Here is a 115,343-nt window from a genome sequence, read left to right on the forward strand (position 1 = left end):
AACCACACTGCGCACCCGCGGCCGCCCATCCACACCCCGGACTCTAGCGGCTCAGGGCCCCACTCAGGTGGGGCCGAATGAAACCGCCCTACCGGGGCCAGATCAACTTGACATAGCCACACCAGATCGCGGGTAGTGCTCGACCAGTACCACCCCGAGTAGTGTTTCTGCCCTCGATACCAGCGAAATGTGCGCCACGGCGCTGCCTCGCGAAGGTCCTCCATTGCGGCCGACTTCCACTCCACGGTCCGCTCACAGAGGTCCTCACCGCGGCGGAACGATACTTCCACCGCGGTCCCCGCGGAGCTGCCGGGCGACATGGTCTTGACGGTGCCACTTCCGCCCTCAGATGCGGGGACGTGCCCCGGCGTGTCCCAAACAGTTGGCGGATCCGCCAACTGTCCGCCACGTAGCTTGGGATTCCGCCACGGAATCTGGGACCCTACAGCGCGCCGTCAGCCCTTGGCCATGTCCACGAAGCGCGAGTAGTGCAGCTGGTGGGCGACGGTGACCGTGGCGGTGGGGCCGGCGCGGTGCTTGCCGAGGATGAAGTCGGCCTCGCCGGCGCGGGGGTCGTCGCGCTCGTAGGCGTCGGGGCGGTGGACCAGGACGACCATGTCGGCGTCCTGCTCGAGCGAGCCGGACTCGCGGAGGTCGGCGACCTGGGGCTTCTTGTCGGTGCGCTGCTCGGGGCCACGGTTGAGCTGTGCGACGGCGATGAGCGGGACCTCGAGCTCCTTCGCGAGCAGCTTCAGCTGCCGGGAGAACTCCGAGACCTCCTGCTGACGCGATTCGACCTTCTTGCCCGAGGTCATCAGCTGCAGGTAGTCGATGACGATGAGCTTGAGGTCGTGCCGCTGCTTGAGCCGGCGGGCCTTCGCGCGGATCTCCATCATCGTGAGGTTCGGCGAATCGTCGACGAACAGCGGCGCCTCGGAGATCTCCGACATGCGGCGCGCCAGGCGGGTCCAGTCGTCGTCGGACATCTTGCCCGAGCGCATATCGGCGAGCTTGATCCGCGCCTCCGCGGAGAGCAGGCGCATGACCACCTCGGTCTTGCTCATCTCGAGGCTGAACAGGACGCCGGGCATCTGGTGCTCGATGGCGCAGGAGCGCAGCACGTCGAGCGCCATCGTCGACTTACCGGCACCGGGGCGCCCGGCGACGATGATCATCTGGCCGGCGTGCAGGCCGTTGGTGAGCGCGTCGAAGTCCGTGAAGCCGGTGGGTACGCCCATACTGACGCCGCCGCGCGAGGCGATCGCGTCGATCTCGTCCATCGTGGGCTGCAGCAGCTCCTCGAGGATCACGTAGTCCTCGGAGGCCTTGCGCTCGGTGACGTCGTAGACGGCCGCCTGGGCCCGGTCCACGACCTCGGCCACGTCGGCGCCGTCGGACCCCGAGTAGCCGTACTGGACGATCCGGGTCCCGGCCTCGACGAGCCGCCGCAGGATGGCCTTCTCGGCGACGATCTCCGCGTAGTAGCCGGCGTTCGCGGCGGTGGGCACCGTGGAGATCAGCGTGTGCAGATAGGGGGCGCCGCCGACGCGTTTGAGCTCGCCCTTGCGATCGAGCGTGGCGGAGACCGTGACCGCGTCCGCAGGCTCCCCGGCGCCGTAGAGGTCGAGGATCGCGTCGTACACCGACTGGTGCGCGGGCCGGTAGAAGTCGCCCGGGCTGATCACCTCGAGGACGTCCGCGATGGCGTCCTTGGAGAGCATCATGGCGCCCAGCACCGACTGCTCGGCGGCGATGTCCTGCGGGGGCTGGCGGCCGAAGTCTTCGGCGGGCGGACCGTCGGGCCTGGGCTCCGGACGGCCCACGGGACCCGGAGTGAACTCCTGCTCGTCCGTGACCGACACCGCGCACCCGCCTCTCTCTCGTCCGCGCTCGCCGGTCGGCGGCGCGGACTCATCCGTACTCCCTCGGTCTACCCCGCACCCCTGACAGTTTCCGGATCGGAAAGCCGGCGCGGGCGCGTGACGGACGCACGTGAACGCTAGGCCCTCCGCTCGGCACCGCAAAGTGGAGCTGTGGATGGATCTGTGAGTGGCCTGTGGATGGCGCGCGGTCAGGGTGGGGACGCCGGTGTGGACCGATGGGGAAAACCTGTGGAGAGTCCGGAGGGCATTCTTCGTCGCCCCAGTTCGCAACGGGTAATGAGGGTGGGTACCGTTGTGGATCGAGATTCCTCCGCGTGTCGCACCGACCTGACATTCGGGCGTGTCGTGAGTGAATCGGTCGGCGTCGGGCCGGGAAAACCACCCCCAGTTGTTACCGGCCGGTCACCTGCCGTGCCCCCTACCAGCGCGAACGCGTCACGTAACGTCGGTGCACCTTCTTCCGGCCCCGGCAGCCGCGTATTCTGATCGGTGCATCAATGACTGCGGAAGGACCCACCCGATGAACACCTCCACGATCACGGCGCGCACAGCCGGCGTCGCGGTCGCGCTCGCGGCCGTCGCCACGTGCGCCATCGGATCCGCGGGCGCGGCCCCTGCCCCCGCCCCCACGCCGAAGCCGAAGCCGGCGTCGGTCTCCGCCACCTGCACGAGCGCGAACCCGATGTTCGTGGTCGGCGGCCAGATGCTGACGTGGAAGGTCACCGCCACCGTCGGCGCCCCGGGCCAGATCCTGGTCTCCGGGACCGGCAACGCGAGCGCGCGCGACCTCGTCCTGAGCCAGTTCGCCTCGTCCGCGACCCTGTCGTGGAACAACACCACCTCGGGCAAGTTCGGCAGCGCAAAGCTCAACGGCGTCGGCCAGCTGCCCGTCCTGAACAAGACGCCCATCGTCACCGGTAAGGGCGCCGTGACCTTCAACCTGGTCATCAAGACCGGCGCGGGCAGCGAGTGGATCGGCACGCAGACCAGCACCCCGTGCGTCGGCACGATCACCGTCTGACCGACCCCGGACACCAGAAGGACCCCCACCGCCCGAGGGCGATGGGGGTCCTTCTCGTCTGTGCGATTACTGCGCGGCGACGGTGAGCGCGAACTTCGCGCGCACGTCCGGGTGCAGCACCACGACCACGGGGAACGAGCCCGTGGACTTGATGTGCCCCTGCGGCAACTCGATGCTGCGCTTGTCGACGGCGGGGCCACCGGCGGCCTTGAGCGCGGCGGCGACATCGGCAGCGGTGACCGAGCCGAAGAGCTTGCCCGAATCGGCGGTCTTCACGGTCAGCGAGACGGACTCCAGGCCCTCGATGGCCTGCTTCAGCTCGTTGGCGTGATCGAGGCCGCGCACACGCTTGGCCTCCTGGCTGCGGCGGATGCCCTCGACCTGCTTCTCGGCGCCGCGGGTGGCGACGATGGCCAGGCCGCGGGGCAGCAGGTAGTTACGGCCGTAGCCGTCCTTGACCTCGACGGTGTCGCCGGGGGCGCCCAGGTTGTCGACGTCGGCGGTGAGGATGAGCTTCATTTCTTCACCCCTCCTTAGCGGGTCGTCGACGTGAACGGCAGCAGTGCCACCTCACGCGCGTTCTTGACGGCGATCGCGATGTCGCGCTGGTGCTGGACGCAGTTGCCCGTCACGCGACGGCTGCGGATCTTGCCCCGCTCCGACAGGAACCGACGCAGCAGCGTGGTGTCCTTGTAGTCGATCTTGGTGTTCTTCTCCTTGCAGAACGTGCACGCCTTGGCCTTGACGGCCTTCTCGACGCGCACCTTCCGGCCATTGCCCTTACCGGCCATGGTGTTGGTACTCCTTGATGAGGTCTACTTCGGCGCCCGGCGAACCGGGACGCCTTCACAGTGTTCGATCCCGGGGATCAGAACGGCGGATCGTCGTTGCCGCCGCCGAAGCTGCTCCCGGCCGCGGGGGCACTGCCCCACGGATCGTCTGCGGGCTGGTTCTGGCGCGGAGCCTGCTGGGCGGGCTGGCTGTAACCGCCACCGCCGCCCTGGTTGCCGCCACCGAAACCGCCGCCGCCACCGCCGCGCTGCGTGCGCGTCGGCTTCGCCGTCGCATACCGAAGGGAGGGGCCGATCTCGTCGACCTCGAGTTCCACCACCGTGCGCTTGTTGCCCTCGCGATCGTCGTAGGACCGCTGCTTGAGCCGGCCGGAGACGATGACGCGCGTGCCCTTCGTGAGCGATTCGGCGACGTTCTCCGCCGCCTCACGCCAGATGTTGCAGCGCAGGAACAGCGCCTCGCCGTCCTTCCACTCGTTGGTGTTCCGGTCGAAGGTGCGGGGCGTGGAGGCGACGGTGAAGTTGGCCACCGCCGCACCCGACGGGGTGAAGCGCAGCTCCGGATCCGCCGTCAGATTGCCGATGACCGTGATGATCGTGTCGCCTGCCATGTGTTTCTCCCTGTCGTTAGTGCGCGACTAGTTCTGCCGCAGCACCTTAGTGCGAAGCACCGACTCGTTCAGCTTGAGCTGGCGATCCAGCTCGTTGACGGTCGCCGGCTCGGCGGTCAGATCGATCACCGCGTAGATGCCCTCGGCATTCTTGGAGATCTCGTAAGCAAGACGGCGCTTGCCCCAGATGTCGACGTTCCCGATCGATCCGCCGTCCTTGCGGACCACGTTCAGGAAGGTCTCCAGCGAGGGTGCGACGGTGCGCTCATCCAGGCTCGGATCCAGGATCACCATCAGTTCGTAATTACGCATGGGCTTTTCGCCTCCTCCTATGGACTATGCGGCCGTGGACTCTCCACGGCAGGAGCGTTGCCCTCAAGGCAACCGGACCAGGGTACCCCAACCCCCTGCCACCAGCGAAATCGGCCGGTTGACGAGCTGATCCTGAAATTCGCCGCAAAATCCTGCCGAGATAGAGAACATTCCCTAACATGTGCCAGGAAGGAGGTGGGCTATGACATCGCGATCGTCTCAGGATGCGCCCACTGCGCGGCCCGGCGCACTCGACGCGCTCCGCAGGAATCTCGACGACAACGCGCTGGGCCCCGTCCGAACCCTCGGGCGCACCGTCGAACTCGTCCTCCACTCCTTGGTGTCCATGGTGGCCGACCTCCTCCGGGGCCGGGTCCAATTCCGGGAGATCGTCGTCCAGGCGTGGTTCCTCGTGAGCGTGACCGCGATCCCCGCCTTCCTCATGGCCATTCCGTTCGGCGTCATCGTCACGATCCAGATCGGCAGCATCGTCAACCAGATCGGCGCGGGTTCACTGATGGGTGCCGCGAGCGGCCTCACCGTGATCCAACAGGCCGCCCCCATGGCCGCCGGCCTTCTCCTCGGCGGCGCCGGCGCCTCCGCTATCGCCGCCGACCTCGGCTCCCGCACCATCCGCGAGGAGGTCGACGCCATGCGGGTCATGGGCATCGATCCCGTCCGCCGGCTCGTCGTTCCCCGGATCCTTGCGGCCACCTTCGTCGCGCCGCTGCTCTGCGTCTTCATCACGGTCGTCGGCATCGGCGCCGCGTACTACCTGGCCGTCGCCGGGCAGGACGTCACACCGGGCAGCTACTGGCTCAGCTTCGGCGCCTACGCGACCACGCGCGACTTCGGATTCGCCCTCGTCAAGGCTGCGATCTTCGGTGTCATGATCGCCGTCCTCGGTTGTCAGCACGGCCTCGAGGCGAAGGGCGGAGCGCGCGGCGTCGCGGACGCGGTGAACACGACCGTCGTGGTCTCCACCGTGGGCATCATCGTGCTCAACTTCGCGCTCACCCAGATCTACACGACCTACTTCCCCATGAGGGTGGGCTGACCATGCACCTCCACGCACCGCACGCACAACCCTCTACGTCCCGCACGAGGGTGGGCTGACCATGCACCTCCACGCACCGCACGCACAACCCTCTACGTCCCGCACGAGAGTCGGCTGACCCGTGACCATCGCCCCGTACCGCCCGAAGGGCCTCCGCACCCTCGGCCGGCTCAACGACTCGCTGCGCGGTGCCCTCGCCCGCCTCGGCCAGATGGTCTCGTTCGTCGTCGCCTCGGTGGGGCTGATCCCGCACGCACTGCGGAACTACCCCAAACAGACGGTCCGCACCATCACCGACCTCACCTGGGGACGCGGCGCCGTGATCGTCGGCGGCGGTACGTCGCTGATGATGGTGGTGCTGGGCCTCGCCGTCGGCGGGACGGTGGCGATCCAAGCCTTCGCCTCCCTCGATCTGCTCGGCATGGGCCCGCTCACCGGCGTCATCGCCGCACTGGCGAACACCCGCGAGTTCGCGCCGATCCTCGCCGCCGCGGGCTTCGCCGTCCAGGCCGGATGCCGCATGACCGCCGAGATCGGCGCCATGCGGATCACCGAGGAGATCGACGCGCTGGAGGCGCTCGGCCTCCGCTCGATCTCCTTCGTGGTCAGCACACGCATGATCGCCGGCGTGGTCGCGATCGTGCCGATCTTCCTCATCGCGATCATCGTGAGCTTCTTCGCCAGCAGCACCATCGTCACGCTGGCGCAGGGCGACGCGGCCGGCACCTACGAGCACTACTTCCAGCAGTTCCTCTCCCCCGCCGACCTCATCGCCTCGATCGCCAAGGTGGTCGTCTTCATCTGCGCCGTGATCCTCATCCATTGCTACCAGGGCTTCTTCGCCGCGGGCGGCCCCGAGGGCGTGGGCGTCGCATCGGGCCGCGCCGTCCGCGCCTCGATGGTGGCCATCGTGGTGCTCGACATGCTGATGACCCTCGGCATCTGGGGCGCCAGCAGCGAATTGGTCTTCCGGGGGTGACGACGTGACGACGCGATGGCCCTCACCGGTGACGGGCATGATGACGCCCGGCCCCGTGCTCCTGCGCCGCGGCATCGCCGCGGTCCTCGCGGTGCTCCTGGCCGTCACTTCCATCTGGGCCGTCCGCGCGATCGTGACCACGCCGCCGAAGACCCTCACCCTCGTGGTCCGCAACGTCGCGCCCGGCGTCGGACCCGGTACCGCGGTGGAGATGGACGGGCTCCGCGTCGGCGAGGTCACCGATATCGTCGACCGGGGTTCCGGTCGACTGGGTGTCGCGATGCAGCTCAACGGCGCCGCCGACGATCTGGTGACCGATGCCGTCAAGGTCGCTTTCGCGCCGGGCAACACGTTCGGCATCACGGTCGTCGCGCTCACCCCGGGACGGGGCGGCCGCGCCCTCACTTCGGGCGCCTCGTGGGAGCCGCTCTCGACGCCCGACGACGGCACCATGGCGTCCCTGCTCCGGTCGCTCAGCACGATGGAACGCGAGAGCTTCCGCCCGCACATGGCCGAGCTCATCGCACAGATGGACACGACCACCCGGCAGTTCCTGCCCTTCCTCGGCGCGGTCGGCGCCATCGCGGAGGCGAACGCCGATACGCAGCGGATCCCGACGTCCGAAACGCTCCCGACGATCGCCTCCACGCTCGGAGCGCTGGACACGTCGGTCAAGCGAATGCTCCCCGGGCTCCGGACCCTCTGGTCCTGGTCCGGGCCGGATACCCCCGGCTACCCGGAACGGCAGACCGCCACCATCAACGCCCTGGCTTACGACTTCTCGCCCGCGCTCGCCGCGCTGCTCAGTGCCCCCAATGTCGCCGCGCTCACGGAGGTTCTGGTGCCCGTCCGCGAACTCGCCACCCGCTCGGTGGCGAGCTTCCCCGACGCCGCACGCAACGGACGCCAGCTCGAGGAACTGATCGAACGGATCCGGCGGTCCATGCCGGACAGCGGATCCGGCCCGGTCCTGAACCTCGACGTCACGTTCCGGCAGTTCCCCGCCATCGCCACACTGCTGCCGCCCGTGCCCCAATTCTCCGTGACCCCGCCCGGCAAGCCGGCTCCGCCCAAGGCCACCCCCGCGCCGAGACCATCGACCGGTGCGACGGCGACGGCGACCGCCACCGCCGGCGTCGCGTCGACCACGGCCGCTCCGACCACGACGAGGGGCCGCTGACGTGCGCACCGCCCGCAATCCAGGAACCCTGCTCCTGATCTTCGTCGTCCTTATCGCGGTCGGCGGGGCGTTCACCGTGCGCGCGCTCACCCGCCCCGCACAGGCCGCGCAGTCGCCGTACACGGCCATGTTCACCAACGCCTCCGGCCTCCGTTCCGGCGACGACGTGCGGCTGCTCGGGGTCCAGGTCGGCAAGATCAGCGATGTCACTCTCGACCAGGGCGATGCCGCACGCGGCTCTCTCGCCCGGGTCGCCTTCACCGTCGACCGCGACCAGCGGATCACCACCGCCACAACGCTGTCGATCCGGTTCCAGAACCTCACCGGCCTCCGGTACCTGGAACTCTCGCCGAGCGACGCGCAGGCCGACACCGTCGCCCCGCGGTCGACGATCGGGACGGATCGAACGGTGCCCTCGTTCGACGTGACGACGATCTTCAACGGACTCCAACCCGTCCTCGCCGCAATGCAGCCCGAGCAGATCAACCACCTCGCGCAATCGATCGCGGCCGTCGTCGAGGGCGACGGCTCCGGCCTGGGACCGCTTCTCGACGCGCTGCAGACGCTGAGCCGGTTCACCAACGACCGCTCCGCGCTCCTCCAGACCCTGGTCGGCAACCTCAAGACGATCAACGACAGCCTCGGCGGGAGGTCCGGCGCCCTGCCGACCGTGATCGGCTACCTGAAGGGCATCGGCGAGGTGATGCGGAACGCGGCCCCGTCGACGAAGATCCTGTCCGACCAGGGCGCCGAGCTGATGTCTGCGGCCGATGCGCTCCTGCGCGGCGCGGGCCTGCAGCCCGCCGGCAGCTCGCTCCTCGAGCTCGCCCGCCCCGAGCTGCCGCGCCTGCAGAGCCTCGTGGACCTCGCCGCGCTGCTTCCCGGCCTGTTCGCGAACCTGACGCAGCAACAGGTCCCCTCCGCCGGCGGCGACACCGGCTGCAGCCGCGGCGAGGCCCAGCTGCCCGCCGGCGTCCTCGTCTTCCTCCGCGGAACGAAGGTGACGCTGTGCAAGCGCTGAACCTGCCCGTGAACCTGCTGCGCGACGGCTACGGCCTCGCCACCAAGCTGGCTTCCGGCATCGAGGAGGCCTGGGCGCAACCGAGTTCGAAGAAGCGGCAGCTCACCTTCGGCGTCCTCGGAGTGGCCCTGGCGCTCGTGCTGATGATCGCCAGCTCGGTGCTCGCCGCCCGGCCGATCGGCACCACCACCTACACCGCGAACTTCCCCGAAGCGGGCATGGTCCGACCGGGCGACGACGTCCGCGTGGCCGGCGTCTCCGTCGGCACCGTCGAGCGGGTGGCCCTCGAGGGCGGCCATGTGAACGTGGGCCTGCGGATCAAGAAGAAGGTGCACATCGGCGACCAGTCCCGCGTCGCGGTGAAGATGCTGACCGGCGTCGGCGGGTATTTCGTCGACATCGACTCGATCGGCACCTCCTCGCTGGGCGCGACGGCCATCCCACCGGCGCGCGTGCGCATCCCGTACAGCCTGGTGGAGACCTTCCAGCAGGCGGATCCGAAGATCCGCGCGATCGACCCGACGCCGTTACGCGAGTCGCTCGCCCAGATCCAGCGGGCGACGAGCGGCAACTCCGGCCAGATGAAGGAGCTGCTGTCCACCCTGCAGGGCGTGGTGCAGAGCATCTCGACGCAGAAGGAGGAAGTCGGCGGATTCGTGCAGACGCTGGCCGACTACTCGGCCGCCATCGACCGCAACGGCGACGTCCTCACCCAGGTCATGCGTGACATGAACATCTACTTCTCCACGGCGCGGCTGAACGTCGCCGGCTACAAGCGGTTCATGACCTCGCTCGACCTCGTGCTCAAGCGCATCATCCCGCCGGCGAACTTCTACCAGGAGAACCTCGCCTCCATGGAGGCCCAGTTCAACCTCATGTCGGGCCAGATCGGCGCGCTGCTCACCAAGTACCAGAAGATGATCGACGACGCGATGGCCCTCCTGAGGCGGATCCAGTCCTCGGTGAAGCCGGACGGCACCATCGTCCTCGACGGTTCCGTCCCGACGATCTCGTCCCAGTACTGCATCCCGCTGGAAGGGGCACCGTGCTGATGATGTCCAAGATCCTGGGCTCGAAATGGTTGGTCACCGCGATCGCGATCACGGTGGTCGGGTCGATCATCGCGGGCGCGCTGTACGTCGCGCGAACCCCCGAGAAGGCACAGGCGCGCTACTGCGCGCTGATGCCCGACGCGATCGGACTCTACGTCGGCAACCCGGTGACCCGGCTCGGCGTCCCGATCGGAAGGGTCACCGCGGTCCGCCCCGAGAACACCGCGGCCCGAGTGGAGTTCGACATCGACGCCGACCAGGCCGTGAGCGCCGGCACCGGCGCGGTCACCGTCGCCGCCTCCCTGATCGCCTCCCGACAGTTGGCGCTCGTCGACGATGCCCGCAAGGGACCCGCCCTGCAGGCCGGGACGTGCCTGACCGACACCAAGACCCCACAATCCCTCAGTCGCAGCCTCAGCTCCATCGGCGACGCGGCGGCCAGGCTCACCACCGACGGCGGGCCCGAACAGGCCAAGCAGGTGCAGGACTCGCTCACCTCGCTGGCCGCGGCCGTCGACGGCACCGGACCCGACGTCAACGGCGTCATCGAGAGCCTCGCCGCACTCCTCGACGACCCGGGCCCCGGTGTCGGCGACGTGGGACGCAGCATCGACTCGCTCTCGTCCCTCACCGGCGGCATGACCTCGAACTGGAACCCGCTCAAGCAACTCCTCCTCACCACCCCCGACGGCCTCGCCGACATCATCGTGCCGACCGCGAAGACGACCGAGACCCTCGGTGAGGCCCTGATCCCGCTCGGGAAACTGCTGCGCGACCTGATCTCCCACTACGGCCACAACCTCTGGCCGCTCCTCGACACCGTGATTCCGGCGTCACGGCTGGTCAGCGCGGGCGTCAAGAACTGGGGCGATCTCCTCGGCTTCCTGCCGCCGTTGATCGACGCCTTCAACGTCTCCTTCGACCAGCGCACCCTCGGTCTCAAGATCGTCTTCACCCCGCCGTCGACGAAGATGGTCGCCCGCAACCCGGAACTGACCTGTGCGAACGTCAACCGGATCGCCCCGGGACAGTGCAAGGTCGTCGACCCCGGCCACATCGACGTCGACCTGATCTCGGCCATCCTCCGCGGGACGGGAGCCGCCCGATGAACCGCCCCGCCCTCCGCAGCCGCATCACCCGCGGCCTGCTCCTGCTCGTCGTCCTCGGGCTCGGCGTCGTCGGCGTGCTCCGGGCGAGCCCGTCGACACTGCCCGATCCGACCACGTGGTCCACCTCGGGATGGCCGCTGCGCGTGGAGTTCTCCAACGCCCTGAACCTGCCCGACCAGGCACAGGTCCGGTTCAACGGCCGCTCCGTGGGCCGGATGGAATCGGTCCGGCTCGAGGGCGACCGCGCCGTCGCGACCCTGAACATCAGCGAGCCCGCCAGCATCCCCACGGACACCAGCGCCGAGCTGCGGCAGGACACGCTCCTCGGCGACGTCTACATCGCCCTCGTCTCGGCGCCCACCTCGACCGCGCAGCCGCTGCGCGCGGGCGGGCTCATCCCCCTCGCGCAGAGCCGCCCGCCGGATCACGTCGAGGACCTCATGACGAGCCTGTCCGGCTTCCTCGGCAGCGGCGGCGTCTCGCAGCTCGGCAACACGATCCAGCGGATCGACGGCGCCTTCCCCGACGATCCGGCCCGCACCCGCACGATCACCGACAATCTGGCATCCACGATCATGGCCTGGGCCAACGACACGAGCTCACTCGACGCCGCGCTCCGCTCCGTCGTCGGGGTCACCGGCTCGCTCGCCGCCGAGCACACGATGCTCAGCGAGTACCTCGCGCCCGAGGGCCTCCGCCGCTGGGGCGTCATCTCCGAGACGGCCCGAGTGACCGAGGTCTTCGCCTCGCTCGCCCCGCTGATCAAGAACGCCGCTCCGCTGACCCCCGGCATCCGCGACCTCGCCGCGCTCTTCACCCAGGTCGTCAGTCCGCTCCTGCTCCTCGATCGACCGGTCGGCGCCAGCCGCCCCGACAACCTCATCAACCTGCGGAACCTGTTCCGGGACACGATCATCCCGTGGGTCGAACACGGCCCCAAGGTGAACGTCGTGAAGGTCTCCGACGGCCCCGCGGTGCCCACCGCGGAGAAGGCCGAGCAGGCACTGCGCGCGATGCGCATGATCGGGGCCGTCCGATGAAGAAGGAACTCCTCGCCAACGCCATCACCTTCACCGTGGTCCTTCTCGTCGGGCTGTTCATCCTCCTCGTCGGGTACATGGGGCTGCGCCCGGGCGTGACGTACACGACGCTGTCGCTCAAGCTCCCGCACACCGGACAGCTGTCCGCCGGCTCGCCGATCCTGTTGCGCGGCGTCCGGATCGGCGACGTCACCGGCGTCGAACCGTCGACCGACGGGGTGCGGATCACCCTCCGCTACCCGACGGAGTACCGCATCCCCGTCGACTCGGCCCTGTCGGTCGAGCAGCTCAGCGCGCTCAGCGAGCCCTACGTGGAGTTCGCCCCGCGATCCTCCGGCGGCGACGTCTTCGCCTCCGGCGCCGAGATCCCGGCCACCGCGGTCTCCCAGTCCCGATCGGTCAGCGACGTCTTCCAGGCGCTCGCCGCGCTCAACCGCACGGCCGACTCGGGCGCGCTCGGCGGGATCGTCAAGACGGCGTGGCAGGCCACGTCGGGTCGCGACGACGACCTCACCACCCTCAGCCGGGCCGGCCAGTTGCTCAGCTCGACGGTGCTCAGCCGGATGCCGGCGATCCGCAGTATGTTCGCCAACACCCAGATCTACTCGGCGGACCTGGACTGGACGACGAACGCCGTGCAACGGCTCGGCGCCGAGTTCGAGAACACCGGGAACGTGGTGCTCAGCGCGGTGCAGACGGTGCTGCGGATGGTGACGTCGCTCGACGCGCCGGATCCGTTCCTGAACACCATCGACCCGTTCGTCAAGCGGCTCAAGCCCTACCTCGACGAGCTGCTTCCCGCGCTCGCCACCACCGGCGGACCGTTCATCTCGATCTTCTCCGCGCTCAACCGGACGGTCCCGCAGATCGACCTCAGCACGCTCCTGTCGAACGCCCTGCAGGTCGCCGGCACCGACGGTGCCGCCCGCGTCACCCTGACCCTTCCCCGCCCCTGACCACCAGAGAGGAACCCATGGCGCAGGAGCACGACGACCCCGACGAGGTCGCCGCCGACACGTCCGCCCCGGCCGACGACGCCACGCCCGCCGGGGACGCCGCCGATCGGGCGACGGATCGCGCCGGCGAGGACGCGGGGACGGAGTCCGCGCCGCCGATCTCGACCGCGAAGCCTCCTCGGCAGGCGGCGGCCCGATCCGCCTCCACGCGGAACAAGCCGCGAGTCGAGGACTCCGCGGAGGGGCCCGCCGGGCGGGCACCGTCGGGCACGCTGCGCACCGTCCTCGCGACGGTGGTCGTCGTCGCGCTCGTCGCGGTCTCCGTGCTGCTCTACCTGCAGACCCGCACCCTCGACACCGAGCGCCGCGAGGCCGCCGACCGGGCGCGCGCGGAGCAGATCGCCTCCGACTACGCCGTCAAGGCGGCGACCATGGACTACCGCGACCTGACGCCGTGGCTCAACGGCGTGAAGGCCGGGGTGACACCGGAACTGGCGAAGAAGTACGACTCCATCCTCGACCTCATGCGCGAGGTGGTCACCCCGCTGCGGCTCACCTCCAGCGGGCGGGCGTCCTTCGCCAAGACCACCTCCGAGGTCAACGGCATCTACCAGGTGAAGGTCGCCGTCGACGTCTCCTCGCAGAACATCCAGGCCCCACAGGGCACCGTCAGCACGAGCACCTACTCGGTGAGCCTCGACCGGAACCGCGACTGGATCATCACGGAGGCGGGCGATCCCGCGAACCCCAACGCCGTGCTCAGCGGCGTCGGCGGCGGCTCCGGCGCGACAACGCCCGCGAACCCGTCCGCCTCGGCCGGCGCCCAGCCGTCCGCCACGCCGACCATGCCAGCACTGCCGGCACCGTCGGGCACCCCCAACTGACCGCCCGGAGGACGAACGATGTTGCAGCGCTTCCTCGACTACGAGATGAAGGTCTCCGAGTTCCTCGGGTTCCTGATCCTGGTCGGCATTCCGTACGGGATCATCGGTCTCGTCTGGTCGCTCACGCACATGGACCACCTCGGGAACCTCAGCGGGATCGATCGGATCATCTCCTTCCTCGGCGCCATCGTCTGTTGGCCGGTACTGCTCTTCTCGAATGTGACGATGCAGTGATGGCCCTGGTGTGGATCATCGACCTGGTGGTCCAGTACGTGAAGATCCTCGGCGGCCGGCAGAAGGTGCCCGCCGTGGTGCGCATCGCCGCCTGGCTGCTGCTCGTCGCCGCCGTGATCACCCTCGTCGGCCTCGTCGTGCTCGGCCTGATCCGCCTCGATCAGTACCTCGCCACGATTCCACCGAACCGCTAGGAGCACCGCCGTGTCACAGTCGTCCAGCCCCGCCGCGGACGTCGGCTCGTCCGACGGTGCGCCACTCACCCTCGAACGCACCCGGATCGCTATTCCGGGCACCCACCGCCGGTACACGAAACGCGACCTGGCCGTCACCGATGCGCTCGACTTCTGGGCGTTCGCCGGCGCCGCCGCCAACGTCGCGATGCAGATGAGTAGCCCCGGGGTCGGCTACGGCGTCGTGGAGTCGCCGGTGGAGAGCGGCGCGCTGATGAAGCGCCCGTGGAAACGCGCGCGGACCACGACGCAGTACCTCGCGGTCGCGATCCTCGGCACCGACAAGGAGAAGGAGGCCTACCGCGAGGCGGTCAACACGGTGCACCGGCAGGTGAAATCGAAGCCGGGAGCCCCTGTCAAGTACAACGCCTTCGACCGGAACCTTCAGCTCTGGGTGGCCTCGTGCCTCTTCGTCGGCTTCGAGGACGGGTACCAGATGCTCAACGGGAAGCTCCCCGCGAATCAGGCGGAGAGTTTCTACCAGTCCTGCGCGACGCTCGGCACGACCCTGCAGGTACCGCGCGACATGTGGCCCGCGACGCGCGCCGAGTTCGACGAGTACTGGGTCCGCGCGTGCGCCGAGACCCGTCTGGACGAGCCGGTCGCTGCGTACATCGACGATCTCCTGAACCTGCGGATGATCAACTGGCCCATGCGGCTGGTGTTCGGCGGCCTGCTGAAGTTCCTCACGGCGGGCTTCCTCGCGCCCTACTTCCGCGAGCAGATGCACGTCGAGTGGACGGCGGCGGATCAGCGCCGGTTCGACAACCTCTTCGCGTTCGTGGCCTTCGTCAACCGCTTCATCCCGCGGTTCCTGCGGTTCGGGCCGACGCGTTCGGTGATGCTGGACCTGCGCCTACGGATCGGCGCGGGCAAGCCGCTGGTCTGAGCGCGCGGCACCGTCAGGCGGGGAAGAGCACCGCACAGACGAGGGCGTACACCTCGGCCTGGAAGGCGGGATCCGTGTCGAAGCGGCGGGTGCGCCCCACGTCGAAGACCACGGCGAAGGCCGCGTGCACCAGGAACGTGGCCTCCGCGGACGTCAGCTCGGGCCGGACCGCGACCACCGCGTCGGCGAACGCCGCGATGTTGGCCCGCTGGACCCCCGCGAGCCGGCTGCGGTCCGCGTCCGGGACGTTGCCGATCTCGCGGAAGTAGACGGTCATCAGCTTCGACCGCAGGAAGGACAACTGCACGTAGGCCTGCGCGAGCGCGGCGAGCCGGCCCGCAGGATCCTGCACCGCCGTGGAGACCTCCGCGATCGCCCCCGCGACGCCCTCCGCCGCCTGATCGAGGGCGCTCACCAGGATGCCGGCCTTGCTCGGGAAGTAGCGGTACATGCCCGACGGGACGATCCCCGCGGCGGTCCCGATCTTGCCCATGCTGACGTTGTGGAAGCCGTGCTGGAAGATCTGCTCGATCGCCTCGACCAGCACCTGCTCCTGGCGACCCGTCTCCGGCTCGGGCTCGGCGGGCGGCGCGACCGCGTACGGAACCCGCGGCGCGGGCAGCGCCAGCACCCGCCGCGCGGCTGCGCCGAGCACGGCCTCGGCCCGCTTCTGGGCCAGGACCGTCCGGTGCGCGGTGACGCTGCCGGTCACACTGATCAGGGCGACGCTGCGGAGGTCGATCTCGGCCCGGTCCACACCGGGTAGTGCGGGCTGTGCGGCATCGGCGACGGTGCCGATCATCGCGGTGAGCTGCTCGCGGATCCGCGCCCGGTCCTCGCCCTCAAGGAGGCGCTGCTCCCACCGGAACAGCCCCCCGGTGTTGCGGCGCTCGAAGGAGACCCCCAGGGCCGCCTCGATGATCGCGTCGACCCGCTCCCCGGGTTCCTTCCCCGCGGTGGCCTCGGCGGCGTCGTCAACGGCGTGGCACAGCGCATCGGAGGCCGAGGTGATCGCGTGCTCGAGCAGCGCGTACTTGTTGGGGAAGTGCCGGTAGACGGCGGGCCCGCTGATGTCGAGGGTCGCGGCGATCTCCTCGATCCCCACGCCGTGATAGCCGCGCCGGGAGAAATCCTCGGCGGCGACCCGCGCGATCTGCTCGCGCCGGTCCTTGGGCCGCTTCCGCCGCGCCTGGGTCACGTCTACTCCTCTTCACACCGTCCGCATCGAGAGTACTCACTGTCCGGAGCCCGTCCGCGGTGTACCGTCAACACTATAAGTAAGTGAACATTCACACACCGATTCGGTGGAACAACCGGGAGGACCGCATGACCACGAGCGCCGAACCGAGTGCTACGACCACATCGGATGTCGTCACACCGACGTCGTCGCCGCAAGCGGTGGATCCGGTGGCCCAGGGGTACCGCATCGCGATCTCCGCACCCGCTCGCCCTGCGCACGTACTCACCGTGCTCGCCGACGCCATGGACGTCACCTCGCTCGCGGCGGGGGCCGCGAACGTGGTGATGCAGCTCGTGAACAAGCCCGTCGCCTACGGGGTGATGGAGTCGCCGGTCGACTCCGGCTCGTTGTACAAGCACCCGGTCAAGCGCACCCGCACCACGATCAGCTATCTCGCCGTCGCTGTGCTCGGCACCCCCGAGGACAAGGCCCGCTACCGGGAGGCCGTCAACACCGCGCACCGGCAGGTCCGCAGCACCGCGTCGAGTCCGGTCAAGTACAACGCGATGGACCGCGGCCTGCAGCTGTGGGTCGCGATGTGCCTGTACATCGGCTACGAGGACACGCACCAGCTGCTCCGCGGCCGCATGAACCGCGAGCAGCGCGCGCTGTTCTACCGCGACGCCGCGCCGCTGGGCACCACGCTGCAGGTGCCCGCCGACCTCTGGCCCGCGACGCCGGAGGAGTTCGACGCGAAGTGGGTCGAGCTGTGCGCCACGCGGATCAACCCCGACGAGACGGCTCGCACCTACCTGCGGCAACTCGTCGACTTCACCTTCGTCGGCAACCTCCCCGCGCCGATCAAGGCCTTCAACCGGTTCCAGAACGCGGGCTTCCTCGCGCCGAAGTTCCGGGAGGCCATGGAGATCGAGTGGACCGCCCGCGATCAGCGCCGCTTCGACGCGTTCTGGCGGATGGTCGCCTTCAGCAACCGCTTCACCCCGCTCGCGCTCCGGCGCCTGCCGTACCGGCTGCTCCTCGTCGACCTGCGTCTGCGCGCGAAGTTCGGCCGCAGGCTGGTCTGAACCGGAGACCGCACGACGGAGCCGGGGCCCTCGCTCGAGGACCCCGGCTCTCTCGTCCCGGCCGCCGGTCCGACGGTGCCGGAGGGCACCGTCGGGCAGGGAGGACCGTCAGCCGAACTGCTGGCGCAGGACGGGCTTGGTGACCTTGCCCGTGGGGTTGCGCGGCAGGGCCTCGATCACGACCACGTGGCGCGGGTGCTTGTAGCGGGCGATGTGGTCGTTGAGGAACTCCGAGAGCGACTCGACGGTGAGCTCGGCGCCGTCCCGCAGCTGCACGACCGCGACGACCGCCTCGCCGAAGCGCTCGTCCGGCTTGCCGATCACGGCCACCTCGGTGACATCGGGATGCGCCGCGACGGCGTTCTCCACCTCGACCGAGTAGATGTTCTCGCCACCCGAGATGATCATGTCCTTGGCGCGGTCGATGACGTAGACGAAGCCCTCCTCGTCCATCCGCACGAGGTCGCCCGAGTGGAACCAGCCGCCGTCGAAGGCCTCCTTGGTGGCCTCGAGGTTGTTCCAGTAGCCCGACATCATGTTGGGTCCGCGGTAGACGATCTCGCCCACCTCGCCGCGCGGCACGTCGTTGCCCTCGGAGTCGATCACCCGGGCCGCGACGGTGCGCACCACCTTGCCGACGGAGCCGAACTTGCGCAGCGCGTCGGCGCCCGAGAGCGCGCAGGTGACGGGCGACATCTCGGTCTGGCCGAAGACGGCGCAGATCTCGGCGTCGGGGAACGTGGTGGCGAGCTCGCGGAGCAGGGTCTCGCTCGCGGGGGCCGCGCCCCACCAGACGAACTTGAGCTTGAGGTTGCGCGGGCGTGCCTTCTGCTCGGCGACCGCGAGCTGCCACTGCATCGGCACCATGAACATGCTGGTGATGCCCTCGCGCTCGAGCGCGTCCAGCGTCTGCGCCGGGTCGAACGCGCCGAGCGGGAAGATCACCGAGGTCAGGCCCTGCAGGAAGGCCGTCGCGAGCACGCCGAAGCCGGCGATGTGGAACAGCGGGACGGCGACGGCACCCACGGCGTCGGGGTCGACGACGCCCGGCGCGACAAGGTTGTTCCAGCCCTGCGCGGCCATGTTGACGTGGGTGAGCACCGCGCCCTTGGGGCGGCCGGTGGTGCCCGAGGTGTACATGATCAGCGCCGGGGAGTCCTCGGGGACGTCGGCGTGCGGATCGGGACGCCCCTCCGCGACGAGGTCCTCGAAGCCGAGGGCGCCGGCGGCCTCGTCGGCACCGTCGAACCGGATGCGCAGGCCGAACTCGGCGCCGGTCCCGGCGACCCCCGCGATGAGCGGGTCGAAGAGTGCCTCGTAGACGACGGCGCTGCACATCGTGTCCTGCACCAGGAAGGCCACCTCGGGCGGCGCCATCCGGAAGTTGACCGGGACCGCGATCGCGCCGAGCGCCGTGACGCCGAGCGCCGCCTCGACGTATTCGATGCGGTTCAGGCCCAGGATCAGCACGCGGTCGCCGGCGCCGATGCCGCGCTCGCGCAGCGCGCCGGCGAAGGCCCCTACCCGGTCCGCGAGGCCCGCCCAGGTGACCTCCTTCTCGAGATACCGCAGGGCCACCTGGTCGCCGCGCATGACGGCGTGGTTGCGGACGCTGTTGTTCCAGGTGTTGCGCTGCGAGCTGCGGGGTTCCTCCGTGCGCGGGAACCAGGCGATGTTCTCAAGAGACGTCATGTATGCGATTGTGTTCTAGAACATGTTCGTCGGGAGCCGAATCGCCGAAAGTTAGAGAATAGTGATTCACTTGTAACCATCCCTCACGGACAGCACACCAGGAAGGAACACCGTGTCCGACGCTTTCATCTACGAGGCCATCCGCACGCCACGCGGCAAGCAGCGCGGCGGATCGCTCCACGCGACCAAGCCGATCGACCTGGTCGTCGGCCTGATCGACGAGGTCAAGAACCGTTTCCCCACGCTCGATCCGGCCGATGTCGACGACATCGTGCTCGGCGTCGTCTCTCCGGTCGGCGAGCAGGGCGGCGTCATCCCGCGCGCCGCCGCCATGGCCGCCGGCCTGCCGGACACCGTCGCCGGCGTGCAGCTCAACCGCTTCTGCGGCTCCGGCCTCGAGGCGACCAACACCGCCGCGCAGAAGGTGCGCTCGGGCTGGGACCAGCTCGTCTTCGCCGGCGGCGTCGAGTCCATGTCCCGCGTGCCCATGGGTTCCGACGGTGGCGCGATGTTCCAGGACGTCACCACCAACTACGACACCTACTTCGTGCCGCAGGGCATCGGCGCCGACCTCATCGCGACGATCGAGGGCTTCTCCCGCGACGACGTCGACGAGTTCGCCGCGCAGTCGCAGGCGTTCGCGGCCCGCGCCTGGGACGAGGGCCGGTTCGCGAAGTCGGTCGTCCCCGTCAAGGACCTCAACGGCCTGACGGTGCTGGACAACGACGAGCACCGTCGCCCCGGCACCACCGCCGAGAGCCTGGCCAAGCTCAAGCCGGCCTTCGAGGGCATCGGCGCGATGGGCGGCTTCGACGCCGTGGCGCTGCAGAAGTACTACACCGTGGAGAAGATCAACCACGTCCACACGGGCGGCAACAGCTCGGGCATCGTCGACGGTGCCGCCCTGCTGCTGATCGGCAACGAGGCCGGCGGCAAGAAGGCGGGCCTGACGCCGCGCGGCCGCATCGTCGCGACCGCCGTCACCGGCTCGGACCCGACGATCATGCTGACCGGCCCCACGCCGGCCACCGAGAAGGCGCTCGCGCTCGCGGGCCTGACCAAGGACGACATCGACGTCTGGGAGCTCAACGAGGCCTTCGCGTCCGTGGTCATGAAGTGGATGAAGGACTTCAAGCTCGACCGCGAGCAGGTCAACGTCAACGGCGGCGCCATCGCGCTGGGCCACCCGCTGGGCGCCACCGGCGCGATGCTGGTGGGCACGGTGCTCGACGAGCTGGAGCGCTCCGGCGGCCGGTACGGCCTGATCACCCTCTGCATCGGCGGCGGCATGGGCATCGCCACCATCATCGAGCGCCTCTGAGCGGCCGGAAAGACTACGGAGACAACGATAGACATGGCTGAGAACATGATCCGCTGGGAGCAGGACGCCGACGGCATCGTCGTGCTGACGATGGACGACCCCACCAGCTCCGCGAACACCATGAACGACCTGTACCGCGAGTCGATGGGCGCCACCATCGACCGCCTGGAGGCCGAGAAGGACTCCATCACGGGCGTCGTGCTGACGTCGGCGAAGAAGACCTTCTTCGCGGGCGGCAACCTGAACCAGATCCGCCAGGCGCGGCCCGAGGACGCCGCGACGCTGCGCGACAACGTCGAATCGATGAAGGCCGCGCTGCGCCGCCTCGAGACCCTCGGAAAGCCCGTGGTCGCCGCGATCAACGGCGCCGCCCTCGGCGGCGGCCTGGAGATCGCGTTGGCCACGCACCACCGCATCGCCGCCGACGCGCGCGGCTCGCAGATCGGCCTGCCCGAGGTCACCCTGGGCCTGCTCCCCGGCGGCGGCGGCGTGACCCGCACCGTGCGGCTCCTGGGCCTGCAGGGCGCGCTCATGGGCGTCCTGCTGCAGGGCACCCGCATGAAGCCCGCCAAGGCCAAGGAGGTGGGCCTGGTCCACGAGGTCGTCGGCACCGTCGAGGAGTTGATCCCGGCGGCCAAGGCGTGGATCAAGGCCAACCCCGAGGGCGGCGTGCAGCCCTGGGACGTCAAGGGCTACCGGATCCCCGGCGGCTCGCCGACCTCGCCGGCGATCGCCGCGAACCTGCCCGCCTTCCCCTCGAACCTGCGCAAGCAGCTCAAGGGCGCACCCATGCCCGCGCCGCGCGCGATCATGGCCGCGGCCGTCGAGGGCGCGCTGGTGGACTTCGACACCGCCAGCGTGATCGAGGGCCGCTACTTCATCTCGCTCGCGACCGGCCAGGTCTCGAAGAACATGATCAAGGCGTTCTTCTTCGACCTGCAGCACATCAACGGCGGCGGCTCGCGCCCCGACGGCTACGACAAGTACACCGCCAAGAAGGTCGGCGTCATCGGCGCCGGCATGATGGGCGCGGCCATCGCGTACGTCTCCGCCAAGGCGGGCATCGAGGTCGTCCTCAAGGACATCGACCTCGACGCCGCCAAGCGCGGCAAGGCCTACTCCGAGAAGCTCGAGGAGAAGGCACTGGCCAAGGGCCGCACGACCGCCGAGAAGTCGGCGGAGTTGCTCGCCCGCATCACGCCCACGGTCGACGCCGCCGACTTCGCCGGCGTGGACCTCGTGATCGAGGCCGCGTTCGAGTCGGTCGAGGTGAAGCACAAGGTCTTCCAGGAGATCGAGGACATCGTCGAGCCCGACGCGATCCTCGGCTCCAACACCTCGACGCTGCCGATCACCATCCTCGCCGAGGGCGTCAAGCGGTCCGAGGACTTCATCGGCATCCACTTCTTCTCCCCCGTGGACAAGATGCCGCTGGTCGAGATCATCCGCGGCGCCAAGACCTCGGATGCGGTGCTGGCCAAGGTCATCGACTACACGCTGCAGATCAAGAAGACCCCGATCGTGGTCAACGACAGCCGCGGCTTCTTCACCTCCCGCGTGATCGGCACCTTCGTCAACGAGGCCATTGCGGCCGTCGGCGAGGGCGTGAACCCGGTGCTGATCGAGCAGGCGGGCCAGCAGGCCGGCTACCCGGCCGCGCCGCTGCAGCTCATGGACGAGCTGACGCTCACCCTGCCGCAGAAGATCCGCAAGGAGACCCGCGCCGCCGCCGAGGCCGCCGGCAACCCGCTGCCCGCGCACGGCAGCGATGCCGTGGTCGACGCGATGGTGGACGCGGGCCGCACCGGCCGCAAGGACGGCGCCGGCTTCTACGACTACGTGGACGGTAAGCGCACCGGCCTGTGGCCGGGCCTGAAGGATCTCTTCCCCGGCGGCAAGGACATCCCGCTGCAGGACATGATCGACCGGATGCTGTTCGCCGAGTCGCTCGAGACGATCCGCTGCTTCGACGAGGGCGTCATGGACTCCGTCGCCGACGCCAACATCGGCTCGATCTTCGGTATCGGCTTCCCCGCGTGGACCGGCGGCGTGCTGCAGTTCGTCAACGGCTACACCGCGCCCGACGGCACCGTCGGCCCGAAGGCCTTCGTCGCCCGTGCGCAGGAGCTGACCAAGTACGGCGCGCAGTTCACCCCGCCCGCCTCCCTGGTCGCCAAGGCCGAGGCCGGCGAGACCTACGAGTAGGACTCGCTGAGCCGCGGTAACACCGAGGGGTCCGGCATCACCCGTGGGTGGTGCCGGACCTCTCGCTGATGCGGCCGAGCGATCGTTCTCCGGATGTGCGTCCGCGTCTACGGCTGGGCGTCGAAGCGAGCGCCGGCGGGATCACTCTTCAGCACACCGATCACGATGGCGCCGGCGATGCTGAGGAGTCCGACCACCGGGATCAGATTCACGAGGAACAACGCAAAGTACCACCACCCCGACTGGTTGGCATCGTGCAGGCGCCGAATCGTCAAGCCGATCGTCCCGAACGAGACGGCGAGCAGGCCGAGCCCGAAGACGACCGCCAGCACCAGGAACACCCCCGCAGCGGCGCCATCGCCGAGTGCCGACCCCAGCCCCGCGAGCGCACCCACGACGAACGCGACCAGCATGACGAGGAGCAGGGCCCACCAGTATTCGCTCTTCGACGCCCGTCCTGCGGCGACGAAGTAGTTCCGGAAGAAGCGCTTCACCGCCTCACCGAAGGTCGCGCCGCGCAGCGGGACCGTCAGGTCCAGCGGGTCGCGCGGCGCCGTGGTCGATGCGGCGTACTCGTACGTCATGAATTCCCCCTTGCGTCGTCGGCCGCCGGACGGCCGGTCACCGGGAAAACTTTAGGATATTGCATTCTCAATTGCCAACGTGCTTTCCGTCACGAGGATTGGCCGACCTCGGGTGCCGATCGTTGACGGCCGGGCGTCGGAGCGCGCGCCGGAGGGCTTGGCGCCGATGAGGCCGATCACGATGCCCGCCACCGAGGCGGCGACGTTGACCACGGGAATGAACCCAGCGACGATCCACCAACCGGACTGGTCGATGTCGTGCAGGCGGCGCACGGCCAGGGCGAGCACCCCGACGCCGTACGCGATGACGAGCGCGAACGTCAGGACCCCGCCGATGGCGGTCCAGGGGATGCGATGACGTACGACCCCCTGGGTCCACGCCCACCTGGCACGATGCTGCGCCGCGGACGTCCCCTGATCAGTCGGTGAAGCGGGCGGGGCGCTTGTTCAGCATCGCGTCGACGCCCTCGCGGTGGTCGTCGGTCTTGAGCAGGATGACCTGCGCCTCGGTCTCGCGGCGCAGGGCGTCGTCGAGGCCGGCGAGGGTGGAGGCGTTGACGGCGCGCTTGGTGGCGGCGATCGCCTCCCGCGGGCCGGACGCGAGCTTCGCGGCGGCCGCGGCGACGGCACCGTCGAGTTCCTCCGCGGGGTGGACGGCGGTGACCATGCCCGCGGCCAGCGCCTCCGGACCGTGGATCCGGTTGCCCAGCAGCGCCATTCCCATCGCACGCGTACGGCCGATGGCGGCGGGCACGAGCGCGGTGGTGCCCGCGTCGGGCAGCAGCCCGATGCCCACGAAGGGCAGCAGGAAGTACGCGGTGTCGGCGACGAAGGTCAGGTCGGCAGAGAGCGCGAGGCCCACCGCCATGCCCGCGCAGGGGCCGTTGACCTTGGCGATCACCGGGATCGACGCGCCCACGATCGCCCGGATGTAGGCGTTGACGGCCTCGAGGGCCTCCTGCGGCTCCGCGGCCTCGCCGGCCAGGTCGGCGCCGGTGGAGAAGGCCCGGCCCTCGCCGGTGACCACGACCACGCGGATCGCCGGGTCGGCGTCCGCCTCCTCGATGATCCGCGCGAGCTCCCACGCGGCGCGAACGCCGAAGGCGTTCATGCGCTGCGGGCGGTCGATGGTCACCGTCAGGACGCCGCCGTCGACGACGCGCCGGAAGTCCTCGCTCATGCCACGCCCTCCGCGACCTTCGCCAGCGGCGCGAGCCGCCGCTCGATGATGGACGAACCCTCGGCGATCATCCGCTCGATGAGCTGTGCACACGTGGGCACGTCGCGGATGATGCCCTGGCACAGGCCGACGCTCCAGATGCCGGCCTCGACGTCGCCGTCCTCGAACACCTTGCGGCCCCGGGCACCCGCGACGAGGTGCCGGATGTCCTCGAACTCGCAGCCCTGCGCCTCGGTCTCGACCACCTCGACGGACACCGAGTTCTTGGCGACCCGGGCGGTGTTGCCGAGCGTGCGGAAGATGAGCTTCGTGTCCAGCTCGGAGTTCGCGACGATCTGCGCCTTGACCTCCGGCGCGATCGGCGATTCGACGGTGCACAGGAAGCGGCTACCCATGTTGATCCCGTCGGCGCCGAGCGCGATCGCGGCGACCAGGCCGCGGGCGTCGGCGATGCCGCCGGAGGCGAGGATGGGGATGTCCAGCGCGTCGGCCGCGGCGGGGATCAGCACCAGGCCGGGGATGTCGTCCTCGCCCGGGTGGCCCGCGCACTCGAAGCCGTCGATGGAGACCGCGTCGACGCCGATGGCCTGCGCCTTGAGCGCGTGCCGGACGCTGGTGCATTTGTGGATCACCTTGACGCCGTTGTCCTTGAGGTACGGCAGGAACTTCGCGGGATTCGAGCCCGCCGTCTCGATGATCTTCACGCCCGACTCGACCGCGGCGCGCAGGTACTCGTCGTAGGGCGGCGGGTCGATCGTCGGCAGCACCGTGAGGTTCACGCCGAAGGGGCTCGCCGTGAGCTCGCGCGTGCGCGCGATCTCCTCGCGCAGATCCTGCGGCGAGGGCTGGGTGAGCGCCGTGAGGATCCCGAGGCCGCCGGCCTCGGAGACCGCCGCGGCGAGGCGGGCGCGGCCGACCCACATCATGCCGCCCTGGACGATCGGGTACCGGACGCCGAACTGCTCGGTGAAGCGTGTGGAGAACATGTTCCGAAAGCTAGCACAGATGAGAGAACAGTCTCTAACATATCGAGCAGATACCTGTTCCGATCCTGGAGGACCGTCATGACCGCACCGTCGAAGACCGCGACCGGTGAGCTGATCTCGACCGACCCGCGCACCGGCGCGGAGGTGGCCCGCTTCCCCGTCGCCGACGCGGTCGCCGTCATCGAGGCCGTCGACGCCGCGCGGGGCGCCGCGACGTGGTGGGGCGACCTCGAGCCCAAGGCCCGCCGCAGCTGGCTCCTGCGCTTCCGCTCCGAACTCGCGCGCCGCTCCGAGGAGCTGGCCGGCGTCGTCGCCGCCGAGACCGGGAAGCCGCACGACGACGCGCTCCTGGAGGTCATGCTCGCGATCGTCCACCTGGACTGGGCCGCGAAGAACGCCGAGAAGGTGCTCGGCCGGCGCAAGGTGGGCACCGGCATGATGGGCGCCAACCTGACCGCCACCGTCGAGCACCGGCCGTTCGGCGTGATCGGCGTGATCGGGCCCTGGAACTACCCCGTCTACACCCCGATGGGCTCGATCTCGTATGCCCTCGCCGCGGGCAACGCGATCGTCTTCAAGCCCAGCGAGCTGACGCCGGCCGTCGGCCAGTTCCTCGCCGACACCTGGGCCGCCGCGTGCCCCGGCCAGCCCGTGCTCCAGGTGGTGCACGGCTACGGCGACACCGGTGCCGCGCTCTGTCGCGCGGGCGTCGACAAGCTGGCGTTCACCGGCTCGGCCCGCACCGCGCGCACCGTCATGGCCACGTGCGCGGAGACGCTCACGCCCGTCACGATCGAGGGCGGGGGCAAGGACGCGATGATCGTGGACGTCGACGCGGACATCGACGGCGCCGTCAAGGCCGCGGCGTTCGGCGCCTACGGCAACGGCGGGCAGACCTGCGCGGGCGTCGAGCGGGTGTACGTGGTCGCGGACCGGTACGACGAGTTCGTCGACAAGCTGGCCGCCGCGTCCCGCGAGATCCACGGCGGCGAGACCGACGGCGTCGACTACGGCCCCGCGACGATGCCCAAGCAGCTGCAGATCATCGCCTCGCACATCGACGACGCGCTCAGCCGCGGCGGCCGCGCGCTCGTCGGCGGCCGGGAATCGGTCGGCGAGCGCACCGTCCAGCCCGTGCTCCTCGTCGACGTGCCGGACGATTCGACCGCCGTCACCGAGGAGACCTTCGGCCCCACCGTCGTCGTGACCCGCGTCAAGGACATCGACGAGGCGATCGACAAGGCCAACGACAGCACCTACGGGCTCTCCGCGGCGATCATGACGAAGAACCTCGCCCGCGGCCAGGAGCTGGCCCGGCGGCTGCGCACGGGCGCCGTCGCCGTGAACTCGTTCCTGTCGTTCGCCTCCGTGCCCGCGCTGCCCTTCGGCGGCATCGGCGACTCCGGCTTCGGCCGGATCCACGGCGCCGACGGGCTCCGCGAGTTCAGCCGGCCGCAGTCCGTCGCCGCGCAGAAGTTCGCGCTGCCGATGGACCTGCTCTCCTTCACCCGCAAGGAGCGCGACATGAACTCCGTGCGGATGATGCTCAAGCACCTCTACGGCCGCTGACCTCCGTTCCGAAACCACGCTTCAACGGGGTCGCGGCGAAGCATTCGCGGCGTCGCGGCTCTGGAGGCCGGTTTCGGAACGGACGCCACCGTACGGTGGGGGCGTGAGGGCGTGCGCGGGGCGGACGGTGGCGGTGCTCGGCATCGGCGCGATCGCCGGCTCCTCCCTGGTGGCCGCGACCACGGGCCGCGGCCTGCGGTACACCGCCGACTCGACGGACACGATCCCGTGGTGGCAGCCGTGGGCGCCGGCGGTCGCGGGCCTGCTGATCGCGCTGGCCGTCCCCGCGCGCCGCTCGGAGCAGATGCCGGCACCGTCGAACCCCCGGCCCCAGGCCTGGGTCCTGCTGGCCTGCGGCGTCGCCTTCGCGGCGGCGCTGATCGTGCTCGGCCCCGAGGAGCCGACGTACACGGCGCTCAAGCTGGGGCTGCTGCTCGCGGTGCCGGCCGCGGTCTTCGCGCTCGACCGGCGGTGGGGCAGGCGGTGGCCGGACCCGACCGCACGCGCCGGGTGGACGCCGGCGCCCGCCGTGATCGCCTACCTGGCCGTGTACCTGGCGCTGAGCGACCGAAGCGAGAACTTCCTCGCCGGGGTGCCGGTGCTCGACGCGGCGCTCCTGCTGCTCGTCGGCTTCGCGATCAACGCGCTGCTCGAGGAGGTGTTCTACCGGCGCTGGCTGCTCACCCGCTGGCGCGTGGTGCTCGGGCCGTGGGCGGCCGTCGCGCTCTCCGCGCTGGTGTGGGCGTCGTGGCACGTCGCGATCCAGGGCTCCGGAGACCTGCCGCGGGACGCCATGAACGTGCTCGCGAACCAGGGCGTGAGCGGGCTGTTCCTCGGCTTCCTGTGGCTGCGGTACCGGGCGATGTGGCCGCTGCTGGTGATCCACGGCGTCTGGAACGCAGACCCGCTGCAATTCCTCGCGTCCGGATCGTGACGGCACCGTCGGCCTGGGCCGTCCGCGCACACGGATAGGGTGGGGCGCATGTCCCGGCCCAGTTTCCGCCCAGATCGGGTGGCGTGGACCGTGCTCGGTCTCACCGTCCTCGCGCTCGTCATCGGCTACCAGATCAAGGCGCAGTGCACCGGCGCGCCGTTCGACGAGTTCGGCCGCTCCGAGGGCTTCGCCTCGACGCCCGGCCGGATCTGCTACTCCGACATCCAGTTCCTGTGGACGGGCCGCGAGGTCAACAACCACGTCTTCCCGTACCTCACCGGCTGGATCGACGGCGACGGGAAGCTGCAGGGCGGCGCGATCGAATACCCGGTGCTCAGCGGCCTGCTGTTCTGGGTCGGCGCGATCGGCGCGCACAACGACGCCGAGTTCCTCCTGCACATGGCGCTCCTGCTCGCGCCCTTCGGCATGCTGACCGGCTGGGTGCTCGCGAAGATCTCGGGCCGCACCGCCGCGCTGTGGGCCGTGGCGCCGCCGCTCGCGCTGTACGCCTTCCACAACATGGAGCTGCCGGTGGTCGCCGCGGCGACCGTCGGTTTCGGCATCATGGCCTGGGCCGACAGGACCGGCGGGTCGATCCGGATCCCCGCGATCGCCACGGCCGCGGTGCTCGCCGTGGGCTTCGACCTCAAGATCTATCCGGGCCTGTTCGTCGCGCCGCTGGTGCTGTACGTGCTGACCCACGGCAGGTCGGGCACCGTCGCCCTGCCCGACGGCCCCGGGCGGCGCGCCCGCGTCGACTGGCGCCTGCTCGACTGGGTGGGCGCCGCGGCCACGGCGGCGACGGCCGTGGTGGTGGCCGTCGCGATCAACGTGCCCTTCATGGTCTTCGGCTTCGAGGGCTGGCGGGCGTCGCTGAAGTTCCAGGAGCTGCGCACGGCCGACCTGTCGACCAACTCGATCTGGTACTGGGGCGTGCTCAAGGCGTTCGACGACCCGAAGGACTACGACGCCTTCGTCTCCTCCGTCTCACCGCTGCTCATCGTGATCTCGATCGCGGCGCTGCTGGTGTACGGCTGGCTGCGCTACCGGAGCACCGGCGTGTACCCGTGGCTCGGCGTGAGCGGCGCGATCCTGGCCGCGTTCATGCTGTTCCACAAGGTGCACTCGCCGCAGTACGTGCTGTGGCTGCTGCCCTTCTTCATCCTGCTCAAGGTCGACTGGCGGCTCATCGCGGCGTACCTGCTGTTCGACCTGAGCCTCGAGCTCACGGTGTGGAACTACTTCTCCGAGCACGCGGCCCACCTGCCCATCACCTGGTGGGTTCAGTGGGGCGTCTGGATCGGCGTCTGGGGCCGGGCCGCCCTGCTCGTCGTCTTCATCTGGTACCTGCCGCGCTGCGCGCTGCGGCTGCGCAGCGGGGAGGAGTCCGGCGCACCGTCGAGCACTCCGCCCGCCGGGTCGTCGAGCGGGGGCGAGTACGGGCCCGGGAACGTCGACCGGACCAGGTCCTCGTCGGGCCGGTAGATCTGCCGGATCACCAGCGCGCACAGGCCGATCACGGCGAGGTCGCGCAGCAGCACGGTGGCCGTGAAGGCCTGCTCCGGCAGGCCCCTGTTCTGCATGCCGAGGAAGTACATCATCCGCGGCACCCAGACGAGGGCGTCGATGGTCATCCAGGCGAGCAGGATCCGGGTGTGCGGGATCGCGAGCACCGCCAGCGGCACGAGCCACAGCGAGTACTGGGGGCTCCACACCTTGTTCACCAGGAGGAAGCCGGCCACCAGGAGGAAGGCGAGCTGCGCGACGCGCGGCCGTCGCGGCGCCTTCAGGGCGAGGTAGCCGACGCCGGCGATCACGGCGAGGAACAGCACCAGCGTGATCCCGTTCGCCAGCGACGAGGCGCCGCCGCGCGGGCCCTGGCCGCCGAACACCCAGCCGCCCGTGAAGGAGCTGATGACGGCGTAGATGGAGTCCATGTCCACGGCGCGGATCGAGTTGCGGTGGAAGAACTCCCACCAGCCGCGCGGGGCGGCCACGAGGATCGGCAGGTTCACCGCGATCCACGTCGCCAGCGCCACCGCGGTCGCCGTGAACCACGGGCGCATCCGGCCCGCGCGCAGGCACAGGAAGAACAGCACGATCAGGAGGAAGGCGGGGTAGAGCTTCGCCGCGGTGCCCAGCCCCAGGACCAGGCCGGCCCAGGCGTGCTTCTCGCGCGACCACAGCAGCATGCCGACGGCCATGGCGGCCACGGCGATCGCGTCGAAGTTGGTGAACGCGTGCACGATGACCAGCGGCGACGCGGCCATGAGCATCGCGTCCCACGGACGTCGCGCGGCGGGCCGCGACGGCGAGGCCGCGCCGCCGGCTAACCGGGTGGTCGCCCACACCGCGATCAGCCAGAACAGCGCCAGCCCGACGGCCGCGACGGTGAAGAACAGCACCACCTCGATCGCCGCGGGCACGCCCCACTTCTCGTGCAGGGTCACCCACACCTTCGCGACCTTCATGGACGCGTACTGGTACATGCCGGTGAGCACCGGATACTCCATGTACCGCTCCTGGCGGGCGCCCGTGGGGTCGGTGTCGAAGAACTGGGTGACGTAGGGCATGAGCCCCTCGTTGAGGCGCTCCGCGCCGTACAGCGGCACGGTGTCCGAGTAGCACATCGCGGCGTACGGCCGGTTGCCCGACCAGTCCAGTACCAGCTGCCCACCGTCGGACTTCTGCTGCAGGCACCCGGCCTTGGTGGTCCAGCCCAGGGCGAGGAACAGCACCGCCACCAGCAGGATCAGGCGCAGCGGCGTGAAGAAGCGCTGGAAGCCGACGAGCGCGTGTGCGCCCACCGGGCCGCCGAGCACCGTCGAGAAGTCCCGCGCGACCGCATCCGTGTGGCTGGGGACGTCCCGGTCCGGCTCGATGACCGTGGCCGGGTCGAACGGGCCGGGGCTCACGTGGAGACGATCCTCGTCGTCCACCTCGGGAGCCGTCGTGCGGGGTTCCGTCACGGCACCGGGTTCGTCACCCGCGGTGCCACCGTGCGGCCGCCGTTGCCGGGGACCGTCCCGTTGCCGTTCCCGGCGCCCGGGCGGGGCCGCGTGGTCTGCCCACCGGGGTTGGTCGGGTTGCCGCCGCCGGGCTGCGTCGTCGGATCCCACGGGAAGGTCGGCAGCGGGACGCCGGGCAGGCCCGGCACCGTGCGGGTCGCCGACCCGCTCTCGCCCGCCGACGCCGACGCGGACGCCGATCCCGTCGACGAAGGTCGCACCCGGGTCTCCACCGGGACGCCCGCCTGGCCGCCGATCATGCCGGGGGTGGGGAAGGACTCGTAGTCGGTGTCCGCGAGCGCGCCGTCCATCGTCTGCTTCCAGACGGTCGACGGGACCCCGGAGCCGTAGATCGGCCCGCCCCAGCCGTTGGTGATCGGGCCGCCCTTGTCGTTGCCGACCCACACCGCGGTGGAGATCGACGGGGTGTAGCCCACCATCCACGCGTCCTTGTTCTGGCCCGTGTCCTGGTACTGCGCGGTGCCGGTCTTGGCGGCCGAGGCGCGGCCGCCCGCCAGCCCGTTGCCGTTGGAGTACGAGGCGATGGGCTGCAGCGCGGCGGTCACGTTGTTGGCGACGTCCTTGCTGAAGCGGCGCTCGCCCGGATCGTTCTGCCGGTCCAGCAGCGTGCGACCGTCGGCGGTGGTCACCTTGGAGATCAGGTGCGGCGCGCGGTAGATCCCCTCGGCGGCGAAGGTCGCGTACGCGGACGCCATGTCGATGGGGCGGCTCTGGTACTGGCCGAGGACGACGCCGCCCTCGACGCCGCTGCCATCGGCCTGCTGCAGCGTCTTCTTGATATCGCCGAAGCTCTCGGCGACGCCCGCCTTGTGTGCCGCGTCGGCGACGTCCTGGGCCTGGTTGTTCAGGTCCATCATGAGGCGGTAGTAGACCGTGTTCAGCGACATCTTCATCGCGGTCGCCAGGTTGCAGCTGCCGCAGGACTCGCCGTCGGAGTTGTTGACGGTGACGCCCTGGGCCTTGAACGGCGAGGAGGAGTAGACCCGGGAGAGGCCGATGCCCTGCTCCAGGCCCGCGACCAGCGCGAAGACCTTGAACGACGAGCCCGTCTGCAGCCCGGCCTGGACGCGGTCGTAGCCGTTGCCGTCGCTGCCGCCGTAGTAGGCGAGGACGCCGCCCGTCTTCGGGTCGACGGAGACGATCGCCGTGCGCAGGTCCTTCGGCTGGTTCTCGGTCATGTTCGCCGCGGCCTTCACCGCGGCGGCCTGCGCCTGCGCGTCGATCGTCGTGGTGATCTTCAGGCCCTGCGTGCTGAGCGTCGACTCGTCGATGCCGGCGTCCTTGAGCTCGCGCAGCACCTGCGTCTTGATCAGGCCGTTGGGGCCCGCCGACAGGTCGTCGCCGGCGCCGCGCCCCGGCGCGATGGTCTTCGGGAACACCAGCTTGGCGCGCTGCGCGGGGTCGAGCGTCTTCATGTCGACCATGCCGTCGAGCACGTAGTTCCACCGGCCCGTGGCGTCGGCCAGGTGGGTCGTGGGCTCGTACAGCGACGGTCCGCGGACCAGGCCGGCGAGCAGCGCGGCCTGCTCCACCTTGAGGTCCTTCGCGTTGACGTTGAAGTACGCCTTCGACGCCGCCTGGAGGCCGTACGCACCGCGGCCGAAGTAGATGGTGTTCAGGTACGCCGCCATGATGTCGTCCTTGGACCAGGAGTTGGACATCTTGGTGGAGATGATGAGCTCTTTCCACTTGCGCGTCAGCGACGATTCGTCGCCGACCAGCGCGTTCTTCACGTATTGCTGCGTGATCGTGGAGCCGCCGCCGGCGTCCTCTCCGTCGCCGGCGACACCCGGGATGCGCTTCCACACGGCGCGGGCGAAGCCCTTGAGGGAGAAGCCGGGGTTCGTGGCGAACTCCCGGTCCTCGGCGGCCATGATCGCGTTCTTCATGACGTCGGGGATGTCCTGCGCGGGCAGGATCTCGCGGTTGCCCTCGGGCGGCACCACGCGCGCGATGGGCGTGTTGCCGTCCTTCATGACGATGGTCGCGACCTGGTTGGTCTGGATCTCGCCCGGCTGCGGCACGTCGGTGCGCCAGTAGCCGACGAGGAAGGCCAGCAGCGCGACCACCAGGATCAGCGCGACCGCGGCCACGCCGCCGGTCACGACGCGTCGGAACAGTGAACCGCTCACGAGCGCTCGCAGTCCCTTCTTGTCGGGGTCGTCATGGTCGCCGTCGTCCGGCTCGTCGGGGCCGTCTCCGCCGCCGCCCGGTCCATCACCACCGGGGCCGTCACCACCCGGCCCATCGCCACCCGGGCCGTCACCACCGGCGGCGGGCGCGGCGGGGGCCGCCTTGCGGATCACGACGGGCTGCTCGGCCGGGGCGTCCGGGCGCGACGGTGCGCCGCGGTCGGCCTCGGCCGCGAGCTCGGCACTGTCGACGGGCCGGCCGGAGAGCGGCTGGTAGGCGGTGCGCGGCTCGCCCGGACCAGTCGGTGCCGGGCTCGACGGTGCGCGGCCGGCGCCGGGCGCGGGCGGCGGAGTGGGCGTGGAGGGGCTCGCGCCGCTCGGCGGGACCACCGGGAACTGCGTCGTGGGCGCGGCCTGCGGCGTCGCAGGGCGCGGCGGAACCGGCGGGGTGGGGCCTCCGGGCCGCGACGGCCCTCCGGCCGCCCCGTTCCGCTCGTCCTTGCCACCCGGGTTCGTCACCGCTGGTTCTCCGCTCGTCTCATCGTCGTCTCGTACGTTCCGTGCCGGTCGGGCCGCCGCTCGTTCAGCCGGGGGCCGCGCGGCGCTTGCGCCGCGGTCGCGGCGGGAGGCCCGCCACGTACGACTGCACCAGATGATTCCAGTTGCACGACCTGCACACTTCCACGACATGCACGGAGAACTCCACCCGTGTGGATTCCATCTCGCTGAGCTCGGCGTCCGTCCGGGCCGAGCCCGAGGCGTCGCCGAGGGATTCACCGAACACCCAGGACACCAGGGTCAGCTGCTCCTTGCGGCAGATCGGGCAGAGCACCTCGGACGGCCGGCCGTGGAACTTGGCCGCTCGCAGGAGGTACGGATCGGCGTCGCACACCGCCTTGACGGCGGTGCGCCCGGCGTTGACCGACGCGAGCAGCGATCTCCGCTGCAGCGCGTAGTCCACCGTTTGCCTCTGCGTCCGCACGGATCCAATGTACGTGGCCGGGCCCGGCGACGCCGCGACAAGGGCATACCGCCCAGAGCCGTCCGCCCCGGTCGGGCGCCCCGGCGGTCGCCCCGCGGCGCCTCGCGTTCATCGCCGGTTCACCCCTGGGGTATCGTCCTATATATCGGCGCGATACAACTGCCGATCGATTGATGAGATAGATCCACTCGCGTCAGCCGCTCGATGCCGCGCACGGAAGGAGGCAGCAGTGCTCGAACTCGCAGTTCTAGGACTCCTGCACGACTCCCCCATGCACGGCTACGAGATCCGCAAGCGGCTGACGGAACTGCTGGGCCCGTTCCGCGCGTTCTCCTACGGTTCGCTGTACCCCGCCCTGCGCCGCGCGCAGGACGCCGGATACATCGCCGAGGAGGACGGACCGGGCCCGTCGAAGCGCCGCGCGCGCCGTGTCTACGGTCTGACCCCGGCCGGCAAGGAGCGGTTCTCCGCCCTCGTCGCCGATACCGGTCCGCAGAACTACACGGACGACGGGTTCGGCGTGCATCTCGCCTTCTTCACCGCCACTCCCGCCCAGGCCCGGCTGCGCATCCTCGAGGGTCGCCGCCGGCAGGTCGAGGAGCGGCGCGAGGAACTCCGCCGGGCCCTTGCGGCCGGCGGGACCAGCGAGACGTACACGCGGCAGTTGCACGAGCTGGGACTGGAAACGACGGAGCGCGAGGTGCGGTGGCTCAACGAGTTGATCGCCGCCGAATCCCGCTCCGCCGCGAAGACCGACACCGACTGAAGGGAACAACGGTGACTGACAACTCCACCAAGGTGCGCGTCGCGATCGTCGGCGTGGGCAACTGCGCCTCGTCGCTCGTGCAGGGCGTGCACTACTACAAGGACGTGGCCGACGACGCCGTCGTGCCGGGCCTCATGCACGTGAAGTTCGGCCCGTACCACGTGCGCGACGTCGAGTTCGTCGCCGCGTTCGACGTGGACGGCAAGAAGGTCGGCTTCGACCTCTCCGACGCGATCAACGCGTCCGAGAACAACACCATCAAGATCGCCGACGTGCCGCCCACCGGCGTCACCGTGCAGCGCGGCCACACCCTCGACGGCCTGGGCAAGTACTACCGCCTGACCATCGAGGAGGCGCCGGGCGAGGGTGTCGACGTGGTGCAGGCGCTCAAGGACAACAAGGTCGACGTCCTCGTCTCCTACCTGCCCGTGGGCTCCGAGGAGGCCGACAAGTTCTACGCGCAGTGCGCCATCGACGCGGGCGTGGCCTTCGTCAACGCGCTGCCCGTGTTCATCGCCTCCGACCCGGAGTGGGCCGCGAAGTTCCGCGACGCGGGCGTCCCGATCGTCGGCGACGACATCAAGAGCCAGGTCGGCGCCACCATCACCCACCGCGTGATGGCGAAGCTGTTCGAGGACCGCGGCGTCACGCTGGACCGCACGTACCAGCTCAACGTCGGCGGCAACATGGACTTCAAGAACATGCTCGAGCGCGACCGGCTCGAGTCGAAGAAGGTCTCCAAGACGCAGGCAGTCACGAGCAACCTCAACGGCCCGCTGGCCGGCAAGGTGCACGACAAGAACGTGCACATCGGCCCGTCGGACTACGTCGAGTGGCTCGACGACCGCAAGTGGGCGTACGTGCGCCTCGAGGGCCGCGCCTTCGGCGACGTGCCGCTGAACCTGGAGTACAAGCTCGAGGTCTGGGACTCGCCCAACTCGGCCGGCATCATCATCGACGCCGTGCGCGCCGCGAAGATCGCCAAGGACCGCGGCATCGGCGGCCCCGTGATCCCCGCCTCGGCGTACCTGATGAAGTCCCCGCCCGAGCAGATCGCCGACGACGTCGCGCGCAAGCAGCTCGAGGAGTTCATCATCGGCGCGGACTAGTCCCCGCCCGGCCGGCGCGTCCGGCCACCGTCGTAGGGCCCGTCACCCGTGGGGTGGCGGGCCCTCGTCGCGCGCCGGGCCGCCGGGCTTCGCCCTGGGCGAAAAGTCCGAATCGCTCAGCTTCTCGTCAGCCTCGCGGCGGTCGATCTCGGTACCGTCGGGTCATGGACCCCGTGCTGATCCTCATCGCCGTCGCCGTCGTCGCGCTGATCGTGGTGCTCGTGATCCGCGGTAATCGGAACCGCACCACGGCGCTCTCCGACGCGCAGGCCGACGCCCGCGCCGCCATCGACCGGCTCGCCGGCCAGGTGAACAATCTCGTCGGCTCCAACGACGCGGCCCGGCAGGCCCTCGCCGACGCGGGCGAGCGGTACACCGCGGCCGGCGCGCAGGTCGGGGGCGCGAACACGCCCGCGCAGGCCCGGCTCGCCAAGCAGACCGCGCTCGAGGGCCTCTATTACGCACGGGCCGCCCGGGTCGCGATGGACATGGACCCCGGCCCGCCCATCCCCGAGCTCGACGGCCAGCGCACCGCCGGCTCCGTCACCGAGGACCGGACGGTCGACGTCGACGGGCGCGCACTCACCGCGTCGCCGTCGCCCTCGGACCGCACCCCGAACTACTACCCCGGCGGCGTCGTCGCCGGCCGGCCGGTGCCCGCGGGCTGGTACAGCGAGCCCTGGTGGAAGCCCGCGCTCGTCGCCGGCGCCTGGGGCGTGGGTAGCTATCTGCTGTTCAGCTCGATGTTCGCGGGCATGGCCGGGGTCGGCCCTGCCGTCCTCGCCGATCCGGGGGTCGACGGTGCCGGCGCCGACGGGGGCGGGGACTTCGGCTCCGACGGCGGTGGCTTCGACGGTGGCGGCTTCGGCGACTTCGGCGGNGGCGACTTCGGCGGCTTCTGACCGCCGCCCGTGGTTATTGCTGCTGCCCCAACTGCTGCTGGACGGACGCGTTGATCTCGCGCAGGCCGCCGGCCGAGAGGCCGGGGAGCTGCCCGGTGATGTTGCGGACCACGTGCCGGTCGTCGAGGACCTTCTCGCTGGACTGCACGAGCACCGTGCCCGAGCCGGTGAAGTCGAACTGCCGCTCCTCTCCCGAGCTCACGCCGAAGGCCCGCCCCGCCGCGGCGACGAAGCTCGTCACCCACGCCTGGTCGTAGTGGTGGCTCGGCGAGGGGCAGTCGGCCCAGCCGACGAGCGCCTCGGGGTCCACCCGCACGGGCGGCTCCACGAACATGACCTGCCCGTTCGACGAGGCGAGGAACCGGCCGGTGCCGATCAGCGTCACGAAGCCCGGCACGATCGACTGCTGCAGTGAGAGGTTCGGCTCGAACGCCAGCAGGTTCGCGGCGCGGATCGTCAGGTTGCCGTTGTCCTCGAGGTCGTAGGCGTTGATGTCGTTGCCGCGGTCGCCGATGATCAGCTTGCCGTGCCCCTCGGCCACGACGTAGTCGCCGAGGTACAGCGGGGCCGAGAACTGCTGCGCCACCATCTGCAGCAGCTGCCCCTGCAACCCGTGCTGCAGCGAGGTGAAGGTCATCTGCCCGTAGTGGGCGATCATCGCGCCCTTGGACAGGAACCAGGGCTTGATCAGGTCGATGCAGTACGAGTACTGGTTCCCGGGAACGTTGTCGCCGCCGGCCGGGAGGGTGTGCGGGTTCCACACCGTGTCGAGTTCGCTCACAGCCGGTGCTCCGATGCTTGGACGTAGACCACACCCTGGCCGGTGCAGTCGAGCTGGAAGGCCTCGCCGCCGGTGCGGCCCATGTTCCGCAGGCTCACGGTGGAGCGCAGGTTGGTCTGGACCGGGCCGAGCGCCGCGGCGAAGGCCTGCGGGTCGACGGTGACCGGACGGTTCGGCGCGACCTCCAGCGTGATGAAGCCGCCGTGCCCGAGGACGACGGCCGCGCCGACGCCGCTCAGCTGCGTGGTGAACATGCCCTGCCCCGTCGCGACGCCGCTCGCCGCGGACCGCAGCGCGCCCATGATGCCTCCTCCGCCGCCCCCACCCGACGCGGCGGTGGAGACGATCGAGGCCTGCAGCCCCTGGGTGTAGGCGAGTAGCCGGGAGGCCTCGACGCGGAGGTCGCCGCCCTGCGGCATCTCCACCACCTCGACCTCGAGGCCGCGGAAGCCGTAGTGCACGGTGCCGTTGCCCTGCGCGACCATGGTCGCCTCGTGCTCGCCCTGCATCATCCGGCCGGCCATCCCGGCGATGCCGCCGAGCGCGCCGCCCATGCCCCCGCCCATGCCCGGGATCTGATGCGGTTGGAAGAAGACGTTCCCGGTGTAGAAGAGCATCGCGCCGCGCCGCGCGATGACGGGCCCGGAGCGCGTGAGGTCGATCGAGACGACCTTGCCGTTGACCTTGGTGAACACCGCGCCTACCTCTCCGCCGGCTGGATCGAGACCACGCCGGAGCCGTCCCAGCGCAGGGAGAAGGCCTCGCCGCCGCCCTGGCCCATCACGGACCGCCACGACACGTCGGTCACGAAGGACTGCGAGAGCTGCCCCCGCGCGCAGACGAACGCGTCGGGGTCCACGACCAGCGGGTACTGCGGCGAGACCTCGAGGTGGATCAGCGGCCCGCCGAGCGAAAGCAGCGCGACCTGCCCGTGCCCCGTCGCCGTCGTGGTGAACAGGCCCTGCCCCGACGCCCCGCCGCGCACGCCGGCGAAGGTCACGTTGGTCGAGAGCTGCGGGGTGAGCGCGAGCAGTTGCTCCGACTCGACCTGCAGCTTCTCGCCGTTGAGGTCCACGACGGTGACCGTGGCCGCGTCCTGCGCCAGGTACACCACCCCGGTGCCGGTGCACTCCATCAGCGACAGGCCCTCGCCGGTCGCGCGGCGCTTGAGCCCCGCCACCACGCCGTCGCCCCCGCCGAAGCCGGCGGACTTGAAGCTGACCTGGCCCTCGTAGGCGATCATCGACCCGCTCACGGCGCGGATCGAGCTGTTGTTCAGATGCGCCTCGACGACGCGTTTCGTCTTCGATCTCAGCTGCATGGGCTCCCCTCCCCCTCCTCGTACGCCGCCACTGTAGGCGGCGTCACTTCCTCCCGGGTGTGAAGTTCAGTCCCCAGTTGTAGGCCTCGGCGACGGCGCGCTGCGAGCCGTGGATGTACTGCACCTCCCGGGTCACCGTGAGCTCGCCCTTCACCACGTGCAGCTGCGCGATGGCGCACGAGATGGCGCGCCGGTCCGGGTTGTCGAGGCGCACCTCCACCTCGGGCCCGCCGGGCGGGAACAGCGTGACGACGCCGTTCGCGGACGCCCAGTTCGGCGTGCCCTCGTAGATGTAGGCGAAGATCAGGATCCGCACGAAATCGTCGAGGTGGGCCAGGTTGATGTGCAGGTTCTCGCCGCCCTGCGAGCGGCCGGAGCGGTCGTCGGCGTCGAGCCGGATGAACGGCGGCCGGTCGATGCTGCCGAAGGCGTTGCCCAGGGCCTGCACGCCGCCGCGGTCGCCGTTGCGGAGCTCGTAGAAGCAGGCCAGGTCCAGGTCGACCGCGTTGCCTCCGCCGAACAGGCCCTTCTTGCCCTGCGTCCAGTTCAGGTTGACGCGCATGGTGCCGGTCGGCCGCTCCGAGGACTTCGCCAGCGAGACCGTGGGCGCCGACTTGGTCAACGTGATCTTGGAGAGGTTCACCCGCGGCGCGGCGGGCGCCGGGGGCTGCTGGTAGGTGGGCTGGGCCGGCGGATACGACGGTGCCGGCGGCTGCTGATAGGCGGGCGGCTGCTGCGCGGGCGGAGGCTGGTACGCGGGCGGCTGCTGGTAGGTCGGCTGAGCCGGCGGCGGCTGGTACGCGGGCTGCGCGGGCGGGTACGACGGTGCCGAGGGCGCGGGCGGCGCGGCGGCGGGCGGCGGACCGTCGACGGTGACGCCGTGCTCGGTGAGCAGGGCGACCAGGCCGCGGTCCCAGCCGGCGCTGACGTTGCGCACCTTCCACGCCCCGTTGCGCCGGTACACCTCGGCGAGCACCGCGGCCCGCTCGGTGGTCAGGCCGGTGGCGGGGCAGTCGTCGGCGCCGATCCTGGCGCTGAGCCCGGGGATCGAGGCGAGGGAGCCGGGGACCTTGTCGTCGAGCGCGACGGCCAGCCGGACGGTGCCGATCGCCGCCGGCACCGCGGTGAGGTCGAGAGCGAGGGCGTCGGTCCCGGTGAGCCGCACGGCGCCCTCGGGCGAGGTGGGGCTGTTGAAGAAGACCAGGTCGGCGTCGCTGCGGACCCGGCCGTCGTCGGTCACCTGGAGGGCGAACAGGTCGACCGATCCCGGTGCCACGCCGGTGATGGAGACCGTGAGGGAGGTCTGGGACAAGGCCGCGTTCTGACCGCGCGCGAGTGACGTCACGCTGTCGATTGTTGCAAGAATCCGGCGAATCGGCGCGGAACGTCGCGAAACCCGAGTGACACGTCGTTCACCATCGGGGCGGGCCCGCCGAACCCGGCGCCGCGCGCCCGAGATCGCGTACTGTGAATTGCGCGACCACGTCAGCGGGCGGCGGCGCGCCGTCGCCCATTTCTCGGGAGGAATCACATGGGAGTCAGCCTCAGCAAGGGTGGAAACGTCTCGCTCACGAAGGAGGCCCCCGGCCTGACGGCGGTCGCCGTCGGTCTCGGCTGGGACGCCCGCAGCACGACCGGCGTCGACTTCGACCTGGACGCCAGCGCGCTCGCCGTGGACACCGCCAAGCGAGTGCTCGACGATCAGCACTTCGTCTTCTACAACAACCTCCGCTCGCCCGACGGCTCGATCGAGCACACCGGCGACAACCTGACCGGCGAGGGCGACGGCGACGACGAGGTCATCAACGTCAACCTCGCCGGCGTGCCGCCGCAGATCGACGCCGTGGTCTTCCCCGTCTCGATCCACGAGGCCGACAATCGCGGCCAGTCCTTCGGCCAGGTCCGCAACGCCTACATCCGCGTCGTGAACCAGGCCAACGGCCAGGAGATCGCCCGCTACGACCTGTCCGAGGACGCCTCCACCGAGACCGCCATGGTCTTCGGCGAGCTGTACCGGCACGGCACCGAGTGGAAGTTCCGCGCCATCGGCCAGGGCTACGCCTCGGGCCTCGCGGGAATCGCGCGCGACTTCGGCGTGAACATCTGACCTTTCGCGAACTTCGTCCGGATCCGGTATCCGAAACGTCGGTATAGTTCGAATCACACGCGGGGGCGGTCGGCGTCGTCGTGCTACCAGGAGGAACCAGGTATGGGTGTCAGTCTCGTCAAGGGCGGCAACGTCTCGCTCACCAAGGAGGCCCCCGGCCTCACCGCGGTGTCCGTCGGTCTCGGCTGGGACCTGCGCACCACCACCGGCACCGACTTCGACCTCGACGCCAGCGCCATCGGCATCGACGCCAACAAGAAGGTCGCCTCGCCCGAGAACTTCGTCTTCTTCAACAACCTGCGGACGCCGGACGGCTCGATCGAGCACCTCGGCGACAACCTCACGGGTGAGGGCGACGGCGACGACGAGGTCATCAAGGTGAACCTCGCCGCTATCCCGCCGAACGTCGAGGGCGTCGTCTTCCCGGTCTCGATCTACGACGCCGACAACCGCGGCCAGTCCTTCGGCCAGGTCCGCAACGCCTTCATCCGCGTGGTGAACCAGGCCAACGGCCAGGAGATCGCCCGCTACGACCTGTCCGAGGACGCCTCCACCGAGACGGCCATGGTCTTCGGCGAGCTGTACCGCAACGGCGCGGAGTGGAAGTTCCGGGCCGTCGGCCAGGGCTACGCCTCGGGCCTCGCGGGTATCGCTCGCGACTACGGCGTCAACGTCTAGTACTGCACCTCTCGAGCCACAGCGCGTAGACCCGGCGAGCGGACCCCCGCACGCCGGGTCCTCGCGCTCCGCACCCCTTCAGTCGAAAGGCCGATGTGTTCCGCATCTTCGGACTCTCCTTCTTCGTCACGATCGCCGCCCTCGTGGCCGCGTTCTTCTACGGCGGCCCCGAGGCCCTGATCCTCACGCTGATCCTCGGCATCCTCGAGGTCAGCCTCTCGTTCGACAACGCCGTCATCAACGCGACCGTACTGCAGCGCATGAGCCAGTTCTGGGTGCGCATGTTCCTCACGGTGGGCATCCTGATCGCGGTCTTCGGCATGCGGCTGGTGTTCCCGCTGGCCATCGTGTGGATCACGGCCGGCCTGAACCCGGTGCAGGCCCTCGATCTGGCGCTCAACCCGCCGGCCGACGGTGCCCACTACTTCCCGGACGGCAGCGCCAGCTACCAGACGCTGATCGAGGCCGCGCACCCGCAGATCGCGGCGTTCGGCGGCATGTTCCTGCTCATGCTGTTCCTGGACTTCATCTTCGATCCCGAGCGTGAGATCACCTGGCTCAGCTGGATCGAGAAGCCGCTGCAGCGCATCGGCCAGCTCGATCGGTTCTCGATCATCGTGGCCCTGGTCGCGCTGCTGGCCACCGGCGTCTGGGCGGCGCACACCGTCGACGAGTCGAAGACGGTGTTCATCGCGGGCCTGCTCGGCCTCGTCACCTACATCGTGGTGAACGGCCTCGGCGAGTTCTTCCACGTGGAGGAGCTCGAGGAGGAGGCGGAGATCGCCCGGTCCGGCCCGTCGGAGCTGGCGAAGGCCACCGGTAAGGCCGGCTTCTTCCTGTTCCTGTACCTCGAGGTGCTCGACGCGTCGTTCTCCTTCGACGGCGTGATCGGCGCCTTCGCCATCACGGCGGACCCGATCATCATCGCCCTGGGCCTCGGCTTCATCGGCGCGATGTTCGTCCGCTCGCTCACCGTGTACCTCGTGGAGAAGGGCACGCTCTCGGAGTACGTGTACCTCGAGCACGGCGCGCACTGGGCCATCGGCGCGCTGGCCGGCATCCTGTTGTTCTCGATCCACACACCGGTTCCCGAGCTGGTCACGGGTCTCGTCGGCGTGGTGCTGATCCTCGCGGCGCTCTTCTCGAGCATCATCCGCAACCGGCGCGAGGGCGACGACGGAGGCGACGGTGCATTGGTCGCCGACGGCCCGACCGTGTCGACCTCGCAGACGATCGAGTCCTGAGCGCCCCGAGATCGTGGCAGCGAATCCGTTCCGCAGGCTGTTCGGCGGGGACCCGGCAGGGACCCCGCCGAGCCCGCCCGCGGGCGGCGACACGGCGCTGACCAGTGCCTTCCTCGATGCGGATCGACGGTTCAGCTCCCTCGACGAGGACGTCCGCACGCTGTCGGCGCAGAACCCGAACGCGTCGGCCGTGCGGCAATGGCCCACGATCCGCGACCGGTTCGGCGGCGCCACCGAGCGGTACCTGTGGGCCAGCGGCAGCCAGTCCGGCACGCGGCCGCCCACGCCGCAGGACCGCGACGCCACCGCGCGCGAGCTGGCCGATCTGGTCTCCGTGCTGGACCGGTTCCACACCGACCACCAGCGGGCGCTCACCAACGCCCGCGGCGCACGGGCCAGCTCGGCCGCCCAGGAGCAGGCGGCCCGCGTGGCCGCCGAGCGCGCCACCGACCTGCTGGCGGCACCGTCGACCGCGCCCTACCTGACCCTGCGCCCCGTCGTCCGGGCCACCGACGGACTGGTCGAGGCGGTCCGGCAGCTGGACACCGCGCCGGACCTCGTCGCGCGCGACGCGGCCGCCCGGGCCGTGCAGGAGAAGGCCGCGGAGCTCACCGCCGCGGTCGAGGCCGCGCCCCGGATCGGCGACGACGCCCAGCGGTCCCTCGCCGCGGCGGGCACCCGCCTGCAGGCCGTCCGCAACCGGGCGAGCGACCTCGCGGACACCCGGTCAGCGCTGCTCCGCGAGTTCAGCGCGGCCTGCTCGGCCGATCTCGTCGACAACGACAAGGTGGCGGCGCGGGAGTCCGCCGCCGCGGAAGCCGCACTCGCGACCGCAGCGCGCCGCCTCCGCGAAGGCACGCCGGACCTCGCGCTCGAGGACGTGGGCACCGCCCGCGACCACCTCGACACCGCCGACGCCGCGGTGAACGCCGTCGGCGAGCGGCTCCGCACGCTGCGGTCCGCCAAGGCCGATCCCGCCGCGGTCGCCGCCCGCACCCGCTTCGCGCTCCGCGACGCGCAGCACCTCGCGGTGCAGAAGCAGCAGGTGCACCGCTGGGGCAGCGTGCTCGACGCGCAGCACGCCCGGATCGAGCGGGCCATCGCCGACCTCGAGCGGGTACACCCCGACTACTGGCAGTACCTGCAGACCCTGGCCGACATCGACCGGGTGATCGCCGACGCGGTCGACCGGATGCGGGGGCGGGCGTGACCGGCGCGCTGCACCACTTCGGCCAGCTGCCGGAGGAGGTACGCACCCGCCTGTTCCACCGCCCGCCGCAGCCCTTCGACCGCACCGCGCCGCGCGAGCAGCTCGCGCACGCCCTCGGCGCCACCCTGTACGTGCCGGCGACCCGCGCGGACCTCGCCGGGACCATCCGCCGGCGCCGGGACGACGGGGTGCTCTCGATGGTCATCGACCTCGAGGACGCCGTCGCCGACGATGCCGTCCACCTCGCGATCGACGCCGCCACCGCCGCGCTGGCGGAGCTCGCCGACGCCGCGGACCCGTTGCCGCTGCTCTTCATCCGGCCGCGCGCCACCGCCGAGACCGCCGAGCTGCTGGACCACCTGGGCGACGGTGCCCGCGCCCTCACCGGGGTCGTCCTGCCGAAGTTCACGGCCGCGGCGGGCGGCGCCGCCCTCGCCGCGATCGCCGACCGCGCACCGTCGCAGCAGCTCTACGCGATGCCCGTGCTCGAGACGCCCGAGATCGTCTACCGCGAGACGCGCGACGAGCAGCTCGCGGGCATCTCCGGGGTACTGCGCGAGCACCGGGAGCGGATCCTCGCGGTGCGAATCGGCGCCACCGACATGTCGGCGCTGTTCGGCATCCGCCGCGACCGCGACCTCACGATCTACGACGTGCACGTGGTGGCCGAGACCATTTCGGCGATCGTCAATCGCCTCGGCCGAGCGGACGGCAGCGGCTTCGTCGTGACCGGACCGGTGTGGGAGTACTTCGCCGACCACGAGCGCATGTTCCGGCCGCTGCTGCGCGCCACGCCCTTCGAGCGCAACCACGCCGCGCGGTTCCGGGAGCAGCTCGTGGGCCGCGACCTCGACGGGCTGCTGCGGGAGACGGCCCTCGACCGGGCGAACGGCCTGCACGGCAAGACGGTGATCCACCCCTCCCACGTGGCGGCGGTGCACGCGCTCTCGGCCGTGACCCACGAGGAGTACGAGGACGCCCTCGACATCGTCGGCGGCGACGCGGGCGGCGTGGAGGCCTCCAGCTACCGGAACAAGATGAACGAGATGAAACCGCACCGCAATTGGGCGCGGCAGACACTGATCCGCGCGGACGTCTTCGGGGTGACCCGGCCGGAGGTCGGCTTCGTCGACCTGCTGACCGCGCTGGTGGAAGGACGGTAATGGCGCCCATCCTGTGCGCGGACCTCGGCATGCACGTGCGCGGCGACGCGGAGCTCGCCGAGCTGATCGTGCCGGGCCTGCGCCGCAATCCGCGGCGCGCGCACCTGCTGGTCTCGACGGTCCTCGGCAAGCACGTCCCCGCCGACCCCGCCGCGGTGCGGGCGGCGGCGGATCGCCTCGCCGACCTGGTCGCGGAGCGCCTCGACGGCCCCTGCGTGGTCTTCGGCTTCGCGGAGACGGCGACGGGCCTGGGCCACTGCGTGGCGGCGCGCCTCGGCGCGGCGGTGTACCTGCAGTCCACGCGCCGCCCCGGCGCGATCACCCACGGCGAGTTCACCGAGGGGCACTCGCACGCGACCTCGCACCTGCTGCAGCCCACCTCGCCCGGCCTGCTCTCCGCCGCCGACACGCTGGTGCTCGTGGACGACGAGATCTCCACGGGCGCGACGGCTCTCGACTCGATCCGGGCGCTGCACGGCCTCGCGCCGCACCGCCGCTACGTGGTCGCTTCGCTCGTCGACCTGCGCGCGCCGGAGCACGTCGTCGACAACGAGCGCGTCGCCGCCGCGGCCGGGCTCGACGTCGCCTTCGTCGCGCTGGCGCGCGGCACCGTCGACCTGCCCGAGGGCCTGCCCGCGCGGGTCGCGGACCTGCCGGCGACCCCGTCTAATCCCCGCGTGCCGCACCCGGGCACAGTGCGGACGGTGCACGCGGCGTGGCCGCAGGACGTGCCCGACGGGGGCCGGCACGGCGTGCTCGCCGCCGACCAGCCGCGGCTCGAGGAGGCGGCCGCGGCGGTCGCTGCCGCGATCGCCCCCGAGTTGGACGACCGCCCCGTGATCGTGGTGGGCCACGAGGAGCTGATGTACCTGCCGCTGTGCACGGCGGAGTCGCTCGCCCGCACCGGCTTCCGGGTGCGCTTCCAGACCACCACCCGCTCCCCCGCCCTGGTCCGGGACGAGGACGGCTACCCGCTGCGCCGCGGCTTCGAGTTCCTCTCCCCCGAGCCGGACGAGGAGGCCCCGCGCCGGCATCTGTACAACGCCGCGTGGCCGGGGAAGGACGCGCGCATCGTCCTCGTCGCGGACTCCCCCGCCGACACCGACCGGCTGCGCGCCCCGGGCGGGCTGCTCGACGTGCTGACGGCCGCCGGGCACGACGTGCTCGCGGTGATCGTGCCCGCGTCGGACCAGGCCGCGCTCGCCGCGGCCCGCGCCGGGGCGGCGGCCCGATGACCGCCGCGACGCCGCCGCTGCGGGGACCGGGTTTCGGCTCGTACGCGCCCGACGAGGTGACCTGGCTGCTCAAGGACCTCTCCCACGTGGCGTTGGAGGCCGACATCGCCGAGCGGGAGCGCCGGATCCAGTCGGGCGAGGCGCATTACGCCGAATCGCTGCCCATCGAGTACCAGCCGAGCGCCGAGTACCGGGAGCTCTTCGACGCGGCGCTCGCCGCCTCCGCGCCGCGCCTGGCCGAGGCCGTGGGCACGGTGACGGAGCTCCTGCTGGCCGAGCGCGGCCGCGACCTGGTCCTGGTCTCACTCGCTCGCGCGGGCACCCCGATCGGGATCCTCATGCGGCGGTGGGCGCAGCGTTTCCACGGACTGGACCTGCCGCACTACGCCGTGTCGATCGTGCGCGGCCGCGGCATCGATCATGTGGCGCTCGATCACCTGGTCGCCCACCACGATCCGGCGTCGATCGTCTTCGTGGACGGCTGGACCGGCAAGGGCGCCATCACCCGCGAGCTGGCGGCGGCGCTCGACGAGTACGCCGCCGCCACCGGAACCCGGCTGAACCCGGACCTCGCGGTGCTCGCCGACCCCGGCCACTGCGTGCGCACCTTCGGCACCCGCGACGACTTCCTCATCGCCTCCGCGTGCCTCAATTCCACGGTCTCCGGGCTCGTCTCGCGCACCGTGCTCAACGCCGACCTGATCGGGCCGGCGGACTTCCACGGCGCCAAGTTCTACGCGGAGCTCGCCCCGTACGACGTCTCCGGCATCCTGCTCGACACCGTGACGGACGCCTTCGACGGTGCCGCCCCGGCCGCCCGCGCCGAGGCCACCCGCCTCGCCGCGGATCCGGCCGCGCGCGAACCGGACTGGTCCGGCTGGGCCACCGTCGAGCGGGTGTGCGCGGAGTACGGGGTCACGTCCGCGAACCTGGTGAAGCCGGGGATCGGCGAGACCACCCGGGTGCTGCTGCGCAGGGTCCCGTGGCGGGTGCTGCTGCGCGATCCCGACGATCCCGATCACCTGCACATCCGCCGCCTCGCCGCGGAGCGCGACGTGCCGGTGGAGATCGTGCCGGGCCTGGCGTACGCGTGCATCGGCCTGATCAAGGAGGACTCGTGACCGCCTTCGTCACCAGCGACCTCGACCGCACGCTGATCTTCTCGGAGGCCGCCGCGGGACCGGTGTTCGCCACCGCCGACCCGATCTGCGTGGAGATCTACCGCGACGCGCCGCTGTCGTACATGACCCCGGCCGCGCACGCGGGCCTCGCCGCGCTCGCCGCCGCGACCCCGGTGGTGCCCACCACGACCCGGACGCCCGAGCAGTACCGCCGGGTGCGGCTGCCGGGCGCGCCGTTCCGGTTCGCGATCTGCTCCAACGGCGGCGAGATCCTCGTCGACGGTGCGCCGGACCCGCAGTGGCAGGCCCATATCCGCGGTCTGCTCGCCGCGCTGCCCGCGGACCTCGACCGCATCGCGGCGCAGCTGGAGACGCGGCTCGCCCCGGAGTGGGGCGCGCGCCTGCGCCTGGTGCCGGGCCTGTTCGCCTACGTGGTGTCCGAGGTGCGCGTCCCCGCCGAGGTGGTCGACGAGTGGAGCGCGTACTGCGCGCCGCTCGGCTGGAGCATCTCGCAACAGGGTCGCAAGCTCTACACCATCCCGGAGCCGGTGACGAAGTCCCGTGCCGCCCTGGAGGTCCGGCGGCGCCTCGAGAACGCCGGCGCCCTCGACCCGGGCGCGCCCTGGCTCGCCGCCGGCGACGGCGCCCTCGACACCGACCTGCTCGCGGCGGCCGACGCGGCGATCCGCCCGCGGCACGGCGAGCTCCAGGAGCTCGGCTTCGCGCTCCCGCACCTGACCCTCACCGCCGGCGCCGGCATCGCGGCCGGCGGCGAGATCGTCGACTGGCTCACCCGCGCCGCCACCGCAGACCCCGTCCCCGATCCGATCAAGGAGATCCGATGACCGCACTGTCCAAGGGCCAGAACGGGCCGCTGCCCGCCGGCCCGGTCACCGTCACCGTCGAGCTGCCGGCCCCCGCGGACGTCTCCGCCCTGCTCGTGACCGAGTCCGGGAAGGTCCGCTCCGACGCCGACTTCGTCTTCTTCAACCAGCCCACCGGCCCCGGCGTGAGCCTGGCGAACGGCGCCCTCCGCATCGACGGCGCCGGCCTCCCCGCCGACATCGCGCAGGTGCGCGTCGCCATCACCCTCGACGACGCCTCCTCGTCCTTCGGGCGGTTCGGCGCGCCCGTCGCCCGCGTCGCCGACGGTGCGGGTGCCCCGCTGTACGAGTACGCGATCGACGGCCTGAGCAGCGAGTCCGTGGTGATCGCGGTGGAGATCTACCGGCGCGGCGCCGACTGGAAGGTGCGGGCCGTGGGGCAGGGCTACGCGGGCGGCTTCGCCGACCTCGTGCGCGACCACGGCGTCAGCGTCGACGACGCCCCCGCCGCACCGGCACCCGCCGCCTCGCCACCCCCGGCACCCGCGCCGCAGGCACCGTCGAACCCGGCTCCGCCTGCGCAGAGCCAGCCGTCTGCGGCGTCCGGCCAGCCGATCGACTACTTCGCGAGCGGGACGGCACCGTCGGCCCCGTCGGGCAGCGCCCCGATCGACTACTTCAACACCCCCGCGCCACAGCAGAACCCGGCCCCGCAGCCGCCGGCGCAGGAGCCCTTCACGCCGACGGCGCAGCTCGCGGGCCAGCAGCCGGCGGCCGGGTCGGGCGAGATCAGCCTGACCAAGAACAAGCGCGTCGACCTCACCAAGGGCCAGAAGGTGGTGCTGCGCAAGGACGGCGGCGTCCAGCTGACACGGATCGCAATGGGCCTCGGCTGGGACCCGGTGCGCAAGCAGGGCCTGTTCGGCTCGAAGGCCAAGGACATCGACCTGGACGCCTCGGTGGTGCTGTTCGCCGGGCAGCGGCCGGTGGACGTGGTGTACTTCGGCCAGTTGCAGTCGAAGGACGGCTCGATCCAGCACCTGGGCGACAACCTCACCGGCGCGGGCGACGGCGACGACGAGGTGGTGAACGTGAACCTGCCCGCGGTGACGCCGCAGGTCACGTCGCTGGTGTTCATCGTGAGCTCGTACCAGGGGCAGCGCTTCGACCAGGTGGACAACGCCTACTGCCGGCTCGTGGACTCGACGACGGGCGTCGAGCTGGCGCGGTTCGCGCTGGCCGGCGGCATGCCCTACACGGGGATCGTCATGTGCACGATCGCCCGCCAGGGCGGGGAGTGGAAGCTGCAGGCGATCGGCGAGTGCATCAACGCCAAGACACCCCGCGACGCCATCCCGCAGCTCGCGCCCTTCCTCGGCTGAAAACGTCTGTGGGATCGTGTCCGCTCAGCGAACACGATCCCACAGACGCCGGAACCGCCGGGGCTACGCGGGTTCCGCGGCGACCTTCTTGGTGCGGGCGTACAGCGCGACGCAGATCGCCGCGAACAGCGCGACGCCCAGCGCCTCGCCCCAGTGCAGCCAGCTCTCGCCGATGAAGGGCAGGGCCAGCGGCTCGTCCTTGTCGGTGGCGACGACGATGCCCGCGTAGATCACGCCGAACAGCGACTCGCCCACGATGAGGCCGGTCGCGAGCAGCGTGCCCAGCCGCTTGCGGCCCTCCGCCACCTCGCCGGTCGCGGAGCCGTCCGCCCACCGGTTGTAGAAGAAGCCCAGCAGGGCGCCGACGGGGATCATCAGCGTCACGCTCATGGGCAGGTACATGCCCATGCCCACGGCCAGCGGCGGCAGGCGGAACTTCGACGTGCGCGAGAGCACCTCGTCGATGAGGATGACGACGGCCCCGATGAGGGCGCCGAGACCGATGAGGCCCCAGTCGAGATCGCCGCCGAAGACGCCCTTCGACAAGCTCGCCAGCAGCGAGGCCTGCGGCGCCGCAAGGGCGTTCTCGCCCGCGTTGGGTGCCCCGACGAAGCCGAAGCCGTTCTGCAGCAGATCGAGCACCGGCGGGATGATGGCGGAGCCGAAGGCGACGCCGATCACGAGCGCCACCTGCTGCTTCCACGGCGTCGCCCCGACGAGCTGACCCGTTTTGAGGTCCTGCAGGTTGTCGTTGGAGATGGTGGCGATGCTGAAGATGATCGCCGCGGTGAACAGCGTGTACGCGATGAGCGCCGTAGCGGTATCGCCCTCCGACGGTCCCCAGACCGCGCGGATCAGCAGCGCCGCGGACAGCACGACGAGGATGCCGACGCCGGAGACGGGGCTGTTGGACGCACCGATGAGGCCGGCCATGTAGCCGCAGACGGACGCGACCACGAGGCCGAGGACCAGGATGTAGACGATGCTCAGCGTGATGATGCCGCCGGCCTGGCCCTCGAGTGCGGTGCCGTTGGTGAACGTCCACAGGAGCACGCCGATCGGCACCAGGGAGGCGATCACGATGGCCGCGACGTACGGGAAGGGCATGTCGCGCTCGGTGATATCGACGAGCTCGCCGTCGCGGCGCTTGCGGGAGGAGGCGATCGAGTCGGCGATACCGCGCAGCACCGGGCCGAGGATCTTGATCAGCGTCCACACGGCGGCGATGGCGATCGCGCCCGCGCCGATGAGGCGGACCTCGGTGCTGAACGCGGTCGAGATGACCTTGGTGATGCTGCCGGTGTCCGGCAGGTCGCCCGCGGTCCAGATCGGGAGGAGCACGAAGTAGGAGATGACGAGGCCGACGATCATCGCGAAGCCGACGGTCACGCCGACGAGGTGGCCGACGCCGATGAGCGCGAAGGACAGGCCGGGCACGAACAGGGTGCCGCCGTTACCGATCCGCAGGGTGGTCGACAGGCCCTCGGCGACCACCTTCATCTTGGCGAGCAGCGCGTAGCCCGCGGAGGCCAGCGAGCCCAGCACGATGAGGCCCAGGCCGCGCTTGTTCTCGCTGGCGCCCTCGGCGGTGTCGCCGACCTTGAGCACCTCCGCCGCCGCGACGCCCTCGGGGAAGGGCAGGTCGGAGCCCGTGACCAGGGCTCGGCGCAGCGGGATGGAGTACATGACGCCGAGCACGCCGCCGATCAGGCAGACCAGGGTGGTGGTCCAGTACGGGAAGTTCGCCCACCACCCGATCATCACGAGGCCCGGCAGGATGAAGACGATGGCCGAGAGGGTGCCCGCGGCCGACGCGATCGTCTGCACGATGTTGTTCTCGATGATGGAGTGGTTCGCGAAGTAGCGCAGCAGCGCCATCGAGATCACGGCCGCCGGGATCGACGTGGCGAAGGTCAGGCCGACCTTCAGGCCCAGGTACGCATTGGCTGCGGTGAAGACGAGCGTGATCAGACCGCCGAGGAGGACGGCACGGGTCGTGAACTCGCGGACGCCGGATTTCGGCGCGGCGGGTACCGGTGTGGACATGGATGTATCCCTTCTCAAGGACGTGGCCGGTTCGGCCGAACGTGAAAACCCTAGGTCCCAGCACGCCATCGCACGACTCGAACGCGCGAGGTCGTGCGTCGCGGTCACGAGTCGTAGGGTGGACGAGTGCGATTCGGAGTGGTGATCCTGCCCCAGTACCCGTGGCCCGAGGCGCGCCGGCGCTGGCGGAAGGCGGAGGAGCTCGGGTTCGATCACGCCTGGACCTACGACCACCTGTCGTGGCGGACCCTCGCGGATCAGCCCTGGGGCGCGACGGTCCCGCTGCTCACCGCGGCGGCCACCGCCACGGAGCGGATCCGGCTGGGTACCTTCGTCACCTCTCCCAACTTCCGCCACCCGGTGCCGTTCGCGAAGGACCTGGCCGGCGTCGACGAGATCGCGGCCGGCCGCCTCCTCCTGGGGATCGGCTCCGGCGGCACCGGATTCGACGCCTTCGTCCTGGGGCAGCCCGAGCTCACCCCGCGCGAGCGACACGACCGCTTCGTCGAGTTCACCCGCGACCTCGACGTGCTGCTCCGGTTCGAACAGGAGGGCCCCATCTCCTTCGACGGTCCGCTGTACCGGGCCGTCGACGCGCGCATGGTCGGGACGCCCGCGCAGGCGCCGCGCATGCCCTTCGTGCTCGCGGCCAACGGCCCGAAGGGCCTGCAGCTGGTGGCCGAGCAGGGCCAGGGCTGGGTCACCACCGGGCCCGACGGTGACGGCGGCGACGCCTGGTGGTCCCGCGTCGCCGGGCTGTCCCAACGGCTCGACGACGCGCTCGACGCCGCGGGGCGCGACCGGGGCACCGTCAACCGCTACCTGTCGATCGACTCGGGCGGCACGTACTCGCTGAGCTCTCCCGGCGCCGCCGACGACGCCGTGGGCCGCGCCGCGGAGCTCGGCTTCACCGACGTGATCCTGCACTGGCCCCGCGACGGCGAGCCCTACGAGGGCACCGAGGCCGCCCTCGACGCCTTCGCCGAGCGCCACCTCGCCAACGGCGGCCGCTGACCTCCGAGGGTCCGGCGCCGACCCGGGCGAATTATTTCCTGTGCACACCTAAATGTACTTTGAGCTTCCGTTACCGTGACTTTCCCTGACGCTCACGTCGCCCTGACACATTGACCGGGATTCAGCCACACAGATCCCGCTCAGCCTCAGTCTCAGGGAGACCCCATGCGCCTGCCCAACCTGCGCCTGCTCACCGATCACGACGGTAAGTCGGCCCGCTCGCACACCACCTGCAAGTACAAGTGCGGCAACCAGTGCTTCCGCGAGCACGACAACCAGTCCGACAACGAGTACTTCGGCGACATCACCCGGCGCACCGTGCTGCGCGGCGCGGGCGTGGCGGCGCTGGGCGCGGGCGCGGTCACCGTCCTCGCGGCGTGCGGCGACAACGGTTCCACCGGCGCCGGCGCCTCCTCGAGCGCGGCGGCGGGGAACGGCGCGCCGGCGGAGAACGTGAACGCCCCCGGCCTGAACTTCACCGCCATCACCCCGAACAAGGCCGACGCCGTCACGGTGCCCGAGGGCTACGAGCAGGCCGTCGTGATCCGCTGGGGCGATCCGGTGGTCCCGGGCGCGCCGCAGTTCGACTTCGACAACCAGACCCCCGAGGCGCAGGCGCAGCAGTTCGGCTTCAACAACGACTTCACGGATCTCATCGCCGTGGACGGCAAGCCGGACACCTTCCTCATGGTGTGCAACCAGGAGTACACGACCGGCACTGCGATGTTCAAGGGCTACAAGGAGGGCGACCCCACCGAGAACCAGGTGCGGGTCGAGATGGCCGCGCACGGCATCACCGTGGTCGAGGTCAAGGGCGAGCCCGGCTCGGGCAAGCTGACTCCCGTTCTGGGCGAGTACAACCGGCGCATCACCGCCTCGACGGAGTTCGAGCTGCGCGGTCCCGCCGCGGGCACCTTCTTCACCCGCACCGCCGCGGACCCCACCGGCACCCGCGTGCTGGGCACCATCGCCAACTGCTCCGGCGGCATCACGCCGTGGGGCACCATGATCTCCGGCGAGGAGAACTACACCAACTACTTCTCGGGCGCCGAGACGCCGCCGCTGGACGGCCTCAAGGAGGGCTGGAAGCGGTACGGCGTGGGCAAGGACGAGGACGCCCACCACTGGATGAAGTACGAGGACCGGTTCGATCTGTCCAAGGAGCCCAACGAGATCAACCGCTTCGGCTACCTCGTGGAGGTCAACCCCCACGACCCGAAGTCCACGCCGATCAAGCACTCGGCCCTGGGCCGGATGAAGCGCGAGGGCGGCAACATCTACGTCACCCCGACCGGCGAGGTCGTGACCTACTGCGGCGACGACTCGAAGTTCGAGTACATCTACAAGTTCGTCAGCTCGCGGAAGATCCAGCCGGGCAAGGGCGCCGCGGCGATGGAGTCGAACATGCGGATCCTCGACGAGGGCACGCTGTACGTCGCCAAGTTCGAGGGCCAGCAGGTGGAGAACGGCAAGGTCCCCGAGGGCGGCTACAAGGGCACCGGGAAGTGGATCCCGTTGCTCACCACCAAGGCCGACGGCAGCGCCGAGTCGCACGTCGACGGGATGCCGGCCGAGAACGTCGCACTGTGGACCCGCGTCGCGGGCGACAAGGTGGGCGCCACCAAGATGGACCGCCCCGAGGACATCGAGCCGAACCCCAAGACCGGCAAGATCTACTGCGCGCTGACCAACAACAGCGACCGCGGTACCGAGGGCAAGGCGGGCATCGACACGCCGAACCCGCGCGTGAAGAACAAGAGCGGTCAGCTGCTCGAGATCACCGACAACCACACGGGCACCGATTTCTCCTGGGACCTGCTGCTGGTGTGCGGTGACCCCGCCGCCGCCGACACCTACTACGGCGGCTTCGACAAGACCAAGGTCTCGCGGATCAGCTGCCCCGACAACGTCACCTTCGACTCCCACGGCAACCTGTGGATCTCGACGGACGGCACGAACTCCACCTTCGACAGCAACGACGGCCTGTTCGGTGTCGTCCTGGAGGGCAAGGACCGCGGCCTGACCAAGCAGTTCCTCACGGTGCCCTTCGGCGCCGAGACCTGCGGCCCCGTCGTGCGCGACAACCGCGTGCTCGTCGCCGTGCAGCACCCGGGCGAGACGGACGACGCCACCGCCGACAAGCCCACCTCGCACTGGCCCGACGGCGGCTCCAGCCAGCCCCGTCCGTCGGTGGTCGCGGTGTGGAAGAAGTCGGGCAACATCGGGTCGTAGCCCCCTGCTCGTCCGGTCCGACGGTGCCGGGCTCGCCCACGGGCGGGCCCGGCACCGTCGCATTTGTGCCTAGTATCGGGGCATGAACTCCGTGTCCGATGCGCCCGGCGCACCGTCGACCCCGCCCTCCGACGCCGAGGTGGACGACCTCGCCGCGCGACTGCGGTCCCCGCTGCTGCAGCTCCACTTCCTCATGCGGCGGAACACGCCGGGACCGGATCTCACCCCGGCGCAGCAGTCCGCGCTGCAGAGCCTGCTGCGGCTCGGCCCCGTGCGGATGGGCGAGCTGGCGCGGTTCCTGCGGATCCGGCTGCCCTCCGCGACGAGCGCCGTCGACGGGCTCGAGCGCCTGGGGCTCGCGCAGCGCACCCCGGACCCGGACGACGGGCGCGCGGTCGTGGTGCAGCTCTCCGAGCACGGCGAGCAGCTGACCTCTGAGCTCATCGCGGCGCGCAACGCGGTCCTCGCCGAGCATCTGCACGAGCTGACGGACGAGGACCGGCGGAATCTGGACCAGGCGGTGCCCGCGCTGAACAAGCTCATCGACCGCTACCGGGACGGCGACTGAGGAATCGATCACACCGACTTGTCCTTAGCACAAGGCAATAGTTAGAATTTCGTAGTACCCCGAGAGGAGCTGCGATGACGACCACCGCCGAACGTACCCAGACAGAGCACGCGCACCCCAGCCTGCGCGACACCCTGTCCCATCAGCCCAAGGCGGTGTGGGTCACGGCCTTCGCCGCGGTGATCGCCTTCATGGGCATCGGCCTCGTCGATCCGATCCTGGTGTCCATCGCCGACTCCCTGCACGCGACGCCCAGCCAGACCACCCTGCTGTTCTCGTCCTACCTCGGCGTCCAGGTGGTCGCCATGCTGTTCATCGGCTGGTTCACCTCGATGTTCGGCGCGAAGCGCACCGTCATCGCGGGCCTGCTGCTCATCGTCATCGCCGCCGGGGCCTGCGCCCTGGCGAACTCGATCGGCGCCCTCGTCGCGTGGCGCGCCATCTGGGGCCTCGGCAACGCGCTGTTCATCGCGACCGCGCTGGCCGTGATCGTCGCCGCCGCCACCGGCGGCCAGCAGGGCGCGATCCTGCTCTACGAGGCCGCGCTCGGCGTGGGCCTGGCCGTCGGTCCGCTGCTCGGCGCCGTCCTCGGCGGCGTCTCCTGGCGCGGACCGTTCGCCGGCACCGCCGTCCTCATGCTGATCGGCGCCGTGCTGTGCGCGACGATGCTGAAGCCCGACGCGGCGGAGGCGAAGGAGAAGCGGCAGCGCGAGGGCACCGTCTCGCCGCTCGCCCCGCTCAAGGCGCTGCGCCAGCGCGGCCTGTTCCTCACCGGACTCGGCTCCGCCTTCTACACCGCGGCCTTCTTCACCATCCTCGCCTGGTCGCCGTTCGTGCTGCACCAGAGCGCCTACTTCGTCGGCGCCGTGTTCGTCGGCTGGGGCCTGCTCGTCGCCGTGAGCGGCGTGTGGCTCGCGCCGAAGGTCGCCGCCGCCCTCGGCGAGCGCACCGGCTCCATCGTGGCCGTGCTGGTCTACGGCGTGCTGCTGGTGGTCGCCGCCGTCGGCCACGAGAACGTCGCGGTGGTCGTCACCGTCGTCGTGCTCTCCGGCATCCCGTCGGGCGTGCTGAACACGCTGTTCACCGGCACGGCGATGTCGATCGCCGACGCGCCGCGCCCCGTCGCCAGCGCCGGCTACAACTTCCTGCGCTGGGCCGGTGGCGCCCTGGCCGCGACCTTCGTGGCGCACATCGCGAACTGGTTCGGCAGCGCCGCGGCCCCGTTCTACATCGGCGCGATCGCCTGCGTCGTCGCCGCCGTCATCCTGACCCAAGTGCGCGGCCGGAACGCCGATGCCCACGAGGTCCCGGCCGAGGCCGCCCTCGTCGGCGACGCGGAGTTCTGAGCGTTCGAGACCCGAGAACCCCGGCGGATCCCCAGGATTCGACCGGGGTTCTCCCGTGCGCGCGGCCTTCGGTAGCGTGGCCGCATGACCGACGACGCCCGCCCCCTCGCCCTCGTCACCGGCGCCTCCCGCGGGCTCGGCGCGCACATCGCGCGTGGGCTCGGCGGCTCCCACCGGCTCCTGCTCGGCGGCCGCCCCTCCCCCGCGCTCGACGGCCTCGTCGCCGAGTTCGACGGTGCCGCACCCTTTCCGGCCGACCTCACCGATCACTCCGCGGTCCGGGAACTCGTCGCACCGATCGACCGGCTCGACGTGCTCGTGCACAACGCCGGCGTCGGCCGCATCGGGCGGATCGAGGACACCCCCGCCGCCGACTGGCGGGAGATGTTCGAGGTCAACCTGCTCGCGGTCGTCGAGCTCACCCGCGCCCTGCTGCCCGCGCTGCGCGCCGCGGGCGGCCACGTGGTGCTGATCAACTCGGGCGCCGGCAAGCGCGCCAACCCCGGCTGGTCCGCCTACGCCGCGAGCAAGTTCGGGCTGACCGCCTTCGCCGAGGCGCTCCGCGCCGAGGAGCCCGCGCTGCGCGTGACCAGCGTCTTCCCCGGGCGGATCGACACGGAGATGCAGCAGGGCATCTTCGCCGCCGAGGGGCGCGAGTACGCGACCGAGGGCCTGCTCCGCCCGGAGACCGTCGCCCGCGCCGTCGTTCGGGCGATCGAGACCCCCGGCGACGCGCACCCCACCGAGATCGTGCTCCGGCCGCGCTGATCAGCGGACCAGGTACCGCCCCGTGCACACACGGGTCCAGTTGTCGTGCCACGGCACGGGCCCCGGGCCGTCGGCGACGTGCACGAGCACGCGGAACTCGACGTCCCCCGGTCCGGTTGCCGCCCGGAAGAAGGCCGCGTTGACGCCCTCGCCCCCGATGTGCCCCGTGGCGCCCGTCCGCAGGTTGCGCCAGTCCAGGGTGCCCGTCGCCTTGAAGGTGATCCCCGCCCAGAGCGGCCCGAAGTCGGCCCTCCCCGTGACGCCGACGCGGCCCGGGCCGTCGGCCGTGATCGTGGAGATGAGGCCGGGAACCCGGCACAGGGTGTCGGGGGCCGGCCCGGGGCCGGGTGCCGCGCCGGCGATACCCGCACCGGCGGCGACCGCAGCGGCGGCGGCGCAGACTGTGACCGCTCCCCGCGCCAGCGATCGGATGAGGTTGTGCTGCATGAGAACTCCTCGGGTGTGTGATCGGATCGGTCCCCCACCCGTGGCTTCAGTGCGACCGCGCTGTCCGCACGGCTGACGTTAGAACCGCACGCCAGGAATCGCAACGATCCGGGGTTGTCGACGCCGGGACGGTCGGCATAGAGTCGAACGCGTGAGCAGCGAGTCGTGGGCCGAGACGGACGACTACCTGGAGCGGACGGTGGCCGTCGACGCGGCCGCGTTCGAACCGATCCGCGTAGCGCAGGCCGAGGGCGGCCTGCCGGACATAGCCGTCTCCGGCACGCAGGGCAAGTTCCTCTACCTGCTGGCCTCGATCGCGGGCGCCGAGCGGATCCTCGAGATCGGCACGCTCGGCGGCTACAGCACCGCCTGGCTCGCGCGCGCCGTCGGGCCGTCGGGGTCGGTGATCACCCTGGAGTTCTCACCCGCGCACGCCGCCGTCGCGCGGGCCAGCCTCGACGAGGCCGGCCTGGGTGATCGCGTCGAGATCAAGGTCGGCGCCGCCCTCGATACCCTGCCCTTCCTCGAGGGCCCGTTCGGCCTCGTCTTCATCGATGCCGACAAAGCCAACAACCGCGCCTACCTCGATTGGGCTCTGCGGCTGAGCGTTCCGGGCACTGTCATCGTGATCGACAACGTGGTCCGCCGCCTGCAGGACGAGGGGCCCGACGCCGACGGAATCCGCGGCGCCCTCGAACGCCTCGGCACCGACCCGCGGCTGGACGCCACCGCGCTGCAGACCGTCGGGATCAAGGGCTGGGACGGCCTGGCGATCGCCGTCGTGCGCTGACTAGCTCCGATACGCGGGCAGGGTGATCGGCGACTTGTAGAGCGAGTTCACCCGCTCGCCCGCCAGCCACTCCTGCAGCCGCGCGGCCTCCGCGTCGAGGGCCTTCCGCGCCGCGCGAGGCGTGCCCGGCGCCAGCACCAGCCCGACGGCGCCGTCGTCGTCCTGCGTGTAGGCCCCGACGATGCGACCGTCCCACCAGGCGGTGGTCCCGGCGTTGCCGGCGGCGTCGTAGATCGCCGTGGCGAAGCCCGGCTCGAGGTAGAAGGCGCGTTCCTTCCAGCCCATCGGCGTGGGATCGAGTGCGGGGAGGAGCGCGGCCCAGGGCTCCACGGGGTCCTCCGGGTCCACGTCGTCGTGCAGCACCCAGCCGGTGCCGTCGCGCTCCAATTCCACCGGGACCGCACCGATCTCGGCGAGCGCGGCGCGGATCGCCGTCTTGGTGGCGCCGAACCACCACACCACGTCGGTCTCCGTGGCCGGGCCGAAGGCGCGCAGGTACTCACGCACCAGAATCGCGTACGCCTCGGCGGGTTCGGTACGCACGGCCGGCTCCCCGAGCCACTCGTCGGCGCGGGACCACAGGTTCCGGTTCACGCGCCAGTGGCTCTCGTTGTGGGCGCGCACCAGCTCGCCCGCCGCGCCGAGCCAGGTGAGAACCCTGGGCGCCAAGTGCATCTCGCCGCCGTACTTCTTGCCCTCCGACATCATCACCTTGCCATCGAGCTCGGGCACCTGCTCACGGAGCCGCACGGCGCTGAGCTCGCAGCCGCGGAGGGCGTCGAGGACCGCTGCGCGCGCCTGCGCGAGCCAGACCTCGCCATCAGCGGCGATGCCGCCGCGGACCGCGTCCTTGGCGATCTTCGCGTGCTCCTGGGCCGCGACGCGGTCCGACGGGCCGCTCAGCGCCGGGCCGTACAGCTCGCGCGGGAAGACGAACATGGTGCGGCGCATGGCGAGCTGCTTGACGAGCGAGCGCTCCTCCCAGAGTTCGCGCTCGTACTCGTCACGGGCGAAATCGTGCATCCGCGCGTGCACCGACAGGTACGGCGTCGCCGGCTCCGTGGCGTGCAGGACACCGACGGCGCGCACCGCGTCCAGGACGGAATCGGTGCGATGCCGCGGCGCGAGGGCGTGGCGGCGGGCCATGCGAGCGCGGCGCTCCGCATCGTCGATCAGGCGCATCCGGCGCTCCCCTCATCCGAGGACTCCAGGCTAAGGCATCGTCACCCCGTCGGAAGCATGTTCGAGACTATTGCCCTCTCTCGCACATGCGCGTAGGATTGCAGTAGCGAAGGGAGGCGGCTCATGATCGATTCCGGCACTGCGGCTGAGTATCTCGATGCGCTCGCCTCCTTCGAACAGGCTGCCGACCGCTTGGCCGCGATGAACCCCGTCATGCTGTCCTCGCAGGAGGTCCTCGGCAGCCTCCGGCGCCTCGAGCGCGCCGCGCGCACGGTCTCCAGCAGCCAGTACTGGCTCACCGAGGTGGCCATCGAGCAGGACCTGCCGGCCCAGCTCGGCTACACGGGCGCCAAGGAGCTTCTGGTCGATCAGCTGTGCCTGGCGGGCGTCGAGGCGCGGGATCGGATCCGTGGTGCTCGGTCGCGCGCGCCGCGGCAGGAACGCGGGCACGCCCCCGAGCCGCGCCTGCCCCTCGTCGCCGCCGCCCAGCGCGCGGGCACGCTGTCCGAACGGCACGCCCTGGCGATCGAGAAGGCCTTCGACACCTGCTCCCCCAAGCTCTCCCATCCCGACCTGCACGATCTGGAGGACATGCTGGTCACCGCCGCCGTCGGCGGGTGCACGCCGGAGGACGTCGTACTCCTAGGCCGGCGTGCGTACGAGCTCCTCGACTCCGACGGTGCCGAACCCTCCGCGGAGGACGTCGCCCGCAAGCGCGAGATGACCGTCGGCAAGCAGGGTGACGACCTCATGTCCGCGCTCGGCGGGGTTCTTTCACCGGAGGCCCGCGCGCTGATGGACACGATGCTGGAGAAGCTCGCCCGGCCCGGCGTGAACAACCCGGCGGACGCGGAGCACCCCGTCGACATCGACGATGCCGAAGCCGTCGCGGAGGCTGCGAAGCGGGACCGCCGGAGCGCGGGGCAACGCAACCACGACGCGTTCGTCGCGGCGCTCCGGATCGTGATCGGTTCGGGCGCGCTCGGGCAGCACCGCGGGATGCCGTGCGTCCCGATCATCACCCTGGGGATCGATCAGCTCGAGTCCGAGACCGGCATCGCCACCACCGCCACCGGTGGTCGGCTGCCCGTCGGGGACGCGCTGCGAATGATGGGCGCCAACCCCAAGTACGTTCTGCTGCTGGATGTCGCGTCGCGCCCGCTGTACCTCGGCCGCGAGAAGCGCCTGGCGTCCGCGGACCAGCGCATCGCCCTCTACGGATCCGAGCGGGGCTGCAGCGCGCCCCGGTGCGATGCGCCCGCCACCCGCTGCCAGGTGCACCACACGATCGAGTGGCGGGACGGGGGCGCCACCGACATCACGGTGCTGACCCTGGCCTGCGATGCCCACCACGGCAAGGTGGTCCCCAGTGACGACGAGGTGCGCCGCGGATTCGAGACCGTCACGCTGCCCGAGGGCGACGAGTGCGCCGGCCGCACCGGATGGCGCCGCACCGGCGACCCCACCGGCGAGTACCGCGTGAACCACTCGCACCACGCGGAGGAGCTCTACCGGCTGGCGCAGGAGCACCACCGCCAACGACACCAGCAGTACGCCGACGAGTGGCGCGCGCAGGACGAACGCGCCCTCTACCGCGACTTCGTGGGCACCATCCACGACGACATCGCCGCGATGCTGGACGGGCCGAATGGCCCGCCGCTGCTGGAGGACCTGCTCTCCGACCACGACGCCGACAACCATTGGCGCGAGGATCCGCCGTGGCAGCTCGCTGTCGTGGCATGACCCGAGGTGTCATTCGCCGACGGCTCAGGCGCGCCGGCGCAGCGCATGGCGGGTCAGCACATCGGGGCCGTCGGCTCCGTGCACGGGGCGGGCTCAGCGCGTACCGAGGGCTCCCAGGTTCCGGGTGAATCGACCCAGGCCCGGCCCGGTCAACTCATCCAGGACGACGGTGCGGCCGCCCATGGCGAGCAGCAACGCCTCCGCCGAACCGTGCACCTCCGGGCCACGACCGAAGGACCAGTCGAGGTCGTCGGCGACGAGGCGCACTCCCCTGCCGCGGACCGCACCCCGCACAGGCGGCGCCCAGAGTGCGAAGTTCAGCGCCGGCAGGATGCGCTTCCCGGGGATCGTCCGCGGCAGGTTCAGCGGCCGGCGCACGTCCTGCTGGTGGATCATGCCGTCCAGCAGGGAGATACGGCAGCCGAACCCGGAGGTCAGTCCCGTGGGCCGCTGGTGTGCGCGGAGGGCGGACACGATGTTGCCGGTGGTGAGCCCGGCGAGCTCCGCGAGACGCGCATCGTTCGACGAACTGCCAGGATGCGCGCGGCCGGTGACCATGCGCTGCAGCGTCTCCCGCCCCGTCAACAGGTCGTAACTGATGTGATGCAGCACCACGTCCCGGACGCTCCACCCCGCACACAGGCTGGGCGCACGCCACTGCGCTTCCGTGAAGCCCTCCACGAGGTCGAGCAGGCTGCGCCGCTCCTCGGTCGCGAGGTCCGCCAGGGATCCGATCACGGGTTCCCCTCCTCCTCGGCGTGCCACAGGTCGTCGTCCCGATCCTTGACGAAGATCCGGCCGCGAGGTTCCACTTCGACGACATCCGTGAGCCAGAAGGTGTCGCCCGGCGCCCACCCCGCGATCACCGAGTGCACCCCCGGCTCCACCTCGATCGCGGTGCCACTCGCCGCCAGATACGCCCCGACCTGCAGGTGCACCGCGTCGTACTCCGCTGCTACTGATCGCCAATCAGGCATCACCCAGCGAGTGTCGGCGAGACCGGTGGTGATCCGCCAGTCCGAGGATCGGTCGTTCGTGACGTCCAGCTGATGACGTCGACAGAGCCGCGCCCACGCCTCACCGGAGTCGATCTCGAACACTCGTGAACGCGAGGACGTCACTGGGTGAACCGCCGCCCGCTGCTGCCCAAACCCGTCCTCAACGAGGAACAGGCCGCTCGGCTCTCCGTCCGGGGAGGGACATGTTCGGACCAGTCCGACCGGCGGCATCGACCACCACCCACTTCTGTAACCGGGCCGCTCGCTCGGCCGACGAGGACGGAACGCATCGGCGAGGATCGCCGCCGCCCGCAAATCCGAGTCCAGGGCACCCACCTCACTGAAGGGCAGGAAACGCACCTCGTACTGATGCTCCGACATCGGTGCGGTCCACCATCGGGTCTCCGGCAACGCCGCGATCCGTTGCGCGATCTCTCGCAGGTCCGACGCGAGCAGAGGTATCGAGCCCACGAGTTCTTCGTCACGGGGGTCCTGCCAGTACACGGCGTTGTCAACGGTGTGCTCCAGCGCTCGGCGCACCGCGGTGCTATCGATGACCTCCGGTTCGGCGAGCGCGACAGCGAGGGCGCGAACGGACTGGGCTTGAGCATCGGTGAGCACGCGGTCGCTCGCGGCCGTGTACCAGGGCCCGCCCGTATCGGTCAGTGGGTCGAGCTCAAGATCCCACAGAAGGCGCCATGCCGAAAACGGAAGGCCGGCGAACACACACAGTGCTCGCCCGCGGGGGCCGGCCATGAGCTGCTCGGCGAGCGCCTGCATGGCCGGACTCACCTGTTACGGAACGATGTTGACGAGCTTGCCGGACACGACGATGACCTTGCGCGGCGCGCCGTCGAGCAGCTCGGCGATCTTCGGATCCGCCAGGGCGGCGGCCTCGAGCGCCTCGTCGGAGGCGTCGGCGCCCACGGTGATCCGCGCGCGGACCTTGCCCTTGACCTGCACCGGGATCTCGACGGTGTCCTGCACCAGCCACTGGCCCTCGGCCACAGGGAAGGGGCCGTGCGCCAGCGACTCGGCGTGTCCCAGCCGGCTCCACAGCTCCTCCGCGATGTGCGGGGCGACGGGAGCGAGCATGAGCGTCAGCGGCTCGGCGAGCGAGCGCGGTGCGCCGCCGGGGTACTCCTTGGTGAGGTGGTTGGTCAGCTCGATCAGCTTGGCGATGGCGGTGTTGTCGCGCATCTCCGCGTAGTCCTCGCGGACGCCGGCGATCGTCTTGTGCAGCACCCGCATCGAGTCGTCGGACGGGGTCTCGTCGGTGACGCGGACGGCACCGGTCTCCTCGTCGATCACCGCGCGCCAGGCGCGCTGCAGGAAGCGCTGCGCGCCCACGACGTCCTTCGTCGCCCACGCGCGGTCCTGGTCCAGCGGACCCATGGACATCTCGTAGACGCGCAGGGTGTCGGCGCCGTAGTCGCGGGCGATGTCGTCCGGAGCGACGGAGTTCTTCAGGGACTTGCCCATCTTGCCGTACTCGCGGTTCACCTCCTGCTCGCCCAGGAAGAACTTCCCGTCGCGCTCCACGACGTCCTCCGCGGGCACGTAGACGCCGCGGGAGTCGGTGTAGGCGAAGGCCTGAATCATGCCCTGGTTGAACAGCTTCCGGTACGGCTCGCGCGAGGTCACGTAGCCCAGGTCGAAGAGCACCTTGTGCCAGAAGCGCGCGTACAGCAGGTGCAGCACTGCGTGCTCCACGCCGCCGACGTAGAGGTCCACGCCGCCGGGATCGCCCGCGCCGTTGACCTCGGGCCGCGGGCCCATCCAGTAGGCCTCGTTCTCCTTGGCGCAGAAGGCCTCCGCGTTCGTGGGGTCCACGTAGCGCAGCTGATACCAGGAGCTACCGGCCCACTGCGGCATGACGTTCGCGTCGCGGGTGTAGTCCTGCAGGCCGTCGCCGAGGTCCAGCTCGACGTTCAGCCAGTCGGCGGCCTTCGCCAGCGGGGGAGAGGGCTGCGAGTCCGAGTCCTCCGGATCGAAGGCGACGGGCGCGTAGTCCTCGACCTCCGGGAGCAGCACGGCCAGCTGGGATTCCGGCAGGGCGTGCGGCGCACCGTCGGCGTCGAAGACGATGGGGAAGGGCTCGCCCCAGTACCGCTGGCGCGCGAACAGCCAGTCGCGCAGCTTGTACTGCACGGTGCCCCGGCCCGCGCCGGTCTTCTCCAGGTACGCGATGACGGCGGCCTTCGCCTCCGCGACGGCCAGACCGTTGATGTCCAGGTCGGCGTTCGCCGAGTTCACCGCGGGGCCCTCGCCGATGTAGGCCTCGTCCGCGACGCCGGCCTCGCTGCCCACCACCTCGACGATGGGCAGGCCGAACTTCGTGGCGAACTCGTGGTCGCGCACGTCGTGGCCGGGGACTGCCATGATCGCGCCGGTGCCGTAGCCCATCAGCACGTAGTCGCCGATGAAGACGGGGATCTCGGCGCCGCTCAGCGGGTTCACCGCGAAGGTGCCCAGGAAGACGCCCGTCTTCTCCTTGCCCTCCTGGCGCTCCAGATCGGACTTGGCGGCGATCGACGCGCGGTACGCGGCCACGGCCTCGGCGGGGGAGCCGGCGCCGCCGGTCCAGCGCTCGTCCGCCCCGGCGGGCCAGGCGTCGGCGGTCAGCTGATCGACCAGCGGATGCTCGGGGGAGAGCACCATGTAGGTGGCGCCGAACAGGGTGTCGGGGCGGGTGGTGAAGACCTCGATCCGCTCACCGGCGGCGGTGAAGGCCACGCGGGCGCCGCGGCTGCGTCCGATCCAGTTGCGCTGCATGGACTTGACCTTCTCGGGCCAGTCCAGCACATCCAGGTCGTCGATCAGGCGGTCCGAGTAGGCGGTGATCCGCATCATCCACTGCCGCAGCTGTTTGCGGTACACGGGGAAGTTGCCGCGCTCGCTGCGACCGTCGGCGGTGACCTCCTCGTTGGCGAGCACGGTGCCCAGTCCGGGGCACCAGTTCACCAGTGAGTTGCTCTCGTAGACCAGGCGGTGATCGTCGAGCACGGCGGCGCGCTCGGCCATCGTCAGGCCCGACCACTCCCGGCCGTCGTCCAAAGCCCGGACGCCCGAAGCGAACTCGGCCTCCAGCTCTGCGATCGGCCGCGCGCGGTCCTGGGCGGCGTCGTACCAGGCGTTGTAGATCTGCAGGAAGATCCACTGCGTCCAGTGGTAGAACTCCGGGTCCGTGGTGGAGACGCGGCGCCGCTCGTCGTGAGCCAGGCCCAGCGACCCGATCTGCTCCAGGTACCGCTGGATGTTCTTCTCGGTGGTCACGCGCGGGTGCGTGCCGGTCTGCACCGCGTACTGCTCGGCGGGCAGGCCGAAGGCGTCGAAGCCCATTGTGTGCAGGACGTTGGCGCCGTTCATCCGGTGGTAGCGGCCGAAGACGTCCGTCGCGATGAAGCCGAGCGGGTGCCCCACGTGCAGGCCCGCGCCGGAGGGGTACGGGAACATGTCGAGGATGAACAGCTTCTCCGCGGGGAGGGCACCGTCGCCCCGGAGCGGGCCGACGGGGTTCGGGGCGTTGAACACGCCGCCGTCGCGCCACTGATCGCGCCACCGCTGCTCGATGGCGCCCGCGAGCTCGGCCGTGTACCGGTGGGCCGGGGCGGTCGAGGTGGTCTGTTCCACGTTCTGGGTCACCCCACCAGCCTAAAACCTCCCCGGAACAGGGCGAAATCCGGCCGAACTACACTGGAGGCGTGTTCGTGCTGGTTGTGATCCTCGCCCTGGCCGCCGTGGCGGCCGTCGTCGTGGGCGGCGCCGGGCTCGCCGGCCGCCTCCCGGAGAACGGCATCGTGGGGGTCCGTACGGAGCAAACCCTCTCCGACCCGCTGCTCTGGCGCACCGCGAACCGCGTGGCCGGGCCCGGTCTCGTGGCCGCGGGCGTCATCTTCGGCGGTGGCGCCCTCATCGGCCTGGCGATGGACGCCCCGTGGTCGTACGTCGCGGTCGTCGTCGCCGTGGTCGCGGGCCTGTTCCTCGCCGGCTTCGGCGCGCTCCAGGGCGCGCGCGCCGCGTCGATTCAGGCGCGCCTGCAGATGCCCGAGGCCACGTGCTGCAGCGCCGACGACGAGGCACCGTCGGACGACCCCGCGGCGGATTGCGGCGTGACCGGCGGCTGCGGCGCGTGTGCCCTCAAGGGCATGTGCGACCACGAGGCGCGGCCCGCCTAGCCGATGCGGAACCTCCTCGGCAAGCTCTCGATCGACGGCTTCATCCTCGCGATCTTCGCCGCCGTCGGCCTCGCCGCCGTGTTCCCGGCGGAGGGGCGCGCGGTCCCGGTGGTCGACGGTGCCGTCACCGTCGCGATCGCGGTCCTGTTCTTCCTGTACGGGGCGCGGATCCATCCGATGGAGGCGCTGGCCGGCCTCAAGCACTGGCGCCTGCACGTCGTGATCCTGGGCTTCACGTTCGTGGTCTTCCCGATCATCGGGGTTCTGCTGCGCTTCGCGCCGGAGGTGCTGCTGCGGCCCGAGCTGTACGCGGGCGTGCTGTTCCTGACGCTGCTGCCGTCGACGGTGCAGTCGTCGATCGCCTTCACCTCGATCGCGGGCGGCAACGTGCCGGGCGCGATCGTGAGCGCCTCGGTCTCCAACCTGCTCGGCGTCTTCATCACGCCGCTGTTGGTGCTCGCGCTGATGGCGACCACCGGCGAGGTGCAGTTCCACAGCAGCTCGATCATCGACCTGTGCCTGCAGCTGCTGCTGCCCTTCCTCCTCGGCCAGCTGCTGCGGCCCTGGGTGGGGGAGTTCGTGGCGAAGCACGCCGCCGCGCTGAAGTACGTCGACCGCGGCTCGATCGTGCTCGTGGTCTACTCCGCCTTCTCCGCCGGCATGCGCGAGCACATCTGGAGCCAGGTCTCCTGGGTGGGCGTGGTGCAGCTGATCGTGCTGTCCGTCGTGCTCGTGGTGCTGATGCTGTGGCTCACCCGGACCACCGCCGAGAAGCTCGGCTTCGACCGCGCCGACATGATCGCGATCCAGTTCTGCGGCACGAAGAAGTCCATGGCCACCGGACTGCCGATGGCGGCCGTCCTGTTCGCCGGACAGCCCGTCGGCCTGCTGGTGCTGCCGCTGATGATCTTCCACCAGATCCAGCTGATGATGTGCGCGTGGCTCGCTGCGAAGTACGGGCGCGAGTTGGAGCCGGAGACCGTGTCGGCCTGATCGGTCCGCCCCACCGTCGCGCCGCGTACGCTGCCCGTGAAGCGGCGGACGATCGGGGGGGCGAGTGGGGACGAAGATCGCGATGTGGCGGATCGACGGGGAGCCGCGGCGGGTACAACCGACGAAGCTGGCCCTCGAATCGCGTCTCGAGGACATCATCGAGACGCAGACCGACGTACTCGGCCAGCCGATCCTCCTGATCGGACGCCAGGTTCCCACCAAGTACGGCAAGTTCATCGACCTGCTCGGCGTCAACGCCGACGGCGACGTGGTGGTCATCGAGCTCAAGCGCGACCGCACGCCCCGGGACGTGGTCGCACAGGTCCTCGACTACGCGTCGTGGATCCAGGATCTGGACAATCACGAGGTCCGTGCGATCTTCGACGAGTACCAGCGCCGGAACGGCGCCACCGCATCGTTCGACGAGGCGTTCGCCGAGGTCTTCGGTGACGGTGCGCCCGACGACCTGAACACACGGCACCAGCTGATCGTCGTCGCCAGCGACATGGACGACGCGACCGAACGATTGGTGGCGTACCTGTCGGGCGGTTACCAGGTGCCGATCAACGTGCTCCTGCTCGACTACTTCGCCGACGGAGACCGCGAGTACCTGGCCCGCACCTGGCTGATCGACGATGCGAGCGTCACCGCGACCCGCAGCGGGGCGGCGTCCGCGGCGAAGAAGCAGGCGGCGTGGAACGGCCACGACTGGTACGTGAGCTTCGGCGAGGAGGCGGGCGGGCGCAGCTGGGATGATGCGCGCACGCATGGGTTCGTCTCCGCGGGCGGCGGCGAGTGGTTCTCCCGAACGATGCGGCAACTGCCGGTCGGCGCCCGCGTCCTCACCCACATCCCCAAGTCGGGCTACGTCGCCGTCGGCGAGGTCCTCGCGCCCGCCCGGCCGTTCGAGGACGCCGTCGTCGACCGCGACGGCTCCGAGGTGCCCCTGGCGTCATTGACGCTCCAGGGCACCTACGTCTTCCCGGATCGCGACGATGACCAGGACCAGCGCGAGTGGGTCGTACCCGTTCGATGGCTCACGGCTGTGCCCCGCGCCGAGGCCTTCTGGAAGGCCGGCTTCTTCGCGAACCAGAACTCCGCCTGCAAGCTCCGGAACGAGTACACGATCACCGAGGTGTCCAGCCACTTCGGTCTCGACTGAGCCGCTGCGGATCCGTCAGGAAGCGACCGCCGGCAAGACCACAATCGATCCATCGGCCCCGCCGACAATGTCGATCGCCACATCACTATGGGCGCCCGCCGGGTCGGCGACACGGCCGCCGAGCGCGCGCAATCGTTCTCCCGCATCGAGGAGCTCGTCGACCTGTCCCGCTCGGAAAACGATATCGCGAATCCCGTGGGAACGGTCGAGCCTAACCTGGGAAAGCGTGCTCAGGACGCGGTACAGACCGGACTCCACTCGCTCGACATTCTTCTGGTCGAGCCGCAGGGTCCTGGTGAAGTTCTCGAACAGATTGCCCTCCTCCAGTTGCGCGTGCTCGACCGCCTGGAGGCAGTATCACGCGGCGCTTGAGCGCCAGCGCGAGACCCGCCAGCTCGAGCTGGATCTGAAACTCTCCGGAGTCGTCGTCGACACCGGGCAACAGATCCCGCAGTTGTCCTAGTTCGACCTTGCCCTCCGGTAGGTCTGCGAGCGCCTTCTCCCAGGTGCCAAGCCGCCGGTCCGCGGTCGCCACAGCAGTGTCGATTGCGTGTGCCGCCGAGTCCAGACCGAGCGACGCACCGATGCGCCCCTCGTCCAGTAGGACGGCCGTCGCCTTGTCGATCGCGCTGCGGCACCCGTCGAGCTGATTACGCTCACTCTCCAACCTGGCCTTATCCGCCTTCTCGAGGAGTCCTGCGATCTTCTCCATCTGCTCCCGGCGCTGCTGCTCGGCGTGCGCGCTCAACCCCGCTGCCACCGCCATCAGGACCAGAGGTGCCGCGATCGTCATCACTGCGCCCGCACCCACAGCGCCGGCACCGGCCGCGCCGCCCGCCAGGCCGGTCTTCCCTGCGACCGGTACGAAGGACGCCTGAGCGGCGATGCCCGACTTCCCGACCATCGCACTATGGATACCTCCGGCCACCGACTTCGAGGCCATCGGAACCACCCCCGCCCCGAGCTTTCCCGCGACCTTCGCCGGCACGACCATCCGGTACAGCACCTCGCCGGAACCGCCCTTCGCGGCGCGTGAGGCACCTGCCACGAGCAACGCGAGCTGCTGCGCAAGCGGGCTGGCGACGTCGAGCGGAATCCCGCGCGAGGTGTCCACCCGCTCCGGCGCGGGGTGCACCTCGAGGGTGGCAATGGGAGCGTCGGCGAGAACCGCGAGCGCGCTTCGGAGCTCCCGCAACCGTTCCGGCGTGATCCCGTCGACGTCGGCGGGCACGGGCAGCGTCCCGACGTCGTCCGTCGCGAGCGTATAGAGCGGGACAACCGTGTCTTGATCGTCACTCATGGGTTTCACCAGCCGTCGGTCGAGGGGAACTTCTCGACCGAGATGGTAGCGGTCAGCTCCGACACCTGGTCGTACAACGAACCGCCCTCACTCCACCAGCGGCTGCTCCGCGACCTTCGCCAGCGTGGGCTCCATCGTCTGCAGGAACCAGGCCCGGCTCAGCGACGTGGGCTGGTACACCGAGTAGGTGAGGTCAAGGTCCGCGACCACGGCGGTGCCGCGCTGCACCTGCGGCAACGCGGAGTAGCCGGGCAGCCTCAGCAGGTCCTCGCCCGTCGCGCCGTTGGGGTAGATCGCCATGACATTCGCGCCCACGCGGGGGAGCAGCTCCAGCGAGACCATGCCGCGGGTCGCAGGGTTGACGAACCGCGGCTCGTCGCGGATCGCCTTCGGCACCGTCAGCCCCAGCTCGGCGAGGAACAGGTTCGTCGGGTCCTGCGGGCTCGCGATCACGTTGAAGCTGGACGCCGCGGCCGCGTACTGCGCCACGAACCCGGTCTTCCCCTTGAGGCCCGGGTACCGCTGCGCGAAGCCGCTCACCAGGTCGTGGTCGGCCGCGATCACCCGCTTCGCCTCGTCCTCCTTGCCGACGATCCGGCCGAGGGCGAGAAGCTGGGCGTTCCAGCCGGAGTCGGGACCCGTGGCGGCGATGCCGCCGAGCACCTTGGTCACGCCGCTGACCGCGGTGAAGTTCTCGCCCTTGACCACCCGGTGGTCGCCGACGAACAGGTCCGGCTGGTATTTGGCGATCTCCTCGGCCGGCAGGCTCGTGGCGCCGGGGGCCTTGATCACCGGCACGTCCTTGAGCAGCTCGCGCTGCCACGCGGCGGGCAGCGGCTGGGTGAGCTGCACGATGGCGACGGGCTTGACCCGAGCGCCAGCACGTTGTCGATCGCATAGCCCTGCGCGACTATCCGCTTCGCGCCCACGGGGTAGTCGATGGTGCCGTTGGCCTGGGCGATCGGCACCGTCGAGGCCGACGGTGCCGACGGCTCCGTCGTGCCGGATCCGCAGCCAGCCAGCAGGGCGAGCGCCGCGACGGCCGCCGCGAGGCGCCGCATCACGCTACTGCCTGCTGCTGCGCGGCGTTCACGAAGAGCGGCTCGAGCTGGGGAAGGATCCACTCCCGGCTCAGCGGGGTGGGCTGGTTCAGCGCGATCACGGTCTGCAGGTCGACCACCTTCGTCGCACCCGAGGTCACCTGGGGCAGGCCCGCGTAGCCGGGCAGGCGCAGCAGGTCCGACGCGGTGGCGCCGTTCGGGTAGATGACCATCAGGTTCGAGGCGATCTGGGGGAGCAGCTCCAGCGAGACCGGGGTGCGCCCGCCCTGCTGGCCGGATCCGACGGCGAAGCGCGGGTTGTCCTTGATCGCCTTCGGGAGGGTCATCCCCAGCTCTGCGAACATGGTGTTCGTCGGATCGGCGGCGGAGGAGACGAAGTTGAAGGTGCTCGACGCGGCGATGTACTGCGCGAGGACCGCCGACTTGCCCTGCAGCCCCGGATGCCGCTCGCTGACGGCGGCGAACCGCGCCTTGTCGTCCGCGAGGACGCGGTTCACGGCGTCCTGCTTGCCCAGGATCTGACCGAGTGCCTTGAGCTGGACATCCCACGCGGCGCTGGAGCCGTTCTCCTCGATGCCGCCCAGCACCTTGGTGACAGCGGACAGCCGCTCGAAGGTGGGCCGGTCGACGACGTAATTGTCGCCGGCGAAGAGCTCGGGCCGGTATTTCGCGATCTCCTCGACCGGCATGGACTTCTTGTCCGGGGACTTGATGATCGGGATGCCGTCGAGCTGCTGGCCGTGCCAGGGCGCGGGCAACGGCAGCCCGCCCTCGACCACGGCGACGGGCTTGATGCCGAGAGCGAGCAGGTTGTCGATCGAGTAGCCGGTGGCGACGATGCGGGTCGGGCCGACGGGGAACTCGGTGACGCCGTTGACCTGCGTGATCGTGACGGTGCTCGCCGCGGGGGCGGCGCCGTCGGAGCCCGAACCACCGCACGCCGTCGTGACCAGGCCGACCAGTGCTACCGCGGCGACGAGCGCCGAGTTGAACCGCCTCATGACACCCTCCATCAATCAGGAAGGTAAGACTAGCCTAATTTTTGTCGGAGTGACTCGCCGACCTGTACCAGAGGTACGCGGCCAGCGGGACGATCACGGCGAACAGCACCGAGTACAGGATCCCGACCGGGGTCCGCGCCGAGAACAGCCCGTGGTCGCTGTAGACGAGGCCGGCCAGCGGGAGGCCCACGGCGGCGATGTACCCCAGCTGACTTCCGCAGAAGACGCACACCGCGATCGCCGCATACGCCACCGCCGCGCCGATGGACCCGGCGGAGGTGTTCGCCACAGGGGACTCCAGCGCCTGGGCCACGTGCGCGACCGTCACGACCGTCAGCAGCAGGCCGAGAGTCATCCGCGCGACGCGAGTTCGGGGGCGTGATCCATCGACGACCGTCATCCGCCGATCCTTTCCGAGGAGTGTTCCGGAATGCTACGACAACAGTCGCTGTCATTCCTGTGGAGCGGACCGGGCACGATCGGCCTTCCCGGTCGAGCGGATCACGCACAGGGCGATCGGCACGACGAGCAGGTCGACGACCGGGTCCATCGCGTCGATCGGATTCCCGTAATAGGCGAACGACCGGTAGTCGCCGAGCAGCTGGGCGATCAGCGGGAAGATCGCCGCCGCGAGGTACCCCCACCGCTCACCGAGCACCACCATGCCCAGGAGGACCGCGTACGCGATTCCGAGACCGGCGCACGAGGCACTCCCTTCAGGACAAGGCAGCATGCCGATCCGGATCAGGTGCACGGCGGCCGCCACCGCCAGGAGGGCGCCGAGGAGGAACCGGCTCAGGGGACGTGCGCGGAGTGCACGCGTGACGACGGGCATTTCGTCGCTCCTTGTAGTCAGTACGACCTGACTAAAATACGACAACACACGTTGTCACGCACGCCGGAGTGACGCATGCAACATTCGTCCGGTTACCCTGACCATCATGTCCAGGGGGAGTTCCACGACCACCGATTCGCTCGCGATCATCGATCCGGGGCCCGACGCGCGGATCCATCTGCTCGCCCGCCGCGTCGGCGTGATCGTGGCCGACCTGCTCCTGGAGGAGGTGCACGCGTTCGACGCCCGGCTGCGCACGGGGCACATGCGGATCCTCGCGCTCATCGATGCCGAGCCGGTACGGATCGTCGACGTCGCGGCCAGGCTCGGGACGACGAAGCAGACGGTCGCGCCCGCGGTCGACGAGCTCGTCTCCTGGGGATTCGTGCAGCGCACCGTCGACGAGACAGACCGGCGCGCGCGGATCCTGACGCTGACGCCCGAGGGTGAGGAACTCACCCGGGCCATGATCGGCAGGTCCATCGCGCTCGATGAGGAGTTCGGGCGGCTCCTCGGCGCCGATGTCGAGGTGTGCCGGTCCGCGCTGTGGCGGATCATCGAATCCCAGCGGGCGAAGACCGACCGCGAGGTCAGTTGACGGAGACGTCCACCGGATGGGTCGCGAGCAGCGCGGTCGGCAGGCCCTGGCGGCGCAGCACCTTGCCCCACAGGTCCACCCGGGCGGGCACCAGCACGTCGGTGTGCAGCGAGCCGCACGGGATCCAGTCGTCGCGCTCGAGCTCGTCGTCGAGCTGGCCCATGCCCCAGCCGCTGTAGCCGGCGAAAACGCGCACGCCGTCGAGCAGCTCGTCCATCATCTCCACGTCGGAGTCGAGGTCCACCAGCACCACGCGCCCCGCGACGGGCTGCAGCCCGCGGATGCCGCTCGCGTCCACGCCGGCCTTGACCACCCCGAGGCACAGCGCCGCGGACTGGTTCACCGGGCCGCCGACGAACACGGCCTTCGGCTTGGCCGCCAGGTCGTGCCACCGGGGGAGCACCCCGTGCACCGCGGACTCGCTCGGACGGTTGAGGACCACACCGAGGCTCCCCGACTCGTTGTGCTCGATCAGGTAGACGACGGTGCGCGAGAAGGTCGGCTCGATCAGCTCCGGGGAGGCGACCAGCAGCGTGCCCGAGGACACCTCGAAGCCCGCATCGGCGGGCTCGCCGGAGGACGCGCCGCCCTGCGTCGGCTCATTCGAACGATCGGGACCCACACCCCCATCATGGCACGTCGACCACCATCGGGGTCCGCCGACGCGGAAGCCCTCGCGCCGATACGCTGTAGCACGTGACGACCAGCGGAACGGAAGCTCCCGCCGCCGCTGCGAAACCGGCGTGGCGGACCTTCCGCGACCTGCCCGACCTGCTGCGCCTGCTCGGCGTCCGACTCCTCAGCCAGTACGCCGAGGGCCTGTTCCAGGCCGGGCTCGGCACCGCCATCGTCTTCAATCCCGAGCGCAACGCGACCCCGGCCGCCATCGCCACCGGCCTCGCCGTGCTGCTGCTGCCCTACTCCGTGATCGGGCCCTTCGCCGGCGCCCTGCTGGACCGCTGGGACCGGCGCCGCGTCTTCATCGTCGCGAACCTCGTTCGCGCGCTGCTCATCGCGGCGTGCGCGGGGGTGCTCGCGTCGGGGGCGGGGGAGAGCGCCATCTTCATCGTCGCGCTGGCCGTCAGCGGCGCCGGCCGCTTCGTCGCCTCCGGGCTCTCCGCGGCGCTGCCGCACGTCGTCGACCGGCCGCAACTCGTCGCGATCAACTCCCTGACCACGACCATGGGCGCCGGCGCGACAGCCGTGGGCGCGAGCACGGCCGTCGGGCTGCGGGCGATCTTCGGCTCCGACGACGGCGGCGGCGCCTGCGTCCTGGCCGTCGCCGTGCTCGTCGCGGTCCTCGGCGCGGTGTTGTCCACCCGGTTCCCCGCCGGCGTGCTCGGCCCCGACCACGACGTCTCCGGCAAGCACGAGAAGCCCGCGACCGCGCTCAGCGACGTCGCCGCCGGCCTCGCGCACGGGGCCCTCGCCGCGTGGCGCGCACCGTCGGTCACGGCGGCCCTGACCGGCATGGGGGCGCACCGCACCGTCTTCGGCTTCAACACGATGATGCTGCTCCTGCTCACCCGGCACCATTTCACCGACGGGACGCTGGGCCTCGCCGGATTCGGCTCGATGGCCGGGGCCACCGCGCTCGGAATGTTCGTCGCCGCAGTGTTCACGCCCTTCGCGGTGGCCCGCTGGGGGCGCCGCAACACCGTGGTCGGTGCGCTCGCCGTCGCCTGCCTGACGCAGCTCACCGTGCTCACGCTGAACTTCGCGATGCTGGTCGCGGCCGCCGCCGTGCTCGGCCTCGCGGGCCAGGTGGTGAAGCTGTCGGGCGACGCGGCGATGCAGCTCGACGTGCCCGACGAGCGTCGCGGCCAGGTCTTCGCCTTTCAGGACGCGCTGTTCAACGTGACCTTCGTGGGCGCGGTCGCCTTCGCCGCCGCAGTGGTCCCGTTCGACGGTGTCTGCCTCCCCCTCGCCGGCTTCGGCGCGCTCCTGTATGCGCTGGCGGTCCTGCTCGTCGTCCTCCTGTACCGCCGAACGGGAACCCCGGAGGCCGCCGGCGCGTCCAATTGATATGGGGGACGAACTGCTCGAGTACTGGTTCGGGGACGGCGAGGGCCGGGTCAGCCGCTGGTCCTCACCCGCGGTGCAGGGCTCCGTCCTGCTCGACTTCGACGGGGACGGCCGGATCGACGACGCAATGGTCGACCTCGACGGGGACGGCCGCGCGGACGTGGCCGCGCTCGATCTCGACGACGACGGGACCCGCGAAGCGGCCTTCCGCGACGACGGCTCCGGCCGCTGGGCCGAACCCACGACGGCGCCCGGCGCGAGTTCCGGATCGGCGTCGACGGGACCGGGCGGGGCCGACGGGACGCCTGGAACCACAGGCACACCGGCGCGGGCGGCACCGTCGGCCTGCCCCATTCCCGGCGTCACGGGCGAGCGCGGCCCCGAGCCGGAGCCGGCGCAGGTCGTGCCCGTGCCCGCGGAACCGGGGCAGCCGGCCCGGCAGGCCGTCGCCGACACGGACGCCGACGGTGCGCCCGACGTCCTGATCTTCGACACCGACGGCGACGGAACGGCCGACGGCGCGACCGATCTGCAGCAGTAGGAATCAGATCTTTCGCTTCCTGTGCGCGGCGGATACGCTGGCGGCATGCGGAAGACCCTCCGGACCGCCGCCGCGGCCGCCCTCCTCACCACGTCGCTGATCACGGCCACGGGTGCCGCCACCGCCGCGCCCACGCCGGCGCCGAAGCCGGGGAACACCGTGGTCGTCGACGTGCGGACCACCGTCTTCCTCACCCGCGAGGCCCCGCCGCGGACCACGGTGTACGCCGACGGACGCATCGTCACCAAGGCGGTCGCACCCGGGTCGAAGCTCGTCGAGCTGCGCGGCAAGCCCGCCGACGTCGCGGACCTGCGCGCGATCACCGAGCGGGTGCTCCGCAATCAGCCGCAGTACGACCGGAAGGTGCAGATCTTCGACGGCTGGATCGTCTCCGCGACCGTGCGCACCACCGACGGCACGGTGCTCAAGGCCACCGTCGACAACCCCGAGCCGCGCGGATGGCCGGCGCTGTCCAAGCTCCCGAGCGAGCTGGACAAGCGGATCGCCCAGATCCCAGGACCGCGCACCCCGTACACCGAGCCCCGCTGAGAACTCCGAGCCCCGCTAGGAGCCCTGGCGCTCGGCCCACCACTTCTTCAGCTCGGCCTCGGCCTCGTCGCGGTCCAGGGGGCCGCGGTCCAGGCGCAGCTCCTTGAGGAACTTCCACGCCGCGCCGACATCCGGGCCGGGCGGCAGCCCGAGCAGTTCCATGATCGCGTTGCCGTCGAGGTCGGGCCGGACGCGCGCGAGGTCCTCCTTCGCGGCGATCGCCTCGATGCGCCGCTCGAGCCCGTCGTAGGTGGCCTGCAGCCGCGCGGCGCGGCGCTTGTTCCGCGTGGTGCAGTCCGCGCGGACCAGCTTGTGCAGGCGGGGGAGCAGCGGCCCGGCGTCGGTGACGTAGCGGCGGACGGCGGAATCGGTCCACTGGCCGTCGCCGTAGCCGTGGAAACGCAGGTGCAGGAACACCAGCTGCGCGACGTCCTCGGTCACGGCCTTCGGGTAGGCGAGCGCCCGCATGCGCCTGCGGACCATCTTCGCGCCGACCACCTCGTGGTGGTGGAAGGAGACGCCGCCGTTCGGCTCGTGCCGGCGGGTGTCGGGCTTGCCGATGTCGTGCAGCAGCGCCGCCCAGCGCAGGATGAGGTCGGGGTCGGATTCCTCGAGGTCGATGGCCTGCTGCAGCACGGTCATCGAGTGCCAGAAGACGTCCTTGTGCTGGTGGTGCTCGTCGATCGCGAGCTTCATGCCGGGGATCTCCGGGATCACGCGCTCGGCGAGCCCGGTGTCGACCAGCAGCACGATCCCGTCGACGGGGTGCTCGCCCAGGATCAGCTTGTCGAGCTCGGCCCGGACCCGCTCGGCGGTGATCCGGTCGAGCTCGGGCGCCATGTCGGTCATCGCCCGCTGCACCCGGTCGGCGACGGTGAAGCCCAGCTGGGAGACGAAGCGGGCGGCGCGGAGCATGCGCAGCGGGTCGTCGGAGAAGGACTCCTCGGGCGTCGCGGGCGTGTCGATCTCGCCCGCGAGCAGCGCGTCGAGGCCGTTCAGCGGGTCCTGGAAGTCCTCGGCGCCGTCGCGGCCGATGCGCACGGCCATCGCGTTGATGGTGAAGTCGCGGCGCACCAGGTCGTCGTGCAGGTTCTCGCCGAACTTCACGACGGGGTTGCGGGTGACCCGGTCGTAGGCCTCGGCGCGGTAGGTAGTGATCTCGATCAGCTGATCGGCGAACGCGGCGCTCACGGTGCCGAACTCGATGCCCGTGTCCCACATCGCATCGGCCCAGCCGCGCAGCAGGTCCTGCACCTGCTCGGGCCGCGCGTCGGTGGTGAAGTCCAGGTCGCTCGTCAGCCGGCCGAGCAGCGCGTCGCGGACGGAGCCGCCCACGAGGTACAGCTCGTGGCCCGCGTCGGCGAACCGGGCGCCCAGCGGGGCCAGGACGTCGGACAATCCGCGCAGCGAGATCTGTGCCGCCGCCAGCAGTCGGGTCCGGCGTTCGGCACGCGCGTCCGCCGGGCCGGCGGGAGAGCTTTCGGTCACGACCGACCAGTCTACTGCCGGGGGGAAAACGCGACGGTGGCGTATGGGAGCGCAACCGGCCAGTAGCATCGGGGGGTGACCTCCGCCGAATCCGCCGACTCCTCGGGCCGCCCGCAGCGCCCGGGCCCCGTCGGCGACTCCGCAGGCGGAACGCCCTCCCGGCCGCGCCGCCGACGCCGGCGCGGGGGCCGCGGACGCGGGCGCGGCCAACTCTCCGCCGTCACCGAACAGCAGGCGAAACCGGACGTCGACGGCGCACCGTCGGAGCCCGCCCCGGCCGCGANNANCCCGCCCGCAAGCAGGGCACCCCCACCTCCAAGGCCAAGCGCCCCGTTCCCGGGCGCGCCCGCCCCGACCCGCGCATCCGGACGGTGCGCGAGACCTCCGCCGGCGGCCTCGTCGTGTCCGGGCTCGACGGTGCCGACGAGCTGCGGGCCGCACTCATCGGCCGCGTCGACCGCCGCGGCCGCACCCTCTGGTCGCTGCCGAAGGGGCACATCGAGGAGGGCGAGACCGCCGAGCTCACCGCGATCCGCGAGGTCGCGGAGGAGACCGGTCTCACCGGCTCCGTCCTCGCACCGATCGGCAAGATCGACTACTGGTTCGCCGTCGAGGGCCGCCGCGTGCACAAGACGGTGCACCACTTCCTCCTGTCCTGGCAGAGCGGCGACCTCTCGACCGAGGACTACGAGGTCTCCGAGGTGGCGTGGGTGCCGCTGGCCGAGCTCCCGACCCGGCTCACCTACTCCGACGAGCGCAAGCTCGTCGCCACCGCGCGCACCGTCATCGACGACCTGACCGCCGACCCGGACGAGCTGGCCACCCGGTTGGCCGCCGCACCGCGCAGCGAGCCCACGGCGTACGAGCGCGCCGCGGCCGAGCGCAACGCCGTCCGCAACGATCCGCCGAAGCCCCGCCGCCGGCGCGGCGGAAGGCGCTCCCGCGGTCGCCGCGGCGGTGGCGGCGGGAGCGGTCAGACGTGACCCGGTCGGCCCGCCTCCTGTGCGTGCTGACGCTCCTGATCGCGATCACCGGCCTGCCCGCGCCCAGCGGGGCCGGCCTCCCGGACGCGCAGTTCGTGCGGATCAACGTCGACGAGGTCACCTCGCGGATCACCGACACCTCCCCGAACGAGGTGGTGGTGCGCGGCACCGTCGAGAACTTCGGCGACCGCGACGTGAGTGACCTGGACCTGCGGATCCAGCGGGCGCCGGCGGTGTCGACCTCCGCGCAGCTGCGCTCCGATCTGGTGGCCGACAACAACGTCTACGACACGCTCGGGCGGTTCGAGCCGGTCTCGAAGGTGCTCAAGCCGGGGGAGCGGACCTCCTTCAGCGTCGCGATCCCGGTGCGGCCCTCGCCCACGACGCGCGGCGCCACCCTCGGCATCGACCGGCCCGGCGTCTACCCACTGCTGCTCAATCTCAACGGCAAGCCCGCGTACGGCGGCGCCGCCCGCCTCGACGACTCGCGGACCCTGCTGCCCGTGCTCGGCCTGCCCGACGGGAGCGCCGACACGCCCGGCGGCGTCGACAAGGCCGTCACGACCTCGCCCGCGCAGATCACGATGCTGTGGCCGCTGGCCGACAATCCGAAGCTCGCGGGCGGCGTCCCCGGCGGCGGCGACACCCCGGTCCGGCTGGTGGACGACGCCCTCGCGGGGTCGCTCGGCGAGGGCGGCCGGCTCGACGGCCTGCTGTCGGCCTACGAGGACGCGACCCGCGGCCCCGACCCGCGGCGCACCGCGCTGCGGACGGCGGCGTGCCTCGCGATCGACCCGGACCTGCTGGTCACCGTCCAGGCGATGACCGCGCCGTACCGCGTCTCCCGCAACCCCGCCGACCCGCGCGGCCCCACCTCGGCCGGCACCGGCAGCGACGAGGCGAGCGCCTGGCTGGAGAAGCTGCGGCGCGTGGCCGCCGACTCCTGCGTGGTCGCGCTCCCCTTCGGTCAGGTGGACCTCGAGGCGCTCGGCCGCTCCGCGGAGCCCTCGCTGCAGCGCGCCGCGCTCGACACCCCGTCCGACGTCATCGACTCCATCCTCGGCGTGCAGTCGGTGCGGGGCGTCGCGATCCCGGCCTCCGGGGTGCTCCTGTCCGACGGTGCCCGGCAGCTCCGGGCCTCCGACGTCGCCGCCACCGTCGTGTCCGCTACCGCGGTACGAGCCCCCGACCGCGGCGCCGGCACCCCGTCGGGCATCGTCCCGGTGGGCCAGGGCATCGGCGCGGCCGTCTTCGACCCGAGCGTCTCCGCGGCGCTCGCCGCGCTGGGGAAGACCTCCGACGGTGCCGAGGCCGGCGTCGCGCCCGGGCCCACGGGCACCGTGCCCGCCTCGTCGACCTTCACCATGTCCGAGGAATCGGCGGCCATGCGCCGGCAGGCCGCGGTCGGCGCCGTGACCGCGGCCGCGCTCGACCCGACCCAGCGCTACGCCCCGCCCGACGGGTGGGCGGCGAGCACCGCCACCGACCCCGTCGCGCGGGTGACCGGCCGGTCCACGCTGATCGTGCCGCCCCAGGTGTGGGCGGCGGGCCCCGACGACGCCCGCGCCGTCCTCGACGCCGTCTCCGCCCAGTTCGGGGCCGGTCTCGCCGGGCCGCGCACGTTCCGCGATGTGGTCGCCTCCGCCCAGGCGACGGGCCGGGATCCCGCGCGCAACGCCGCCCCGTGGGCGCTGCGGCAGCCGGCGGAGACGACGGCCTCGCGCGTCCCGGACCGGATCGTCACCGCGGCGGTCGCGCACGTGCGGCAGGTCGACCAGCTCGGCGCCTCCCTGCTCCCGCTGCCGAAGACGCCGCTCACGCCCCGCATGTACACCTCGCCGCTGCGGGAGGACGCGGTGCGGGCGTTGCGCTGGTCGCCGTCGCGGCAGGCGGTCGACGGTGACGCCTCGATCCGGCTGACCGCCGCGCGGGCGTCGATGTCGGCGCAGCTCGCCTCGGTGCGCTTCGTCAGTCCCGGCGGCGCATACACCCTGGCCTCCGACAAGTCGCCGCTGCTCATCGTCGCGCGCAACGACCTGCCGCTGCCCATCCGCACCGTGATCGACTGGTCCGCCCCGCAGGGCGTGACGATCGACGCCTCCGAGGTGCAGGAGCTGCCCGCCCGCGGCACGCGGCAGATCGAACTGCCGACGACCGTCGACTACTCGCGGCAGATCTCCGTGCAGCTGACGCTGCGGTCGAGCAGCAGCATGCCGCTGGGCGATCCCATCTCCGTCTCCGTGCACTCCAATGCGTACGGCAAATCGCTGTTCTGGATCACGTGCGGTGTGGGAACCCTGCTGGTCCTGCTCGCGGGGCGGCGGCTGTGGCGCCGGTTCCGCGGCCGTCCCGACCCGGCGGACGCGGACCGTCCGCCCGCGGACGAGCACGAGAAGCGGATCGCGAACAGTTACGCTGCACATCGACCGACCGCTACACACGAGAACCCGGAACCGAAGGACACATGAGCCGCGCCGAGCCCCGGCACATCCCGCCGAGCAGCAGTCCCGCCGCCGGCGGGAAGGACGGCGGCGGCACCGCCAGCCTGCTCCGTTCCACCGGCTCGGTCGCCGTCGCCACGCTCACCTCGCGCGTCACCGGCTTCCTGCGCACCGTGCTGCTCGCGGCCATCCTCGGGCCGGCCGTCGCGTCCGCGTTCAGCATCGCCAACGCGATGCCGCAACAGGTCTCCGAGCTCGTCCTCGGCCAGGTCCTCACCGCGCTGGTGATCCCCGTGCTGGTCCGGGCCGAGATGGAGGACAAGGACCGCGGCCAGGCGTTCTTCGAGCGCCTCTTCACCCTCTCGCTGACCATCCTGGGCGTCGCCCTGGTCGTCTCGCTGGCGCTGTCCCCGGTGCTGGTGGGGTTGCTCGTCGGCGGCTCCAAGGTCGACGAGGGCCTGACGCAGGCGCTCGTCATCATGTTCCTGCCACAGCTGATGTTCTACGGGCTCTCCGCGCTGTTCACAGCGATGCTCAACACACGCGACGAGTTCAAACCCGGTGCGTGGGCACCGGTCGCCTGCAACACCGTGCAGATCGCGACGCTGGTGACCTTCTACCTCATGCCCGGCGAGCTGACGCTGAACCCGACCGCGATGGGGCAGCCGAAGCTCCTCGTCCTGGGCATCGGCAGCACCCTGGGTGTGGTGCTCCAAGCACTGATCCAGATTCCCGCCATGCGCCGCTCCGGGATCAAACTGCGCCTGCGCTGGGGCGTCGACAGCCGGCTCAAGCACTTCGGCACCATGGGCATCGCCATCGTCACCTACGTCTTCATCTCGCAAGCCGGCTGGTACGCCGTCACCCCGATCCTCTCCCACGCCTCCGACGGCGGACCGGCGATCTACCAGTACGCGTGGATGGTGCTCCAGCTGCCGTACGGCGTCATCGGTGTCGCCCTGCTGACCGCGGTGATGCCGCGCCTGTCTCGCAACGCGGCCGAGGGCAACCGCAACGCGGTCCTCGACGACCTCTCCGTGGCGACGCGCCTCACGATGGTGGCGTTGATCCCGATCGTGGCGTTCATGACGGTCTTCGGCCCGTCCATCGGCCGCGCACTGTTCAACTTCGGCCAGTTCTCCCAGGACGACGCCAACTTCCTGGGCACCGCGATCTCCTTCTCGGCGTTCGTGCTGGTCCCCTACGCGATGGTGCTCATCCACCTGCGGGTCTTCTACGCCCAGGAGCGCGCCTGGATCCCGACCGGGATCGTGATCGCGATCGTCGCCGTGCAGATCGTGCTGTCGTACTTGGTGCCGGTCTTCGTGGACGACGACCATCGGATCGTCGAGTTCGTCGGTACCGCTCGCGGCCTGGCCTACACGGCCGGCGCGATCATGGGGTGGTATCTCCTGCGCCGGACCCTCGGCCCGCTGCACCTGACGAACGTCGCCCGCACGCTGGTCCAGACCACGACCGTCTCCGTGCTGGTCACTGTGACGATCTATCTGATCATGCGGCTCGACGTGCTCAAGGCGATCGATCGCAGCGGACCCGCCGGCGCGCTCCTGTACCTTGCAATCGCAGGCACCCTCTGCATGACGTTGATCTACGCGCTGCTCGCCCTGTGGCGGGTACCGGACGTGCTGGCGATCCTGGCACCCCTGCGGCGCATCGCGGCGCGGTTCGTCCCGGCCCTGCGGCCGAGCGCACCGCCGGAGCCGGAGCGCGCGGCGTCCCGCGCCCCGGACACCCGGGAACTGCGGCTCGACGAGCTGGAGGCCTACGCGAGCCTCCGGCGCGAGGAGATCACCGCCCAGCTGCCGCGGATCGCCGACGACATCGGCCTCCCGTATGCTGGTCAAAGCCATGTTCCCCGGCGTCCGCGGGCGAGCGCAGAACAACCGACCACGGGCCTTCGATACCGCAGAAGAGGAGCATTCGCAGTGACCGAGGACGACTCCGCACGCATGTCCGGCCACGAGGCACCCAGCACCGGTCAGATGCGACTGCCGTCCCAGCCCCCCGCGCAGGCGGGCCTCCCGGCGGCACCCGAGTCCGCAGATCCCGCCGCGTGGGACGACGACGCCCCGCGCGGTCCCGAGCTCATCCCCGGTGCGGTCGTCGCGGGCGGCCGGTACCGCCTCATCGAGCACTTCGGCGGCATCCGCGGTCTCCAGTTCTGGCAGGCGCGCGACATCAACCTCGACCGCGACGTGGCGCTGACCTTCGTCGACTCCGAGCAGACCGCGCCCGTCCCCGAGCGCGGCGCACAGATCAGCCTGCGCGGCGAGGGCCCGCAGTCCATCCTCTCCCGCACCCTGCGCCTGGGTCGCGTGCACTCCAACGGCCTGGCCCGCGTGCTCGACGTGGTGCGCGGCAGCTCCGGCGGCATCGTGGTGGCCGAGTGGATCCCCAGCAGCTCGCTGGCCGACGTGGCGGGCACGCACCCGTCGGCGATCGGCGCGGCGAAGGCCGTCCGCGCCCTCGCGGGCGCGGCGGAGGGCGCGCACCGCGCCGGTGCCGCGCTGTCGATCGACCACCCGGACCGCGTGCGCATCTCGCAGGACGGGCACGCCTATCTGGCCTTCCCCGGCACCCTCGCGGACGCCTCGAAGGAGTCGGACGTGCGCGGCCTGGGCGCCGTGCTCTACGCGCTGCTGCTGGAGCGGTGGCCGCTGGACGACGCGACGGGCCGCATCGTGACCACCGGCACGGGGACCGTCGCCGGCATCCAGCAGGCGGACGCCGACGCGAACGGCAACCCCGTGGAGCCGCGGGACGCCAAGCGCGACATCCCGTTCGAGATCTCGGCGGTCGCGACCCGCACGCTCGAGGGCGGCCAGGGCATCCGCACCGCGGCCACGGTGCAGCAGCTGCTGGACCAGGCCTCCGTGGTGGACGTCAAGACGGATCTGCTCGCGCCCGTGCGGGAGGAGACCCCGCGGGAGGCACCGCGCTCCGCTCCGGCCGCTCCGGCCTCCGCCGCGCGCCCCGCGCAGCCCGCGGTGCCGCTGGACCAGCAGCCCACGCCGGCCAAGCGGATCCAGTCGAAGCAGACGCTGCTACAGCGCGTCTCGGGCGGCAAGAAGAACGTGCCACTGCTGGTGATCGCGGCGTGCGCCGTGGCGCTGCTCGTCATCATCGGGCTCACGCTGCTGATCAGCAGCCTCACCGGCGGCAAGGACACCCAGTCGGGGGTCGGCTCGCTGTACACCTCGAGCGCGACGGCGGGCGAGAGTGCCGCGCCCGCACCGGCTCCGGGGGTCGGCGTCCCGGTGAAGTCGACCGACGTCGCGCTCGTGGATTTCGCCTCGTCCAAGGACTCGGCCGCGAACCTGGCGAACGTGCTGACCGGCAAGAATCCCCCGTGGAAGACCGACACCTACAAGGCCGGTCCGGCGTTCGGCAACCTCAAGAAGGGCGTCGGCTTCCTGGTGACGCTGGACAAGGCCGTCTCGCTGACCCGCGGCACCATCGTCTCGCCCAGCGCGGGCACCACGGTGGAGGTGCGCACCTCCACGAAGGACACCGTCAAGACGCTGGACGAGACCTCCCTGGTCTGGTCCGGCTCGCTGCGCCCGGGCTCCAACGACTTCCACGTGAGTTCGGTGGCGCCGCGCGCCCGCTACGTGCTGGTCTGGATCACCGGGCTCACCAAGCAGTCCGGCAACGACTGGTACACCACCATCAACCAGGTGTCGTTCCAGGGCTCCTGACGCCGTCGGCCTCCTCGGCGGCGCCCTCGATCCACGCCGGCCCGTCGTCGGGAACCGAGATCACCAGCGGCCGGACCGTTCCCACGTCCCGGTAGTCGAGAATCCTTACGCGCCAACCCGTTCCGGTGCGCAGTGCCGCCTCCACCCGCACCTCCTCGGGGATCTGCAGCCCGCGTGCGCGCGCGTGGTCCGCGGCGGCGGCCCGCGCCTGATCGGGGGTGCGCCCGGGCACCCCGTCGTACCTCGGCCCGTCACCCGTCCACTGGGTCAGCCCGTGATCCCTGAGCCGGGACCAGGATTCGTCCATCACCCGCTCGGGTGCGAGTCCGCCGAGGGCGCCCCACCAGGACGCGGCGTCCAGCCATTCGTACTCGCACATCCGGACCAGATGATGCAGCCCCGCACCGTCCGTCAGTCGCGCGCCGAGTGCCGCCGCGACGTCCGCCGAACGGAACACCGGGGGGAGCGGCGCGCCGGGCAGCGGGTCGTCGGGGGCGGCGAATCCGCCGTCGTCCCAGATCCCGGTCCAGGCGTACCGCCCGGCGCTGATCCGGTGATCGAGCGCCGTCGCGTGCTCGAGCCACGACGGCCCCCGCTCGGCCCGCTCGGCGGGGCCGGGGGCACCGGGCACGCGCCAGCCGAGGTCGCCGCAGGAGAGGACGGCCCGGTCGGGCCCGAACCAGGCGAGGGTCGCGCCCGCCGTCGACGAGGCGTCGTAGCGGGCCACGCCCCGCTCCCCGCCGTCGACGCTGACGCGGAAGGGCAGCGGCGCGCCAGCGGCGGCGAGCACGGGCTGCGCCGCCGCGAGCAGGCACCAGCGGGCGCGGATCACCCGGAGGGGTTCGGCACGCTCGGACATGCCCGGATCCTGCCCGGACCCGCTGAAGCGGCGCTTATCGCGGACTTGTCGGTGCCGTGCTCTACCGTGCGAGAACGGCGCCCGCCGGGCGCTCTCGATCGAGGGGGAACGAGATGACGGAACCGAACGACGGCGTGGTGGTCGGCGAGGACGGCCTCGCCCGCCCGGCCTGGGCGGCCGACGGGCTGCTGCGCGAGTACTACGACACCGAGTGGGGCATGCCGATCCGCGACGAACGCGGGCTGTTCGAGCGGATCGCCCTGGAAGGTTTCCAGGCGGGCCTGTCGTGGGCGACGGTGCTGCGCAAGCGCCCGGCGTTCCGCGCGGGCTTCGCGGACTTCGACCCCGACGCGGTGGCGGCCTTCGACGAGGGGGACGTCGAACGGCTGATGGCCGACGCGGGGATCATCCGGAACCGGCAGAAGATCGAGGCCACGATCGGCAACGCCCGCGCCGTGATCGACCTGCGGGAGGACGGCGGGCTGGTCGAGCTGGTGTGGTCCTTCCGGCCCGACCGCACCCCCGCTCCGCGCACGATGGCGGAGGTGGCCGCCACGTCACCGGAGTCGGTGGCGCTCTCGAAGGAGCTGCGCCGCCGGGGCTTCCGGTTCGTGGGTCCCACCACCATGTACGCGCTGATGCAGGCCGTCGGCATCGTCGACGACCATCTCGTGGACAGCCACCGCCGGGGCAGTTCGGGGGTGTGGCCGGCGTGAGCGCCGCCCGGCGGCCGGGGCCTAGTGGCCCGTCCCGCCGGCGAGGTGGCCGTACCGGTGGCGGGTGGTGCTCACGGCCTGCTCGCGCAGCACACTGAGCAGCTCCCGGCGGCCCGAGAGCAGCACCGGCCCGCGGAGCACGCTGTGGCCGTGCCGCGCGGCGGCGGCCGCGACCTCCGGCTCGGGATCGCCCAGCACCCGGATCCGGACGGGCTCGGCGCGACCCGCGAGGCCGTCGGCGTAGTCCCCCGCGGTGTGCACGGGTGCCTCGAAGGGCATCGACGGGGCCTCGGGGCTCACGGTGACGTCGAGGCGGGTGCCGGTGCGGGCCGCGGCCAGCTGCAGGCGCACCAGGTCCCGCGGGCGCGCCCCGGCGCCGACGCGCACCTCCAGGTGGGGGAGCGGGCGGTACCGGAAGACGTTGGTCTCACTCGCCAGGCCGGTCGGGTCGTGCTCGACGCCGAACTCGGCGTCCCAGGCGCGGCCGTCGGACGCCGCGGCGGCGTGCAGCCAGCGCACGTCCTCGTCGGTCAGGTCCCGCGCGGCGGCGATGATCCGCTCGCTGAACACGGTGGGCGCCACCTCGGGCGCCGCCGGCACGGCGCTGTCCGCCCACCGGCCGAACTGGGCGACGTAGTTCGGGCCGCCGGCCTTGGCGCCGGGGCCGATCGAGGAGCGCTTCCAGCCGCCGAAGGACTGCCGCTGCACGATGGCGCCGGTCATGTGCCGGTTGATGTAGAGGTTGCCCGCCTCCACCTTCTCGCGCCAGTGGTCGATCTCGTCCGGGTCGAGGCTGTGCAGCCCGGCGGTGAGGCCGTAGCCGGTCGAGTTCTGCAGGCGCAGCGCCTCGTCGAGGGTCGCGGCGCGCATGATACCGAGCACCGGGCCGAAGAGCTCGGTGGTGTGGAACCAGCTGCCCTCCGCGACCCCGTCGAGGACGCCGGGCGACCAGAACCGTCCGGCCTCGTCGAGCCGGCGCGGTTCGACGAGCCAGCGCTCGCCCGGGCCGGGCTCGGTGAGGCCGCGCAGCAGTTTGCCGGCGGCGGGTTCGATGAGCGGGCCCACGGTGGTGCCGAGGTCGTGCCCCTCGCCCACGACGAGGGTGCGCGCGGCGTCCTCCAGCTGCCCGAGGAACCGCTGCGAGGAGCCGACGCTGCCGACGAGGATCGCCAGCGACGCGGCCGAGCACTTCTGCCCCGCGTGCCCGAAGGCGCTGCGCACCAGGTCGTTCACCGCGAGGTCGGGGTCCGCCGCCGGGGTCACGACCATCGCGTTCTTGCCCGAGGTCTCGGCGAGCAGGTCGAGCTCGGGCCGCCAGCCGCGGAACAGGGCCGCGGTCTCGCTCGCACCGGTGAGGACGACCGCGTCGGCGTCCGGGTGGGTCACCAGGCGGCGGCCCGCGTCGGCCTCGTCGGCGTTGACGAGCTGCACGAGGCCGGCGGGCACGCCCGCGGCGTGCAGGGCGTCGATCGCCGCTGTGCCGCAACGGATCACCTGCGGCGCGGGCTTGATGATCACCGCGGCGCCGGCCGCGAGCGCCGCCAGCACGCCGCCGAGGGGGATCGCGACGGGGAAGTTCCACGGCGGCGTCACCACGACGAGCCGGTGCGGGGTGAAGGCCGCCTCGTCGTCACGCAGGTCCAGGGCGCTCTGCGCGTAGTAGCGCGCGAAGTCGATGGCCTCGGAGATCTCCGGGTCCGCCTCGGCGACGGTCTTGCCGGCCTCGTAGGACATGACCGTGAGCAGCGCGCCGCGGCGCCGGGCCAGCTCGTCCGCGACGTGGTGCAGCAGCGCCGCCCGCTCGGCCGCGGGCAGCGCGGCCCACGCCCGCTGCGCCGTCAGCGCGGTGGCGACGGCACCGTCGACGGAAGCCGGATCCGTGACCCGCGCAGGCGGTACGACGGTGTCGGGCGTCGCGAGGGCGGTGCGCGCCCACGCGCGGTTCGCGGGGGTGGAGGGGTCGGTGTCGGGTTCGCCGGTGAAGGGCCCGTCGTGCGGGAGCGGGGTCTCGGCGGCGCGGTCCTGCACGCGGTTCGGGCCGTCCTGCACGGCGTTGCGTCGGGCGAAGGCGGTGCGGAAGCGCTCCTCCTCCACCGCGATCGCGCCGGTATCGGGGCTGAACATGGAGTACAGGAAGTTGTCGCTGGAGGCGTTCTCCTCGAGGCGGCGCACGAGGTAGCTGACGGCCACGTCGAAGTCACCGGAGTGCACGACGGGGGTGTAGAGGATGAGGGAGCCGACGTCCTCCCGGACGGCCGCGGCCTCCATGGGCGCCATTCCCTGCAGCATCTCGATGTCCAACTGGCGCTGCACATCCCGCTGCGCCGCGAGTTCCACGGCGTAGGCGACGGAGAAGAGGTTCTGGGAGGCGACGCCGATGCGCAGGGCATCGGCGTTCTCGGGGCGCAGCGCGGTGTCCACCATGCGCAGGTAGTTGGCGTCGACGTCGGCCTTGCTGCCGTACGTGGCGAGCGGCCAGTCGTGCACCTCGGCGTCCACCCGCTCCATCGCGAGGTTGGCTCCCTTGACGAGCCGCACCTTGATCGGGGCGCCGCCCGCGGCGACGCGGCGGCGGGCGAAGTCGGTGAGCCGGGCGAGGGCGCCCATCGAGTCCGGGAGGTAGGCCTGGAGCACGATTCCGGCGGTGAGGGACCGGAATTCGGGTTCGTCGAGGAGCGCGGTGAACACCTCGATCGTCAGGTGGAGGTCCTTGTACTCCTCCATGTCGAGGTTGACGAACTTCCCGCCGTCGCGGGCCGTCCGGTACAGGGGGCGGAGCCGCTCGACGATGCGGTCACGGTTGCCCTCGAGGTCCCAGGGGACGAGCTGGGCGACCACGGAGGAGACCTTGATGGAGACGTAGTCCACGGACGGGTCCGCCAGCAGCTCGTGGGTGCGGGCGAGGCGGTTGTCGGCTTCGCCCTGCCCGAGCACGGCCTCGCCGAGCAGGTTGAGGTTGAGCCGCACGCCCGTCTCGCGGGCGCGCTTCAGGCGGCGCTGCAGGTGGTCGCCGTCGGCGTCGAAGACCAAGTGGCCCACCAGCTGCCGCAGCCGCAGTCGCGCGACGGGCATCGCGATCGACGGTGCGATCCCCGCGGCGACGGTGCCGGCGCGGAGCAGCGCCGCGTCGACGGGGCTCATGAAGGCGCGACCGGGTGCGCCGCCGGCGGCGGGGGAGACGAGGCGCCGCAGCGCCTTCGCCGCCACTCGGTCGTCCTCGGGCCGCGCCACCTGGTCGACGAAGCCCATGGTGAACGCGACGCCGCTCGGATCGTGGAGCAGCGCGGCGAGACTGGAGGTGGCGGCGGCCTCCCGGCGCCCGACCTCGGCGGGGCGCGGCCCCCGGCTGGTGCGCAGCCAGCGCTGCGCGCGGGCGACGGCCGCGTCCGCGACACCGGAATCGGCGACCGTGGCACCGTCGGGCAGGGCCCCGAGGGGGCCGGCACCGTCGGGACGGGTCCCGGCGGACGGCAGGGGAGCGGACGGACGTGACGAATCGACCATGAGAGGCCTCCTGATAGCTCGCGCAGTGAAATGGAGAATCCACAGCGACGGGTGCGCCACCTGGCCTGTACGCGAGTGTAATACCGCTCACAGCGATTCCGCGAGCCCGTGCGCTATCGCAAATCCGACGGGCTTTTCCGTGTCGAAGATTGAATAGCAAAGAAATGGTCTCGAAACGGTATCGGCCACCTCTACGATCCCGTGCATGACCGAGTGGGGGAACACCATCTCGCGGTCGGCCGGGTCGGGGGATCCGGTGACCGATGTGGAGGACGGCGCCGCACGTCCGCCGGCGGGCGCGCGCGACCACGTCTCCGACGAACGGCTCCTGGCGGACGCCGCACATGGCGACGGCGACGCGTTCGCCGAGCTCTTCGAGCGCCACGCCCGCCAGCTGCGCGCGACGGCACTGCGCACCATCCGCGACTACACCGACGCCGAGGACTGCCTGCAGGACGCGATGCTGCGCGCCTTCCAGCTCTCGCCCACCTTCCGCGGGGACTGCAAGGTGGGGAGCTGGCTGCACCGCATCGTGGTCAACGCATGCCTGGACCGGGCGCGCCGCAACCAGGTGCGCACGTCGCTCCCGATGCCCGACGACCTGAGCGGCCTCGCCTCCGACGAGGGTCGGGGCGCGGAGGAGCTCGATCGCCGCCTCTCGATCGAGGCCGCGCTGCGGATGCTGCCGGAGGATCAGCGGGCCGCGGTGGTCGCCGTGGACATGTACGGCCTGTCGGTGACGCAGGCCGCGGAGCAGCTCGGGGTCGCGCCGGGGACCGTCAAGAGCCGCCGGGCTCGGGCCCGCGTCCGGCTCGAGCGTCTGCTGCGCTGATCGGCCCGTTCCCGCCGTTCACGCGCGGGTCTTTCGCAATCCGCACAACGAATATTGAAATCGTCGGGAACCGATCGGCGGGCTGGTGCGTCCAATTCATGAGAGGAGGTTTCGGATGGGCAGGGCAGTGCAGCCGGCGGACGGCGAGGACGACGATCGGCCGCTGAGCCGCGCGCAGGAGGCGCGGCTCGACGCGGCGCTGGCGGAGTACCGCGACCGCACCTTCGCGCACTGGTCGGCTCCGGAGGGCTTCTCCGCCGACTCCGCGCTCGGGGACCGCCGGATCGCGGCCGCGATCCGTGCCGCGCCGCCGCCCGTCCCACCCCGCCGCCGACTGCGGTACTCGCTCGTGGCAGCGGCGGCGGCCGTCGGCGTCCTGGCGGTCACCGTCGCGCTGAGCACCGTGCGGGAGGCGCCGGCGGAGCCGGAGTCCGGCGTGCTCCTCGCGGCGGCGACGCCGGGCGGCGACCGCGGACCCTTCGCCGACGGGGCGGCGCTCACGCGCTGCCTGGACGCGGCGTCCGTACCCGCCCGGCAACGGACGCTGCTCGGCGCGGGGCCCGTCCACGTGCCGGACGGTCGCGCGACGGTGCTGCTCCTGCCCGGTGGCCGGCTCGGCGACCTGCGGCTACTCGCCGTGACCCCGTCGTGCGCACGGGGCGAGGCCTCGTCGGTGCTCGTCGACCGCGTCCTCACCGGCGACGCGGCCGGGCGGGCGGGCACGCCGTAACCTGGGAGACGGCGGCGCGGGAACATTGTCGGGTCCGGCGCCGTTGGCACACATGTCGGCCCGGGACGACCGGGCGCTTCTTCAACAGGTTGGGTGGGTAATGACTGCAGCGGGCACCGATATCGCGGACGTGATCATCATCGGATCGGGTCCGGCCGGATACACGGCGGGCGTCTACGCCGGCCGCGCCGAGCTGACCACCATCCTGTTCGAGGGCACCAACTTCGGCGGCGCGCTGATGACCACCACCGAGGTCGAGAACTACCCCGGCTTCCGCGAGGGCATCATGGGCCCGCAGCTCATGGACGAGATGCGCGAGCAGGCCATCCGCTTCGGCGCCGATCTGCGCATGGAGGACGTGGAGTCCGTGCAGCTCGACGGCGAGATCAAGGAGGTCGTCACGGCCGAGGGCACCTACCGCGCCCGCGCCGTGATCCTCGCGATGGGCGCCGCCGCCCGCTACCTCGGCATCCCCGGCGAGGAGGCCCTGCTCGGCCGCGGCGTCAGCGCCTGCGCCACCTGCGACGGCTTCTTCTTCCGCGACCAGGACATCGCCGTGGTCGGCGGCGGCGATTCGGCGATGGAGGAGGCGATCTTCCTCACCAAGTTCGCCAAGTCGGTCACGCTGATCCACCGCAGCGAGAACTTCCGTGCGTCGAAGATCATGCTCGACCGCGCCCGCGACAACGAGAAGATCCGCTTCCTCACCGACGCCAAGGTCAACGCGGTGCAGGGCGAGAAGTCCGTCGAGTCGCTGCTCGTCGAGAACACCGTGACCGGCGCCGTCGAGACCCTCGAAGTGACGGGCCTGTTCGTGGCGATCGGCCACGACCCCCGCTCCGGCCTCGTGGCCGGCCAGGTCACCGTCGACGACGAGGGGTACGTGCAGGTCGAGGGCCGGAGCACCGCGACCGGCGTGCCCGGCGTCTTCGCCGCGGGCGACCTCGTCGACCACACCTACCGCCAGGCGATCACGGCCGCCGGCAGCGGTTGTTCCGCCGCCATCGACGCCGAGCGCTGGCTCGCGCACCACCGCGAAGCCGCCGTCGCCCAATAGTCCCGTTCCCCCGAAGAACCGCACCGAGGAGTACCGCCATGGCCGAGATCGTCACCCTCACCGACGACACCTTCATCGAGCAGGTCCTGCAGTCCGAGAAGCCCGTCCTCGTCGACTTCTGGGCCACCTGGTGCGGCCCGTGCAAGGTGGTCGCGCCCGTGCTCGAGCAGCTGGCCGCCGAGCACGGCGACAAGGTGACCTTCGCGAAGATCGAGGTCGACCAGAACCCCGGCGCGCCGCGCGACTACCAGGTGCTCAGCATCCCCACGCTGATGCTGTTCCAGGGCGGGAAGCCGACCGCCAAGCTGGTGGGCGCGAAGAGCAAGTCGGCGATCCTCAAGGAGCTCGACGGCCTGGTGTGACGCGCCGCCGCGTTGGGTCGGAGGGCCCCGAGGCCGTATCGTGTACTCGATTTCCCGTCCTGCGGGCCGCCCGCCCGCAGGAAGCTACCGAAGGGTCCTCCATGCCACGCATCAGCCTCGGTGATCACGGTGGCGCCGTGGCGGAGATCCGCGGCATCCTCGCCGACCAGGGCTTCCTCCGGGACTACGTGGCCCCCACCGACCTGGTGGTCGGCGGGTGGACCGTTCCCGAGGCCGTCTTCGACCGCCGCCTGGACCGCGCCACGCGCGCCTTCCAGCAGCAGCGCGGTCTCCTGGTCGACGGTGTCGTCGGTCCCGCCACGTACCGGGCGCTCCGCGAGTCCACCTACCAGCTGGGCGCGCGCACGCTGAGCTACATCGCCTCGGCGCCCCCGTCGGGCGACGACGTGGCGGCCCTGCAGGCCCGCCTGCAGAACCTCGGCTTCTACGCCGGCATGATCGACGGCCTCTTCGGCCCGCAGACGCACCTGGGCCTCTCGGCCTACCAGCGCGAGTTCGGCCTCGTCGCCGACGGCATCTGCGGCCCGGCCACGCTGCGCTCGCTCACCTTCCTGGGCTCCCGCGTGACGGGCGGCTCGCCGCACGCGATCCGCGAGGAGGAGCACGTGCGCAGCTCCGGCCCGCGCCTCTCGGGCAAGCGCATCGTGATCGACCCGGGCCTGGGCGGCCCGGACCGCGGCGTCGCGGTGCGCGGGCCCGACGGCCGGCCGATCACGGAGGAGGAGATCCTCTGGGACCTCGGCTCGCGGCTCGAGGGCCGCATGGCCGCCGCCGGCATGGAGACGTACCTGTCGCGCCCGCGCGGCATGGACGCCGACGACAGCACCCGCGCGTACACGGCGAACACCTTCGACGCCGACATGATGATCGCGCTGCGCACGGCGCACTACCGCAACGACCGCGCGCACGGCGTGGCCTCGTTCCACTTCGGCAACACGCACGGCGCCAGTTCCAACATCGGCCGCAACCTGGCCGGCTTCATCCAGCGCGAGATCGTCGCGCGGACGCCGCTCACCGACTGCCACTACCACGGGCGCACCTGGGACATCGTGCGCCTGACGCGGATGCCCACGGTGCAGATCGACATCGGCTACACCACCAACCCGCACGACGCGGCGGTCCTGGCGTCTCCGCAGATGCGCGACACCATCGCCGAGGCGATCCTGGTCGCGGTCAAGCGCCTGTACCTGCTGGGCGAGAACGACCGCCCCACCGGCACCTACACCTTCGCCGAGCTGCTCGAGCTCGAGGAGAGCGCCGAGAACCGGGCCTGACTGTCGGCCTCCCAGCGGCGGGGGAGCGCACCATCGGGGCCTCAGCGGCCCCGTACGGCGTCAGCGCTCCCCGGCCCTCCCCACGGGTGCCGCGGCGTCCCCCGTGCCCTCCAGCGCGGTCCTGAGGGCCGCTTCGGCGGCGCCCGCCGCGAGGAGCTGCTCGAGGGCGTGCTCGACGCCCGCCTTCCACCCCAGTCCCTCGGACAGTTCGAGGCGCAGCCGCGGGAAGCGGTGGTGCGGAGCGACGGTCTCGAAGCCCAACTGCTCCAGGAAGTCGGCATCGGTCAGGGGCGGGGTCTTGCACCCGCACGGGCCGCAATCCAGTTGTGCGACAACATCTTCCGTCAGCATTCCGACGGGGGTGAGCAGCGCGAAGGCCTCCACCGCGCGGACGCCGCGACGCACCAGGTCCGTGCAGACGGCGGTCACCAGCTCCTCCTTGACGAGCACGTCCATGCCGGGTTCGGATCCCACCCAGGTGAGCAGCACCGCGTCGGGACTGACGGGGGCGGTGGGGAACTCGGCGACCCGCGGAACGCTGCGGGGCGGCGCGTAGAAGGCGACGCCCACGACGCGCTCGGTGCCGTCGGCGGCGTGATCGATCGCGACCTGCCCGCACGAGCCCCACTCCAGCATGAGCATCGACAGCCAGGCCTCTTTGTCGAACTCGGTGTCGGTGAGGGTCTCACCGTCCGGGGCGACCTCCCAGTAGACGCAGCGGCGGATGTGCCGCGGCAGGTCGTCGAAGCCGCCCAGGGTGAGGGGGACGATCGTCAGGGCCATGCCGGGTCACTTCTCGGCGAGCAGGGCGACGATGCGTTCGAGGTCGTCGGCGGAGCCGACCTCCACGACGATCCTGCCCTTCCGCTTGCCCATCGACACCGTGACCTTCGTGTCGAGCCGATCGGCGATCCGGTCGGCCACCTCGCGCAGGCCCGGGTCGGCCGCCTGCGGGCGCTTGGGCGCCGCGGGCACGACGGTGCCGTCGCCGCGGTTGGCGAGGGTGACCGCCTCCTCGGTGGCGCGGACCGACAGGCCCTCCGCCACGATGCGGGCGGCCAGGGCGTCCTGCGCCTCGGCGCCGGCCTCCAGCGCGAGGAGCGCCCGCGCGTGCCCGGCGGAGAGCACCCCGGCGGCGACCCGGCGCTGCACGGCGACGGGCAGCCGCAGCAGCCGGATCGTGTTGGTGACGACGGGACGCGAGCGCCCGAGCCGCGAGGCGAGCTCATCGTGGGTGACGCCGAACTCCTCGAGCAACTGGGCGTAGGCGGCCGCCTCCTCGAGGGGATTGAGCTGCACCCGGTGGATGTTCTCGAGGAGGGCGTCGCGGAGCATGTCGCCGTCGGCGGTCTCGCGCACGATCGCGGGGATCGCGGTGAGGCCGGCCTCCTGGCTGGCGCGCCACCGACGCTCGCCCATGACGAGCTGGTAGCGCACGTCGCCCTGCGGCCGGGGGAGCGGTCGCACCACGATGGGCTGCATGAGCCCGAACTCGCGGATCGAATGGACGAGCTCCGCGAGCCCCTCCTCGTCGAAGACGGTGCGCGGCTGCTGCGGGTTCGGCTGGATCGCCGCGGGGGCGATCTCCCGGTACACGGCGCCGGACTCCGCGAGGTCCGACGGTGCCGCCTCGTCCTTCGCCGCCTCGGGCCGGGCGGCGGGCGCGGTGCGCTCCCGCGGGCCGTCCGCGGCCGGGGTCGCCGGCCGGGCACCGATGATGACGTCGGCAGCGGCGTTGCCGAGCCGCGGACCCTCCTCCGGTCCGGTGGGGATGAGTGCGGCGAGACCGCGGCCGAGGCCGCCCTTCTTCTGCCCGGCCATGACTACACCGCCTGCCCGGCGCCGCGGAAGGCGAGCTCGCGGCCCGCATCGAGATAGCTCATCGCGCCGCGGGAGCCCGGGTCGTAGTCGAGGACCGTGGTGCCGTAGCCCGGCGCCTCGGAGACCTTGACGCTCCGCGGGATGGTCGCGCCGAGAACCCGGTCGCCGAAGTGATTGCGGACCTCCGCGGCCACCTGGTCGGCGAGCTTGGTCCGCGCGTCGTACATCGTGAGGAGCACGGTGGACACGTGGAGGTCCTTGTTCAGGTGCGACTGCACGAGCTCGATGTTGCGGAGGAGCTGGCCCACGCCCTCGAGGGCGTAGTACTCGCACTGGATGGGGATGAGGACTTCCTTGGCCGCGACGAGCGCGTTGACCGTGAGCAGCCCCAGCGACGGCGGGCAGTCGATGAAGATGTAGTCGATGCCCTCGGCCGCGGGACTGCCGAGCGCGTTCTTCAGGCGGGTCTCGCGCGCCACCATGCTGACGAGCTCGATCTCGGCGCCGGCGAGGTCGATCGTCGCGGGCACGCAGTAGAGGTTGGGGGAGTGCGGGCTCTGTGCCATCGCTTCCTCCAACGTCGTCTCGCCGAGGAGGAGCTCGTAGGTCGACGGGACGCCGGAGCGATGGTCGACGCCGAGCGCCGTGCTCGCGTTGCCCTGCGGGTCGAGGTCGACGACGAGCACGCGCAGCCCCTGCAGCGCGAGCGCCGCCGCGAGGTTCACCGCCGTGGTCGTCTTACCGACGCCGCCCTTCTGGTTCGCGATCGTCAGGACGCGGCGCTCGAGAGGCTTGGGCAGGGTACCCGCCGCCCCGGGCGTCAGGACCTGGCTGGCGCGGCGAGCGGCCGCGGCGATGGGGGTGTCGTCTTCAGTGGTTCCACGTGAAACGTCGAAGCCGGATTCGTGATCAGTCACGCGCTCTCCTCAGCTGTTGACCCCATCCTAGTTTCTCCGTCGGGGTGCGTCAGCCCGGCCTCCGCGACCGCCGTCGTCCGACGACTGGGCACGGTGTTTCCCGTGAAACCTCCGCGTGCCGTCGGCGCACGTCGCCCCGCCGACGGTGCGCTGCCGTCCCGGTCTGAACGGGGTGCGGCTCGACGCCGGCGGGGCGGGATCCGGGGCACGCGCCGGGCGCGTCCGTGTGGCCGCTCGCGGGGCCCCGGCGCGGGGAAGTGGACTCCGCACGCGCGCGACGCGTGCGGTCCCGACCCGGGAGTGGTCACCACGCCCCGACGCACACGACGGCGGCCGATGGTCCGCGGCCCGGCGTGAGCACCACGCCCGCCGCCATACAAACACCGCCCTCCTGCGCGAGGATCACCCGGCGGCTTCTGAACGCACCCGGCCCCCGGTCGCACGTAGGTCGCTCCCGTCCGCCGTTCACCGTTCGCCACTCGTCGTCCGCGGCACTCGTCGTCCTCAGCGCGCGGCACACGTTCCGCGGCCGCTCCGCCAGATCGCGCGGTCGGATCGCGCGGTCGGATCTGACGCGAGGCGGCGTCGCCAGTCGCTCCCTCCGACAGCGCCCGCGCCGGGGTGTTCCACGTGAAACCACGCGCCCATCGCGCGGGCGGACGGCCGGCCGTCACAGCACCGTCGCCATCCCCGCGGGCGCCCGTCCCTGTCGCGCAGATCGAGCTCGCCCGTACGTCCGCACCGCGAACACCCGCGACGCGCGCTGCGGTCCGTCTCCGCAGTCGACCCGTCGCGCACCCGATCCGTCGACGCGGAGACCGACGTTCCCGCGCGCGGACACTGCAGTCTCCTCCCGGCCCGCCCACGACCGCACCGCCGCGGGCGCGCACACCGGACCACCGCGCGGTGCACCGCCGCGCCGGGTCTGGCACATACCTGATCCGCGACCTACTGGTCCGTCGGCGGTCGACGTTCGTGCGTCGGCCGGCGGACGGTCCGCCGGGTGTCGAGCCGCCTCCGGTGCACGCGCCTGCCGCGTGTCATCCACCGCTCGATGATCGCGGCGTCTCGGGCGGCGCGTGAAGCCCGCGCCCCTCGGCGCGGTTCGGGCTGGTTTCCCGTGAAACACGCGCCCGGTCGCTCCTCCCGCCGTGCGCGGGGCGGGGTGTTCCCGTCGTCCCGCGCCCGAATCAGCTCCCCGGCGCAGCCCCGGACGCGCCGCGACACCACCCCGCCGCCCGATGTCGCGCATCACTCCGCACCACTGCTGGCTGCGTCGTGCGCTCACGCTCTCTCAAGGTCACGTCCCGCCGAGGGTCATTGGTCTCCGCGTGCACCGTGCCACCCCGCCGGCACCCGCGTTGCACGGTCGCCCGGACGCGCGCCTCCGCAGCTCGCCGCGCCGACGTCTCCGTTCCACGTGAAACACGGGTGAACCCCGAGTCAGTCACGTCGGCGCACCGGCCGCCCGCGGGCCTCTCCGCCAACGATCTGCGAGCGCCGGCCACCGGCTCCTCCGTCGAGCACCGCGCCCTCGATTGCGCGCACGGCCGAGTCGGTGTCCCTCGTCCTGCGCGGGGGTCGCCGGTCGCGGACGCGCTTGCGAACTCCCCGCCGCCGCGTCAGACGCACCGCCTCTCCAACACCCACCCGTTCATCGGCGACGAGCACGGCACTGGTCGCCTCCGTCGACAGCGGGGGAGTGGCCGACCCCGGCGCCGTGGCCCGATCCGTCGGCCGCGGGATCCGCCGTGCGACGACCCCGCGCCGTCGCGCGCCACGTCTCCGGCCCACGCTCCGCGGCGAGCCTCCCCTCCATCCCGAGCCGGTCTCCCCAGGGGGCACGCACCTCGCCCATCGGGCTCGCGGGGCACGGCGCGCCGAACCTGCGCCGCCGGCTGTGCGACGACTGCGCACCCCCCCCCGCCAACCCACGCACAGTCGCGGCACGCCCCGTGCGATACCAGGAAGGAGGACTCCAGCTCTCCGCTGTCGACGGGCGGCATACCGTCGAGGCGGCGGGGAGGTGTCGGCCGGATGCGGAGGAACCGATCGGCCCGCGCTCGATCTCCGACCGCCGCCGCCCCTCCCGCGGCACGGCATCCGGCCCGGGCCCCACGCCCGGCCCCGGCACGCCGATGCCGCGGCGCCGGAGTGGCGCGGAGAGTTTCAGGGATTCCGGAGCGACCTCGCGCGGACCTACCACCGACCGGCCCGCGGGACGGAGCTCTGCGAGGGACGCCCTCGACGGTCGGCCGCCGGCGTCGTGAGCCTCAGATTTTCGGGACGCTCGTACCAGAGTGGGAGCCGGGAGCGCCGTCGTGAAGCAAGCGCAAGCTTCTCTATGTCACGTGTCGAAACAACCCGTGGGTGGATGGGTGCATCGACATCATGCCGTAAATGTCCGTTTGTGGACTAGCGGCGAGCCTTCGCTCGCTTCTTCGTCGCCGGCGCCCGACGAACGGCGCGCACCACGGTGGTAGCCGGATCGACGATCCCGACGCCGCACAGGACGACCTCCGGATCGCGCAGGCCCGCCTTGGTCAGGATCGCGCCGTGCTCCTCGATCTCCTCCGCTGCGCGCGACCCCTTGAGCGCGAGCAGCCGGCCGCCGTCGCGGAGCAGGGGAGCGGACCATGGGGCGAGCTTGGGGAAGCCGGATACCGCGCGCGACGTCACTGCGTCGGCACCGCCCACCGCATCCACGACCGCGCGCTCCTCGGCCCGCCCGCGGACGACCCGCACGTTCGGTAGCCGCGGTCCGCAGAACTCCTCGAGGAAGACGGCGCGACGCAACAACGGTTCGACGAGGATCACCTCGACGTCCGGCCGGGCGATCGCCACCGGCACGCCGGGCAGGCCGGCGCCGCTCCCGATATCGACGAGGGTCTCGCCGGCCTCGAGGAGCTCGCCGAGCACGGCGCAGTTCAGCACGTGCCGCTCCCAGAGCCGCGGCACCTCGCGCGGGCCGATCAGTCCGCGGACCACGCCGTCGGTCGCGAGCACGCCGGCGTACTCTTCAGCGAGCGCGAGCCGATCGCCGAAGACCTCCTGCGCGACCGGGGGAGCGGGGGGCAGCGCGTCCACACTCGCCTCGTCGTCGGCGGACTTCCCCGCCACCTCGTCGCGCCGTTCCACGTGAAACCTCTCCTGTAACAATCGCACACACCGGTTCCGGTCCATCCGGCCCGGAAACGACGATGGGCCCCAGGCGCACGGCCCGGGACCCATCGTTCACCTACGTCCAGTCTAGGCGTTGGGAAGCACCACGACGCGGCGGTTGGGCTCCGCGCCCTCGCTCTCCGAGCGGACACCGTCGACCTTGGCGACGGCGTCGTGGACGATCTTGCGCTCGAACGGCGTCATCGGCTTCAGCGACTCCTTCTCGCCGGACTCCGCGACCCGCTGCGCGATCTCGGTGCCGAGGCCCGACAGGCGGGTCCGCCGGCTCGCGCGCCATCCGGCGACATCGAGCATCAGGCGGCTGCGGTCGCCGGTGGACTGCTGCACCGCGAGGCGGGTCAGCTCCTGCAGGGCGTCCAGCACCTCACCGCGCTGGCCCACCAGCTTGGTGAGGTCGTCGCCGCCGTCGATCGCGACGATGGCGCGGCCGCCCTCGACGTCGAGGTCGATATCGCCGTCGAAGTCGAGGATGTCGAGCAGCTGCTCGAGGTAGTCGGCGGCTATCTCGCCCTCCTCGACCAGGTCGTCGTCCGCGCTCACAGGGCTCTCAGCCGGGGCCTCGGCGACAGCCTCGGTCACGGTCTGCTCCTCCTCGACGGTCACGTCGTCAGGCATGGGTACTCCTTGGGAATTCGATCATCAGGGGTTCGTGGGGCCGCGCTCAGCGCTTGCGCTTCTTGTTCCGATTGCGCTGCTGCTGGTTGCGCTGCTGCTGCCGCGCGTTGGCGGACGGGTGCTGGGCCTTCGGCTTGGCACCGGGGGTGGGCTTCGACGGTGCCGCCGGCTCGGCCGCGTCCTCGGCATCGCCCGACACCGTCTCCGCTGCCTTGGTGAGGGACGTCGCCGTGCCGGCCTTCTTCGGCTTCGCACCGGGCTTCGGGGCGTTCTCCGCGCGCTTCTCCTGCGCCAGGCGCTTCTTCTCCTCGTCCTCCTTGTCGAGCTTGCCGAAGACGATGTGCTGCTGGCAGTAGGTCCAGATGTTCTGGGTGACCCAGTAGATCAGGATGGCGACGGGCAGGAAGAAGCCACCGACCAGGACGCCGATGGGGAAGACCCACAGCATGAGCCGGTTCATGATCGCCGTCTGCGGGTTGTCCAGCGAGGCGACGGGCTGGCGGGCGATCGAGGCGCGCGAGTTGAAGTGCGTGGCCAGCGCCGCGATGATCATCAGCGGCACCGAGAGAGCGATGATCCACCACTTCTCGAAGTTCGGCTCGATGTACGCGATCACGCCGTTCGCGTCGGGCGGGCTCACGGGCATGAAGGCCTGGAACTGCGCGACGGGCTCCTGGACGTACGAGGACAGCGGCACGCCGAAGAGGCGCGCGTCGAGGAAGCTCTGCACGTCGGTCGCGGAGAAGAAGTAGTTCGCCGTGTGCCGGGTCTCGTAGGCGTTCATGTCGGGCGAGCCGAACATCTGCGCCGTGCCACCGCTCATCCGGTTGAACGACCGGAGCACGTGGAACAGGCCGATGAACACCGGCACCTGCAGGAGCGCGGGGAGGCAGCCGAGGAGCGGGTTGAAGCCGTGCTCCTTCTGCAGCTTCTGCATCTCCAGGGCCAGCTTCTGCCGGTCCTTGCCGTACTTCTTCCGCAGCGCCTGCATCTGCGGCTGGAACTCCTGCATCTGCCTGGTCGTCTTGATCTGCCGGACGAAGGGCTTGTACAGGATGGCGCGCAGGGTGAGCACGAGGAAGATCACGGACAGGGCCCAGGTGATCCCGCTGTCGGGGCCGAGGCCGGGCACGAAGGAGAAGACCTTGTGCCAGACCCACATGATGCCCGACACCGGGTAGTACACGTAGTCCAAGGACATCGGATTGAAACTTGACACGGGGCGGTGCTCCTTGCCGATCTATTTCGAACAGGTTCGGGGCGCGGACATTCGCGCATCGGATGGTGGAAGCCGCTGGCAGCGGCGGCTATTCGGGGACGGGGTCCCAGCCGCCGCGGTGCCACGGTCCGCACTTGAGCAGGCGAATGGTACTGAGGTACACACCCTTGACGGCGCCGTGCGCCGAAAGCGCCTCCACCGCATACTCGCTGCAGGTGGGGGTGAACCGGCACGTCGGCGGCCGCACGGGGGAGATCCAGGTCCGGTACAGCTGCACCAGAGAGATCAATGCCCGCCGGGGCGCCGCCCGCAGCGTCCGTCCGGCACTCGTCCCCGGTTCCTCGGTCACAGCGCCCCTAGCTTCGCCAGGCCCGAACGCAGTTGCGCCGTCAGCTCGTTCGCGTCGTCGTCCGCCGCCGCACGCAGGGCGCGGATCACGACGAGGGCGCCGTCGTCCAACTCGCCGGCCACGGAAGCGGCGGCGGCGCGCAGTCGGCGGGCGACGGAGTGGCGGATCACCGCATTACCCACCGCTTTCGAGACCACCAGGCCGACACGAGGCGCCGGGGTCACCGGATCGGCCGCGGACACGACGACGCCCGGTCCCCCCTCGGAAGGGGGGACCGGGCTCGTCTTCGTCGCTGTCGCCACGTGCACCACGATGGACCGGCGACCCACACGCCTGCCGCCTTTGACCGCCGCGGCGAAATCGCGCGACGAGCTCATGCGGTAGCGGGCGGGTAACACGTCAGTGGTCTGCCTTCTTCATCGCCTTTGCAGCAGCGCCACCGCGACCGGGCGAACCGGTGCGCGGTGGCGCTACGCGAGAGGGGAAATCAGGCCGTCAGCTTCGCGCGGCCCTTGGTCCGACGCGAGGAGACGATCGCGCGCCCGGCACGGGTGCGCATACGGAGACGGAAGCCGTGCACCCGCGCGCGGCGACGGTTGTTCGGCTGGAACGTCCGCTTGCCCTTGGCCACGGTGACACTCCTTGTTCAGTGGACGGCGCTGGTGCGCCGCCGTTCGGTGGACGGAAATCTTCGGCGGCACATGAAGCTCGACTTGAGGTCGAACTCGCCCGACGGATCGGTGTGCGCACAGACCGGTCAAGACTACTTATCCCCACTGACAAGGTCAAACCGAGGCACCCGGTGTCGCGTGACGAGCCTCACAACGGCCCCGACGCGACACGCCGAGCGCCCCCGACATCCCACCGCTTCCTGCGGGAATGTGCGTTGTGTTGAGGACCGCGCTCCACTCTGTTAACTTTGCCGAATGCGATTGCTGAGCACGGCCGCGGCGCCCCGTGGACCCCGAGCACGGCAGCTTCGGGCCGATCGGTACCGGGCGTGTAGCGGGCTCGGTGCTGCACCGTAATCCGGTTCGCCCGGAGCACTGACCCGCAGTTCTACGACCTCGTCGTTCCCCAGCCGAAGCCAACGGCTGACAACACCTGTACCCGCAGTCCTCCACACCTGTGGATGAATCTGTGGAGTACAGTTCGTGCGCAGGTCGGGCGGGGTGCGGTTATGCACAGCCCGACATGGAACCTGTGAACGTGTGACGAGTACGCCGGTCGGAAGCCGGAGACCGAAGGCTTTCAGAACCGGGGTGGAGGACCTGATGACCGTTGATCCGCTGATCGAGACGTGGACCGCCGTGGTCGACGAACTCTGCGGAGACAACACCGACCGCACCCTCACCAAGCAGGAGAAGGCCTGGCTCAAGCTCGTCCAGCCGCTGACCCTGACCGAGGGCTTCGCGCTCGTGGCCGTGCCCTCCCAGCTCATGAAGGACGCGATCGAGCGGAGCCTCCGCGAGCCGCTCGTGGCGGCACTCACCTCGCGGCTGGGCCAGGACGTGGAGCTCGGTGTCCGGATCTCGCCCGACGCGACGCCGCCGGCCGCACCGGCCGCACCCGTCGCCATAGCGGTGGACGAGGGCCCCTCGGGCCCGAGCACCGCCGACCTCACCGTTCCCGTGAGCGAGATCGTGGCGGGGTCCCCCGGCGCACCGTCACCGTCCGTCCAGCTGCCCCCGCCGATGACCGGCCCGGGGACCAACGGCACCGCCATGACCGGATCGTCCGGCTCGAGCCTGAACCAGAAGTACACCTTCGAGACGTTCGTCATCGGCGCCTCGAACCGGTTCGCGCACGCCGCCGCCTTCGCGGTCGCCGAGGCACCGGCCCGCGCCTACAACCCGCTCTTCATCTGGGGCGAGTCCGGGCTCGGCAAGACCCACCTCCTCCACGCGGCCGGCCACTACGCCCGCCGCCTCTTCCCGGGGATGCGCGTGAAGTACGTGTCCACGGAGGAGTTCACCAACGACTTCATCAACTCGCTCAAGGACGACCGCCAGGTCCAGTTCAAGCAGCGCTACCGCGACGTCGACATCCTGCTGGTCGACGACATCCAGTTCCTCGAGGGGAAGCTGGGCATCCAGGAGGAGTTCTTCCACACCTTCAACACGCTCCACAACGCGAACAAGCAGATCGTGGTCTCCTCCGACCGCCCACCGAAACAGCTGGCGACGCTGGAGGACCGGCTGCGCACGCGGTTCGAGTGGGGCCTGATCACCGACGTCCAGCCGCCCGAGCTGGAGATCCGCATGGCGATCCTGCTCAAGAAGGCGCAGATGGAGCGGATCCACGTGCCGCCGGACGTGCTGGAGCTCATCGCGACCCGCATCGACCGCAACATCCGCGAGCTCGAGGGCGCGCTGATCCGCGTGACGGCGTTCGCGTCACTCACGCAGACCGACGTGACCTACGAGCTCGCCGAGATGGTGCTGCGCGACCTCGTCCCCGACACCACGACCATCGAGATCTCCTCCAGCACCATCCTTTCCGTGGTGGCCGAGTACTTCGAGATCTCCGTCGCCGACCTCAAGGGCACCGAGCGCGCGCGGGCCGTGACGCACGCGCGGCAGATCGCCATGTACCTGTGCCGCGAGCTGACCGAGCTGTCCCTGCCGAAGATCGGGCAGATCTTCGACCGGGACCACACCACGGTCATGTACGCCGAGCGGAAGATCCGCAAGGAGATGCCGGAGCGGCGCCGGGTCTACGACCAGGTGCAGGAACTCACCACGCGCATCAAGCGCCGCAGCCAGTAGCCGCGGGTCAGCGGCCGGCCGAGCAGATGAGCGGACCGCCGCTGCCGTCCGTGCTGCTCTCCTCGGAGACGACCTTGCCGTTGCGGGTGATCGAGCAGCCCACGTCGCCCGTGTAGCCGAGCACCGTCACCGTGACCATGAACGCGTCCGAGGTGAACGCCTTGGACCACGGGAGCGGCTGCGAGCCGAACAGATTCGTATCCGGCACGCCGACCGTCACCAGCTGCGCCGAGCCGCTGCCCGTGACCTCCACGCGCCACTGGCGGGCGTCCGGGCCCGTGCTCGAGCCCCCGCCGAAGATGGGCGGGATCGAGATGCCCGACGGGACGCCGCTGGGCAGCGTGATGCCACCCGGCCTGCTGCTCGTGGTCGTCGTGGCCGGGGGAGTGGTCGTCGTCTCCGACGAGGCGGTCGTGTTCGACGGTCCGCCGCTGGTCGCCACGAGCGCGACGATCACCGCCAGGACGAGCGCGAAGACCACCGCCGCCGCGGCGATCCACAGCAGCTTCCGGTTGCCGCCCGAGCCGCCACCGTCGCCACCGGAACCGCCGCCCGGGCCTCCCGGGCCGGGGGGAGGGCCCTGCGGCGGAGGGGCGCCGTGCTGGCCGTACTGATCGCCGTACGCGCCCGGCGCGTAGCCGAGCTGATAGCCACCGTCGTACTGCTGCGTGGGCGGGCCCTGCGGAGCCGGCCCGGGAGCCCCCGCGGGGCCCGACGGCGGCGCCTGCGCGGTCCCCGGATCGCCGGGACGCTCGTATTCCCGTGTCGGCTTCGGCACATTCGGCGTGCCCGGCCCGACGGGGTAGTTCTGGCCGCCCGGGTGCTCTCCAGGGTGCTGCGGATCCGGATATCCCATGGTCACACCGTACGCGCCGGGCGGTCGCCGGAGAACTGTGAGTTACTCACCAGTACTGCACACACCCTGTGGATGAATCACCGAAATCCCAGGAGTGACCTGGGGAGAGTTCATCCACAGGTTTCCACAGGCGGCGTTCCTCACCAATCACACGGATGTAGTTCCACAATCCCTGCGGCGCGTCGTCAACACCCCGACACGCCACCCGCGCTGCACCGACGGCGAGTTTCCACATCCTCCACAGGCCCTATGACGATGACATATTTCTTCATTGGATACTTCTTCTGAAAAGAGGCGGAGTGAAGGTCCGGCGTGCCCCGCCGGCCCGAACCCGTCGTTCGGTCCGGCGGCCACCTGAACGCCACCGGATCAGTCCGGCTCCTATAGCATCGAAGACCTCACGGTCGTGCCCGCCACGCCGTACCCGAACGACCCCCACCGAAAGGCCCCGTCGGCATGAAGTTTCGCGTCCCGCACGAGGAGTTCGCCGAATCCGTCGCGTGGGTGGCGCGCAGCCTGCCCTCGCGCCCTCCGGTGCCGGTGCTCGGCGGCGTCCTGCTCACCGCCGGTGACGACGGCCTGACCGTCTCGGGATTCGACTACGAGGTCTCCGCCCAGGTGCGCGTCGCCGCCGAGGTGGCCGACGAGGGCCAGGCCCTGGTCTCCGGCCGCCTGCTCGCGGACATCACGAAGGCGCTGCCGAACAAGCCGGTCGACGTGCAGCTCGACACCACCCGGGTCGCGATCACGTGCGGCAGTGCGAAGTTCTCATTGCCGACGATGCCCGTCGAGGACTATCCGCAGTTGCCCGAGCTGCCGCAGCAGACCGGCGCCATCGAGCGCGGAACCTTCGCCGAGGCGATCGCGCAGGTCGCGATCGCCGCCGGCAAGGACGACACGCTGCCGATGCTGACCGGCATCCGGGTCGAGATCGAGGGTGAACGCGTCGTGCTCGCCGCGACCGACCGATTCCGGCTCGCGGTCCGCGAGTTCGACTGGCAGCCCGCGTCGTCCGACGTCAAGGCCGCGGTCCTGGTGCCGGCGAAGACCCTGTCGGAGGCCGCGAAGACCTTCGCCGTCGACCCCGAGGTCGGGATCGCGCTCGGCGCCGGTTCCGCCGTCGGAGCCGATGGCCTGCTCGGCGTGGTCGGCGCGGACCGTCGGACCACCACCCGGTTGCTCGACGCGGACTTCCCGAAGTTCCGGCAGCTGCTGCCGGCGTCCCACACCGCCATCGCCACCATGGAGATCGCGCCGCTGCTCGAGGCGATCAAGCGCGTGGCCCTCGTCGCCGACCGCGGCGCGCAGGTCCGGATGGAGTTCGCCGACGGCTCGCTGCGCCTCTCGGCCGGCGGTGACGACGCCGGCAAGGCCGAGGAGGAGCTGCCCGCCGACTTCCAGGGCGAGGCGCTCACCATCGCCTTCAACCCGGGCTACCTGCAGGACGGCCTGGCCGCGATCCACACCGAGTCGGTCACCTTCGGATTCACCACGCCCAGTCGGCCTGCGGTGCTGCGCCCCGCGGAGGAGAATGGCTACCAGCCGGACGACTCCGGCGCGTTCCCCGCGCCGCAGAGCCCGTACACGTACCTGCTCATGCCGGTGCGCCTGCCCGGCTGATCGAACCGTCGTCTCCGCACGGAAGGGTGCCGCGAACATGCAGTTGGGTCTGATCGGTCTGGGCAAGATGGGCGCGAACATGCGCCAGCGGATCCGCAACGCGGGCCACGAGGTGATCGGCTACGACCCCCGGCCCGAGGTCACCGACGTGCCCTCGCTGGACGCGCTCGCCGAGTCCCTCGCCGCGCCGCGCACCGTCTGGGTGATGGTGCCCGCCGGCGACATCACCCGTGAGACGGTGCGCAAGCTCGCCGACATCCTCGAGCCCGGCGATCTCGTGATCGACGGTGGCAACTCGCGCTACACCGACGACCAGGTGAACGCGGAACTGCTCGCCACCAAGGGGATCGGCTACCTCGACTGCGGTGTCTCCGGCGGCGTCTGGGGCCTGGAGAACGGCTACGGCCTGATGGTCGGCGGGGCGAACGCCGACGTCGAGCGCGCCATGCCGATCTTCGACGCCCTGCGCCCCGAGGGCGAGCGCGAGGACGGCTTCGCGCACAGCGGCCCCGTCGGCGCCGGCCACTACGCCAAGATGATCCACAACGGCATCGAGTACGGCCTGATGCAGGCCTACGGCGAGGGCTACGACCTCCTCGAGGCCGAGCCCCTCATCGAGAACGTCGCCGGCACGCTCCGGGCCTGGAGCAAGGGCACCGTCGTGCGGTCCTGGCTGCTGGATCTGCTGGTCAAGGCGCTCGAGGAGGATCCGGGCCTGCAGGAGATCACCGGCTACACCGAGGATTCGGGCGAGGGCCGCTGGACCGTCGAGGAGGCCATCCGCCACTCGGTGCCGGCGCCCGTGATCGCCGCGGCCCTGTTCGCGCGATTCCAGTCGCGGCAGGACGATTCGGACACGATGAAGGCGGTGTCCGCGCTGCGCAACCAGTTCGGCGGGCACGCCGTGCGACGCGCGGACTGACCGGGGCCGACTGCTCCTTTGTACGTCCGCCGGCTCACTCTGCACGACTTCCGGTCCTGGGACGACGTCACCGTCGACCTGGAGCCGGGCGTCAGCGTGTTCGTGGGTCGCAACGGTTTCGGCAAGACGAACCTGGTCGAGGCGCTGAACTACGTCGCCACGCTGGGTTCGCACCGCGTCGCCACGGATCAGCCGCTCATCCGCGTCGGCGCGGACGCCGCGTCGGTGGCGGCGACGGTGCACAACGCGGGCCGCGAGCTGACCGCGGAGATCGACATCGTCGCCGGCCGGGCGAACAAGGCGCGGATCAACACCGCGCCGTGCCGGCGGCCGCGCGAGCTGCTGGGGATCCTTCAGTCCGTGCTCTTCGCGCCGGAGGACCTGGCGCTGGTCCGCGGGGAGCCCGGCGGCCGCCGCCGTTTCCTGGACGATCTCGCGATCCTCCGCACGCCCCGGATCGCCGCGGAGAAGGCCGATTACGAGCGGGTGCTCAAGCAGCGCACCGCCCTGCTCAAGACCGCCTACGCCGCCGCCCGCCGCGGCGGTGGTGACGCGGAGTCGATGCTCTCGACCCTCGACGTGTGGGACGCGCAGCTCGCGCGATTCGGCGCGGAGGTGCTCGCGGCCCGGCTGGAGGTCGTGGCCTCGCTCGCGCCGCACCTCACCGTGGCGTACGCCGCGCTGGCGCCGCATTCGCGGGCCGCCACCGTCGCCTACACGAGCTCCCTGTTCGAGGACTTCGACGGTGACCCCGCCGCCGCGTCGGTGGCCGAGCTGGAGGGGCTGATGCGGGAGGGCCTCGCCGCGGCCCGCCAGCGGGAGATCGAGCGGGGCGTCTGCCTCGTGGGGCCGCACCGCGACGACCTCGACCTGCGGCTCGGGAACGAGCCGGCGAAGGGCTTCGCCTCGCACGGCGAATCCTGGTCGTACGCCCTGGCGTTGCGGCTCGCGTCGCTGGAACTGTTGCGGGCCGGGGGATCCGAGCCGGTGCTGCTGCTCGACGACGTCTTCGCCGAACTCGACGCGAAGCGTCGGACGGCGCTGGCGGAGGTGGCGGCGGAGACGGAACAGGTGATCGTCACCGCGGCCGTCCCGGACGATCTGCCTCCCGCCCTGCGGTCGGCGACTTTCCAGGTCACCGTCGACGGGCCCGCCGATGCGCGCGTCTCCCGGCTGGCCGCCCCTGAGCCCGGCGATCCGGGGCCGTCTCCTGCGGTGTAGACCCCTGCCGCGTACAGTTCCACTGTTCGTCCCAAATGGGAATGATTATTGATAACGGCGTGTCAGTGACGTCGTCGGAAGGGGTGAGCGGTGCGCATCGCGATCGCATGCATGGGCTCGCGCGGCGACATCAGCCCGCTCCTGGCGGTGGCCCGCGTCCTGCGGGACCGTGGCGACGTGGTGACGATCGGCTGCACGATCGAATCGCAGGGCCACGTGGCCGCGCACGGCTTCGAGCCGCACATCCTGACGACCCTGAACCTCAAGGAGTTCCTGCAGTCGCCCCAGGGCCAGAAGAAGTTCTTCGGCGCGAGCACCACGACGCAGCTGCGGGAGGTGGGCAAGCTCGCCGACTCGCACGCGGACGAGTTCGACGAGCGCCTCGCCGAACTCTGCCGGGACGTGGACTGCGTCATCAGCACACGCATCATCGAGGAGCGGGCCGCGCTGGTCACGCACCGCGCGGGCGTGCCCCTCGTGATGGTCGAGTACTTCCCCGGCGACGTGCACAGCACCGTCCCCAATCCGCTGCTGGGCCCGCGCTTGCAGGACGTCACCGCACGGATCCCGGTGCTCCTGCCGCTGACCTACCGGATCTTCAACATCGGCTGGGCCCTGAGCATCTTCGGCAAGACGGTGGAGCTCGCGAAGCGCGTCGACTACCCGCGTCGCGTGATCAACCCCCGCTCGGTGCTCGCGGGCCGCGACATCCTGCGCGTCGAGGCCTTCGGCCGGGCACTGGTGCCCCCGCGGTCGCGCGAGGACGCGCGGCACCCCCGCATCGGCTTCATCCGCATCGAGGGCCGGCCGGCGGATCGCACCGAGCGCGACGCGATGATCGAGGCCTGGCTCGCCCGGGACGACCGCCCCGTCGTCTACGTGGGATTCGGCAGCATGCCGGTCGTCGACTTCGACGGCGTCGTCGGCGGTCTCGCCGAGATCCTGGCAGGGGACGGCATGCGCGTGCTGGCCGTTCCGGGCTGGTCGGCCCGGACCCGCGACGAGGTGGTGAACACCCCCGACCTGCTGATCGTGCCCGACGTGGACCACGACACCGTCCTCCCGCGCTGCGCCGCGGTCGTGCACCACGGCGGGGCCGGTACGACGGCGATCGCCGCCGCCTCCGGGAGGCCGTCGCTGGTGTGCAGCCAGGCCTTCGACCAGCACTTCTGGGGGAGGCGGATCGAGGCCGTGGAGGCCGGTGCGATCCTGCCGCGCCGCCGGATGACCGCGGGGACCATCGCCGAGGGCGTGCTGCGGCTCGTGCGGGACGAGCGCATCGTCGACGGTGCCCGGCGCACCGGCGCGGTCGCCGCGGAGGACCTGGGCGGCCGCGACGAGTTCCTGGCCGCGTTCGACGCCTTCCTCGCCGAGGTCGACGGTGCTCGCGCCGCGGCCCCCGGTCGCTGAGGTGATCGCCTCCGCCGGCGGACGATCCGGCGCGACGCGCTGGATCTCGCTCGGCACGTTGTGCATCGCCGTGCTCATGACCGGCATGGACAACAGCATCGTCACCATCGCCCTCCCCACGCTGAGCGAGGAGTTCGGCGGCGGCATGAGCGCCCTGCAGTGGATCGTCGACTCGTACACGCTGGTCTTCGCGGGGCTGCTGCTCGCGACCGGCTACCTCGGGGACCGGCTCGGCCGGCGGAGGGTGCTCATCGCCGGCCTGCTGTGCTTCGTCGCGATCTCCGTGCTGGCCACGCGGTCCACGTCCCTCGCCGAGCTCATCACCGCGCGGGCCGCGCTCGGCGCCGCCGCGGCCCTGATCTTCCCCGCCACGCTCGCCATCATCTCGGACCTGTTCCCGGAGAAGGAGGAACGCACCAAGGCCATCGCCGTGTGGTCCGCCGCGGCCGGCGCGTCGATCGCGATCGGCCCCGTGGTCGGCGGCTACCTCGTCGAGCACTTCGCCTGGTCGTCGGTGTTCTGGATCAACGTGCCCATCTCGATCGTCGCGATCGCCGGCTGCCTCGCGCTGGTCCCGGAGTCCTTCGGCTCGGAGCGGCCGTCGTTCGACCTGCTCGGCGTGCTGCTGTCCATCTCCGGGATCACGCTGCTGGTGTGGGCGCTGATCGAGGCGCCGAACTTCGGCTGGGGCAGCGCGCCCGTCGTCGGGGCGCTGATCGGCGCCGCGGTGTTCCTGGTGTCCTTCGTGTTCTACGAGCGGCGGCACCGCAATCCGGTGCTCGACGTGACGCTGTTCCGCTCACGCGGCTTCGCCATGGGCTCCTTCGCGATCTGCGCCGGCTTCTTCTGCCTCCTCGGCTTCGTCTTCATCACGATCATGTACTTCCAGGCGGTACTGGGCTACGGGCCGCTCGAGACCGCGGTCCGGGTGATCCCGTTCGCGCTCGCGGCCGTCGCGGTGACGCCGCTCGCGGCACTGGCGAACACCGAGCGCCGGATGCGGTTCACGATCTCCCTCGGTCTCGCGATCATGGCCGCGGGCTTCGTGCTGACCTCGCGGCTCACCGAATCCGCCGACTACCTCACGCAGATCCTGCCCGCGATGTCCGTCATCGCCGTCGGCCTCGGCCTGCTGCAGGGGCCCGCCACCACGTCGGTGATGACCTCCGTCCCGTCGGGCGAGGCCGGCGCCGGCTCCGCGGTCAACGACACCACCCGCGAGGTGGGCGGCGCGCTGGGTGTCGCCATCCTCGGATCAGTGGTCGCGCACCTGTACTCCGCGAAGGTGGCGGAGGACGTCGCGCGGCTGCCCCTGACGCCGGACGCCCGGGCAGAGGCCGAGTCCTCGGTGATCGGCGGCATCCGCGCGGTCGGCGCGGCGGCGCCCGAGCTGCAGCCAGCGCTCGGGCACACCGTGCAGCAGGCATTCGTCTCCGCGATGCAGTCGGCCAACCTCGTCGCCGCCGGGGTCGGTGCGGCCGCGTGCCTCGTGGTCGCAGTGCTCCTGCGCACCCGGCCGCCGTCGCGGCACCGTCGAACCGCGGAGGGCGAGCGGGTCAGCGTGCAGGAGCTCGTCGCCCGGGCCGGCGAGGCCGTGACGGCACCGATCATGCTGCCGTCCGCGAGCGTCCGGCGAGGAGTCCCGCCAGTCCGCACAGCCACGCCACCAGGTAGCCGGCCGCGAGCGACAGCGGGATCACCGGCCGCCCGTACTCCCGCAGCACCAGGGGCGCGAGCACCGGGAGCGTCGCCGCCGCGAGGGTGACCCAGCCCCAGCGCCGCTCGGTCCCGGTGCCGCGGCGGACCAGGCGCAGGTTGGCCCACCAGCACAACAGGCCTAGCGCGCCGACGACGTACAGGTAGCCGTAGAGCGGCGCGGCCTCGCCGTACTCGCCGACGGGGTCGTACAGCGCGTGCAGGTGCCGGTCCAGCGCGCTGGACCGTCTCGCCGCGCCCGACGTCTTCGACGGACCGTGATCGTGGCCGCGAACGCTGTCGGTACGGGTGAGTAGCCTGGTGATGACAGAGTCGCGGGCGTGAGGAGGCGTGATGACGGGACCGAAGGACGACGGGCCGCTGCACGGTTCCGATATCGCGCGGCGCGCCCTCGAGGAGGCCCGGGCGGCGGCGAAGGCGGCGGGGAAATCCGTCGGCCAGGGCCGCTCCGAGCCCATGACCGGCGGGGTGCGGCGGCTGCGCCGCGGCTCCAAGCGGTGGAGCGGGCCGTCGCCCGACAACCGCGATCCGCAGCCCTTCGGCTCCCTCATCGGCGGCATCGCCAAGGCCCGCGGCTGGGATACGAAGGTCAACGAGGGCACGGTGCTCGGCTGCTGGGAGTCCGTCGTCGGCGCCGACGTGGCCGCGCACGCCCGCGCCGTGAGCCTGCGGGAGAAGGTTCTCTACGTGAGCGCCGAATCCACCGCGTGGGCCACCCAGCTGCGGCTCATGCAGTCCCAGCTGCTGGCCAAGATCAACGCCGCGGTCGGTCAGGGCGTGGTCACCTCGCTGAACATCACGGGGCCCAGCGCGCCCAGCTGGCGCAAGGGCCCTCTGCACGTGCCGGGCCGCGGCCCGCGCGACACCTACGGCTAGGCCGGCGGCTCGCCGGGCAGGAAGTCGGCGAGGTCGATGCCGCGCTCGGCGGCCAGGGCCTGCAGCTTGGCGGCGTCGTCGACCTGGATGCAGACGCACGCGTGCGGTCCGTCGGGATCCCGGCGCACGATGTAGTACGCGGTGCTGTCGGTGAGCAGCGCGCCGTCGGCGTCGAGGAAGAGCCAGCGGACGTGGAGCAGCGTGATCGCGCCGGTGAGGTCGGTGCTGCTCAGGAGCTCGTGGCCGACGGAGGCGAGGCCCAGCGCGCGGTACAGCGGGTAGGACTGCTCGAGGCCGCGGGCCATCGCCGCGCGGTCGTCGAGGACCCCCGAGAACTGGTCGTCGACGATCATGCCGGGCTCGGCCCACAGGCCGGCGGCGGCCGGGGCGTCGAAGCGGGCGAGCGTCTCGGAGTAGCGGGTGAGGTAGTCGTCGATCTCGGCGTGATCCATGCCTCCGACTCTACGAGCGGATGCCGGTTCACGCCCTAGCGTCGCCGTGTGCGCGTCGGAT

At 71.2% G+C, this 115,343-nt stretch carries 104 protein-coding genes and 1 pseudogene; 61 read left to right on the forward strand and 44 right to left on the reverse strand.

Annotated elements, in window-relative coordinates; genetic code table 11:
• Positions 1-455: 455 nt before the first annotated feature.
• Positions 456-1,823 carry a replicative DNA helicase gene (dnaB, locus tag ACM9LD_RS15285; RefSeq protein WP_415677559.1) on the reverse strand — a complete coding sequence of 456 codons (1,368 nt, stop codon included), beginning with the start codon at positions 1,821-1,823 and terminating at the stop codon, positions 456-458.
• A gap of 580 nt (positions 1,824-2,403) precedes the next feature.
• On the opposite strand from dnaB, the gene ACM9LD_RS15290 reads away from it, so the two are divergent.
• The gene (locus ACM9LD_RS15290; protein WP_415677463.1) at positions 2,404-2,904 is read left to right on the forward strand and encodes a hypothetical protein; all 501 of its coding nucleotides are present in this window, start codon (positions 2,404-2,406) and stop codon (positions 2,902-2,904) included.
• Between the two features lie 66 nt (positions 2,905-2,970).
• On the opposite strand, the gene rplI is transcribed toward ACM9LD_RS15290, so the two are convergent.
• From rplI to rpsF, 4 genes are all read right to left on the reverse strand, one after another.
• Positions 2,971-3,423: a 50S ribosomal protein L9 gene (gene rplI, locus ACM9LD_RS15295; RefSeq protein ID WP_415677464.1), complete on the reverse strand. Its 453-nt coding sequence runs from the start codon at positions 3,421-3,423 to the stop codon at positions 2,971-2,973.
• A 14-nt stretch (positions 3,424-3,437) separates the two neighbouring features.
• Positions 3,438-3,695 (reverse strand): 30S ribosomal protein S18, encoded by a 258-nt coding sequence (gene rpsR, locus ACM9LD_RS15300; protein WP_068526176.1) that lies wholly within the window; start codon positions 3,693-3,695, stop codon positions 3,438-3,440.
• 77 nt (positions 3,696-3,772) lie between these two features.
• Positions 3,773-4,306 (reverse strand): single-stranded DNA-binding protein, encoded by a 534-nt coding sequence (locus ACM9LD_RS15305; RefSeq protein ID WP_415677465.1) that lies wholly within the window; start codon positions 4,304-4,306, stop codon positions 3,773-3,775.
• 27 nt (positions 4,307-4,333) lie between these two features.
• Positions 4,334-4,618: a 30S ribosomal protein S6 gene (gene rpsF / locus ACM9LD_RS15310; protein WP_068570214.1), complete on the reverse strand. Its 285-nt coding sequence runs from the start codon at positions 4,616-4,618 to the stop codon at positions 4,334-4,336.
• A gap of 202 nt (positions 4,619-4,820) precedes the next feature.
• Here rpsF and ACM9LD_RS15315 point away from each other — a divergent pair, with 202 nt between their 5' ends.
• The 12 genes from ACM9LD_RS15315 to ACM9LD_RS15370 all read left to right on the forward strand — a co-directional run bounded on the left by ACM9LD_RS15315 (position 4,821) and on the right by ACM9LD_RS15370 (position 15,252).
• Positions 4,821-5,675 (forward strand): MlaE family ABC transporter permease, encoded by an 855-nt coding sequence (locus ACM9LD_RS15315; RefSeq protein ID WP_415677466.1) that lies wholly within the window; start codon positions 4,821-4,823, stop codon positions 5,673-5,675.
• Positions 5,676-5,796: 121 nt separating this feature from the next.
• Positions 5,797-6,654, forward strand: a complete 858-nt coding sequence (locus tag ACM9LD_RS15320; protein WP_415677467.1) for an ABC transporter permease — start codon at positions 5,797-5,799, stop codon at positions 6,652-6,654.
• Between the two features lie 4 nt (positions 6,655-6,658).
• Positions 6,659-7,834, forward strand: coding sequence for an MlaD family protein (locus ACM9LD_RS15325; RefSeq protein ID WP_415677468.1), 1,176 nt, complete (start codon positions 6,659-6,661; stop codon positions 7,832-7,834).
• A gap of 1 nt (position 7,835) precedes the next feature.
• On the forward strand, positions 7,836-8,855 hold the full coding sequence (locus ACM9LD_RS15330) for an MlaD family protein (protein WP_415677469.1): 1,020 nt from the start codon (positions 7,836-7,838) through the stop codon (positions 8,853-8,855).
• Entirely contained in the window at positions 8,843-9,907 is a 1,065-nt protein-coding gene (locus ACM9LD_RS15335; protein ID WP_415677470.1) for an MlaD family protein, read from the forward strand. The genes ACM9LD_RS15330 and ACM9LD_RS15335 overlap by 13 nt, the downstream gene beginning before the upstream one ends.
• 2 nt (positions 9,908-9,909) lie before the next feature.
• Positions 9,910-11,016, forward strand: coding sequence for an MlaD family protein (locus ACM9LD_RS15340; RefSeq protein ID WP_415677471.1), 1,107 nt, complete (start codon positions 9,910-9,912; stop codon positions 11,014-11,016).
• Complete coding sequence (locus ACM9LD_RS15345; RefSeq protein WP_415677472.1) at positions 11,013-12,056, forward strand: MlaD family protein; 1,044 nt, start codon at positions 11,013-11,015, stop codon at positions 12,054-12,056. The genes ACM9LD_RS15340 and ACM9LD_RS15345 overlap by 4 nt, the downstream gene beginning before the upstream one ends.
• Complete coding sequence (locus ACM9LD_RS15350; RefSeq protein WP_415677473.1) at positions 12,053-13,012, forward strand: MlaD family protein; 960 nt, start codon at positions 12,053-12,055, stop codon at positions 13,010-13,012. Before ACM9LD_RS15345 ends, ACM9LD_RS15350 begins: the two co-directional genes overlap by 4 nt.
• Before the next feature lie 17 nt (positions 13,013-13,029).
• Complete coding sequence (locus ACM9LD_RS15355; RefSeq protein WP_415677474.1) at positions 13,030-13,896, forward strand: hypothetical protein; 867 nt, start codon at positions 13,030-13,032, stop codon at positions 13,894-13,896.
• 18 nt (positions 13,897-13,914) lie between these two features.
• The gene (locus ACM9LD_RS15360) at positions 13,915-14,130 is read left to right on the forward strand and encodes a hypothetical protein (RefSeq protein ID WP_224645562.1); all 216 of its coding nucleotides are present in this window, start codon (positions 13,915-13,917) and stop codon (positions 14,128-14,130) included.
• On the forward strand, positions 14,130-14,324 hold the full coding sequence (locus ACM9LD_RS15365; protein WP_415677475.1) for a hypothetical protein: 195 nt from the start codon (positions 14,130-14,132) through the stop codon (positions 14,322-14,324). Before ACM9LD_RS15360 ends, ACM9LD_RS15365 begins: the two co-directional genes overlap by 1 nt.
• A 10-nt stretch (positions 14,325-14,334) precedes the next feature.
• A complete protein-coding gene (locus ACM9LD_RS15370) occupies positions 14,335-15,252 on the forward strand; it encodes an oxygenase MpaB family protein (RefSeq protein WP_415677476.1) in 918 nt (305 codons plus the stop codon).
• A 13-nt stretch (positions 15,253-15,265) separates the two neighbouring features.
• Here ACM9LD_RS15370 and ACM9LD_RS15375 read toward each other — a convergent pair whose 3' ends face one another.
• Complete coding sequence (locus tag ACM9LD_RS15375; RefSeq protein ID WP_415677477.1) at positions 15,266-16,450, reverse strand: TetR/AcrR family transcriptional regulator; 1,185 nt, start codon at positions 16,448-16,450, stop codon at positions 15,266-15,268.
• Between the two features lie 209 nt (positions 16,451-16,659).
• On the opposite strand from ACM9LD_RS15375, the gene ACM9LD_RS15380 reads away from it, so the two are divergent.
• Positions 16,660-17,517, forward strand: a complete 858-nt coding sequence (locus ACM9LD_RS15380) for an oxygenase MpaB family protein (protein WP_415677478.1) — start codon at positions 16,660-16,662, stop codon at positions 17,515-17,517.
• Positions 17,518-17,625: 108 nt separating this feature from the next.
• Here the strand turns inward: ACM9LD_RS15380 and ACM9LD_RS15385 are convergent, their stop codons facing one another.
• Positions 17,626-19,209: an AMP-binding protein gene (locus ACM9LD_RS15385; RefSeq protein ID WP_415677479.1), complete on the reverse strand. Its 1,584-nt coding sequence runs from the start codon at positions 19,207-19,209 to the stop codon at positions 17,626-17,628.
• Between the two features lie 112 nt (positions 19,210-19,321).
• Between ACM9LD_RS15385 and ACM9LD_RS15390 the strand changes: the two genes are divergently transcribed.
• Positions 19,322-20,530 (forward strand): acetyl-CoA C-acetyltransferase, encoded by a 1,209-nt coding sequence (locus ACM9LD_RS15390; protein ID WP_415677480.1) that lies wholly within the window; start codon positions 19,322-19,324, stop codon positions 20,528-20,530.
• Between the two features lie 33 nt (positions 20,531-20,563).
• A complete protein-coding gene (locus tag ACM9LD_RS15395) occupies positions 20,564-22,735 on the forward strand; it encodes a 3-hydroxyacyl-CoA dehydrogenase NAD-binding domain-containing protein (RefSeq protein ID WP_415677481.1) in 2,172 nt (723 codons plus the stop codon).
• Between the two features lie 107 nt (positions 22,736-22,842).
• On the opposite strand, the gene ACM9LD_RS15400 is transcribed toward ACM9LD_RS15395, so the two are convergent.
• The 4 genes from ACM9LD_RS15400 to ACM9LD_RS15415 form a co-directional block, all read right to left on the reverse strand.
• On the reverse strand, positions 22,843-23,319 hold the full coding sequence (locus ACM9LD_RS15400) for a DUF805 domain-containing protein (protein ID WP_415677482.1): 477 nt from the start codon (positions 23,317-23,319) through the stop codon (positions 22,843-22,845).
• A gap of 51 nt (positions 23,320-23,370) precedes the next feature.
• A complete protein-coding gene (locus tag ACM9LD_RS15405) occupies positions 23,371-23,670 on the reverse strand; it encodes a DUF805 domain-containing protein (protein ID WP_415677560.1) in 300 nt (99 codons plus the stop codon).
• Between the two features lie 67 nt (positions 23,671-23,737).
• Complete coding sequence (locus ACM9LD_RS15410) at positions 23,738-24,499, reverse strand: enoyl-CoA hydratase-related protein (protein ID WP_415677483.1); 762 nt, start codon at positions 24,497-24,499, stop codon at positions 23,738-23,740.
• Positions 24,496-25,485 (reverse strand): NAD(P)H-dependent flavin oxidoreductase, encoded by a 990-nt coding sequence (locus ACM9LD_RS15415; protein WP_415677484.1) that lies wholly within the window; start codon positions 25,483-25,485, stop codon positions 24,496-24,498. Before ACM9LD_RS15415 ends, ACM9LD_RS15410 begins: the two co-directional genes overlap by 4 nt.
• Positions 25,486-25,563: 78 nt before the next feature.
• On the opposite strand from ACM9LD_RS15415, the gene ACM9LD_RS15420 reads away from it, so the two are divergent.
• From ACM9LD_RS15420 to ACM9LD_RS15430, 3 genes and pseudogenes are all read left to right on the forward strand, one after another.
• On the forward strand, positions 25,564-27,054 hold the full coding sequence (locus ACM9LD_RS15420) for an aldehyde dehydrogenase family protein (RefSeq protein WP_415677485.1): 1,491 nt from the start codon (positions 25,564-25,566) through the stop codon (positions 27,052-27,054).
• A gap of 103 nt (positions 27,055-27,157) precedes the next feature.
• On the forward strand, positions 27,158-27,988 hold the full coding sequence (locus tag ACM9LD_RS15425; RefSeq protein ID WP_415677486.1) for a CPBP family intramembrane glutamic endopeptidase: 831 nt from the start codon (positions 27,158-27,160) through the stop codon (positions 27,986-27,988).
• Between the two features lie 48 nt (positions 27,989-28,036).
• Positions 28,037-29,380 (forward strand): annotated as a pseudogene (locus tag ACM9LD_RS15430) (hypothetical protein); the annotation flags it as partial.
• Here the strand turns inward: ACM9LD_RS15430 and ACM9LD_RS15435 are convergent.
• The 3 genes from ACM9LD_RS15435 to ACM9LD_RS15445 all read right to left on the reverse strand — a co-directional run bounded on the left by ACM9LD_RS15435 (position 29,272) and on the right by ACM9LD_RS15445 (position 34,131).
• A complete protein-coding gene (locus ACM9LD_RS15435) occupies positions 29,272-30,957 on the reverse strand; it encodes a glycosyltransferase family 87 protein (protein WP_415677487.1) in 1,686 nt (561 codons plus the stop codon). The pseudogene ACM9LD_RS15430 and the gene ACM9LD_RS15435 overlap by 109 nt on opposite strands.
• Positions 30,954-33,668 (reverse strand): transglycosylase domain-containing protein, encoded by a 2,715-nt coding sequence (locus ACM9LD_RS15440; protein WP_415677488.1) that lies wholly within the window; start codon positions 33,666-33,668, stop codon positions 30,954-30,956. Before ACM9LD_RS15440 ends, ACM9LD_RS15435 begins: the two co-directional genes overlap by 4 nt.
• Before the next feature lie 64 nt (positions 33,669-33,732).
• Complete coding sequence (locus tag ACM9LD_RS15445) at positions 33,733-34,131, reverse strand: DUF5318 family protein (RefSeq protein ID WP_068526203.1); 399 nt, start codon at positions 34,129-34,131, stop codon at positions 33,733-33,735.
• Positions 34,132-34,360: 229 nt separating this feature from the next.
• Between ACM9LD_RS15445 and ACM9LD_RS15450 the strand changes: the two genes are divergently transcribed.
• The 3 genes from ACM9LD_RS15450 to ACM9LD_RS15460 all read left to right on the forward strand — a co-directional run.
• On the forward strand, positions 34,361-34,897 hold the full coding sequence (locus ACM9LD_RS15450) for a PadR family transcriptional regulator (protein WP_415677489.1): 537 nt from the start codon (positions 34,361-34,363) through the stop codon (positions 34,895-34,897).
• A gap of 11 nt (positions 34,898-34,908) precedes the next feature.
• Complete coding sequence (locus ACM9LD_RS15455; RefSeq protein WP_415677490.1) at positions 34,909-36,006, forward strand: inositol-3-phosphate synthase; 1,098 nt, start codon at positions 34,909-34,911, stop codon at positions 36,004-36,006.
• Between the two features lie 164 nt (positions 36,007-36,170).
• Positions 36,171-36,886: DUF1542 domain-containing protein (locus ACM9LD_RS15460; RefSeq protein ID WP_415677491.1), on the forward strand; the 716-nt coding region annotated here is incomplete at its 3' end.
• 35 nt (positions 36,887-36,921) lie between these two features.
• Here the strand turns inward: ACM9LD_RS15460 and ACM9LD_RS15465 are convergent.
• Genes ACM9LD_RS15465 through ACM9LD_RS15480 form a run of 4 tightly spaced genes read right to left on the reverse strand, consistent with a single transcriptional unit; the run spans position 36,922 to position 40,355 of the window.
• Positions 36,922-37,689, reverse strand: coding sequence for an AIM24 family protein (locus ACM9LD_RS15465; RefSeq protein ID WP_224652116.1), 768 nt, complete (start codon positions 37,687-37,689; stop codon positions 36,922-36,924).
• Complete coding sequence (locus ACM9LD_RS15470; RefSeq protein ID WP_415677492.1) at positions 37,686-38,384, reverse strand: AIM24 family protein; 699 nt, start codon at positions 38,382-38,384, stop codon at positions 37,686-37,688. The genes ACM9LD_RS15465 and ACM9LD_RS15470 overlap by 4 nt, the downstream gene beginning before the upstream one ends.
• Positions 38,385-38,389: 5 nt before the next feature.
• Positions 38,390-39,010: an AIM24 family protein gene (locus ACM9LD_RS15475; RefSeq protein ID WP_415677493.1), complete on the reverse strand. Its 621-nt coding sequence runs from the start codon at positions 39,008-39,010 to the stop codon at positions 38,390-38,392.
• Positions 39,011-39,053: 43 nt separating this feature from the next.
• Positions 39,054-40,355 carry a TerD family protein gene (locus ACM9LD_RS15480; RefSeq protein WP_415677494.1) on the reverse strand — a complete coding sequence of 434 codons (1,302 nt, stop codon included), beginning with the start codon at positions 40,353-40,355 and terminating at the stop codon, positions 39,054-39,056.
• A 186-nt stretch (positions 40,356-40,541) separates the two neighbouring features.
• Between ACM9LD_RS15480 and ACM9LD_RS15485 the strand changes: the two genes are divergently transcribed.
• From ACM9LD_RS15485 to ACM9LD_RS15525, 9 genes are all read left to right on the forward strand, one after another.
• Positions 40,542-41,117, forward strand: a complete 576-nt coding sequence (locus ACM9LD_RS15485) for a TerD family protein (protein WP_068526211.1) — start codon at positions 40,542-40,544, stop codon at positions 41,115-41,117.
• 102 nt (positions 41,118-41,219) lie between these two features.
• Positions 41,220-41,795: a TerD family protein gene (locus tag ACM9LD_RS15490; RefSeq protein WP_415677495.1), complete on the forward strand. Its 576-nt coding sequence runs from the start codon at positions 41,220-41,222 to the stop codon at positions 41,793-41,795.
• Between the two features lie 95 nt (positions 41,796-41,890).
• On the forward strand, positions 41,891-43,039 hold the full coding sequence (locus tag ACM9LD_RS15495; RefSeq protein WP_415677496.1) for a DUF475 domain-containing protein: 1,149 nt from the start codon (positions 41,891-41,893) through the stop codon (positions 43,037-43,039).
• Positions 43,040-43,052: 13 nt separating this feature from the next.
• Positions 43,053-44,249: a hypothetical protein gene (locus tag ACM9LD_RS15500; RefSeq protein ID WP_415677497.1), complete on the forward strand. Its 1,197-nt coding sequence runs from the start codon at positions 43,053-43,055 to the stop codon at positions 44,247-44,249.
• Between the two features lie 8 nt (positions 44,250-44,257).
• Positions 44,258-45,412: an HpcH/HpaI aldolase/citrate lyase family protein gene (locus ACM9LD_RS15505; RefSeq protein ID WP_415677561.1), complete on the forward strand. Its 1,155-nt coding sequence runs from the start codon at positions 44,258-44,260 to the stop codon at positions 45,410-45,412.
• Positions 45,412-46,647 (forward strand): phosphoribosyltransferase family protein, encoded by a 1,236-nt coding sequence (locus ACM9LD_RS15510; RefSeq protein WP_415677498.1) that lies wholly within the window; start codon positions 45,412-45,414, stop codon positions 46,645-46,647. Before ACM9LD_RS15505 ends, ACM9LD_RS15510 begins: the two co-directional genes overlap by 1 nt.
• On the forward strand, positions 46,644-47,768 hold the full coding sequence (locus ACM9LD_RS15515) for a cysteine protease StiP family protein (protein ID WP_415677499.1): 1,125 nt from the start codon (positions 46,644-46,646) through the stop codon (positions 47,766-47,768). The genes ACM9LD_RS15510 and ACM9LD_RS15515 overlap by 4 nt, the downstream gene beginning before the upstream one ends.
• Entirely contained in the window at positions 47,765-48,613 is an 849-nt protein-coding gene (locus tag ACM9LD_RS15520) for an HAD family hydrolase (protein WP_415677500.1), read from the forward strand. Before ACM9LD_RS15515 ends, ACM9LD_RS15520 begins: the two co-directional genes overlap by 4 nt.
• Entirely contained in the window at positions 48,610-49,974 is a 1,365-nt protein-coding gene (locus ACM9LD_RS15525; protein WP_415677501.1) for a TerD family protein, read from the forward strand. Before ACM9LD_RS15520 ends, ACM9LD_RS15525 begins: the two co-directional genes overlap by 4 nt.
• Before the next feature lie 63 nt (positions 49,975-50,037).
• Here the strand turns inward: ACM9LD_RS15525 and ACM9LD_RS15530 are convergent, their stop codons facing one another.
• Positions 50,038-52,020, reverse strand: coding sequence for an OPT family oligopeptide transporter (locus tag ACM9LD_RS15530; protein ID WP_415677502.1), 1,983 nt, complete (start codon positions 52,018-52,020; stop codon positions 50,038-50,040).
• A 126-nt stretch (positions 52,021-52,146) separates the two neighbouring features.
• On the opposite strand from ACM9LD_RS15530, the gene ACM9LD_RS15535 reads away from it, so the two are divergent.
• The 5 genes from ACM9LD_RS15535 (at position 52,147) to ACM9LD_RS15555 (ending at position 57,948) form a co-directional block, all read left to right on the forward strand.
• Complete coding sequence (locus ACM9LD_RS15535) at positions 52,147-53,034, forward strand: LLM class flavin-dependent oxidoreductase (protein ID WP_415677503.1); 888 nt, start codon at positions 52,147-52,149, stop codon at positions 53,032-53,034.
• Between the two features lie 165 nt (positions 53,035-53,199).
• On the forward strand, positions 53,200-55,266 hold the full coding sequence (locus tag ACM9LD_RS15540; RefSeq protein WP_415677504.1) for a PhoX family protein: 2,067 nt from the start codon (positions 53,200-53,202) through the stop codon (positions 55,264-55,266).
• 82 nt (positions 55,267-55,348) lie between these two features.
• The gene (locus tag ACM9LD_RS15545; RefSeq protein ID WP_415677505.1) at positions 55,349-55,834 is read left to right on the forward strand and encodes a MarR family winged helix-turn-helix transcriptional regulator; all 486 of its coding nucleotides are present in this window, start codon (positions 55,349-55,351) and stop codon (positions 55,832-55,834) included.
• A gap of 74 nt (positions 55,835-55,908) precedes the next feature.
• Positions 55,909-57,180, forward strand: coding sequence for an MFS transporter (locus ACM9LD_RS15550; protein ID WP_415677506.1), 1,272 nt, complete (start codon positions 55,909-55,911; stop codon positions 57,178-57,180).
• An 84-nt stretch (positions 57,181-57,264) separates the two neighbouring features.
• Positions 57,265-57,948 carry an SDR family oxidoreductase gene (locus ACM9LD_RS15555; RefSeq protein ID WP_415677507.1) on the forward strand — a complete coding sequence of 228 codons (684 nt, stop codon included), beginning with the start codon at positions 57,265-57,267 and terminating at the stop codon, positions 57,946-57,948.
• Here the strand turns inward: ACM9LD_RS15555 and ACM9LD_RS15560 are convergent, their stop codons facing one another.
• Positions 57,949-58,395 carry a hypothetical protein gene (locus ACM9LD_RS15560; protein ID WP_415677508.1) on the reverse strand — a complete coding sequence of 149 codons (447 nt, stop codon included), beginning with the start codon at positions 58,393-58,395 and terminating at the stop codon, positions 57,949-57,951.
• A gap of 151 nt (positions 58,396-58,546) precedes the next feature.
• Between ACM9LD_RS15560 and ACM9LD_RS15565 the strand changes: the two genes are divergently transcribed.
• Positions 58,547-59,185 (forward strand): O-methyltransferase, encoded by a 639-nt coding sequence (locus tag ACM9LD_RS15565; RefSeq protein WP_415677509.1) that lies wholly within the window; start codon positions 58,547-58,549, stop codon positions 59,183-59,185.
• Here ACM9LD_RS15565 and ACM9LD_RS15570 read toward each other — a convergent pair whose 3' ends face one another.
• Positions 59,186-60,367 carry a winged helix DNA-binding domain-containing protein gene (locus tag ACM9LD_RS15570; RefSeq protein ID WP_415677510.1) on the reverse strand — a complete coding sequence of 394 codons (1,182 nt, stop codon included), beginning with the start codon at positions 60,365-60,367 and terminating at the stop codon, positions 59,186-59,188.
• A gap of 123 nt (positions 60,368-60,490) precedes the next feature.
• Here ACM9LD_RS15570 and ACM9LD_RS15575 point away from each other — a divergent pair, with 123 nt between their 5' ends.
• Positions 60,491-62,110 carry an HNH endonuclease signature motif containing protein gene (locus tag ACM9LD_RS15575; protein ID WP_415677511.1) on the forward strand — a complete coding sequence of 540 codons (1,620 nt, stop codon included), beginning with the start codon at positions 60,491-60,493 and terminating at the stop codon, positions 62,108-62,110.
• Positions 62,111-62,203: 93 nt separating this feature from the next.
• Here ACM9LD_RS15575 and ACM9LD_RS15580 read toward each other — a convergent pair whose 3' ends face one another.
• From ACM9LD_RS15580 to leuS, 3 genes are read right to left on the reverse strand one after another with little or no spacing between them, the layout of a single operon-like run.
• Entirely contained in the window at positions 62,204-62,848 is a 645-nt protein-coding gene (locus ACM9LD_RS15580) for a maleylpyruvate isomerase family mycothiol-dependent enzyme (protein ID WP_415677512.1), read from the reverse strand.
• A complete protein-coding gene (locus tag ACM9LD_RS15585; RefSeq protein WP_415677513.1) occupies positions 62,845-63,888 on the reverse strand; it encodes a hypothetical protein in 1,044 nt (347 codons plus the stop codon). The genes ACM9LD_RS15580 and ACM9LD_RS15585 overlap by 4 nt, the downstream gene beginning before the upstream one ends.
• Before the next feature lie 15 nt (positions 63,889-63,903).
• The gene (gene leuS / locus ACM9LD_RS15590; protein ID WP_415677514.1) at positions 63,904-66,753 is read right to left on the reverse strand and encodes a leucine--tRNA ligase; all 2,850 of its coding nucleotides are present in this window, start codon (positions 66,751-66,753) and stop codon (positions 63,904-63,906) included.
• A gap of 59 nt (positions 66,754-66,812) precedes the next feature.
• Between leuS and ACM9LD_RS15595 the strand changes: the two genes are divergently transcribed.
• The 3 genes from ACM9LD_RS15595 (at position 66,813) to ACM9LD_RS15605 (ending at position 69,441) form a co-directional block, all read left to right on the forward strand.
• Entirely contained in the window at positions 66,813-67,286 is a 474-nt protein-coding gene (locus ACM9LD_RS15595) for an SdpI family protein (RefSeq protein ID WP_415677515.1), read from the forward strand.
• A 3-nt stretch (positions 67,287-67,289) separates the two neighbouring features.
• Positions 67,290-68,279 carry a bile acid:sodium symporter family protein gene (locus tag ACM9LD_RS15600; protein ID WP_415677516.1) on the forward strand — a complete coding sequence of 330 codons (990 nt, stop codon included), beginning with the start codon at positions 67,290-67,292 and terminating at the stop codon, positions 68,277-68,279.
• 64 nt (positions 68,280-68,343) lie between these two features.
• Positions 68,344-69,441, forward strand: coding sequence for an endonuclease NucS domain-containing protein (locus tag ACM9LD_RS15605; RefSeq protein ID WP_415677517.1), 1,098 nt, complete (start codon positions 68,344-68,346; stop codon positions 69,439-69,441).
• A gap of 211 nt (positions 69,442-69,652) precedes the next feature.
• Here the strand turns inward: ACM9LD_RS15605 and ACM9LD_RS15610 are convergent, their stop codons facing one another.
• From ACM9LD_RS15610 to ACM9LD_RS15630, 5 genes are all read right to left on the reverse strand, one after another.
• On the reverse strand, positions 69,653-70,741 hold the full coding sequence (locus tag ACM9LD_RS15610; RefSeq protein WP_415677518.1) for a hypothetical protein: 1,089 nt from the start codon (positions 70,739-70,741) through the stop codon (positions 69,653-69,655).
• Positions 70,742-70,828: 87 nt separating this feature from the next.
• A complete protein-coding gene (locus ACM9LD_RS15615; protein WP_415677519.1) occupies positions 70,829-71,593 on the reverse strand; it encodes an ABC transporter substrate-binding protein in 765 nt (254 codons plus the stop codon).
• 208 nt (positions 71,594-71,801) lie between these two features.
• Complete coding sequence (locus tag ACM9LD_RS15620) at positions 71,802-72,803, reverse strand: ABC transporter substrate-binding protein (protein WP_415677520.1); 1,002 nt, start codon at positions 72,801-72,803, stop codon at positions 71,802-71,804.
• Between the two features lie 34 nt (positions 72,804-72,837).
• Positions 72,838-73,203, reverse strand: a complete 366-nt coding sequence (locus ACM9LD_RS15625) for a hypothetical protein (RefSeq protein ID WP_415677521.1) — start codon at positions 73,201-73,203, stop codon at positions 72,838-72,840.
• Positions 73,204-73,254: 51 nt separating this feature from the next.
• Positions 73,255-73,638 (reverse strand): hypothetical protein, encoded by a 384-nt coding sequence (locus tag ACM9LD_RS15630; protein WP_415677522.1) that lies wholly within the window; start codon positions 73,636-73,638, stop codon positions 73,255-73,257.
• Between the two features lie 106 nt (positions 73,639-73,744).
• On the opposite strand from ACM9LD_RS15630, the gene ACM9LD_RS15635 reads away from it, so the two are divergent.
• On the forward strand, positions 73,745-74,236 hold the full coding sequence (locus ACM9LD_RS15635; protein ID WP_415677523.1) for a MarR family winged helix-turn-helix transcriptional regulator: 492 nt from the start codon (positions 73,745-73,747) through the stop codon (positions 74,234-74,236).
• Here the strand turns inward: ACM9LD_RS15635 and ACM9LD_RS15640 are convergent.
• Complete coding sequence (locus ACM9LD_RS15640; RefSeq protein ID WP_074850285.1) at positions 74,229-74,858, reverse strand: YqgE/AlgH family protein; 630 nt, start codon at positions 74,856-74,858, stop codon at positions 74,229-74,231. The genes ACM9LD_RS15635 and ACM9LD_RS15640 overlap by 8 nt on opposite strands.
• A gap of 74 nt (positions 74,859-74,932) precedes the next feature.
• Here ACM9LD_RS15640 and ACM9LD_RS15645 point away from each other — a divergent pair, with 74 nt between their 5' ends.
• From ACM9LD_RS15645 to ACM9LD_RS15655, 3 genes are read left to right on the forward strand one after another with little or no spacing between them, the layout of a single operon-like run.
• A complete protein-coding gene (locus ACM9LD_RS15645; RefSeq protein WP_415677524.1) occupies positions 74,933-76,261 on the forward strand; it encodes an MFS transporter in 1,329 nt (442 codons plus the stop codon).
• Between the two features lies 1 nt (position 76,262).
• Positions 76,263-76,802 (forward strand): hypothetical protein, encoded by a 540-nt coding sequence (locus ACM9LD_RS15650; protein WP_415677525.1) that lies wholly within the window; start codon positions 76,263-76,265, stop codon positions 76,800-76,802.
• A gap of 45 nt (positions 76,803-76,847) precedes the next feature.
• Positions 76,848-77,351, forward strand: a complete 504-nt coding sequence (locus ACM9LD_RS15655; RefSeq protein ID WP_415677526.1) for a hypothetical protein — start codon at positions 76,848-76,850, stop codon at positions 77,349-77,351.
• 15 nt (positions 77,352-77,366) lie between these two features.
• On the opposite strand, the gene ACM9LD_RS15660 is transcribed toward ACM9LD_RS15655, so the two are convergent.
• The gene (locus ACM9LD_RS15660; protein ID WP_415677527.1) at positions 77,367-78,839 is read right to left on the reverse strand and encodes a CCA tRNA nucleotidyltransferase; all 1,473 of its coding nucleotides are present in this window, start codon (positions 78,837-78,839) and stop codon (positions 77,367-77,369) included.
• Between the two features lie 401 nt (positions 78,840-79,240).
• Between ACM9LD_RS15660 and ACM9LD_RS15665 the strand changes: the two genes are divergently transcribed.
• Genes ACM9LD_RS15665 through ACM9LD_RS15675 form a run of 3 tightly spaced genes read left to right on the forward strand, consistent with a single transcriptional unit; the run spans position 79,241 to position 85,982 of the window.
• The gene (locus ACM9LD_RS15665; protein WP_415677562.1) at positions 79,241-79,822 is read left to right on the forward strand and encodes an NUDIX hydrolase; all 582 of its coding nucleotides are present in this window, start codon (positions 79,241-79,243) and stop codon (positions 79,820-79,822) included.
• A complete protein-coding gene (locus tag ACM9LD_RS15670) occupies positions 79,819-82,290 on the forward strand; it encodes a glycoprotein (RefSeq protein ID WP_415677528.1) in 2,472 nt (823 codons plus the stop codon). Before ACM9LD_RS15665 ends, ACM9LD_RS15670 begins: the two co-directional genes overlap by 4 nt.
• Positions 82,287-85,982, forward strand: a complete 3,696-nt coding sequence (locus ACM9LD_RS15675; RefSeq protein WP_415677529.1) for a murein biosynthesis integral membrane protein MurJ — start codon at positions 82,287-82,289, stop codon at positions 85,980-85,982. The genes ACM9LD_RS15670 and ACM9LD_RS15675 overlap by 4 nt, the downstream gene beginning before the upstream one ends.
• Here the strand turns inward: ACM9LD_RS15675 and ACM9LD_RS15680 are convergent.
• A complete protein-coding gene (locus ACM9LD_RS15680; RefSeq protein WP_415677530.1) occupies positions 85,954-86,841 on the reverse strand; it encodes a hypothetical protein in 888 nt (295 codons plus the stop codon). The genes ACM9LD_RS15675 and ACM9LD_RS15680 overlap by 29 nt on opposite strands.
• 113 nt (positions 86,842-86,954) lie before the next feature.
• Between ACM9LD_RS15680 and ACM9LD_RS15685 the strand changes: the two genes are divergently transcribed.
• A complete protein-coding gene (locus tag ACM9LD_RS15685; RefSeq protein WP_415677531.1) occupies positions 86,955-87,557 on the forward strand; it encodes a DNA-3-methyladenine glycosylase I in 603 nt (200 codons plus the stop codon).
• Between the two features lie 21 nt (positions 87,558-87,578).
• Here ACM9LD_RS15685 and ACM9LD_RS15690 read toward each other — a convergent pair whose 3' ends face one another.
• On the reverse strand, positions 87,579-91,061 hold the full coding sequence (locus ACM9LD_RS15690; protein ID WP_415677532.1) for a proline dehydrogenase family protein: 3,483 nt from the start codon (positions 91,059-91,061) through the stop codon (positions 87,579-87,581).
• Between the two features lie 205 nt (positions 91,062-91,266).
• Here ACM9LD_RS15690 and sigM point away from each other — a divergent pair, with 205 nt between their 5' ends.
• From sigM to ACM9LD_RS15715, 5 genes are all read left to right on the forward strand, one after another.
• Entirely contained in the window at positions 91,267-91,893 is a 627-nt protein-coding gene (gene sigM / locus ACM9LD_RS15695; RefSeq protein WP_415677533.1) for an RNA polymerase sigma factor SigM, read from the forward strand.
• A 115-nt stretch (positions 91,894-92,008) separates the two neighbouring features.
• Positions 92,009-92,623 (forward strand): hypothetical protein, encoded by a 615-nt coding sequence (locus ACM9LD_RS15700; RefSeq protein WP_415677534.1) that lies wholly within the window; start codon positions 92,009-92,011, stop codon positions 92,621-92,623.
• Positions 92,624-92,723: 100 nt separating this feature from the next.
• Complete coding sequence (trxB, locus tag ACM9LD_RS15705) at positions 92,724-93,680, forward strand: thioredoxin-disulfide reductase (protein ID WP_415677535.1); 957 nt, start codon at positions 92,724-92,726, stop codon at positions 93,678-93,680.
• 38 nt (positions 93,681-93,718) lie between these two features.
• The gene (gene trxA, locus ACM9LD_RS15710) at positions 93,719-94,042 is read left to right on the forward strand and encodes a thioredoxin (protein ID WP_415677536.1); all 324 of its coding nucleotides are present in this window, start codon (positions 93,719-93,721) and stop codon (positions 94,040-94,042) included.
• 101 nt (positions 94,043-94,143) lie between these two features.
• The gene (locus ACM9LD_RS15715; RefSeq protein ID WP_415677537.1) at positions 94,144-95,337 is read left to right on the forward strand and encodes an N-acetylmuramoyl-L-alanine amidase; all 1,194 of its coding nucleotides are present in this window, start codon (positions 94,144-94,146) and stop codon (positions 95,335-95,337) included.
• Between the two features lie 60 nt (positions 95,338-95,397).
• Here ACM9LD_RS15715 and ACM9LD_RS15720 read toward each other — a convergent pair whose 3' ends face one another.
• The 9 genes from ACM9LD_RS15720 to rpmH form a co-directional block, all read right to left on the reverse strand.
• Positions 95,398-96,120 carry an acetyltransferase gene (locus ACM9LD_RS15720; protein WP_415677538.1) on the reverse strand — a complete coding sequence of 241 codons (723 nt, stop codon included), beginning with the start codon at positions 96,118-96,120 and terminating at the stop codon, positions 95,398-95,400.
• Positions 96,121-96,126: 6 nt separating this feature from the next.
• On the reverse strand, positions 96,127-97,158 hold the full coding sequence (locus ACM9LD_RS15725; protein ID WP_415677539.1) for a ParB/RepB/Spo0J family partition protein: 1,032 nt from the start codon (positions 97,156-97,158) through the stop codon (positions 96,127-96,129).
• A gap of 2 nt (positions 97,159-97,160) precedes the next feature.
• Entirely contained in the window at positions 97,161-98,075 is a 915-nt protein-coding gene (locus ACM9LD_RS15730) for a ParA family protein (protein ID WP_415677540.1), read from the reverse strand.
• A 2,415-nt stretch (positions 98,076-100,490) separates the two neighbouring features.
• Entirely contained in the window at positions 100,491-101,258 is a 768-nt protein-coding gene (rsmG, locus tag ACM9LD_RS15735; RefSeq protein ID WP_415677541.1) for a 16S rRNA (guanine(527)-N(7))-methyltransferase RsmG, read from the reverse strand.
• A gap of 66 nt (positions 101,259-101,324) precedes the next feature.
• The gene (locus tag ACM9LD_RS15740) at positions 101,325-101,873 is read right to left on the reverse strand and encodes a Jag family protein (protein ID WP_415677542.1); all 549 of its coding nucleotides are present in this window, start codon (positions 101,871-101,873) and stop codon (positions 101,325-101,327) included.
• A 46-nt stretch (positions 101,874-101,919) separates the two neighbouring features.
• Positions 101,920-103,074 carry a membrane protein insertase YidC gene (gene yidC / locus ACM9LD_RS15745; protein ID WP_415677543.1) on the reverse strand — a complete coding sequence of 385 codons (1,155 nt, stop codon included), beginning with the start codon at positions 103,072-103,074 and terminating at the stop codon, positions 101,920-101,922.
• A gap of 106 nt (positions 103,075-103,180) precedes the next feature.
• Positions 103,181-103,441, reverse strand: coding sequence for a membrane protein insertion efficiency factor YidD (gene yidD, locus ACM9LD_RS15750; RefSeq protein WP_415677544.1), 261 nt, complete (start codon positions 103,439-103,441; stop codon positions 103,181-103,183).
• Complete coding sequence (gene rnpA, locus ACM9LD_RS15755) at positions 103,438-103,839, reverse strand: ribonuclease P protein component (protein WP_415677545.1); 402 nt, start codon at positions 103,837-103,839, stop codon at positions 103,438-103,440. The genes yidD and rnpA overlap by 4 nt, the downstream gene beginning before the upstream one ends.
• Before the next feature lie 89 nt (positions 103,840-103,928).
• On the reverse strand, positions 103,929-104,072 hold the full coding sequence (rpmH, locus tag ACM9LD_RS15760; protein ID WP_081585940.1) for a 50S ribosomal protein L34: 144 nt from the start codon (positions 104,070-104,072) through the stop codon (positions 103,929-103,931).
• 643 nt (positions 104,073-104,715) lie between these two features.
• Here rpmH and dnaA point away from each other — a divergent pair.
• Positions 104,716-106,209, forward strand: a complete 1,494-nt coding sequence (gene dnaA / locus ACM9LD_RS15765; protein WP_415677546.1) for a chromosomal replication initiator protein DnaA — start codon at positions 104,716-104,718, stop codon at positions 106,207-106,209.
• 7 nt (positions 106,210-106,216) lie between these two features.
• Here the strand turns inward: dnaA and ACM9LD_RS15770 are convergent, their stop codons facing one another.
• A complete protein-coding gene (locus tag ACM9LD_RS15770) occupies positions 106,217-107,065 on the reverse strand; it encodes a hypothetical protein (RefSeq protein WP_415677547.1) in 849 nt (282 codons plus the stop codon).
• A 456-nt stretch (positions 107,066-107,521) separates the two neighbouring features.
• Between ACM9LD_RS15770 and dnaN the strand changes: the two genes are divergently transcribed.
• From dnaN to ACM9LD_RS15800, 6 genes are all read left to right on the forward strand, one after another.
• A complete protein-coding gene (dnaN, locus tag ACM9LD_RS15775) occupies positions 107,522-108,685 on the forward strand; it encodes a DNA polymerase III subunit beta (RefSeq protein WP_415677548.1) in 1,164 nt (387 codons plus the stop codon).
• Positions 108,686-108,722: 37 nt separating this feature from the next.
• Positions 108,723-109,607, forward strand: a complete 885-nt coding sequence (gene gnd / locus ACM9LD_RS15780; RefSeq protein WP_415677549.1) for a phosphogluconate dehydrogenase (NAD(+)-dependent, decarboxylating) — start codon at positions 108,723-108,725, stop codon at positions 109,605-109,607.
• A gap of 18 nt (positions 109,608-109,625) precedes the next feature.
• Positions 109,626-110,828: a DNA replication/repair protein RecF gene (recF, locus tag ACM9LD_RS15785; protein ID WP_415677550.1), complete on the forward strand. Its 1,203-nt coding sequence runs from the start codon at positions 109,626-109,628 to the stop codon at positions 110,826-110,828.
• 90 nt (positions 110,829-110,918) lie between these two features.
• Complete coding sequence (locus tag ACM9LD_RS15790) at positions 110,919-112,238, forward strand: glycosyltransferase (RefSeq protein ID WP_415677551.1); 1,320 nt, start codon at positions 110,919-110,921, stop codon at positions 112,236-112,238.
• A 1-nt stretch (position 112,239) separates the two neighbouring features.
• Positions 112,240-114,003, forward strand: a complete 1,764-nt coding sequence (locus tag ACM9LD_RS15795; RefSeq protein WP_415677552.1) for an MFS transporter — start codon at positions 112,240-112,242, stop codon at positions 114,001-114,003.
• Positions 114,004-114,287: 284 nt separating this feature from the next.
• Positions 114,288-114,830 (forward strand): DUF721 family protein, encoded by a 543-nt coding sequence (locus ACM9LD_RS15800; protein ID WP_415677553.1) that lies wholly within the window; start codon positions 114,288-114,290, stop codon positions 114,828-114,830.
• Here ACM9LD_RS15800 and ACM9LD_RS15805 read toward each other — a convergent pair.
• On the reverse strand, positions 114,827-115,282 hold the full coding sequence (locus ACM9LD_RS15805; protein WP_415677554.1) for a Cif family virulence factor: 456 nt from the start codon (positions 115,280-115,282) through the stop codon (positions 114,827-114,829). The two genes, ACM9LD_RS15800 and ACM9LD_RS15805, sit on opposite strands and share 4 nt — an antisense overlap.
• Positions 115,283-115,343: the final 61 nt, after the last annotated feature.

Source organism: Tsukamurella hominis (assembly GCF_965137015.1).
GTDB lineage: Bacteria > Actinomycetota > Actinomycetes > Mycobacteriales > Mycobacteriaceae > Tsukamurella > Tsukamurella hominis.

Excerpts from the sequence above, each read along its gene's own strand:
- ACM9LD_RS15290 (WP_415677463.1), top strand. The coding sequence starts at position 2,404 with ATGAACACCTCCACGATCACGGCGCGCACAGCCGGCGTCGCGGTCGCG.
- rplI (WP_415677464.1), bottom strand. The coding sequence starts at position 3,423 with ATGAAGCTCATCCTCACCGCCGACGTCGACAACCTGGGCGCCCCCGGC.
- rpsR (WP_068526176.1), bottom strand. The coding sequence starts at position 3,695 with ATGGCCGGTAAGGGCAATGGCCGGAAGGTGCGCGTCGAGAAGGCCGTC.
- ACM9LD_RS15305 (WP_415677465.1), bottom strand. The coding sequence starts at position 4,306 with ATGGCAGGCGACACGATCATCACGGTCATCGGCAATCTGACGGCGGAT.
- rpsF (WP_068570214.1), bottom strand. The coding sequence starts at position 4,618 with ATGCGTAATTACGAACTGATGGTGATCCTGGATCCGAGCCTGGATGAG.
- ACM9LD_RS15315 (WP_415677466.1), top strand. The coding sequence starts at position 4,821 with ATGACATCGCGATCGTCTCAGGATGCGCCCACTGCGCGGCCCGGCGCA.
- ACM9LD_RS15340 (WP_415677471.1), top strand. The coding sequence starts at position 9,910 with ATGTCCAAGATCCTGGGCTCGAAATGGTTGGTCACCGCGATCGCGATC.
- ACM9LD_RS15345 (WP_415677472.1), top strand. The coding sequence starts at position 11,013 with ATGAACCGCCCCGCCCTCCGCAGCCGCATCACCCGCGGCCTGCTCCTG.
- ACM9LD_RS15350 (WP_415677473.1), top strand. The coding sequence starts at position 12,053 with ATGAAGAAGGAACTCCTCGCCAACGCCATCACCTTCACCGTGGTCCTT.
- ACM9LD_RS15355 (WP_415677474.1), top strand. The coding sequence starts at position 13,030 with ATGGCGCAGGAGCACGACGACCCCGACGAGGTCGCCGCCGACACGTCC.
- ACM9LD_RS15360 (WP_224645562.1), top strand. The coding sequence starts at position 13,915 with ATGTTGCAGCGCTTCCTCGACTACGAGATGAAGGTCTCCGAGTTCCTC.
- ACM9LD_RS15365 (WP_415677475.1), top strand. The coding sequence starts at position 14,130 with ATGGCCCTGGTGTGGATCATCGACCTGGTGGTCCAGTACGTGAAGATC.
- ACM9LD_RS15385 (WP_415677479.1), bottom strand. The coding sequence starts at position 19,209 with ATGACGTCTCTTGAGAACATCGCCTGGTTCCCGCGCACGGAGGAACCC.
- ACM9LD_RS15395 (WP_415677481.1), top strand. The coding sequence starts at position 20,564 with ATGGCTGAGAACATGATCCGCTGGGAGCAGGACGCCGACGGCATCGTC.
- ACM9LD_RS15400 (WP_415677482.1), bottom strand. The coding sequence starts at position 23,319 with ATGACGTACGAGTACGCCGCATCGACCACGGCGCCGCGCGACCCGCTG.
- ACM9LD_RS15410 (WP_415677483.1), bottom strand. The coding sequence starts at position 24,499 with ATGAGCGAGGACTTCCGGCGCGTCGTCGACGGCGGCGTCCTGACGGTG.
- ACM9LD_RS15415 (WP_415677484.1), bottom strand. The coding sequence starts at position 25,485 with ATGTTCTCCACACGCTTCACCGAGCAGTTCGGCGTCCGGTACCCGATC.
- ACM9LD_RS15420 (WP_415677485.1), top strand. The coding sequence starts at position 25,564 with ATGACCGCACCGTCGAAGACCGCGACCGGTGAGCTGATCTCGACCGAC.
- ACM9LD_RS15475 (WP_415677493.1), bottom strand. The coding sequence starts at position 39,010 with ATGCAGCTGAGATCGAAGACGAAACGCGTCGTCGAGGCGCATCTGAAC.
- ACM9LD_RS15485 (WP_068526211.1), top strand. The coding sequence starts at position 40,542 with ATGGGAGTCAGCCTCAGCAAGGGTGGAAACGTCTCGCTCACGAAGGAG.
- ACM9LD_RS15490 (WP_415677495.1), top strand. The coding sequence starts at position 41,220 with ATGGGTGTCAGTCTCGTCAAGGGCGGCAACGTCTCGCTCACCAAGGAG.
- ACM9LD_RS15510 (WP_415677498.1), top strand. The coding sequence starts at position 45,412 with ATGGCGCCCATCCTGTGCGCGGACCTCGGCATGCACGTGCGCGGCGAC.
- ACM9LD_RS15515 (WP_415677499.1), top strand. The coding sequence starts at position 46,644 with ATGACCGCCGCGACGCCGCCGCTGCGGGGACCGGGTTTCGGCTCGTAC.
- ACM9LD_RS15525 (WP_415677501.1), top strand. The coding sequence starts at position 48,610 with ATGACCGCACTGTCCAAGGGCCAGAACGGGCCGCTGCCCGCCGGCCCG.
- ACM9LD_RS15530 (WP_415677502.1), bottom strand. The coding sequence starts at position 52,020 with ATGTCCACACCGGTACCCGCCGCGCCGAAATCCGGCGTCCGCGAGTTC.
- ACM9LD_RS15540 (WP_415677504.1), top strand. The coding sequence starts at position 53,200 with ATGCGCCTGCCCAACCTGCGCCTGCTCACCGATCACGACGGTAAGTCG.
- ACM9LD_RS15545 (WP_415677505.1), top strand. The coding sequence starts at position 55,349 with ATGAACTCCGTGTCCGATGCGCCCGGCGCACCGTCGACCCCGCCCTCC.
- ACM9LD_RS15550 (WP_415677506.1), top strand. The coding sequence starts at position 55,909 with ATGACGACCACCGCCGAACGTACCCAGACAGAGCACGCGCACCCCAGC.
- ACM9LD_RS15555 (WP_415677507.1), top strand. The coding sequence starts at position 57,265 with ATGACCGACGACGCCCGCCCCCTCGCCCTCGTCACCGGCGCCTCCCGC.
- ACM9LD_RS15560 (WP_415677508.1), bottom strand. The coding sequence starts at position 58,395 with ATGCAGCACAACCTCATCCGATCGCTGGCGCGGGGAGCGGTCACAGTC.
- ACM9LD_RS15570 (WP_415677510.1), bottom strand. The coding sequence starts at position 60,367 with ATGCGCCTGATCGACGATGCGGAGCGCCGCGCTCGCATGGCCCGCCGC.
- ACM9LD_RS15575 (WP_415677511.1), top strand. The coding sequence starts at position 60,491 with ATGATCGATTCCGGCACTGCGGCTGAGTATCTCGATGCGCTCGCCTCC.
- ACM9LD_RS15585 (WP_415677513.1), bottom strand. The coding sequence starts at position 63,888 with ATGCAGGCGCTCGCCGAGCAGCTCATGGCCGGCCCCCGCGGGCGAGCA.
- ACM9LD_RS15600 (WP_415677516.1), top strand. The coding sequence starts at position 67,290 with ATGCGGAACCTCCTCGGCAAGCTCTCGATCGACGGCTTCATCCTCGCG.
- ACM9LD_RS15610 (WP_415677518.1), bottom strand. The coding sequence starts at position 70,741 with ATGAGTGACGATCAAGACACGGTTGTCCCGCTCTATACGCTCGCGACG.
- ACM9LD_RS15620 (WP_415677520.1), bottom strand. The coding sequence starts at position 72,803 with ATGAGGCGGTTCAACTCGGCGCTCGTCGCCGCGGTAGCACTGGTCGGC.
- ACM9LD_RS15625 (WP_415677521.1), bottom strand. The coding sequence starts at position 73,203 with ATGACGGTCGTCGATGGATCACGCCCCCGAACTCGCGTCGCGCGGATG.
- ACM9LD_RS15630 (WP_415677522.1), bottom strand. The coding sequence starts at position 73,638 with ATGCCCGTCGTCACGCGTGCACTCCGCGCACGTCCCCTGAGCCGGTTC.
- ACM9LD_RS15635 (WP_415677523.1), top strand. The coding sequence starts at position 73,745 with ATGTCCAGGGGGAGTTCCACGACCACCGATTCGCTCGCGATCATCGAT.
- ACM9LD_RS15650 (WP_415677525.1), top strand. The coding sequence starts at position 76,263 with ATGGGGGACGAACTGCTCGAGTACTGGTTCGGGGACGGCGAGGGCCGG.
- ACM9LD_RS15655 (WP_415677526.1), top strand. The coding sequence starts at position 76,848 with ATGCGGAAGACCCTCCGGACCGCCGCCGCGGCCGCCCTCCTCACCACG.
- ACM9LD_RS15675 (WP_415677529.1), top strand. The coding sequence starts at position 82,287 with ATGAGCCGCGCCGAGCCCCGGCACATCCCGCCGAGCAGCAGTCCCGCC.
- ACM9LD_RS15680 (WP_415677530.1), bottom strand. The coding sequence starts at position 86,841 with ATGTCCGAGCGTGCCGAACCCCTCCGGGTGATCCGCGCCCGCTGGTGC.
- ACM9LD_RS15685 (WP_415677531.1), top strand. The coding sequence starts at position 86,955 with ATGACGGAACCGAACGACGGCGTGGTGGTCGGCGAGGACGGCCTCGCC.
- ACM9LD_RS15690 (WP_415677532.1), bottom strand. The coding sequence starts at position 91,061 with ATGGTCGATTCGTCACGTCCGTCCGCTCCCCTGCCGTCCGCCGGGACC.
- sigM (WP_415677533.1), top strand. The coding sequence starts at position 91,267 with ATGACCGAGTGGGGGAACACCATCTCGCGGTCGGCCGGGTCGGGGGAT.
- ACM9LD_RS15700 (WP_415677534.1), top strand. The coding sequence starts at position 92,009 with ATGGGCAGGGCAGTGCAGCCGGCGGACGGCGAGGACGACGATCGGCCG.
- trxB (WP_415677535.1), top strand. The coding sequence starts at position 92,724 with ATGACTGCAGCGGGCACCGATATCGCGGACGTGATCATCATCGGATCG.
- trxA (WP_415677536.1), top strand. The coding sequence starts at position 93,719 with ATGGCCGAGATCGTCACCCTCACCGACGACACCTTCATCGAGCAGGTC.
- ACM9LD_RS15715 (WP_415677537.1), top strand. The coding sequence starts at position 94,144 with ATGCCACGCATCAGCCTCGGTGATCACGGTGGCGCCGTGGCGGAGATC.
- ACM9LD_RS15720 (WP_415677538.1), bottom strand. The coding sequence starts at position 96,120 with ATGGCCCTGACGATCGTCCCCCTCACCCTGGGCGGCTTCGACGACCTG.
- ACM9LD_RS15725 (WP_415677539.1), bottom strand. The coding sequence starts at position 97,158 with ATGGCCGGGCAGAAGAAGGGCGGCCTCGGCCGCGGTCTCGCCGCACTC.
- rsmG (WP_415677541.1), bottom strand. The coding sequence starts at position 101,258 with ATGGACCGGAACCGGTGTGTGCGATTGTTACAGGAGAGGTTTCACGTG.
- ACM9LD_RS15740 (WP_415677542.1), bottom strand. The coding sequence starts at position 101,873 with ATGCCTGACGACGTGACCGTCGAGGAGGAGCAGACCGTGACCGAGGCT.
- yidC (WP_415677543.1), bottom strand. The coding sequence starts at position 103,074 with ATGTCCTTGGACTACGTGTACTACCCGGTGTCGGGCATCATGTGGGTC.
- dnaA (WP_415677546.1), top strand. The coding sequence starts at position 104,716 with ATGACCGTTGATCCGCTGATCGAGACGTGGACCGCCGTGGTCGACGAA.
- ACM9LD_RS15770 (WP_415677547.1), bottom strand. The coding sequence starts at position 107,065 with ATGGGATATCCGGATCCGCAGCACCCTGGAGAGCACCCGGGCGGCCAG.
- dnaN (WP_415677548.1), top strand. The coding sequence starts at position 107,522 with ATGAAGTTTCGCGTCCCGCACGAGGAGTTCGCCGAATCCGTCGCGTGG.
- gnd (WP_415677549.1), top strand. The coding sequence starts at position 108,723 with ATGCAGTTGGGTCTGATCGGTCTGGGCAAGATGGGCGCGAACATGCGC.
- ACM9LD_RS15800 (WP_415677553.1), top strand. The coding sequence starts at position 114,288 with ATGACGGGACCGAAGGACGACGGGCCGCTGCACGGTTCCGATATCGCG.
- ACM9LD_RS15805 (WP_415677554.1), bottom strand. The coding sequence starts at position 115,282 with ATGGATCACGCCGAGATCGACGACTACCTCACCCGCTACTCCGAGACG.